Origin of the sequence: Metabacillus indicus (assembly GCF_046603695.1) — a bacterium.
GTDB classification, from domain to species: Bacteria; Bacillota; Bacilli; order Bacillales; family Bacillaceae; genus Bacillus_P; species Bacillus_P indicus.
On sequence record NZ_CP176757.1, the window covers coordinates 2,007,586 to 2,122,928 of the forward strand.

The window sequence follows — 115,343 nt, forward strand, 5'->3', positions numbered from 1 at the left end:
GATGACAGCGAATACGCCGATCAGAAGCGGGTGAACGCCTTCTAATCCGAAAAGAACGGGCAGCGATGCTGCAAGAGTCCCTTTCAGGATATCTGCGGCTGTAACAAGCAAACCGGCTTTAACCCCAAGCGTTCTGAACGTATTCGTGCCTCCAAGGTTGCCGCTTCCATGTTCGCGGATGTCAATTCCATAGCCCGCTTTGCCTACAATGAGGCCTGAAGGAATGGAACCCAGCAAATAAGCTAAAATAATAATGGCAGCAATGTACAAAGGATCCGCTCCTAACACTTTAAAAATAGATAATCTTATTTTATCATGTAACTAGCACTTAAGACTACGTCATAAAAAGAAAAAACCAAAAAAGGAGTGTCCAAAGATGAATATAGAAATCCCATCAAGAGAAGAAATCGGCAAGATTTTAAAGAAAAGCAGGCGCATTGCTGTTGTAGGATTGTCCGATCAGCCCGACAGAACGTCTTACATGGTCAGCAAAGCTATGCAGGATGCAGGGTATGAAATTATTCCGGTAAATCCTATGATCAAAGAAGCGCTGGGAGTAAAAGCAGTCAGTTCTTTAAAAGAAATCGACGGACACATTGATATCGTGAACGTATTCAGAAGATCCGAACACCTCCTGCCGGTCGCAGAGGAATTTCTTGAGGCAGACGCTGATGTGTTCTGGGCGCAGCTTGGACTACTGAATGAGGATGCTTATAAACTGCTTAAGGATAAAGGATACACTGTCATTATGGACCGCTGCATTAAAGTTGAACATGCTTTGACTAAATAAAAAAATCACATGGGATTTGTCCCATGTGATTTTTTTTAGTTTCAAGCGAGGTCAACACATCACCATTGGTACCGATAAATAGGAATGGAAGGCGTTTTTACCTCGACGGCTGAAGAATCCTGCGGTCATTCATCTTTTTTGCATATCGGATGGCATTCAGAACAATACTGGATAAAAATGATTGTTGTCGGATGCGTCAGTTAAGGTAAGAGTCAATTCAACATTTTTCCAAAATATTTTCAATTTTGCCGTACATCTGCTAAGATTTAGTTTGCGAATCTTACGGCAGCAGATAAAATATAGCATAGGCATTTATTTTTATACGCTGTCATTTCTAATCAATGGTAAACTTAAAAAGAGTAATAGGCAAAGGCTTGTCACACTGTCCGGATGTAAGATACAATAGATGCAAACGTACGTTCTTGTGTTTGCGGGACGGTTTATTATCAGCGGCACTTGTTTTTTTTGAAAGGAGCTTAAATCGTTTGAGTAAGCAGCAATTTGAGTACAATGATGATGCGATCCAAGTATTAGAGGGGCTTGAGGCTGTGCGCAAAAGACCGGGGATGTATATCGGCAGCACGGATGCAAGAGGACTGCATCACCTCGTTTATGAAATCGTGGATAATTCCGTCGATGAAGCACTCGGCGGATTTGGCGACCATATCATTGTCAAAATACATAAAGACAACAGTATATCTGTTACAGACAAAGGCCGGGGGATGCCAACAGGCATGCACAAACTCGGAAAACCAACAGCGGAAGTCATCATGACTGTTCTCCATGCAGGAGGAAAATTCGGTCAGGGAGGCTATAAAACGAGCGGCGGACTTCACGGTGTCGGTGCATCGGTTGTAAATGCCCTTTCTGAATGGGTGACTGTCACCATTCACCGCGATGGATTTACGTATCAGCAGCGGTTTGAAAATGGCGGAAAACCAGTTACAACGCTTGAGAAGATCGGGAAATCAGCCAAAACGGGCACAATTATTCACTTCAAGCCTGATCCCGTTATCTTCAGCACTACGACCTATAATGCCGAAACATTAAGCGAGCGCTTACGCGAATCAGCCTTTCTTTTAAAAGGCTTAAAAATAGAACTGATTGACGACCGGAACCAGACGAAAGAAGTCTATCATTATGAAACCGGAATTGAAGCCTTTGTTTCCTATCTTAATGAAGAAAAGGATTCCCTTCATAACGTCGTATTCTTCGAAGGGATCCAAAACAGCATTGAAGTGGAATTTGCCTTTCAGTTCAATGATGGCTATTCGGAGAATATTCTCTCTTTCGTCAATAACGTGCGCACGAAAGACGGCGGCACACATGAATCCGGATCCAAGACTGCGATGACACGCGCTTTTAATGAATACGCCAGAAAGATAGGCATTTTAAAAGAGAAAGATAAAAACCTTGATGGGTCTGACATTCGCGAGGGCCTTTCAGCCATAGTTTCTGTCCGCATACCGGAAGAGCTTCTTCAGTTTGAGGGACAAACCAAAGGAAAGCTTGGAACGAGTGAGGCAAGATCAGCGGTAGATGCTGTTGTTTCAGAAAACCTTGCCTATTTCCTTGAGGAAAATCCGGAAACGAGCACGCTTTTAGTCAGAAAAGCCATAAAGGCCTATCAGGCAAGAGAAGCTGCCAGAAAAGCGCGCGAAGAAGCAAGAAGCGGGAAGAAACGAAAGCGGTCTGAAGCGACGCTGAGCGGGAAGCTGACGCCAGCACAGTCAAGAAACCCCCAGAAAAATGAACTGTACCTGGTGGAAGGAGACTCTGCGGGAGGCTCAGCAAAGCAAGGGAGAGACCGGCGCTTTCAGGCAGTTCTTCCTTTGCGCGGAAAAGTGATTAACACCGAAAAAGCGAAGCTTGCGGATATTTTCAAAAATGAAGAGATCAATACGATTATTCATGCGATCGGCGCAGGTGTCGGTGCAGATTTTCAGGTGGACGACTGCAATTACGACAAAGTTGTCATTATGACGGATGCCGACACAGACGGCGCGCATATCCAGGTGCTGATCCTGACTTTCTTCTACCGTTATATGAAACCGCTGATTGAAGCGGGGAAAGTGTTTATTGCCCTGCCTCCCCTGTACAAGGTGAGCAAAGGCACCGGAAAAAAAGCGGTAATCGAGTATGCCTGGTCTGATGAAGAACTTCAGGGCGTACTGAAAAAAGTCGGCCGGGGATATATGATTCAGCGCTATAAGGGTCTTGGCGAGATGAATGCCGACCAGCTCTGGGAAACAACTATGGATCCTGCGACAAGAACGCTTATCAGGGTGCGCATTGATGATGCTGCACGTGCTGAGCGCAGGGTGACAACCCTTATGGGTGATAAAGTAGAGCCGAGAAGAAAATGGATTGAAAGCAATGTCGCATTTGGTCTTGATGAAGAAACAAACATTCTTGAAAACGAAAACTTATCCGTCACAGAGGAGGAATAACAGATGACACAACAAGAAAAATACCGCGATCTCCCTCTTGAAGATGTGATAGGTGACAGGTTCGGCCGCTACAGCAAATACATCATACAGGACAGAGCGCTGCCTGATGCCCGTGACGGTCTGAAGCCTGTACAGCGCAGAATTCTGTATGCCATGCATGTTGACGGTAATACAAACGATAAAAACTTCAGAAAATCAGCAAAAACGGTCGGTAATGTAATCGGCAATTATCATCCTCACGGAGACACATCTGTTTATGATGCAATGGTGAGGATGAGCCAGGACTGGAAAGTGCGCAATCTCCTGATTGAGATGCACGGCAACAACGGAAGCAACGACGGTGACCCGCCTGCTGCGATGCGTTATACAGAGGCGCGTCTCTCACCAATTGCATCTGAGCTGCTAAGGGACATCGAAAAACGCACAGTCGAATTTGTGCCGAACTTTGATGATACAAGCAGTGAACCGCTTGTTCTGCCTGCCATGTATCCAAACCTCCTTGTAAACGGGTCCACGGGGATATCAGCGGGTTATGCAACAGACATTCCGCCTCACCATCTTGGAGAGGTCATTGATGCTGTGATGAAACGCATTGACAAACCGGATTGCACCGTTGACGAGTTGATGACTGTCATAAATGGCCCCGATTTTCCGACCGGAGGCATTATCCAGGGAATTGACGGCATTAAGAAAGCGTATGAAACGGGTAAAGGGAAAGTCATTATCCGCGGAAAAGCAGAGATTGAGAGCGTCAGGGGCGGCAAACAGCAGATTGTCATTACAGAAATTCCATTTGAAGTGAATAAGGCAAACCTTGTGAAGCGCATGGACGAGTTCAGGATTGAGCGAAAGCTTGACGGTATTGCCGAGGTGCGTGACGAAACAGACCGGACCGGAATGAGGATTGTCGTCGAACTGAAAAAAGACGCTGATGCACAGGGAATTCTGAATTACCTGTACAAAAACAGCGACCTGCAGGTTCCTTATAATTTTAATATGGTGGCCATACATAACAGACGCCCGACACTCATGACGCTGCCTGCGATTCTTGATGCATATATTTCGCATCAGAAGGAAGTCATTACAAACCGCTCCAAATACGATCTTGAAAAGGCAAGAGAGCGCCAGCATATCGTCGAGGGACTCATTAAAGCCCTGTCTATCCTCGATGAGGTGATTGCTGTTATCAGGGCATCCAAGGACAAGCGGGATGCAAAGGATAACTTAATTGCAAAGTTTGCGTTCACGGAAATTCAGGCTGAAGCTATAGTATCCCTTCAGCTTTACCGGTTAACAAACACGGACATCACGGCTCTTCAAAACGAAGCGAAAGAGCTTGATGAAAAAATAGCACAGCTTCTTGAGATCCTGAACAATGAGAAAAAACTGTATCAGGTGATTAAAACGGATTTGAAAAAAATCAAAAAAACTTATGCCGATGATAGACGCTCTGTCATTCAGCATGAGATACAGGAAATAAAAATCAATCTTGAAGTGATGATTCCGTCAGAAGACGTCATTGTTACAGTAACGAAGGACGGCTATATCAAACGTACGAGCAGCCGTTCATACTCAGCATCAAACGGCCAGGATTTCGGCATGAAAGAAACAGACAGACTGCTCGGGAAATTTGACATAAATACTACCGAAACCATTCTGCTGTTCACAAGCAAGGGCAATTATATATACTGTCCGGTGCATGAAATTCCTGACATCCGCTGGAAGGACCTCGGCCAGCATATTGCCAATCTTGTCAGCCTGGAGCGGGATGAACAGCTGATTAAGGCCATGCCTGTTAAAGATTTTGAAGCCGCGCAGTACCTGCTCTTTGTCACAAAGAACGGGATGGTCAAGAAAACCGAACTGAAATTGTATAAGGCCCAGCGGTACTCAAAAGCGTTAATGGCTGTCAATCTTAAAGGCGATGACGAGTTAGTCAATGTATTTATGACATCCGGAAACGATGATCTGTTTTTAGCAACGCAGTTCGGATACGGTTTGTGGTTTGCTGAAGAAGAAGTCAGCATTGTCGGTGCAAGAGCGGCAGGAGTAAAAGGAATGAATTTAAAAGAGGGAGATACAGTAGCAGGCGCTGCGGTTTTCCCAGCAGGAGACATTCCGCAGGTTGTCATTGTCACACAGCGCGGCGCTGCAAAGAAAATGTCGCTTAAAGAATTTGAAAAGACTTCAAGAGCCAAGCGCGGATTAATCATGCTGAGAGAGCTGAAGAACAATCCTCACAGAGTCGTTGGCATGCACCTTGTCGATCCGTCCAGCAAACTGATGCTGAAGACAGAAAAAGGGCATACAGAAGAAGTTCACGCAGCACAGCTGCGCGCAAATGACAGATACAGCAACGGATCCTTCTTTATCGATGAAGGAGACTCAGGGTCAGTTAAAGAAGTCTGGGTGCCGGTCACCCAATAAATGAAAAGACATCCCTAAAATAAAAGGGATGTCTTTTTTGCGTCTTATTTATTTTTAGAGAAGTATTCAGTAAACGCGTGCATAATCTCAATTCCCTGATACAAAAATAGACTGAAGGCTGTTAATGAAAAACCAGTCACCATAATAAGTCTCATCCAAAACATCGCAATTCCCTCCTTTTTTAAAGATTCTAGGGTCTTAGCGATGTATGGCCATAATAGGAGGACTGGTAAAAAACAGACAGCAGAAATTTCTTTAACAGGCCTGCTGAAGCTGACAAAGCAGCAATCACCGCGGCCGCTAAAAATACAGGTACCAAGCTTGACTCGCTTTGGTCCATGCTGAAAGGCATTTTCTCGTATTCAGCTTTATCCGCTGAAAACAGCTGAACATGTTCTTCAACGTCAAAAGCCGGCGTCTTTACGGGATGATGCTGCACATGCGGCGAAACCCCGGTCAGGAGAAGGGCAATGAGAAATAGAAACATCGTGTGTCTCATAACATTCCTCCTTTTAAGTCGTGCAATCGAATATACATAATCATAACGCATTATAGCGGATTCGAACAGTGGAAACTTTTTTCGTTTTTACTGTGCAAATCGACAATTTCTGATATACTTTATCTTTGGAATGTTAGAAAACCTGACATTAATTCAGAAAATTCTTTACTTCGGAGGTTTTATATGGATTTTTTAAATGGAATAATTTCCGGCGGGAATACAATTTTGTGGTCATACTTGCTGATCTATATGCTTGTAGGACTTGGTTTGTATTTCACAGTCCGATCAGGATTTGTCCAGTTCCGCTACTTTGGTGAAATGTTCAGGCTTTTAAAGGAACCTGCAATGGTATCCAAAGAAGGAAAAAGAGGCATTTCATCTCTGCAGGCATTCTTTATCAGTGCAGCGTCAAGGGTTGGCACCGGTAACTTAGCTGGAGTAGCTATTGCCATTGCCGTCGGAGGACCGGGAGCGGTTTTCTGGATGTGGCTGATTGCGCTGGTCGGAATGGCTTCAAGCTTTGTAGAAAGCACTCTCGCTCAGGTATATAAAGTAAAAGACGGAGATCAGTTCCGCGGCGGACCCGCTTACTATATGGAAAAAGCGCTGAACGCCAGATGGATGGGCATCTTTTTTGCCGTTTTAATTACATTATGCTTTGGTCTGATTTTCAATGCTGTTCAGGCCAATACAATCGCTCTTGCATTTGACAGTGCCTTTCAAATTGATAAAACCGTCATGGCTATCATCCTTGCGGTCTTCACGGCCATCATTATTTTTGGAGGACTTAAGCGGATAGCCGCTGCTACTCAAATTATAGTACCTGTCATGGCCCTTATTTACATAGGCGTTGCGCTTGTTGTTGTGATTATGAACATTACTGAGGTGCCGGCAGTTATTGGTGTTATTTTTGCCAACGCATTCGGATTTGAGCAGGCAGTCGGCGGCGGTATTGGAGCTGCTGTTGAGAATGGCATTAAGAGAGGACTGTTCTCGAATGAAGCGGGTATGGGTAGTGCACCGAATGCTGCCGCTACGGCAAACGTTTCGCATCCTGTTAAACAAGGCTTCATTCAGACTCTCGGTGTCTTCTTCGACACGATTATCATTTGCAGCACGACAGCGTTCCTGATCCTGCTGTTTGACACGACTCCGGATTCTTCGCTTGATGGAATACAGATCACGCAGGCAGCCCTTCAGTCACATATAGGAGACTGGGCAGGTACGTTCCTTGCTGTAGCAATTCTGCTGTTCGCATTCAGTTCGGTTATCGGAAATTACTACTACGGGGAAACAAATATTGAGTTTCTTAACGGAAGCAAGACGGTTCTTTTTATCTACCGTTTAGCTGTAGTCGGTATGGTTATTTTCGGTTCTGTATCAGGCTTCCAGCTAATCTGGGATATGGCTGACCTGTTTATGGGTCTTATGGCAGTTACGAACCTGATCGCCATTGCCATCCTTTCAAAAATTGCTTTCGCTGTCCTGAAAGATTACAGCCGTCAGCGAAAAGAAGGCAAAAATCCTGTATTTAAAGCAAGCTCCATTAAAGGGCTAAAACATACAGAATGCTGGGAAGACGATGAGGTTTAACCCCTGAATAAGAAACATAAGAAAAAGCACACCTTTCAGTTTTTGAACGGTGTGCTTTTTCTTTTGAAAAGAGTAGGCCTGCAGACTAAGAGCAAGCCAATTTTTATTTAGAAGGAATAAGGGGCTTTGTCAAATGTCCTGCTGTGTAAATGGCGAAGAGTTTGTGAAAATGTGAACAAACTTTATCGATTTCATGATTTCTATCGTCCTGCGGATGAATTTGGGCTAAACTAATCAATAGAAGCAGTTCATTCCAATCTTGTATGTGAAAACATTCACAAACATTTGTTTTGATTATCCTGATTAGAGGAAAAGAATGGGTAAACTGCTATACATTGCGTGATGTAAGGGGGAAGGAAGATTGTTTGAGTATGATCCGGTATTATACAGCAGAATTTTGACAGGATTGACACTTGCATTTCACACGATTTTTTCCACACTTGGAGTCGGTGTGCCGCTGCTCATTGCTCTTGCAGAGTGGATCGGCATCAGAAGGAACGATGGCCATTATCATCTGCTTGCAAGAAGATGGGCGAGGGGCTACATCATCACAGTTGCTGTAGGGGTTGTAACAGGAACGGCAATAGCCCTTCAGCTAAGTCTGCTGTGGCCGAATTTTATGCAGGTTGCCGGTCAGACAATCAGTCTGCCGCTGTTTTTGGAAACCTTCGCTTTTTTCTTTGAAGCTATTTTTCTTGGCATCTACCTTTATACATGGGACCGCTTCAAAAAGAAAATCTACCATTTGCTGCTGCTGATCCCGGTGGCTCTCGGAGCGACGCTTTCCGGTTTCTTTATCACAACAGTAAATGCCTTTATGAACGCTCCGCTAGGATTTACGATGGAAAACGGAGTTCTGAAAGGCGTTAATCCTTTGCTTGCGATGTTTAACCCTGCAACGCCGACAAAAATGGCGCATGTGCTGTCTTCGGCTTATTTAACATCTGCCTGCGTGCTGGCAGCGATTGCCGCATTTATGATTCTCAGGGGCAGAGAGCATGTGTATTACAAAAAAGCACTAAGTCTCTCCATGACTGTAGCTTTTGTCTGTGCAATAAGTACGGCCGTCATTGGTGACTTATCAGGAAAATATTTAGCAGAATACCAGCCGGAAAAACTGGCTGCTGCTGAATGGCATTTTGAAACAGCGGAGGAAGCTTCTTTAATTCTCGGAGGAATACTCGATGAAAACAACGAGGTCAAATATGCACTTGAGATTCCGTATGCTTTGAGCATTCTTGCCCACGGAACGCCTGATGCAGAGGTTACGGGACTTGAAGAGTTTCCGGAAGAAGAATGGCCTCCGTTTGTCGTCCATTATTTCTTTGATCTGATGGTCGGAATCGGCATGTTTTTGGCGCTTGTATCCTTCGTGTTCATGGTCATGAAGTGGCGGAAGAAGTCAAATGAGCTGAACCGGGTCCTTTTATGGCTGATTGTCAGCACTGGTCCTCTTGCCATGCTTGCGATCGAAGCGGGATGGTTCTTTACGGAAGAAGGTAGACAGCCGTGGATCCTAAGAGGCTACATGACAACGGCGGAAGGTGCGACAACGTCAGGCTATGTTGATATCATGCTGTATTTGTTCATCGCCCTGTACGCGGTGCTTGCTGTCTCGGCAGCAGCTGTGCTTCGCCGCACATTTAAAGCAAATCCTGCTGAACGCGAGCTTGAAAAATTAGGAATGAAATAGGAGAGGACAAGATGGATTATGAACTGATTGGAATTACCGTGCTCTGGACATTTTTGTACGGTTACCTTATTGTCGCGTCCATTGATTTTGGTGCAGGCTTTTTTAATTACTATTCTGCACTGACAGGACGGGGGCCGATTGTAAAAAAAGTGATTAACCGGTATTTGTCTCCGGTCTGGGAAGTGACGAATGTATTTCTGATTTTCTTCTACATCGGACTGGTCGGATTTTTCCCGTCGCTTGCCTTCTACTACGGTACAGCCTTACTTGTGCCAGGGAGCATTGCCATCATTCTGATTGCACTGCGCGGTTCGTATTATGCGTTTCATCACTACGGAAACCGAGAAAATCTCTGGTATCAGTTTTTATATGGCGCGACAGGCCTGCTGATTCCGGCATCACTATCTGTTGTGCTTACACTGTCTGAAGGCGGCTTTATTGACGTCAGCGGGGATGAGGTGCAGCTGAATTATGCAGAGCTCTTTACGAGCACGTATGCGTGGGCCGTAGTCTTTCTGGCGATTGTAAGCGTGCTGTATATCTCTGCAAGCTTTCTGACGTTTTATTCTCATAAAGCGGGAGACAGCAGTGCCTTCAGCCTTCTGCGCAAATATGCGCTGTTCTGGAGCGGCCCGACTATTCTTGCAAGCTTGCTTGTATTTGTGTCCCTAAGAGAGCATAATCCGGATCATTTTCAGCGGATGCTGGATATGTCCTGGCTCTTCGGATTATCCCTTTTATTTTTTGCTGGTGCCGTGTATCTGATCTGGAAAAAGAAGCGTTTGGGCGTTTCGTTCATCTTGGTCATGCTGCAGTTTGCGGCGGCATTTTACGGGTACGGGGCATCCCATTTGCCGTATGTGCTTTATCCGTACGTCACGATCTACACAAGCTTTACAAACGACACGATGGCACTGGCGCTTATCCTTGCTTTTATCGCAGGATTGATGCTTTTAGTACCGTCTTTATACTTGCTGATGAGGCTGTTCCTTTTTGATAACGATTATGTGAAAGGCAAAAAATAGGAGGGATACCATGCAGACATTTTTGATCATGGTGGCACCGGTTCTAATTGTCGCAGTGACCGTTACAGGATTATTTGTCTGGGGTGCTTACGCAAAAGAGCCCTATGAAAAATAAAATGTGCAAAGGCTAATAACAGGCTTAAGACGCATAAAGGAGTCCGTGTCATGCAGCTGAAACATTTAACTTCAAACCATAAAAAACATATCTGGCTACTCCGGGTGCATGCTGCATTAACAGGTGCAGCCATTATTGCACAGGCGTGGCTGTTCGTCAGTGTGACAGACGCCGTCTTTTTAAACGATGCGCCGTTCCGGGAAGTTGTTCCTGATCTATTTATTTTGCTCGCCGTGTCTCTATGCAGAGCAGGATTTATGTATTTCGGCAACAAAACCGGGGTTTCATTAGCGGCAGCTGTTAAGAAGGATGTTCGGTCATTGCTTCTCCAAAAGATGTCCAAAGAATCTGTTTTGAGCTCTTCGGGCGGACAGACCGGCAGAAAAGTAAACGTTCTGCTGGATGCCGCAGATGAAATCTCGCCTTATTTCAGCACCTATATTCCCCAGATGATCCAGACGGGAATCATTCCGCTGATGATGGCCGCTGCCGTGTTTACACAGCATGTTTATTCCGGCATCATTCTGCTTGTAACAGCCCCCTTTATTCCGCTTGCCATGGCACTTGCAGGCAGGAAGAGCAAGGATAAGGCAGAGCAGCAGATGGAGAGGCTCTCGCAATTTTCCGGCCATTTTCTTGATGTTCTTCAGGGGCTTGTGACGCTGAAGGTGTTCGGACGTTCAAAAGAGCAGAAAGAAAAGATCGCAGAGAGCAGCCTTGAAATCCGTGACGCCACGATGCAGGTTTTGAAGGTGGCATTTCTTTCAGCGCTCTCCTTGGAGTTTATTTCAATGCTCAGCATTGGACTGATTGCCTTTGAACTTGGCCTGCAGATTGTTGTTTTTCAGACTGTGACATTCTTTTCTGCCTTCTTTATTCTCATACTTGTTCCTGATTTCTACCTGCTTCTAAAAGATTATGGAAGTGCTTTTCATGCAGGAAGAGGAAGCATGGGTGCTGCGAAGCTGATTGCGGAGGAGCTTGATGAGCGGGATGTTGCTTTAGAATGGGGAAATCAGAAGCTTGGTGATGGTCCGCCTGAGCTTCATCTGCGAAAGGCTTCTTACTCATATAAGAACAGTTCATTTGCCTTGAAGGACATTGATGTTCACCTTAAACCGTTTGAAAAAGCAGCAATTGTCGGGAGAAACGGTTCAGGCAAGACGACCCTGCTTCATATCATCGGCGGACTGATCCAGCCTGATGAAGGCGAAATGACGATTAATGGAAAAGAGCGCGGAGCTTATGATGAAATGAGCTGGTTTGGTAGCATGGCTTACATCTCTCAGCATCCGCATATCTTCTCCGGGACAATCGCAGAAAACATAGCCATTGGTCAGAGGAAAAGTGCGGGCCGTCAGGAAATTGAGGATGCCGCCCGCAAAGCGGGTCTTGCTTCCATGATTGAATCTCTTGAACACGGGTTTGATACGTTCATCGGCGAAGGGGGAAGGGGTCTTTCCGGAGGAGAAAAGCAACGACTTGCTCTTGCAAGGGCATTTCTGAAAAAACCTGCATTTATCCTGTTTGATGAACCAACTACAGGCCTTGACCTTCATACAGAAAAGATTCTCCAGCAGTCGATAAAAGAGCTCGGGGAATTCGCGACCGTGATTACAGTGGCTCACAGGCTATATACAATTAAAGATGCAGACGTTATTTATTATATGGAAAACGGAAGACTCGCTGCCCGGGGCACTCATTTGGAACTGCTGGACCGTTCCGAGTCTTACAGCAGCATGTTTCATATGCAAGGAAAGGAGGCGGCGGCCAAGTGAAAGACATTTCTCATATCGTGCGTTTAATGTGGAATGAAAAAAGGGATATATGGCTTACCGTCTTATTGGGCTTCCTTGCAGGTATAACAGGAATTGCCTTATTTGCATCAAGCGGCTACCTAATATCAAAAGCCGCTCTGCTGCCGCCTCTTTACACACTGACAGTTATGCTCGCGCTACTTAAGCTTGCGGGTATTGCGAGAGCACTCAGCAGATATGCAGAGAGACTTGTCTCCCACAGGGCAACCTTTACCATTTTGAAGGATGTGCGCGCCTCTTTTTACGAAAAACTGGAACCAATGGTCCCGAGGATTTTCAATACGTACCGGAGCGGTGATTTGCTTTCAAGGATTGTCGGAGATGTAGAGAACCTGCAGAACTTTTTCTTGAGGGTGTTTTATCCGCCGGTTGTCTTTCTGTTTGTCTTTTTAAGCACGATTGCTTTTGTATCGTTTTACTCCATCCCGATTGCCATGATGCTTTTAGCGGGTATGGTGCTGACAGGAATGGTGATCCCGGCATACTTTGCTTATCGTCAAAAAAAATGGGATGACTCTGTCCGGGATATGAGAAGCCTGTTCTCATCAGAAGCGGCTGAATTTTACTATGGGTACAGAGATTTAAAAATCTATGGCCAGACAGCAGAAAAAGTGGAAAAGCTCAGCAGGCTTTCTGACATACTGGCCGATAAGCAGGCGCAATTAGATAACAGGGTGAATCAGACACAATCCATCAATACGGCCATTACGGTCCTCATAAACTGCGGGATTTTAGCACTTGGAGCTTATCAGGCAGCAGCGGGTGAGCTGAACGGTCTGTATCTTGCCATGCTTGTGATGATTTCTCTCAATGTATTTGAGTTTGCTGTTCCGATGGCTGCCTTTCCAGTTTATTACGAGGAGAGCAGGCGCGCTTCTAAAAGATTGTACTCATTCCCGGAAGAACCGGTCTTACAGGAAGAAAAGAAGCAGGATGACATCACACAGGATGGGTTCTCTATTCACGTAAAGAATGTTCATTATTCTTACGGCGCAGCGGGTTCCGGTCTAAAAGGTGTTACTGTCGCGTTTCCGCAAGGTTCAAAAACGGCCGTTGTCGGACCATCCGGTTCCGGAAAATCGACGCTGCTGATGCTGTTAATGAAAATGTACGAACCGGAATCTGGAGAAATTACTTTGAATGAAAAGCCGCTTGCTGACATCATCAGTGAGAGCCTCTGGGAAGGATGCAATATTGTTCTGCAGGACAATCACTTTTTTTACGGAACCATCCGTGAAAATCTGCTGATCGCTGTCAAAGAAGAAGCAGAGGACGCAGATCTGCTTCACGCATTGAAGGAGGCAGGCCTTGAGAACAAGCGGCTTGATGATCTTGTTCTTGAAAAAGGCGATAACCTGTCAGGCGGTGAAAAACAGAAGCTTGCCATCGCAAGAATCCTGCTGAAGAAAGAGGGTCTGTGGCTGCTTGATGAACCAACAGCTTCAATGGATCTACTGTCAGAGCAGAGTATTCATAACACATTGTTTGAGCATGCCCGGAATCAAACACTCATTCTCGTCAGTCACCGTCTGACAGGCCTTGAGAAGATGGACCAGATCATTGTTATGGATCAGGGGCGCATTCTTGAAAAGGGACCTTATGAAGAACTCATGAGGAGAAAAGGTTATTTTTACGGTTTGAAGCAAATTGAACAAGAAGTACTCGTATAAAAGATAAAATCCCTCTCGGTTATGAGAGGGATTTTTTGCGTCCTACTGTACTTTCGACAGCAGGCTGTCTTCTTGGAACTTCTCTGGAGGCGTTTCAAAACCGACAGAGGTCTGTAAATCAAGTATTTCAAAAGTAACTTCAAAGCTTGACGCAGCATCATTTAGCGGGATAGTAAACGTTTCAGCACCACTAGAGGCAATAAACAGCTTCTCATCTGATGCCAGTTTAACTCCATCCTGGAAATAAGTGATTTGTGCTTTGAAGGCAACCTGTGATTGATCGGAAGCAGCAAAGGTGATTTTATCTTTTTGAATCGTTTTTAATTCAGGCCCTGTAAGAATTCTGTCACGGTCAGCCTTTATGCCTGTTTCTTTTTCAAGATAAGCAATCAGCTTTTTGTTCTCAAGCACATTAGGAAGCTCCTTGTTTTCATGCTGTGTCATTTGATAGAAGGGCTCATTACTTGATAGAACATCGCTTTTGCTCGTTTTTCTTCCTGAACCGTACAACAGCACATAGTCATCAGCCATAATTTCCTGCGGATACCACATATGATCTCCATCTGAATAATTCCAAAAAGCATCCCACCGTACAGGGGCATCTTCAAGACCTCTGAGTTTGCTCCACTCAGATAATGGAAAGTGATGGCTTTTTATATAGTGATAGGCAAAATGATGCCCGTATTCATGTGAGAGAGTATCTCTGTAGGAGGAGGCATCGGTTTGTTTGTCGCCATGATAGAGAGTAATCGTGTCTGTTAACGCGCTAAATCTTCCTTTTGCCGCTGAACCGTTTAAAGAACCACCTTGAATTCGCACTTCCTGGAGGAGAGAAATTTCTTTTCCGTGTTTATTTTGAATCAATTCTTTATATAGTTCTTTCAAATTTTCTTCATCCCATTTTTCGCTGTAGCTTACAAACATAATACCCTCCGGAGATTGATAGCTTGCATGATAGTCTGAATCATAAACAAGCGGGTCAAGGCTTAACAGAATAGGGATGGATAAGAGCAAAAGCACATACTTCATCATTGTGTTCACTCCTCTCTGACATGAGTGTATCACGTTCATTGCGGCCAGGGGATTTCCAATACTTGTATGTAAAGAAAACCATGATAAATTTCCCAGAAATCTTTATCTGTTTGATAAGAATCTGACACAGCATGTTTATACGGCATACATAATCATCCAGTAAAGTAAAAGTTGTGAATATGAGACATAAGAAGAAGGAGACGATGGAATGATGAAAAAATGGGCAGCCGGAGCGGGAATGGCTATCATGTTGCTTGGAGGGCCGCTGCTGCAGCCGACAGCAGCGGATGCTTCAGCAGTAAAAGTTGAAAATGTTGCACACAGGGGTGCGTCTGGCTATGCTCCTGAAAACACGATTGCAGCTTTTGACAAAGCGGTAGAAATGAAAGCCGACTATATTGAGATTGACGTGCAGCAGTCTAAAGACGGCGAACTGGTCATTATTCATGACACTACAGTAGACCGGACGACAGACGGAAGCGGTAAAGTGAAGGATCTTACATACGATGAGCTCAGCAGGCTTGATGCAGGCAGCTGGAAGGGCGAAGAATTTACCGGAGAAAAAATCCCCACCTTTGATGAAATTCTTGACCGCTACAGAGGCAAAACCGGCATCTTAATTGAGCTCAAAGCACCTGAGCTTTATCCGGGAATTGAAGAAAAAGTAGCTGAAGAGCTTCAAGAACGCAACATGGACAAGCCCCAAAATGAAAAGATCATTGTTCAGTCGTTTAACTTTGACTCGATGAAAAAGATGGATGCCTTGCTGCCTAAAGTACCAATCGGCGTGCTGACATCATCCATACTTCATACAACTGATACGGCTCTGAATGAATTCAGTACATATGCAGACTACTTTAACCCAAACTACGGCATCGTTTCGAAGGATTTAGTAGCAAATGTGCATGAAAAAGGCATGAAAATCCAGTCCTGGACCGTTCGCACACAGGAAACAGCCGATTTTCTGCTTGAGATGGGTGTAGACGGAATCATTACGGATTATCCTGACTATGTTGATCCAAGAAAGTAAGAAGATTAGCCGGCTCTCTAAAGAAAAGAGGCCGGTTTTTTGCTTTAGCAGAAAAAACAGCTGGAAGGGTGTGCAGATTATAAAAACTAATAAAACAATGTTCTAAATAATCAGTTTAAATTGACTCTAGCCAAGAGAGATGAAAACCATTAGTTTAAAGGCGTCAGCAAGTTGTAAAAAGCACCAGAAGAAACAATTCAATCATAAAAATGTTATGTAAACTGAGCTGGAATTAAAGAAGAGATACTTGGAATTAGCTCATTAAATAACGTGCATAATCAAGAGCTTAAATCCAACGAAAATATAACATCAGCTGAAAATATGCTTAAAACATATGTGAATTGCATTAATTGAAATATTGTAGTGATTTGCAGAAAAAATCTTATGAATTTAAAGAGAAATGTGTGCAGCAGATACAATGAGTCAAAGACGTTATTTTTTCTTTCTGTCTCATTCACTTAAGTTTACTTGTTATTTGAGACTGGAAATAACACTTTATATGTAGCTGTCTATAATTTATATTATGTAAACCGGACAATTGTTAATTAAAAAGAGGTCAGAATCACCTCTTTCTACATTTATATATTGTATTTTGTTCTCCAGTTCTTAATTGTTTGCGGTTTTACATGTAGGATGCTGCAGATTTCTTCTATTGATTTATTTTGTTCGTTAAGCTTTTTAAACAATTTTAGACGTTCGTTCACTGCTGTTTTTGTCATTTTAAGAGGCCGATCATTTAATTGTTCTAAAGGAATTTCATCTAATCTAAACTCGTTAAATTTCCTTGTTAAATATATGGTTTTATTCCTGTAAATCCATTCTCCGAACATTTGAATGGTTCTTGCACCAGTTAGAAAAAGTCTGCTGATATTTTCCTTATGAATCAAAAAGGGTTCAAAACCATTCTCTTCAAGTAAATCATTTAAACTAAAGATAAACTCTTTTGATCCGCTAACAAAGCTTATTTGTTTCTTTTCATGATTCACGTACCCATCTCCATCAAAATACCCTCTAATAAAATGACTTATGTACTCTTCTGGTACATAAGGGAATTTAACAGATCCGGACTTATTAGAAGTAAAACCGTGTAAATCAATCAGATCGGATTTCATTATTTTGCTGTTCAGATTTAATATAAACACCCCAGTTTTTTTGTTTTGTACAAGAGGCTGATCGGTATTCAGTTCTTTTTTAATCAGATTTAAAATATAGCTCTCCTTTTGAGAAATACTGATTTGCTGCAGCTTATCATGAATGCATCCGTCAGCAGCAAAAAAACCGAGCAAATATGCCATTGTTGGACTCCATTGCTTGAAGTAATGCTCATTAAAGACATACTTCCTCTTCCAGCTCCCCCTCGGACGCATTTCAACGTCATGTTTTGAAAGAATATTGCGTATGCTGCCTGCTGTAACACCTGCCAGTTCGGCGATTTCCGAGGTGCTCTTGCCATCTTTGTAAAGCCTGATCACTTCTTCGCTTTCAAGCAAACATTTCCTGTTTTTAGATGCTGACACGACATAACAGCCTCCAGTACAAATGGTTTTCGGTTCATTCTTATTATACCGAACATTTGTTCTTTGTGTCTATTTTTAGCATTTTTCTATGTAAACGACAGTTTTTTTATTATGGAAGTCGAACAAAACAGACGTGATTTGGATGCTGTCAAAAAATAATCAAATGAACCGCGATCAGCTTGAGTTAAGCAATTGGAGCAGATACGCCATTGTTGGACTCCCTTGTTTGAAATAATGCTCATTAAGATAAGAAATAGCATCAGGAAAATGCGGATTTACACCGATAAGGAAATTCCAAATTAAAAAGCCCAACTTCTCTACAATTCAAAACAGAGAAATTGAGCTTTTCATTACCTTCATTTATTTATCGAATTCATTAACTGGAAAAAGTATTCAGATTGATGAGTCTTATTTAGGTTATACCAAGACTGCAATGCATCTGGTGTTAATACATCTAATTTTGTCAGTACCTTCATTGCAAATTCCAGAGGAGCTATTCCTGATGCAGTAACTAAATTCTCATCAGATACCGCAGATCCCAATTCATAGAACTTTTCACCTTTATAGTTAGGACAAATCATTTTAGTATATTCCAAGTTATTACTTGTATGCTTTCTGGCATCTAAGTATCCCATGTTCGCAAGGCCCTCAACTGCACCGCAAATTGCAGCAACAATCGTTCCAAGCTTTAAAGCTACTCCAACTCTTTCCAAGATTGGCTGATGTATATCTTCACTCCAAGTAGTTCCTCCAGGCAAGATTAAAAGGTCATTACCCTCGAGTGTACATTCATCAAGGGAGATATCTGGTTTTATGCTCATTCCTCCCATTGTAGTAATCATTTCTTTATTAGCCCCTACTGTCATTATTTTTAAAGGTGCTGCATCTTTTTTGAAATATCTTCCTGAGTTTAATTCAGCGATTAAATAGCCATATTCCCAGTCCGACATGGTATTAAATACATAGAGAAAAGCTCTTTTTGTTTGCATTGAATAACACTCCAATCACAGTTGATAGTGCCAGTATAAAATAACTTCCCTGACAGGTAGCGTCAGGGAAGTTATTAAACTTGATGAAATTCGATTAATTCCGTCAGAACTTCAATCAGTCTTTCCTTAAGACTCCTTGGCTCTATAACTTGAATTGATTTATTGTACGGTAAAAGTAAATAAGGTACATATGTATGGAGCACATCTTTTTCAAGAAGAAAGACGGCTTGATTGGAAGTCCGTTCTTGTAAATAATGCTCTAAAAACCAATGTTGGCAAATATCAGCCAATACACTTTTTTCCCCGCTAATAACCAAGGAAATAATTTCTTCCTTACCTTCTATCGTTGGAAGAAGGCTTTTTGTGAAAAAGTCCCGTGCTGAAAAATTTTCTGGCCGGTTAAATTTATTTTCGGACTGCATTAGACTTTCCATTCGATCTACTCTAAAACTGCGGAGATCATTTCTAAGATGACAGAATCCAATCACATACCATTTAGTATTCCAATAAATCATTTTGTACGGATCAACCAATCGATCATTTAATTGCTTTTCGCCACTTTTACAATAAAGAAAAGTTACTGAGTACCCGTCAGCTACGGCCTGCTGCAGCTCTTTCAAAAAAGGTTCCATAGAGTGTGGACTTAATCGATTTATTACTTCTAGACTAGTTACATGCTGGTTTATCTTTGTTTCCTGCTCTTGATTTGAGTATTTCCTCAGTTTTGAAATGGCCCTATGTAGTGCCTCACCACCATAATATCCGGCTTCTTCTGCAAAAACACTAGCGTGAAAGAGTGATGTTTGTTCCTCAGAATCAAAAAAAAGAGGAGCCTCAATAAAGTTGTTCAATAAAGTGTACCCGCCGTTATGTCCCGGTTCTGAAATGACAGGTACACCACTTGTTGAAATTGTGTCAATATAACGATACACAGTCCTTATATTCATCTCTAACTTTTCTGAAATTTCTTTTGCAGTCACTTTTTTACCTGAGCGAAGCATCCATAGAATGGCTAACATATTGTCAGTTTTAGGCATGTGATTCCACCTCTATATGAAATTTTTTTCAATTACCGGTTCTTTTTTTGTAACGAACATTTGTTCTCACGCCCTATTTTTAGCACTTTTCTATCTAAACACAAGAAAAAAGCCCCTTCCAGGAGCTCTTTATCTCTTATCCCAAACCTCTTTCAGCATATCCCTGAAAAGTTCATTCAATTGGGGAGTTGGATCCTTCTTTACTGTTCTCCATTGCTCTGCAGCATGCTTCAGCCGGTTTATTTCTGCATCAAGGAACGAATTGATCACATCTATTCTAGGTTCTTTATCAAGTTCGTCTCCTTTTATTTTTCTTGCAAGCAGGATAAGAATCTCCTGCTTAAGCGGACTTTCAGGCAGCAATTCAAGTAGAGTCTGGAATTCCATCGGCGGAAATTCATTCTTTTCTTCAATCCATTTGGCTGCAAGCACCGGGCGAAGCACATAGAAGTACTTTTTGATTTTAACGGTGCTTCCCTGCAGATAGTCTCTGTAATTCCCGCTTGCCATGTTCAAATAATGATACATCGCAGACTGCGGGGTAAAAACGCTGTCCTGGATCTCAGCCATGCGCTCAAGGGCTGAATAAGATTGATAATAGACAATCGGTGACTTCATCCATTCCATGAGCGGCGGATTGGATTTCCTGAATAGCTTCAGCGCTTTTGTCAGATCCCAGCCAGACACATCAAGAAGATTATTGATAGGTCTTTCAATCACATCACGGTTTGAACCGCCTCCGACCGGATCAATGCTTAAATAATGCTCGGGCTTGTGTATGTAAAGAAACCGTACGTCATAATCACTGTCCTTTGAAGGGAATCCCCATGCCCTGCTGCCTGATTCACAGGCATAGAGGATTTTAACATCATTTGTTTCCTCTATATCAAGTAAAACCTCAAGAATTTGTTCTCTCATTGCTGTTTCTCCTTATGTGTTTGTTAATAGTATACACCTTAAAAGGAAAGAGATGGAAACAAAAAAAGCCGCAGCAGCAGCTTTTTACACTGTTTATTTTAAAGTTGCAAGCAATTCATCGAGGCACTCAAATTGAGACGACATCCCTTCAACAACGCCCATTTCAGCAACTTTCTTAAGCTCTTCCTCTGTAGCGAATTCTGACACAGCAATTAATTTTGTGAGATCGCCGTGATCTTCAAAAAGCATTGTGATGACCATTTCCGGCATTTGCTCTGAAACGGCGCCTGTTTCATCTGAAAATGCATCCACATAGACAATCTTCTCAGGGACCGAGATTTCTTTGTAGGTTGCAATTCCCCATGATTCCATACCGTAAAAGTCACCCTGCTCTTTGTCTTCGCAGCGCATGCAGTAGTGCCATACTCCGCCCGGCTCAAATTCAAACCGTTTGTTTGCAGTGCCCCACCCTTTAGGCCCCCACCAGGCTGCAAGCAGATCAGGTTCAGCGTATGCTCGGAAAACAAGTTCTCTTGGAGCTTGAAACATTCTTTCAATAATCAGTTCTTTTCCCTCGACTCTTGAGACAACTGAAGCCGCACTCTTATTTACTGACATGGAAATTCCTCCTTTTTGTTGCATACCTTACTCACATTCGAGCTGCATAAACGAATTCCTGCACAAATATTCATGTGCAAAATAAAAAACCCTCCATGATCAGAGAGTTTTTTAAAGTATGAATCAGCTTTCTTTTACTTGAACGGCCTTCTGGGCAATCACGTTCTCTTCTTTCAGTTTGAACAGCGGCATGATCAGCATCGTGCCAAGCAGGAACAAAACGCCGGATACGGTATATACGCCTGAGAGACTGAGCGGAGTCTTCAGGAGGCCCGACAGCGACATGCCTGCAACCATCATCCCCATGAAGAGCGGGTTGAGCACTCCGTTCACGCGTCCAACAAATGCTTCATCTGTATTTTTCAAAATCAGCGTATTGATGCCGATGTGAATGCACGGGAAGAAAAATCCGTTAAGCAGCTGAAGGCCGATTGTCAGCGGGAAGCTTGTGGACCAGCCGATGCTGATGGTGAAAATCATACTTGAGAAAATACCTAAAGCAAGCAGCTTTTGAGGTGAAATTTTCTTTGAAAAGGCAATGACAATTCCCCCGCCGGCAAGCATCCCGATTCCATTGGCCATAATGAGCCACTGCAGGTAGTCTTTCGTCAGACCGAGATTTTCAATTGTGATAAAAATCATCAGCGGTGAAATCAATCCGACAGCAAGACCGCAAACCGCAAAAACTCCGCCCATTGTCGTCAGAACTTTTTTGCCGATGACATAACGGAATCCGTCTGCAAGTTCCTTTTTAAAGCTTGTTTCGTCCTCCGTTTTGACCTTTTCGAGATCGCGGGGCAAAAACGTCAGGACAGCAGCTGACAACAGAAACATGACGCCCATGACAATAATCGATGTGTAAATGCCGTATGACTGGTACACAATGGTGCCTATGACAGGGCCGATTACCATGAAAACAGCCATCAATGACTGGAAAATAGCCATCGCAGACTGCAGCTGGTCTTCAGGAACGTGCTGCTTCAGCAGTCTCATCGCTGAAGGCATCGAAAACTGTGACAGGATGGCGGAAACGAGCGTGGCAAAGAAAATGGCATGCCATGATCCGTATATAAGAGTCAATAAAACAACAAAGATAGATACAGCGGACAGCACGTCACACCAGACCATCGTCAGTTTCGGTTTCCATCTGTCAGCAAACGTTCCGCCTATGATGGAAAAAATAAAGATTGGTGCAAACTCGGCAATGGAAATAAGCGACACATAGACAGGATCGTTATTCGTAAGCTCTGTTACATACAGTAAAATGGCAAAGTTTCGAATCCAGATTCCAAGCTGCAGCAGGAAATTTGAGCCCATGATTGCAAGAACGATCCGGTTTTTAAATAAATTTCCTGAAGGGGTGCCTTTTGCCGGCATTGCTTCAGTCAAACTGTTTTCCATACTTATCATGCCTTTCAAGCTTAATGTAAGTCTTTTACATGATTTCCGTTTCTGCAGAAGCTAAGACAAGTGACGTCAAACTTATTCGCGCTTTAGTCTTAATCTCCCTTCAGATTTTATAAAGAATAATCACAATGAAGATTATATACGAAACTCATGATGTTTAGATACTAAATTTTTCAAAATAAAAAAAGGGACAAAGCCCTTATTTTACCTTTTTTACAAGTCCATGCCACACGCTGTGAACATCGGTGCATATCGCAGCGGCATCCTGCTGGATCCATCCGTTCACGTCTCTCAGGCGTCTTTCATTTTCTGAGACCGGCACAATCCCTTTACCGATTTCAAGCATAATGATGATGGTTTCTTGTTTCCGTTGGAGCAGTTCATTTAATAGTCCGCTGTATTGTGTTCTTACTGCCTTTAAATCTGTCAAATCCTCTGTCCCAATCCATTGTTCAAACCCTTCAAGAACAAGAGGACCATCATCGGCCTCTTTCCAATCAAGAAAAGAATCCCCGCTGTAAGCTGTAATCCACGCTGCATGGGGCCATTTGCTTTTCACATAAGCTCTTTTCCCGCTGCAGGCTCCTCCGATAATGAGATGCACGTCCATCCCTCCTCCCTTTCTTCCGCCCTTAATGCGACAGCTTTTCCAAATGGTGCTGAGATGTGCCAGAATTCAGGCGTGTTCAGAAAAGACGAGACAATCTGTCTGATCACTCCTCCGTGTGTGACGATTGCTGCTGCATCCGGTTTTCCTGCAAGAAATTCTTTTAGAAAAGACGACACCCGATCCTGAAATGAAACGCCTGTTTCTCCGCCTGGAGGGCCGGTGCTTTCCCAGTTGTCGAGCCATGAGGAATACATGCTGCAGTGTTTCAAGTCTTCATACGTCCTCCCTTCCCATTCTCCGAAATGAAGTTCTCTTAGGCGTGCATCATATGTAACCGGCTGATGGGGAAAAAGAAAGGCTGCTGTCTCCCGGCACCTGAGGAGGTCGCTTGAATACACGTTTGCAGTGCTGTATTCATGAAGAAATGTTTTTAATTGAATATACTCCTCCAGAGAACCGCTGCTCACCGGGAGGTCGCTGTGTCCTAAATACCTTCTCTCTGCATTCCACTGCGTCAAACCATGCCGAATAAGAAAAAGCTGAACAGTACGCCCAGATTCCAAATCTCTGCCCCCTCAATAGAGGCACCGGCAGTGTCTCCGTTTATTCCTTGAAACTGCTTTTCTGACCACCGGCCGAAAAGAAAACAAAAAAGAATCTGCAGCAGAAACATCATGCAGAATATCCAATTGAAAACCATAAATGGCAGGAGCCAGCATGCGGCAATGATCAGTTCTTTCATGGAGAGATGCTGTTTCCAAAAAGAAGCCATTCCGCCAGTCTGAAAAGCTTTAAACCCATACAGATGCATTAATACCTGAAGTCGTGACAGCATGGGAATGACAATCAGATAGATTCCAAAATGGTCAATGAGGAGCAAATTGTGCACAAAAATCCATTTCCAGCCCAATAAAAAAATCACGGCCAGAACGGCAAAACTGCCTGCACGTGAATCTTTTAAAATCTCTCTCTTCTTCTCAACATCTCCATTTGATCCCGCTGCGTCTGCAACGTCCATAACGCCGTCAAGATGAAGGCCGCCTGATAAGTAAACCCAGACACTGATCAGCAAAAGTGACAGCATGGACGCAGGCAGGATATCGTTCAGCAGCTGAAAAAGCACAAACATGCAGGCTCCTATGACTAGCCCCGAACCAGGAAAAAAACGCAGAGCCCACTTTAGTGTTTTTTCATCCATGCCGCACTCGATCCTGAGGGGAATTCTTGTCAGAAACTGCAGAGCAAGAATTCCCCCATAAAAAACTTGTTTCATTGATTATTTCCTCCCCAGACCCCTTCAGGGTAATGACCATCTTTCTTCCAGACAACAGGCAGGCCGCATACGGCTTCATAAACATTATCCGCTGCATGGACGGCTAGTTTATGAACCGACTCAAGACATTGAATATAGTGGTCTGCAACTCTGTTTTTTAAAGGGATTCCTTCGTTTACATCATTTGATACTAAAAACAGATGAAGATTTTTTCGCTTAGAGATGCTCAGCAGGTTTTTGAAACAGGCAGTTGTCTCAGCGGTAGACAACTGCTCTGAAAACATGCCATTGCTTGTCCAGACCGTCAGGCAGTCAATCAATACAACTGCAGAATCGGGAAGTCTTTCGGCTGCCGCGTCTATGTACAGCGGCTCCTCGATTGTTACCCACCTGTTTCCTCTGTCCAGCTGATGAATGGAAATGCGTTCAGGCATTTCGCTTTTCCTTGCAGTGGCTATATAAAATGGCTTCATGTCCCCTGCGGCGTCCGCTGCCATTTGTTCGGCCAGCCTGCTTTTTCCTGAGCGAGCACCTCCTGAAATAAATGTCAGCATGACGCATTTCTCCATTTTCTTAACGCTTTAAGCAAAACCATGTTTTCCTCTCTCGTCCGGACAGCCAGCCTTATAGCGCTGCCTTCAATCAGCGGGAAATTAACGGTGTGCCGCACAAGTATTCCTTCTCCTGCTAGAAAAAGCAGAAGCTGTTCGTGATTCTGAAGGAGCGGATCACGCAGCAAATAGAAATTGACAGTTGTATCAGACACTTGGAACTTCATTTTCAGGAGTTCATTTCTTACGTACTGCCATTCTTCCGCGAGCCATTCTTTAGCTGCAATCAGGAAGTCCTTTGTATCCGGCAGCGCATGTATGACCGAAAGAGCCATAGCATTGACGCTCCAGGGGACTGAAAGGGACTCGAGCTTTCGTATGATTTGCTCGTGAGCAAGCACATAACCGAGCCTGATGCCAGGAACGGCAAAGATTTTGGTCAGTGACCTCAAGAGGATGAGGTTTGGAAATGCTCCCAGTAAATGAGCAAGGCTGGAGCCCGAAAAATGAACAAAAGCTTCATCAACGACTATATATTGACCCGCTTGTTTTGCTGTTTCAAGCAATCTGACAATCTTATCTTCAGGAAGCATTTCTCCTGTGGGATTATTAGGACGGCATAGAAATAATAAGTCGGTATCCTGTATGAAAGCTTCAGATTCTATTAGATCCTCATAGCTGAAGTGTTTTATGTGAAGCTGATGGATCCGGCATGCCCGCTCATACTCGCTGAAGGCCGGCTGAAAGATGCCGGCCCTCTTCCCTTTAAACATATGGGCAACTAAGAAAATAGCTTCTGCCCCGCCGTTTGCAAGCCAAATATTTTCCGTCTTTACGTCTTCAATAGAAGCAAGAATTCCCCGTTCCTCTATATAAGCAGGGTCAGGATATACTGAGCTTTTTTTAAGAAGGCTTTTCTGCATGGATTGCAGGACGGTGTCAGGGATGCCAAGCGGATTTAGATTGGCGCTGAAATCAAGCAAATCGCTGCCTTCGTCAATTCCTTTCATTGTCAGCAGATTCTGAATGGCAGTTGAATTCCCCCCATGCTGAGGCCACATATTATATCCTCCTTAACATGAACAAGCACAGATAGATTGCAAGAAACACAACCCATGCGCCGTTCATTATTTGTATTGATTGTTTGATGTGGACGGGCAAAAGACTTGTCTGCGCATCACCGAGCTTTGCACGATGTGAAACCGCTCCTGAATACGTATTCCTTCCTCCAAGCTGAATGCCCAGCAGTCCTGCAGTCATCGCCTCCGGCCAGCCGCTGTTTGGACTTGGATGCTTTTTGGCATCCCTCCATGTGATATGCCAGCCGTTTCGTCTTTTCATTCCCCTGATAAAAAAACTGCCTGCCCACATGCAAAAGGCGCATAGTCTTGCTGGCAGAAGATTCATAAGATCATCAAGTCTTGCGGAACCAAACCCAAAATCACGGTATCTCTCATTTTTGTAGCCAACCATTGAATCGAGGGTATTAACCGCTCTGTAGGCAAGGGCAAGCGGTGCTCCGCCAACAATAGCGAATACAAGAGGACTTATGATCGCATCAACTGTGTTTTCGGCTACTGTTTCCGCCGCTCCTCTTGTGATTTCACCTGAAGGCAAATCGGCAGTATCTCTTCCCACGATTTCGCTCAGTTTTTTCCGAGCTTTTGAAAGATTGCCTTCTGCAAGAGGCTTATAAACCTCCAGTGCAGCTGTCTTCAGTCCTTTAATCGCCATAGTTGTAGAAATCAAATAAACCTCTGCACATAAGCCTGCTGCGCAGTGGATGGAATAAAGCCACTTCAGGAGAAACATGGCTGTGATAAATACCGCTGCAGGCAGACAAAGGGCAAGCAACATTCCTTTTCCTTTTTTCCAGTAACCTTTGTTCAGGATCCTCTCTGCTTTGCGGATGATCTTTCCAAAAAGAACGACCGGATGAGGCAGCCATTTAGGATCTCCGATGATCAAATCCAGCAGCACGCTCCCTGCCACCAGTAATAGAGTATGTTCAGCAAATGGCTGCAAAGGAATTCTCCAGTCTTTTCAGAGCCTTCATGATCAGCGCATCAGCAGCCTCCATGACGGAAGGGTCATCCGGTTTGCTGCTGCTATAAGCTCCTGCCGCAAGCTCAGGCTCTGCATTCGGAAACAGTCTTGTCATCCCGGCATTCATCTTAAGGGTGAGATTTATTAGTCCGCTGTCGCTGACTGGAGCATCTGTTAAAAGGGCTGCACTCAGGATGCTGTCCGAATAGGAAAGGATGATGAAAAACGTGTTCATCGACTCATTTTTAATAAAATGATCAGGGATCCTGTTATGATTGCAGATGAAAATGTTGTTTCCAAGTGACCACAGGATAAGCTGTGCGGCTGTTTCTTTCTGTCCGCTGTTTACTTCCAGGCGGCTGGACCAGTGCAGGCCGCTGCCTTTTGGTCCTGTTGTCAGCATTCGAAATGGCTGTTCCATCGTGATGATTGGCGGAGTTCCCTGGTCAATATGCAGCGCCGAAAGCAAATCACTCCGTTTTCCTTGCAGGTAATCCGGCGATAAGGTAATATGCGGCTTTGGAGCAGCAGGATGGGACGAAAAGTGAAGAGAAAGGTCATAAACATCAGAGAATGTTTGCTCATTTTCTTTTTTCAGTCCGTCGTAGCATCCTGCAAGCACCCCCCGATTAAGCAAGGCAATTTGATCCGCATAAAGCGAGGCAAGATTCAAGTCGTGAAGGATGGCCAAAATGGTCAGGCTCATTTCCTTCTGCAGTGTTTTCAGCAGTTCAAGAAGCTCCTTTGTGTGTTTTATATCCAGATGATTTGTCGGCTCATCGAGCAGCAGAAGCTCAGGCTCCTGGGCGAGAGCTTTTGCGAGAAGCACCCGCTGTTTTTCTCCGCCGCTTAACGCATGAAAGGGTCTATTTCTGTACGGCCAGACAGCCGTCTGTCTCATCGCTTTTTCCGCCGCTTTCCTGTCTGCATCAGAATGTTCTTTAAAAAACATCCCTTTTTGATGTGGGTATCTTCCGAGCATCACGATTTCCTCTGCAGTGAAATCGAGCCCAGATTGATTTTCCTGCGTCATGACGGCCGTTTTTCTTGCAAGTTCCTTTTGCGAGTAGGAGGAAAGCTTTTTTCCATCTAAAAAGATGGCGCCATTTCTTACAGGCAGCGCTCCCATGATCAAGCGGATCACCGTCGTCTTTCCGCTGCCGTTTGGTCCTGCCAGCGCTAAGAAATCACCTTTCTTAATGGTGAAGGAAAGATCATGGATGACTGTTTTTTTAGCATCATAGCCCCCTGAAAGGTTTTTCACTTGCAGCATAGAGCCTCCTCCTTTCTCATCCGTGCTTTTGTCTCCGGTTCTTCACCAGCAAAAAGGTAAAGATGGGTGAGCCGATCAGGGCTGTGATCACACCGATCGGCAGCTCCTTCGGTGAAATGATGGATCTTGCAAGCAAATCCGCAAGCACCAGATATCCGCCGCCAATCAGCATAGACAGCGGGAGAACGTGCCGGTGGTTTGGCCCTGCAAGCAGTCTGACGAGATGAGGAATCACAAGACCGACAAAGCTGATGGCCCCGGAAACAGCAACGGCGCTCCCTGTAAGGATCGACGCGGCTATTAAAATAATCGTTTTTTTCGTTTTTACATTCATCCCGGCAAACTGCGCAGACTGCTCGCCAAGTGCCAGATTGTTCAGTTCCCTGTAATGATAGAGGATGATCAGTGCACCTATTATAAAAAAGGGGAAAATCAGCTGAACATGCCCCCATCCTCTCATTGAGACACTTCCCATGATCCAATAGAGAATTTGACTGATGTCCTCACGCGGAACAAGCGCGATTAGCAGCGAGATAAAGGCACTGATAAAGGAAGAAACAATAATGCCTGCAAGGATAATGGTTTCATTCGTCAGCTTTCCGCTTGCCAGCTGGGTGAGAGCAAAAACAATGAGCAGCGTGATCATTCCGAAAAGGACAGCTATGACCGGGAGCGTAAAATGGCCTAAAACCGTCAGCTGAATTTGGAAAAAGATAATGATGACTGCCCCGAGCGAAGCTCCTGACGAAACACCGATTGTATAAGGATCTGCAAGCGGGTTCTGCAGCAGCCCCTGGAAAGCCGCTCCCGCCAACGAAAGAGAGGCTCCAACAAAAAAGGCAAGAAGCACTCTTGAAAACCTGATTTCCCAGATAATCATTTCTGTGCTCTGCTCCCCGTTATAAAGAGGTACATGAAAGATCTTGCCGGCAAGAATGTTTAAAATATCAGGGACGGTCACTTGAACCGCCCCAGCCAAAACTCCTAAAAGGATGCTGCATGCTGCAAAGCAGACAGCGCCTATCATCAAGAGCCAATTTCTATTTCTTGAAGATGTCTGGATAGATAAGTCTGCCAAGCTCTTCAGCTCCATCCGCAAGACGAGGTCCCGGACGGGTGACCAGGTCACTGTTTACATCAAACACTTGTTTCGACTGAACGGCTTTAATGGAGTTCCACCCGCTTCTTGAAAGAACTTGCTCTGCTGGGTTTTCAACATAGTAGCCATACGTTGTGATGATGGTATCCGGATTGCTGCTGACGATCTTCTCTTCATCCATTTTGACCCAGCCTTCTTCAGAAGCCGCTACGTTCTCTGCGCCGATCATCTCAAGCATTTCGTTCATAAAGGTTCCTTTGCCTGTCGTGTAGATCTCAGGCTGAGGCGACACTTCAATCCAGACGCGTTTCGGATCTTTTACCTCTTTGGCTTTTTCTTTTATGGAAGCAACTTTCTTGTCCATATCATTTATGATGCTGTCTGCCTTATCCAGCGTGTCTGTTGCTTTTCCGATAGTTCTGATAGCCGTGTAAACTTGATCAAATGAAGTCTGTGAACCAACGATGAAAACCTTTATGCCCGCAGCTTCATACTGCTTGATGATTTCGCCGTGATTTTGTGCATGGTAATCCTGCAAAAATGCGATATCAGGCTGAAGGGCAATGATTTTTTCAGCATTCATGTCCTGGGCACCGACTTTTTCTTTTTGTGCAGCTGCTTCCGGATAATTGTCATAGTCGGATACTCCGACAATTTCATCCCCGAGTCCAAGAGCGAAAAGGATTTCCGTCGTGCTCGGAAGCAGGGACACGATTTTCTCCGGCTTTTCCTCTAAGGTTATTTCATTTCCTGCATCATCTGTGACCGTTACTGGAAAAGAAGCTTCACTTTTTTCAGCCTGCTCTTTCTTTGTGCCGGCAGGCTGTGTTTGGTCTCCTTGTGCACAGCCAGAAAGGATGCCTGCAAGAAGCATCAGGATCAGGGTTATTCGAGTAAAATATGTAGGTAATTTCATAGGTTTTTCCGCCTTTATTCAATTTTTTAAATATGTTCTTTTGAAACACCTGCAGAATCAAACGTGGCCATGTTCTTAACCATGTCTGATGCTGCCTGGACAAAAGGGAAAACAAGGGCAGCCCCGGTCCCTTCTCCAAGCCGCAGTCCCATTGAAACAAGCGGTTTTTTGCCCAGCCTGTCCAAAATTAAAAGGTGCCCAGGTTCAACCGACAGGTGTCCTGCAATCATATAATCCTTAGCATGTTCCGTTAAATGTGCTGCCAATAGAGCTGCAGTCGTGCAAATGAAGCCATCGAGCAGAACAGGAATCCTGCGGTAAGCTGCAAAGAGCATGGCTCCTGCCATTGCGCCGATTTCAAATCCGCCAACCTTTGAAAGAACATCCAGCGGGTCATTTGGATTCGGCCTGTGAAGCTCGAGCGCCCTGCGGATGATCTCTGATTTAAACGAAATTTGTTTCGAATCAATGCCTGTTCCTCTTCCAGTCAGATCTTCCGGTTTGATTCCGGTCAGGGCAGCTGAAATGGCGCTGCTCGAAGTTGTGTTGCCGATGCCCATTTCACCGGGAATCAGCAGCTTTGCGCCCCTTTCAATGGTTTCTTCCGCGAGCCTCATTCCCATTTGAATGCTCCTAAGTGCATCTTTTCGCGACATGGCAGGCTCAGCTGCGAAATTTTTTGTGCCGTATCCGATTTTCTCGGTTCTTACACCGGGTATGTCTGCTTTAACGCCTGCGTCCACGATTTCAAGGAGTCCGTTTACGCGCTTTGTGAACACATTAATTGCAGCTCCGCCTGCTAAAAAATTTCTGACCATTTGACCTGTCACTTCCTGCGGATAAGCAGAGATGCCTTCTTCAGCAATCCCATGGTCCGCTGCAAAGACAATCACGCCAGGAGGTGAAACATCGGGTTTTACTTCTCCTGTCATTTCTGCTAACTGTACGGCTAATCGTTCAATTTCACCGAGACTTTGTAAAGGTTTGGTCAGTGTGTTTATGTATGCTTCTGCCTCCTGTCCCTTTGCTTTGTCTAACGGTTTTATCGCATCAATAATCTGATAAACATCAATCATTTTTTTCACCTCCTTTTCATGATTTCATAGATTCTATCTAAATCCAATGCAGCTCTTACATGATCTGCAAGCCTGTCAAATTCTCTTTCTTTCAATTCGCGAAAGAAGAGCGAGCGCTCAATCGGCTGCAGCCCTTTTTTGCTCCGGAGCCTGTTCAAAAAGCGCCATCTGAATGCGTCGTTGTGAAACACATCGTGCAAATAAGTTCCCATTGCGTGACCTTTTGTGTACCCTTCACCGGTCCCTTTCTGGATTGAAAATGGTGAAGGAGCATCAGACAGCAAAGTTTGTCCCATGTGAATCTCGTAACCTGAAAGAGTAAGGTCTTCATATCCTGAGACGGCACAAGGTCCTTCCGTCCGAATGGTTTTCTTATCCGCATACAGGACAGTTGACACAGGGAAAATGGCAAGCCCGTCCTGTTCTATAATGCCGGATTCGACGCCTACTGGATCAGACAGTTTTTCTCCCATCATTTGATACCCGCCGCATATCCCGATGATATGGGTTCCATTTTTATAAGCAGACAGCACTTTGTCAAAAAGTCCGGTCTCTTTTAAAAAATGAAGGTCTTCAGCTGTGTTTTTACTGCCTGGCAGGACAATAAGATCAGGCCGGCCAAATGCAGAGGCTTTTCTGACAAAGCGGATATTCACATCAGGCTCCAGTCTAAGAGGATCGATATCTGTAAAATTAGACAGTCTTGGGTAGGCAAGAACTGCAACATCCAAATCTCCCTCAAGATTTGTGCCTTGGGAGTACTGATTGAGGACGAGAGAGTCTTCGCCATCAATTTCAAGGTCCGGTATAAACGGGAGAACACCAACAACGGGTATTCCTGTGTACTCCTCAAACCATTGGAGCCCCGGTTTAAGAAGGGCAAGATCTCCCCTGAATTTATTGATAACAACTCCGGCAACCCGTTTGCGGTCTTTTTCCGCAAGAAGCTGGAGCGTTCCGACAAGACTTGCAAATACCCCTCCTCTATCGATGTCTCCAACTAGTAAAACAGGGGCATCCGCAATCTCTGCAACGCGCATGTTGACGAGCTCCCTGTCATTTAAATTGACTTCAGCAGGAGACCCTGCCCCTTCAATTACGACCGCGTCATAGTTGCTTGTTAGGTTGTGCAGAGATTCTTTAATCGCGTTAAGACCAAGGGTGAAAAAGTCTTCCCGGTAGGCTGAGGCGTTCATGACAGCATACGGTCTGCCGTGAAAAACAACCTGTGATTCCATTTCACCTGAAGGTTTTATTAAAATCGGATTCATATCCGTGTCAGCTTCTGTTCCTGCTGCTTCTGCCTGAATTCCCTGTGCTCTGCCGATTTCTTTCCCGTCTTTTGTTATGTATGAATTCAGTGACATGTTCTGTGACTTAAAGGGAGCCGTTTTATACCCGTCCTGCATGAAAATCCTGCACAGTGCGGTTGTCAGAATGCTTTTGCCCGCATCGGAATGTGTCCCCTGAATCATGAGTCGAAGCGCCTTTTTCTTCTCATTTCTTTTAATATTCAATTCCATAAATTGCGTCGACACCTTCATCGTAATAATGCTTTTCAACGTCGATCACAGAGACGAGATCAGCGATTTCCCTGATTTCCTTTTTGGCGTTTCTGCCTGTCAGGACAAGGTGGACATGAGGGGGACGGTTTTGAATGGTCCAAATGACGTCTTCAAGAGGAAGAACATCGTCCACAGGAAAAGTCTGAATGGCAAGGGCATTATTGATTTCGTCCAGAATGACAACATGAGAGTCCCCGCTTAGAATGGTTTCTTTTGCTTTTATCCAAGCCATTTTTAAAGCTTCCCGGTGAATCTCGGGTGTTTTGGTCCAGGTAAATCCGGCCCCGAGCTGCTGAATACTGACTCCGGGCAGAGCATTCAGTATTGCTCTCTCACCATAAGTCCGCTCAGGAGATTTAATAAATTGCAGAATGGACACGTTCATTTGTCTTCCTGCAGCCCGCACGGCAAGACCGATTGCTGCTGTCGTTTTTCCTTTTCCATTGCCTGTATAGACCAGTACTCTTCCTTTTTCGTTTTTAATCGCCATACATCCATCTCCCATCTTTTTTGCCAATATAAAAAGGCCCTGACTGAAGACAGTCAAGGCCTAAATAAGCATAGTGAACTAACGCATACAAGGGTTCCTGACTCGTTCTTCCCACCGAAAAACAAGCAAAAATCAATTAAAGCAGGTCTCCTGGCTTTGCGCTTCATCTTGATACTTGAGCCTTCCCGACATTAGAGTCAGTGGCGATTCAGTTCAATCTGCGCTTACAGTAGCGGGGGCTGCGCCGGATTTCCACCGGCTTCCCTATTATCCTGAGTATTCAGGCACTTTAAAAGAATCATATTTTTTGTTCATTGTAATCTATAAAACTGGAAAAGTCATCAAGATTTTTTCATGTTGTTGTTTTTTCTCTTAAAACGGCTTTCTCAAGCTCCAGTCTTTTTGTCGTTTCCAGTTGAAGAACGTTCCCGAATGTAACCTCGATTTTCTTTGTGAACAGCGGCCCGTCATAGACGAATGTATGGTATTCACCAGCCTCGCCCATAGGGCATATTTCTGTTTTTAAGGCGCGGTCAATAAATCGCTGATTAACCTCCATTCCGAGCCAGGACGGATCAAGTTTGTCATCCCTTACTCTAATCACAGCAGCTTTATATCCGCTTTCGGCAAATTGCTGAAGGGCATATATGGCGTTCTCTTTTTTCATCCATAAAGGGTAAAGCGGTTCAAGGCCCGCTGCTGCAGAAGCTTTTTCGCCCCACTCCCGGTGCTCGTCCAAATACAGATCGCCGAAAGCAATACTTGTCAGGCCGTATTGTTCCTTCAACTCTTTCAGCGCACCGATAAAGTGATCCGTATAGCTTTCGTAGGTGCATGAGATGAAATGCACAGGTATTTCAAGCGCTAGACTTTGCTGTTTGATTGCATCTATTTTCTCTCCGTGCCCGAATGTTCTTCCTGTTTCAGCCGGAACCGTCGTTATAAGGCATGCGATTTCATGCCCCTCGGCTGCAAGTTTATGAAGGGCCATGCATCCGTCTTTCCCTCCGCTCCAGGATACAGCTGTTTTCTTTTTCATTCACTTCCACCATCCCATCAAGAGTATAGCCTTGATTATGATGGGTTCAGAATGTTTAGTCAAAAAGAAAAATAGACAGCTTTGTTTATTTCACTGCCAATTTTAAGGCTGTCCTGTACAGCAGCTCTGTTCCAAGCGATATATCTTCCATCGTTGAAAACTCCTTTGGATTATGGCTGATGCCGTCTTTGCAGCGGACAAAAATCATCCCGTAATCACATTCATAAGACATCGCGAGTGCATCATGAAAAGGTCCGCTCATCAGTTCAGGCGCATCCAGACCAATCTCCTTGCTCGCTGCCCTCATAGTATTCATAATGTCCTCCGAGCAATAGCGCGGTTCACTGTTTGTGTCTTCAGAAACCGTATATGTCAGTCCGTGATCCTCGCAGATCAGATGCAGCCGTTTTCTCAACTGATTTTCTATGATATTTCTTCTTTCCATTTGAATATCCCTGAGATCTACCGTAAACATCACTTTTTCAGGTATGATGTTCCGTGAATCAGGAAAAACCTTCAGGCTCCCGACGGTCCCCACTGTAGGTGCAGATGGATCTTCTGATGCGAGATCATTCAGGGCAACTATGACCTTGGCCGCTCCAACTAAAGCATCCTGTCTCATATGCATTGGCACTGAACCGGCGTGGCCTGCAAAGCCTTCAAGCTCAACTGTCAGCCATAACGGTCCCGAAATGCCTGTTACAATCCCGACTGGTGCATCCTTCGCTTCCAGAACCGGTCCCTGTTCAATGTGCAGCTCAAGGTAGGCTGAAATGCTTCCAGGAGAGTACTCTGACTCCTTAAATCGCTCAGGATCACATCCGAACGAAAGCAGCGCATCCCGCCGTGTTATGCCATCTTTATCCTTCCGGTCAAGTTCTCCCTCTTCCAGTTTGCCGAGAATCCCTCTGACGCCAAATAATCCTTTATTAAATCGCGCTCCCTCTTCATCACAAAAAGCAGCAACTTCGATTGGCATATCTGGTATAACTGAATTCTCCTGCAGCGTCTGAACTGCTTCGATTGCCCCTAGAACACCGATGACTCCATCAAATCTTCCGCCATACGGCTGCGAATCAATATGGGACCCGAGCATAAGGACAGGTGCTTCAGCTCTTTTTCCCTCAAGCCTGCCAATCAGATTCCCAAAGTGATCAATCCGTGCGGCAAGGCCTGCTTCCTCCATCCAGCCTTTGACTGTTTCCATTGCCTGTTTATCTTCTTTTGACAATGCGAGCCTTGAAACTCCGGTTTCGCCAATTCTTCCTATTTCAGCGAGTTTATGAATTCTTTCTTCTAATCGGGTTTTATTGATGGTCAGTGTCTGTTCAGGCATGTATGACCCTCCTTTAAAAGTAATAGAATATTCTGTCTTTATACTATAGGAAAACGGAGCTCTTTTCATTTTTCTAAATGTAAAAGGATTCAACCTAAGTTCTTACACTTTGTCCATTTCTGCCGTTCTATTGTGCTTTTCCGGTGAAACCGATAAACTATAAGAGATAACGAATATCGGCCACTGGAGGTCTTCTTTTCATGAAAGCAAGGTATGAACTTGATAAAATGCAAATTACATTAAGCAATGTGACTCTGAGGCATTTTGCGGACAGTTATGTTCTGCTGAAAGCAGCAGATGAAAATAAGAATGAAGTCACGATAAAGCTCTCTCACGATCAGGCTGATTTCCTTGAAGCTGAATTCAGAGAATTGAACCGCAGGAGAAGAACATACTCTGAAGTTTATCGGGAGATTGATGAGGAAGAAGATTCTTATAACTTGTTTTCACCGGAATTTTTAACTGAAGAATAACAAAAAGGATGTCTGGGGCCGGACATCCTTTTTTTGCGCTTAAAAACAGCAGACAAGTTTCCCCCGGACGGGCATATAGTATGGTAATCAACTGCTCTGGGAGGGAAAATATGAGATTTGTAGTTATAAGAAAAAAATGGATTGTGATTGCTGCTGTTCTTTTTGCGGTTATTGGCTCCGGAAGCTGGTTTTATCTGAATCAGGATGCAGCTGAGGTCATTTCCGCCCAGCATGCAGATGAGAAGGCAGAAATCCATATGGTGACCGGAGAATTCACATCTAAAGCGGATGACGGGCGAAAAATTGAGGCGTACCGTTTTGATCCCGGCTCAATTACAATTCAAAAAGGTGAAGCCGTTACGTTGACCATCCACGGAGTAAATGGCGCGGAGCATCCCTTCAGGATTGAAGGAACAGACATAAAAGGTGTGGTCAAAAAAGGTGAAAAAGCGGTCATACCTTTAAAATTTGATGAAGAAGGAACCTACCGCCTAATTTGCGATACGCATTCCAGCCATGGCCAGGGTGCGCCGATGATTGCTTATATTGTTGTGGATTAATCCAGCACAAAAGAGAGCTGCGAAAACTACAGCTCTCTTTTTATTTCCAGGTAAACGGCAGGTTCCGATTGTGTGAGTTTTCAATTCAGCTAGTGCTGTGAATATTGTTTGCAGCAGAAACTCAGCAGCGGGCCGCCACGTAAGTGCTGTATAGCTGATTTAACAACACAAACTCAGGTCCAGGAAGCTACATAAGTGCTCTAAAGCTGGTTTAATAACATAAACTCAGCTGCGGCAAGCCGCGTAAGTGCAGCAAAGCTGGTTTAACGACATAAACTCGGCTTCAGGAAGCCGCATAAGTGCTGCAAAACTGGTTTAATAACACAAACACAGCTGCAGGTAGCCGCGTAAGTGCAGCAAAAACAGTTTATCAACAAAAACTCAGTTACAAGGAGTCACATAAGTGCTGCAACATTTATCTGTCTCCAGAAGGCAAACAGCAGGTTCCCCGTTTCTTAAGTTTCCTCCCCAAACACAGCAATGCTCTGCCGGTCTGTTTTAAAAGCAGTGCCGTCCCATTTCAGAACATTCATCATGTACCCCAGACCATCAGCGCTGTATCTGCCTGCGATGTTCTGATAGGTGTCCAGTTCGTAAATGCCGTCGCGCTCAAAATCAACAGGGTACAGTCCTGAAAGCGGGGCGACCCACCCCTCAACAGGTTCTTTCAGCGTCCCGTCGCTGTTGTAGATCTCGCTCAAATATTCTTTGCCTTTATACTGAAGATCGAGCAGATACTTTTTTGGCGGATTTGCGCTTGTTACCTTTGCTTTAAAATGATCAAGGTAAGTAACTGTATAGGTGTTCGATTTGTTGAATGATTCATCATCGAAAATCAGTTTGTATTGTCCGTTTTCATAGGTGTAAATATATGCATGGATGATGCCTCCGCTTCCCCCGGTATTAATGATGATAAGAATATCGTCTTTTTTATCTCCCGTGAAATCTCCCAGAAATATGGTTGGATCATATCCTGCGTTTTCTTTTAGCGGGATTTTCTGAACTTTTCCCGTGGCGCCGTTTCTTATATTGAGGGTGATGTTTTGCAAAAACGGACTGTCCGGTGTTTGTGATGCTGTCAGAAAGACGGTATCCGGTATGCCGTCTCCGGTGACATCCCCAACTGCTTCTGCAGCAACAAATCTTGCTTCTTCTTTGTAAAAGTCCTTGAAATAACGGCTTCTCCCCTGAAAGTATCCTGCTGGAAACCAGCCATTAGCTCCATGTTTCAATACGAGCACATAATCATCGTTGTAGAGTCTATAGGCGGCTGCAACTTCCAGAGCATGGTCGCCATCAAAGTCAGCGGCAATCACTGCCTTCCGCATAGCTGGTTCAGATATTTCGAGCACGCAGGCGCCCAAAGGCAGAAATGGGAGAACAATCGCAGTATAGTCAGCTTGATACATGCTGCACCCCGCTTTTTTCAGATTTGATACTTTATCCTATGCTCTTTTATAATGAGATAGGTACATAAGTGGAAATGACGCAAAGGATGAGATTTATATGAAAAAGATCGTTGTGATCGGTGCAGGTATTTTAGGTGCATCGGCAGCTTATCATTTAACAAAGCTTGGAGCGCAAGTGACGATAATCGACCGGAAAGATGCAGGTCAGGCAACAGATGCAGCTGCAGGCATTGTCTGTCCCTGGGTTTCACAAAGACGTAACAAAGCCTGGTATCAGCTTGTCAAAAAGGGTGCCCGCTATTATCCCGAGCTGATTGATGCACTCGAGGAGGACGGTGAAACCGGTACTGGCTATAAGCGCGTAGGAGCTCTCGTTCTTCAGCAGGACCCTGAAAAAATGGAGAAAATCATCGTGCGTACGGAAAAAAGAAAACAGGATGCTCCTGAAATCGGTGAACTTATCCCGCTGACAAAAGAAGAAACAAAAGAGAAGTTCCCTCTTCTCTCAGAAGAGTATTCATCTGTTCATGTAGAAGGGGCGGCACGGGTAGACGGCAGAGCATTAAGAGATGCGTTACTTCATGCTGCTCAGAAAAACGGTGCAAAGCTTATTAGTGGCGATGCTGCCCTTATCTTTCAGCAAGGCAAGGTAACAGGAGCACGTGTAAAGGAAGAAGCAATTGAAGCCGACGAAATCATTGTCTGTGCGGGAGCCTGGGCGAATCAAGTGCTTCAGCCCCTCGGCATCCATTTTCAGGTTAGCTATCAGAAAGCGCAGATTGCTCATTTTAAAATGGAAGCAGAACACACTTCAGACTGGCCTGTTCTTATGCCCCCCGCCAACCATTATCTTCTTGCTTTTGATGATGGGAGGATTGTGGCAGGAGCCACACATGAGGATGATGTGAAAGGTTATGATACAAGAGTGACAGCGGGAGGAATGCTTGATGTTTTTTCAAAAGCCCTTAATGTCGCTCCAGGACTTGAAGAAGGCACATTTCTCGAAGCAAGAACCGGCTTCAGGCCGTTTACCCCCGGGTTCTTGCCTGTTATCGGGCGGATTCCTGAATGGTCCGGTCTCATTGTCGCAAATGGTTTAGGGGCATCAGGACTGACGATGGGTCCATACCTCGGGCTTGAGCTTGCAAGACTTGCTCTTGGTTTAGAACCTGAAATCGATTTAGCGGATTATCCAATTACGGGTGCATTGGAAGAGTGAAAAAAAATCCCCCAAAAAGTCATAATCGACTGCTTGGGGGATTCATTTTTTTATCGCTTTTTTTAGATCAGACCTACCAGCTTCAAACCGATGAAAACAAAGATCCAGCTGTCAAGACGATCAAGAATGCCGCCATGACCCGGAAGAAGCTTTCCGGAATCCTTCACTTTAAAGTGGCGCTTCAAAGCAGATTCGACAAGATCTCCTACCTGACCGGCAATGGAAACGATGAAAATCAGCAGAAGCGTTTCTCCGTAAGAAGCAAATGGATGGAAACTTGCCTGCATAACAAGACCAATGATAAGAGCAATGATAATTCCTCCGACAGACCCTTCGATGGTTTTATTCGGGCTCACGTTTGGCGCAAGTTTACGTTTGCCAAATTTTCTTCCGACAAAATAGGCGCCTGAATCCGTTGCCCAGATCGAAATCAGTACTGCAAGCGTCCAAATCAAGCCTTCATCAATTCTTGCCTCAGCTAAAAACACAAATCCAAATCCGATGTAGAGAACACCTATCAGGAGCGTGCCTGCTTTTTCAATGGAATATTCAATGTTAAAGATGGTTGAGGTTAAGAAAAACAAGACCAGTGCCAGCAGCACTTTAATCTGAATGATTTCAAATGTCACATTCAGAAACGGCAGCAGCGGCAGGAACAAAAGGACAATCCCGATAATCCCCACAAAATACTTCGTGCCGTACTTTCTGATTTTGATAATGGTCGTTAATTCATGAAAGGCGATAATGGCCAAAATCAGTGCCAAATAAGTAAACCAGAATGCCCCTACATAAAAGGGAATCATGAACAGAATTAAGATAATGATGCCTGTAATCACACGTTCTTTCATTCTTTGCTACACTTCCTTATCTTTTTTTCCATTAATTGATTGTACTATAAAGAAAGGAAAAACGAAAAACAATTCTTTGAAAAGGTCATATTAATTCGCTTTTCATTAATAATCATGCAGTCTGACCAATGAAAAAAACATGCAAGTGGATCTTTGCATGTTTAAGTCGCTTCATTTGAGCTTATAGGTAGAGTACCCGTTTTGCTTCCTTTATATTTACTTGCTGCACCGATGCTCCAAATTACAGCATTAACAGATAAGATTGCCAGGGTGATGATGCCGTCCCAAAATAGCCAGCTGTTTAACGAATAGACGGAAAGCTGCACCATTGTCTGCTTCAAAAGCACGTAAAGCCCCGGAAGACTGTACAAGAACAATAATCCTGCTGCTATGATGCCGCCTATAAGGTAACATGATGCAAAGCTTTTAACATAGGACATTTCTTTTACGGATAATTCTTCTTTCAGGCTTTCTCCACGATCTTTTTTCCTCATATACCCCGTCATTATTTCTTTTGCATAACCGTGGAGGCTTGGCATGTTCAGCTTGTTCATAATCAGGAAATAGATATCTGTCCGCAAAAAAATCAAAAGCTGCCAGGCAAATCTCATCACAAGAAGCAGCGTAATCATTTTCAGTAGCTTTAAGGCAAATCCTGCAGCTGCCATCTGACCGGCTAACGATAAAAAGAGAAGAAAGGAATCAACAGCCATTCCTGCAGCATAGGGCAAATACCTTTTCTGCTTGGAAACGGACCAGAGCCCCGTCATATCTGCTTCGACCACAAGCCAGTAAAATCTCAGGCTCAAATTAAATTTAACTGGTATGCCGAGTCTTAAAGCAGCTAAATAATGGCCCAGTTCATGAAGAATGGTCAGAGGCCAGGATATGAAAAATAATAACAATAGACTGAGCCCTGTTGCTTCTGCTGCCCAAAAATCTTTGTAGACAGGACGCAATTCGGGAATACCTGCAATCATACCTATACTGAGAAGAAAAAACAGGACATAACATACTTGACTGATCGGGTGAAAGATGACGGAGGCTGCAGCAGAAAGAGATTTGCTGACAGGTTTTTCATCTGGCGGTATTAAAAACACTTTCCCGTCAATCGAATAGATCAACTCAAGCTCATGAAGAGTTTCGACAAAATCTAAAACATCCGCATCCATTTGTTCGTTTCTCAGCTGTTCAGAGATTTCGTTCAGCGTTTTGACACCGTCCAGCATATGGATGATGTGCACAGCTTCATAAGGGACCCGGATAAATGTACCGCTGACTGGGTCTCCTACTGTAAATTCTTCTCCGTCTGCCTGAACAGAAAGTTTAGCCGTTACTTTAGAATCTAATGTTATATTCATTCAGACCCTGCTTTCTTTAGATAATTCCAGAATCATATTCAGGTCTGCAGGCTCATCTGAGTTCATATGGCCATTGCACGTCGGACAGCCCGATGCTTTCTTCCATAGAGTTTCAGATAATCGCTCAAATGAAAGACTGCTGATTTCAAGAGACGAAGATTGATGGTCGGCCCTTTCATATCCCGCAATTAATTTAGCCAGTTCATTTGTTACGAGACCTGTGATCATCGCGATATTAGGAGCAAATGCTGTGTTTCTCTTCTGAAAAGAAGCCCCATACACAGCTTTTAGCTGGTGGATAAATTCTGGCGCCTCCCGTAAACTGTTCAGCAAGTAGCAATCAAAGCACCCGTTACCTTCACCAGGAACATATTTTTGGAGAATAATACTCGTGTGTCCAATGCCTCCAAGAATGTAAGGCTTGCCTAATTTGACACAGGCAAAATTCACCCATCTTGTAGATAATATGCTTGGCTGATCGATCCCGTTTATGACAATATCCGATTCCCTTATGACTGGCAGCAAACTCTTTGCATCTTCAATTTTCACATTATGTACTTCAATATCAATTTCACTGTTAATCTTTTTTAAGCGATCACTTGAAGCCTCTGTTTTAAGTTTTCCAATGTCGTCTTCACAGTATAGAAACTGGCGGTTAAGGTTGCTGAGTTCAACCGAATCATAATCAAGCCCAATAATTCTGCCTGTTCCCATTCCTGCAAGGGCAGCTGCTGTTAAACTGAAGCCTCCGAGTCCAAGCAGGGCAACCGTTGTATGTTTAAATGTCTCCTGGTATGTGAATCTGCTTTTCTTTAGAGTTGAAAAATTGGAAAAGTAGTTAAGATTTGAACGATATCTTTCCCGTTCATTTTCATTTAGAGACGTGTATTTGACTGCAGAAGCATCTTCAACAAGTCCATATTCATCAAGGTCATTCAAAATTTCAAGCAAATCCGCATGATCTATGTTCATTTCATTTGCAAGCTCCACCGTATTTCGTGTTCCGTCCATCAGGTTCAGCAGATCCCGGACACTTCCATCAAGATCTTCAAGTTCAAGATTGCCATCCTCTTTGCCGATCTGGACTTTGCCGTCAAATACGATGATCGGGGTATATATTGTTTTTAAGACAGGGTTCATCTGCTTTTTCAGCTCCTTCATACTAAAAAAGGCTTTAGGGACTCTGATGCTTGTCCTAAAGCCTTTTATTCATTACGCGTGATGGTTTACAAGAGCAACCAGCTTTTCAACCTTTTTGATTTTAATTTTCTTCATCCTGACAGCCTCCCCTGTTTTTATTTAATCCATATTTATGTAAATATTGAATTATAATGTAATAGTAAAAAATAGTGGAAATTATGTCAATATTTGAATTATTTCATTTATTATGACTTTTTACCTGTTTGGAAAGCTTAAGAGAAAAGAAGAATAGAAAAAATTTTAATAATTACCATTTTATTCTTGCAGGATGAATAGATCATGTCTAAATTAATTTATGTCAGTATAGTTGTTTTCTCATAAAAAATGATTCTTTTTTCCTGCGCCATTCCGACCTTTTTTGCATAAAAAAACCGCCTGCATTCAAGCAGACGGCTCCGGGTATGTATTAGTTTGACTCTTCTTCTTCCATCATCTGGTCAAATGCAGACGAAACTTTGTCGAATTCTTCGTCTGTTTCAATCGCAGAAAAATCGCCTTCTTCATCAACCTTCAAAAAGTAAATATCGATATCTTCATCTGTGTCTTCCTGAATTTCTTCAACAAACCCTACTGCCACGTACTCTGATCCTTCAACAGTCAGCACGCCAAGCACCTCTACCTCGTGCTCCTGATTGTTCTCGTCGCTAATTGTAAAGATTTCTCCAATTTCAATCGGTTCCATGTTTTTGAACCCCTTTCAAGCATTCTTCTTGCATTCATTTTATTATACCATTTGTTTCTTGCAGAAATACAGCTCAGACAGCCGCTCTTTTTTGAACCACAGTTGTTTTTTCTTCCTTAAACACGATGTAAAAGTAAATGGCGCCTGCTAGATAAATGATGCCGGTCAGGCTGAAAACATTGGCATATCCCCAATAGGAGCCATATTCAGCGACAACATAAGCAGACACAGGACCCATCGCCGCCCAGCCGAATGAAAAAGCCATCTGGCTTAAGGAATTTGCTATTCCTTTTTGATGATCCGGCACTTTTCTCATCATGAGGGAGGTTTGTATCGGATTGCCTGCGTTCATCAACGCCTGGCGGAATAGAAATCCGATGACGGCAAGATAAATGTTTGTTGTAAATCCAGTAATCAGCAAAAATGGCAGGGACAGCAGCTGCAGCAGGACAACCGCCTTTACTTCTCCCATTCTGCTGACAATCGCAGGTCCAATCAGCATTGCGACCGCGGTTGCGCCTTGACCGAGCGAGAGGATAATTCCAATGGCAGAAAAGGAAATGTCAAACCGGTCTGCAAAATACAGATTTAAATACGGGATGACAAGACCTGATCCAAGCCCGATGATGGCCTGTGCGCCAACAAAGAGGATGACCAGCTTCCAATTCTGATTGCCGTCCGCTGTTTCTTTTAGCTTTTTAGGTTTCTGCCGTTTTCTTTCTTCTTTCATCAGAAGAACAGGAAAAAGTCCTGCCAGGTAAACACCGCTTCCAATCAGCAGTGTCAGCCTCAAACTGTCTGTTGATTGCAATCCTGCAAACGTAAAGAGGTCAGTCAAAACTCCGCCGGCAAGATTGCCGATGACGCTTGCCGCCATCATCACCGCAAAGTGAAAACTGAAAAGCTTGCTTCTTTCCTTTTCAGTTGAATTTTCGGCAAGCCATGGAATCATGGACACCTGAATAAAAGACATGAAAATACCGCTGCCAAATGCGAATACAAGCAAAAGGAGCTCCCATTCTATTACTGACCTGCCTATCATCAGAACAGCAGAAAGAGCCGCCCCGACAGCCATCATATTTTTCCTTCCCTTTCGGTCACTTAAAAAACCTGCAGGAACAAGAAAAAACGTCTGAGCAAGAGCAGTCAGGGCAATGACGTTTCCATTGGTCTGTTCACTGTACCCAAGATCTTTCAAGTACAGGTTATAAAGGGTCATAAAAATACCCATTCCAATCTGAATGAGAATATTAGCCATAAAGGCCAATTTGACGTTGCTGCTGTAAGAGCCATAATCTGTTTTAAAACCCCGGAAATAAGTGATCATCAAGATATTTCGCCTCACTAAATAGTTCATCTTCTATTATCATAAGACAATCTCCTGAAATCGCCTATCTTTATTTTCTTAAAAATAAAAAAACATCCAGCCCAGCCGGATGTCTGTTTTTCTTATTTATAAAAAACCTTCTCAACATTATATTTCGCCTGAAGCTCATTGATCAGATACGTTTCGTAAATTTCGCGTTCCATCGGGCTTTCAACGATGCAAACGGCAATTTCGTGCACTTCATCGCGGTGATTTTTGATTGGAGAAACCTGATCCTCAAAATGCTTTTTAATGCGCTGTCTAAGCTTGCGAGCTTTTCCTACAAACAAAAGCTCATCGTTAATATTAAAGAACATAAAAATTCCGCCTTTATCGCGGGGAATTTTATTGTAATCTGTAAAGCCGTATTCGCTGCTGAGAGGAGCTTCTACAGGCTGTCCTTTTACAGGGTTTCTTGTCAGTACAACGTCTGATCTTGGTATATCGATTTTTATCATTAATTACACTTCCTATATTCTTGTTTTTAAAACAACTTATGTATTATCTCATATTGGCGCATAGGATTGCTACCGTTTTTAATAAATGATTTTGCGGCCGTCAATCAGGTAAAAATGCTTGTCTTTTTCAGCAAACTGCACATTTTCTCCTTTTTCAACCCTTTCAAAAACAGATGACGAAACGGCAAACACCTTCCCGGTCGATAACCTTACTCTATACACGGCCTTTTTTTGAACATTGATTCCTGTTTCTGCTATGGAATCTTCCCGGATTTTTTCCATGATCTCTCCGCTGAGCGTGTTAACCGTCAATTCTTTTTCTATAAAGCCTGTCCACGCCAGATACAGGCAAAATACAGTCAGAAACAGAACAGCTGTATGGAAGAAAACTCGCATGTATAATCACCTCTTTATAGTTATACCCAAAAAGAAACGCTGCAGACTCAGTCCGCAGCGCTCTTAAGCTTTATTTCTTTCACTTGCTGCCGGAGGTCATCCGGCCACCATGCACCGCAGTCATCCGAAACCACACAGGCAGCGCACTTCTCTAAATCGTACACTTTCATGCCCGTGATAGGCGGTGCGTAAAGGTGAAGAGTTATCAGGCCGGTATTGCCGGCTTCAGCCATTTTGTGGACGCCGAATTTGGGTGCAAAAAAGGTCTTTCCTTCTCTTTTCAGTTCCGTGAAGAGTTCAGAAGGAAGTGCTTCGCCTTTTACCTTATACACCGTATTTCTGGACACACCGTTTATAACCTGTATCCATCCGAATGAATACCCGTGGTCATGAGGTGCACACTCAAGGTCAGACCAGTTCATGACAAGCAGTTCAAGGTGTTCATTTTTATAAAGAAGTTTTCTGTAATATGGTTTGCTCCTGTCCTCTTTTATGAGAGGCATCAGCTCCTCTTTTTGAATGTTTAATCCAATCAGCGCTTTATAAAGCTCTTCCTTTGAAGCTGTTTTTACGCCATCCAGGATAAAGGTGATTCTTTCTGAAAGATTCAGGTGGCATCCCTCCCGCATTTTTAAGCCTTACTCCATTCCTATGCTCAGAAAACTTATCCTTATGAGGCTTCTGCATGTGATATGATGAAGGATGCAGAATATTTAACAGTTAGGAGCATGAACGTGAATTCGAAAGAAACGCAAGAACAAATCATCCGCAACTATCAGCGGGATGAGCAAATGATGGTCCTTGTCTTTGCCCAGTGGTGCGTAAATAATGACCTGAACCCTAAAGAGCTGTATGCGCGTGCCTACCCTGCCCAACTTGAAAATGCCGAATTAAAACAAGCAATCGAGCTCACTGTCCCGAAAGAGGAAGCAGGAGAAATAGCGGATCATACCCTGCTTGGCGTCCTGTCCCTATTCGGAAATGATGATTTGGCCTTTGTCGTAACAGATGAAATCTCAAAAAGAAAAAAAGGCTAAAAAAAAGATCCCGATTATTTCATCAGGGATCTGAACGTTGCATCTGCTTGTTTCTTCACTTCAGTCTGCAGTTTCTTCCATTGAAGAAAGACTCTGAATTCATCCTTTGTTTTTTCTGAACGCGAGGCGGTTATAACGAGCTCCCTCACTTCTTCATCTTCATGATGTTTGCCCATATTCTGTCCCTCCTGAAGCATGTTTCTAAATGATTCGTTTTAAAGAACGGTTTTATGGGCATATTTTTTAATCGAATGCTAAAAACCTGGAGCTGACAAAAGGCTCCAGGTTTTTTGGTTATTCAGTGATTTCAGAAACAAGGATGCTGCAGACCCTCTGGAACTGTCCCTCTTCGGCACAGCCCTTCCCCCGCTCAAGCTCATCAAGCATACTTTTAGCTTTAGAAAGATACGTTATTCCATCTTTCATTTTCTCTTTATAGGCTTGAGTCGTTCGGTCAATTTCAGCAGAAAAGGCCTCATCCGTTCCTGGTGCAATGCACAAATCATACATATCGACAATTTCATCCGACTCTTTTTCCGGTTCATATTCATGCGGGGCCGTACTGTCAAAAATCGCAAGGCCAAGCTCCCGCAAAATGACCATATCAAGACTGTTCGGATCAAAACCGCAGTGATAAATTTCCACATCGAACCCTTTGTCTGCTCCTGCAGCGGCAATTTTTTTCAGCATTGTTGATTTACCTGACCCTGCTCTGCCTTTAATAAAATAGCGTTTTTTAATGTCTGCTGTAAGATTTGGGATAAAATCTGCAGCTCCATCCGGGGTGGCTGCTCCCAAAAATCGATGTTTGACCACAGCGGTTTTACCAGCAGTCTGTTCTCCGTAAAAAGTTTGTATCAAACGCTGTGCCAATTGATCTGCTTCTGAAAAGTCCATTTGTGAAATGTAAATATCCTCTATATCATCATGAGCTTTTAGCGAGGCAGAAAAAGCGGCATAAGCCTTTTCATATTCAGCAGCCACTCTTGCTGTAAGGACCCCTTTGCGATCTGCAGGCAGCAATTGGTTGTTTTCAGTCTCCATAACAATCACCTGGATGGCATCTGCAGAAACAAATTTTCTGATTTCTGACACGTCGCAATCTAAAAGAGCAATACCCTTATCTGTCAAAAGCAGCCCTTCCAGCCAATCCGGATGAAATGGACAGTGGAGGATATCAAGTGATTCCCCGTTCGCTCTCAGAGTTTCGCTGACAGACTGAATACATAAAGACCTGGCTCCTCTTGACCCGCCTTCTAATAAGAACACCTGGTTTATGCCCTCCAGTACGGCTTCGTACAGACTGTAGTAGCCCTTCGCTGTATTGCCGCAGGGGAAGTAATGATGCGGTTTTCTGCTCATCCAATCATCCTCTCACCTTTTCTGTTAACATATGTAACAGATTGGGATGGGTGAACGCCTAAAAACAAAAGTGGAAGCGCCTGCGCTTAACGAAAACTAACTTAAAGGTAATTCTACAATAAAGGCAGTTCCTTCATTTTCCTTACTATTCACATGAATCAGTCCGCCATGCAGTTCAACAATAGCAGCAACAATTGATAGTCCTAGTCCTGTTCCCTCAACTGAACGCGTCCGGGCGGTATCTGCTCGATAAAAACGATCAAAAATTTTTTCTTTCTCTTCATCATTCAATCCGATCCCCGTATCTTCAAAAGTGACCAAAACAGATTTTTCTTTCTCTTCAATCGATATCTCAATACTGCCATGGGTTTTATTGTATTTGACGGCATTGGTTAACAGATTATCCCAAACCGTATAAAGTAAAGAAGGGTCCCCGACAATTTCAACATTTGGCAATGTAAAACCGAGGCTAATCCCTTTTTCACCCATTAGCCACTTATAGCTTCTCACCAGTTCCTTCATTTGCTCGCCAACATTAAAGGATTTTCTTTTCATGATATCCTGATCGCGATCTAACGAAGCAAGAAGTAATAATTGTTTCGTAAGTGTAGAGAGCCTTTTAATTTCCCCATTGATGATAGAAATGTAATTGCTTTTTTCTTTTGGACTTATTGATTCACTTTCCAATAGGTTTGTATACCCTTTTATATTGGATAGAGGTGACTGTATATCATGAGAAATATTCGAAATGAACTCTTTCCTCATATCATCCATTTGTTCCAGTTTACTTGCCATTTGCAAAAAACTTCGTGAAAGCTCTCCTAACTCATCATCACGAGTAATATCAATGTCAACATTAAAATTCCCATCAGCCAGTGACTTTGTGGCTGTTGTAAGTTTTGAGATTGGATTCACTAAATATTTTGCAGTAAAAAGAACCATAACGATACTCATAACAATCATCAATGCAAGCAGCCACGCAAATAAAATGTGCATTTCGTTAAAAAGGAGCTTAATATCCGGTCTAAGGAAAAGAGCATACTTTTCCTTATTATGTGTTAACGGTACACCAATCGTATTCTTCAATTCGTTTGCAAAAAAACCTGTGACGAATGTTCCCTGTGGAAAATTTAGAATACCGTGAAAAATATCACCGTTTAACACTTGTTCTTTAGCGGAATTAGACAGAGTATTTTCCCTAAATGGTGCACCGAAATAAGATTCCTTTCCAGAAATGTCAACCAAGAAAATTTGATACCCGGTCGAAGAGATATTATTCAAATAATCCTTAAGATTTATATCAGGATGGTTCTCGGCAAATTCAGCAATATTTAACGCGATTTTTGTGTTTTTTTGATCATTGTAAGGTTTTAATTTTTGCTGATAATACGTATTGGAGATTAAAAAAGCAACTATCCCGCTAAAAATCATAATGCCAATAGTAATGACAACAAACTTCACATAGAGAGATTTCATCTGCGATTTGCCTCCAGCGAATATCCAACTCCACGCACTGTCTTAATTTGAACATCATCCGTCAATTTAGAAAAACGTTCTCTTAACCTTTTTACATGAACATCAACAGTTCGTTCATCCCCTTCATAATCCAATCCCCAAATATGTTCTATTAGTTGATGACGAGAAAATACTTGCATGGGATTTAAAGCCAGAAAATACAGCAGTTCGAATTCCTTTAAGGGTAAAAGAATTGTTCGATTCCCAATTTGAACCTCATAGTTTTTTTTATTTATCGCTGTATTACCTAAGTAAATTATAGATTCTTCTGAGTGTTTGTCGTATCGTCGCAATAAAGCTTCTATTCTAAAGTGTAATTCTTTTGGCTCAAATGGCTTGACCAGATAATCATCCGTCCCGGATCTAAATCCTTCTTCTTTATCCTCAATTTGATTCTTTGCTGTTAAGAGGATTACTGGTATATCATATTCCCTTCGAATCTCCCTTGTTAATGCATACCCATCCATAAAAGGCATCATCACATCCACTACTGCTAAATCACATGCTTCTCTATTAAGAACTCCTAATGCTTCAGTACCGTCTTTTGCCTGAAATACTTTATATCCAGCTTCGGTTAAGTGAATATTTACTAGCTGTAAAATATTGATATCGTCATCTGCAATCAGAATAGTTGTCATTCTCTATTCTCCTATTTTATTTTGATTAAATATTATTGCTTCATTTAAAAGGACATTTAGTAAATAATAACAAATAAACAGCCCAGCAGAAATATGCAGGCTGTTCCTTTGCATTTTACTTGCATTAAAGATTCTCTAGCTTTCAGAATGTTAATTTCCGCTCTGCAAAACCATTCCATCACTCATTTTGATGACATGGTCAACATTTGAAAGCAATTCTTCGTCATGGGTAACCATCAATACAGTAATGTTTAATGATTTAGTTAAATCTTGAATTAACGACATAATGTCTTGAGATCTTTTTGAATCTAAACTTGCAGTCGGTTCATCTGCAAAGAGAATATTAGGTTTATGGATCATCGCACGAGCGATTGCCACTCGTTGTTTTTCCCCGCCCGATAATGAAGATGGATAAGCCTTTTTCCGATGATCCATTTCAACTAGTTTTAGGATTTTATTAACTTCTCTTTTTTGTTCATATTTCTTTAATTTAGATTCAGAGACCTCAAGCATCAGCATTAGCTGTTCTTCAACTGTAAGAAAAGGAACAAGATGTGCAAACTGAAAGACAAAACCAAATTTGCTTGCCCGTATTTTTCGAACCTGTTCAGAACTCATAGAAGTCATATTCTTACCATCAAATACAACGTGCCCATTTGATGGAGGCTGCAGTCCTGCAGCGATTGTAAGGAGAGTACTTTTACCAGAGCCTGAGGCACCCACTAATGCTGTTACCTCTCCTTCTTTAAGAGAAAGGTTAATTCCTTTTAGGATTTCTTCCTCTATCTCACCAGTAGTAAATGTTTTTCTTACTTCATCAAGTGTAAAGATTGTCATATTAAGCCTCTCCTTGCTGTATTGCCTGCAATGGTTCGATCTTTTTGATTTGAATACCTGATAGTGTAGCTCCAATAAATCCTATCATCAGGAAAATGACAGATAATTGTGCTGTTGTTTCAAAAGTTAAATGGAATGGCATTCCTTCAGGCGCAGCCATACTGAAAACTTGACTAAGAGTTATAGACATAATAAGTGCAATTGATGTAATAAAAAACATTTGTGTCCACATCATTTTAAATAGTCTGCTTGTTTTTATACCAATTGCTTTTAAAATACCGTATAAACCGATTTTCTGAACGTTCATCATGTAGAAAAAGATAGCAAACAGCATTCCGCTAATGACAACTAAAAACCAGACAATCATATTTAAAGACATCTGTTCTGCATTATAACTTGGAATTGTCTGGAGGAAATCTTTGTTTGAAAATGATTGTAAACCAGTGAATTCTTGTGAAGAATCTCCTCCCGGTATGAAAATCAATTGCATCTCCGTCATTCGATACATTTCTTGATAATTCTTCATCTGTATATATGCAACAGGGGTATGACTATATTTCTTTTGATCAACAAAACCCTTTACGATAAATTCACCGCTAAATTGATTATTAGTCAAGGTATCTCCAACCTTTATACCTTTATTCTTCAATGAGCTATCTACTATAATTTCCCCATCTTTAACATCTTCAAATAACTTTGAATCAGTGGATGCAACAAAGGCGACACTTTGTTGTTTATCATCTTTGTCATTTAGAAAACCCATTTGAATAGAAAAGGCCACAGCATCTTTTTGTTTGTTTAGTATTTCTTTTTGTATATCACTGTCTATTCTAGATAGGTTATAAGTTTCCTCAGCGTCTTTATTCATATAAAATTGCCCTTTTGGTAAATCTTTAATGAGGGCAGCATTGTCTTGCGATAGTCCATTTGCCAAACCAGATATGATAAATGTTAATAAACTTACGAGAAAAACAATTGAACCTAAAATCAAAAATCTCACTTTATTTTTCTTGATTTCTTTCCATGCAATATTCATCTTTCATTTCCTCCCATCTCTTCTTGACATCCATAGTTTATTATTCGAATATGAACGGAAGATGAACAGTAAATTACATTTGAAATGAATATTAATGAATAATGAAAAGAAAAAACCTGCATGGCTGCAGGTTTTAACAAAGTGTATCTATTCCGTTTTTTCTAATGCTTCTGCCAGCTGAAAAAGGAAGCTGTAGAGCTTTTCAAACATTTCTTCGAGTGCATCCTCTTCGCTGAAGTCCGCGAGCAAGGCGCTGTCAAAATTGACATCCCACATTCCGTCCTTATCATTGAAAAGAACCTCAAATTTCTCAGAATCACCACCGGCTTTTTGCAGGAAGTATTCTTTTAGCGCTGTTCCTTTTGCCTTTTTATATTTTAAACCAAGCAGGAACTTATAGGTTGAAAACACGTCATCATGCTCAAATGAAATGTTTTCTGCCCCGACATAGTCAAACCAGTCAGATTCAATATAGATGAATTCCGATTTGTTTATTTTCACATATGTTGCTTTTTCCTTAAGGAAGGATTCCGGATTCTCAGCAGAGATCAGCTCTTCTGTTTCCTTGTTTACGCGCTCAAGATACGCTTTTGCAAAACGCGGAAAATCGGGTTCCTCAACTTTTACGTTCTCTGGCAGAAAACCGTTCTTCTCTGCATACATTTTTTCTGTGGTATAGATTCCAATCGCATCCGTTTTTTCCTCGATCAGATGCTGGATATACGTTTTCATTTTATTTTGCAGCATAGTTCATATCCTCCATTACTTCCAATTCACTTCTTATCATAACCCAACAGCAGACAAGATGAAACAAAGAGAGAATCCTACCCGCGGATTCTCTCTTATGTGTAATTATCCTGAAGCGCTTTTCCGAGCAGTTTCTGGCATCTGTCAAGCTCGGTTTTCAGTTGCTTTTTATATAGCTTTGCTTTTTCGTAATCCTCGAATTGATAATATACGACCTCCTGAAGCTTCATCCCCTCTTTTTTCCGCTTGACCTGTTTTAAAATGCCGTCTTCGATCAGTTCGTGCAGGGACTTGTAAACCTCTGAATGATTTGGCCTGTATCCGTAAATTCTGAACTCATCGCGCAGAACATCAAGAAGCTTCAGGCCGTAGAGTCTGTCCTGCTCTGTCATACGAATCATATAAAGCTTTAAAAAGGCTCTTTGCTTCAGCAAAAAACCGCTGGCACTTCTCTTCTCGCCCATTGAAGACATCTCCTTTTACAGTTTTACATGTTCTAACTATTCAATGTTTTATAAGAAATTCCTGCATCTTAAGGGAAAATAAGCCTTTTGACCCTTTTGAAACCTGGGCGAGGTTAAAATTATAGGGATATTGGAATTTTGGTACGTGTTTTTATTTATCATTGATTATTTGGAACATAGTTTTAGAAGAATGATAAAGTCGGTTTTCTTTTACTTATGGTCGTTTTTATCCTAGTAATTTCTGAAGTAAAATAACTGTTGATTATTTAGAACATGGTTCAATTAATAAACGCTTACAAAAGAAAAGGACCTGATTGAATCATCAAGTCCTTGGTGTCTATTCGTTTTTTTCAATAAAGTATGGATTAAATCCGAGATTTTTTCTCATTTCATCGGTAATTTGCAGATCCTCTGCAGCAGCTGCTGATGCATTTTCATTTTCTGCCTGAATGCTTCCATCGTAATGCATAGGTTTTTGTTCCATAAGAATGACCACTCCTGCCCTTTTTGTGTAAATTATACCATGTTAACCCAAAAATATCCTTATTAATAAGTAAATATTCCTGAAAATGAACAAGGTATTCAAATTACTGTTAGAGTGCCCTCAGTTCGTTGTATCAATCAAAAAAAGACAGGGAAAAATTCTCCTGTCTCCTGCTTCTTATTCCAATGTGTGATCTTTGAACCTTGCCTGATCCTCTTTGCTCCTAGTCCCTTTCTCTACATGCTGCGTTTCTTCTCCCATTCCCTTTAAAAAGGTAATGAGCAGGGTCACTGCCCGGTTCACTTCAGGATCTTTGAGAGATTTCGCGAGATCGAAATAGCCTGTTTTTTCGTTCGTTTCTTTGTTTTCAGCCACTCTTGCAATTCCGGAGTTCACCTTCATTAAAAATGGTTCAAGCTGTTTGACGTTTATCATGCCGAGAACGCCGGTCATCAGAAGCAGATTTTTTATAGTATTTGCTGTTTCTTTGTTGTCAGCGGTTTTTACAAGAATGTCCAATACTTTGTCACCTTGCCCAAAAAGGCCATTCATAAGCGAGAGTATGCCTTTATCCTGCATATGATGAAGGATTTCAAGTGTGTCCTTAATCACTTCTTTATGAGTGATCAGGGCATCTTCGATTTCTCTTAAATCCCTGCTTCTTTTTTCTTCGTCCGATAATTCCTGCCGGACAATGGTTTTAGTTGCTTTTGCCACCGTTTTTCCCCTCCTTTTGAACGAGATCTCCCGGAAATACGTAATCTTTCCGCCCCCACTTTCGTTCAACTTCAACGCCTCTCTGAGGATTTGGATGACCGAAGCGGAAGTTGGTCCGCGGCAGAGGATTCACTCCTTCTGTCTCAAGAACTTCCAGTTTAGCCTTTACCTCTTTGTAGGCAGGTGTGTCTGTATCTTTGTCCGCATAGCTGCTTGTGATCAGATTGATCGCCGACTCACCTGAGTCATTCATAGGCAAATAAACTTCTTTCCCCTTCACCCTGTCTGTAACAACGCACTGCACTTTCACCTTGCCATATGGCGAAATGAGCCTTACTAGAGAGCCGTCTTTGATTCCGCGCTCCGAAGCGAGTTCTGGTGAAACTTCAAGGAAGGTCCGAGGTGTTTTGGATGTGATTCCTTTGGATTTGTATGTCATATTCCCTTCATGGAAATGTTCCAGCAGACGGCCGTTATTGACATGGATGTCATATTCATCGTCAAATTCAACCGGTCTTGTCCATTCCACCGGATGGAGGCGCGCCTTTCCGTCGGGAAAAGGAAACTCATCCAAAAAGAGGACGGGTGTATCTGTACCGTCGGGCTTTACCGGCCAGACGAGACTGCTGTAGCCTTCAAGACGTTCGTATGTGACCCCTGCAAAAAGAGGAGCAAGCTGGGCTGCTTCAGCCATGATGTCTGAAGGGTGATCATAGGTCCACCCTGCGCCAAGCTGATTGGCCACATCCATAATGATTTTCCAGTCAGGTTTGGAATCTCCGAGAGGTTCCAGCACTTCGTAGAGTCTTTGAACTCTCCGTTCTGTGTTTGTGAAGGTCCCTTCTTTTTCAAGACTTGGACTTGCCGGCAGGACAACATCTGCATATTCGGCCGTTTTTGAAAGAAATAAATCCTGCACAACAAAAAAGTCGAGCTTTTCATAAGCGGCATGAACATAGTTCATATTGGAGTCCACTATACCCATTTCTTCCCCTTTTAAATACATCGCTTTCACACTGCCGTCATGTATGCCGGCAACCATCTCATGATTGTTGAGGCCAGGCTCGGCCGGAAGCTCCACTCCCCAGGCTCTCTCGTACTTTTCTCTGACAGAACCGTCCGTTATTTTTTCGTAGGACGGAAGCCGGTCAGGCATGCTTCCGAAGTCGCTTGCCCCCTGAACGTTATTATGGCCTCTCAGCGGATATGCTCCTGTATGCGGTCTGCCGTAATTCCCTGTTACAAGAAGCAGATTGGAAATAGCCGTGCTTGTATCACTTCCTCCTGAGTGCTGCGTCACGCCCATGGCCCACAGGACTACCGTGCTTTCCGCTTCATAAATCATCTTTGCGATTTGAATCATCTGCTCTTTCGGAATTCCTGAAAGCTTTTCTGCTTCATCCAGTGTGAATTTCTTGATGCTTGAGAGATAGTTTTCAAATCCGTTGACTCTATTACTCAGAAACTGGTGGTCTTCCCATCCCTGTTCAATAATGTAATTTGTTACGGCTGACAGCCAGACAAGATCCGTTCCGGAAGCGGGCTGGATAAACAGATCAGACCGCTCTGCCATTTCATTCTTTCTGAGATCCGCGACGATCAGCTTTTGGCTGTTCAGCTTGTTGGCACGCTTTACCCTCGTTGATAACACGGGATGAGATTCAGACGTGTTTGAGCCGATGATCAGGACCAGTTCTGCCGCTTCAATGTCTTTGATTGTCCCAGAGTCGCCTCCGTACCCGACTGTGCGGAAAAGGCCCATTGTTGCCGGAGTCTGACAGTATCTGGAACAGTTATCAATGTTATTCGTCCCTATGACTGCTCTTGCAAGCTTTTGCATCAAATACGATTCTTCATTCGTGCATTTGGAGGAGCTGATGAAGCTCAGGGCATCCGGCCCGTGCTCGTTTTTAATTTGAGTGAACTTTTGTGCAATCAGGGTAAGAGCTTCCTCCCATTCAGCTTCTCTGAAGTGGTTTCCTTCACGGATCAGGGGCTTTGTCAGCCGTTCTTCACTGTTTACAAAATCCCAGCCGAATTTTCCTTTGATGCACGTGGAGATTCCGTTTGCAGGAGCATCCGGATGAGGTTCCACTTTTAGGATCTTCCTGTCTTTTGTCCAAATGTCAAAGCTGCATCCGACTCCGCAATAGGTGCAAACCGTTTTGGTTTTTTTGATTTTTTCATCTCTCATGGCAGATTCCATGTCTGAAATGGCGAGGATCGAGCCGTAGCCTGTTTCCACATTTTTCGTCAGTTCAATCATGGGACGGAGAGTCTGTTTGCTGATTCCAGTCAAATATCCGGCTTCCCCGATCATGCCTTTTTCCATCATGGCATTGCACGGACACACGGTTGAGCAATGGCCGCATGAGACGCATGAAGATTCATTAATAGGCACATCACTGTCCCAAATGACACGGGGCTTCTCACGCTCCCAGTCAATGGAAAGCGTTTCTGTTACCTGAACGTTCTGGCACGCTTCAACACATCTCCCGCACAGTATGCATTGATCAGGGTCATATCTGTAAAACGGGTTGGACGTATCTTCTTTGTATGGTTTTTGGGAAAAAGGAATGCTCTGATGATTAATTTTCATCGCTTTTACCGTATTATGTATGTCGCATCCGCCATTGTTGTAGTCGCAAACCGTGCAGTACAATTCATGATTGTGCAGGATTCTGTCCATCGCGATGAGCTGTGCCTCTTTCACCTCAGGAGATTCTGTGTCCAGTACATCTCCGGGATGTACCTCAGTGGAACAGGCTCTTTTAAATTCACCGTTCACCTTAATAAGGCATGTATCACACGTCTCGATCGGCCCCAGACTCTCGTGGTAGCAAACGGCTGGAACGTCTGTCCCGTGACTTTTTAACAGCTTGAGAGCTGTTTGATTTTCATCAGCATAAACCGCCCGTTCATTTACTCGGATAAACTGTTTTTCAGGCAAAAGAACCTCTCCTTTCAAAGAAACATCTCCCTGTAATTCTTTCTCCATCGATTGAATTCCTTTTCGGTAACTTTTGAAAGCGTTTACTTAACAAAGGTAAACAAAACCCGGGCATGTTCCCGGGTTTATCCGCCGCTCACAGGCGGTATAAAGGCCACCGTATCTCCGTCTTTCAGCACGGTGCTTTCATCTGCAAATTCTTCATTCACTGCGATCATCGCCGTATGAATGCCCTTAAGCTTGTAGGTTTCAGAGAGAGACTCTTTCATTTCACCTGCCGTCATGCCGGCAGCCTGCATCTGAACGGTGCTTTTTCCGGCCTGGTCCCCAAGATGGGCGAAAAGAAGAATAGTAATCATGCGAGCTCTCCTTTCCCGGGTTTGCCTTCCGGATAGGATTCCGTTTGCAGCTGGTTCCCGATCCATTCCGTGCCGTCATCCCAATGCTCTTTTTTCCAAATAGGGACAATTTCTTTAATCCGCTCAATCGCATATTCATTGGCTTCATAGGCGGCCTTTCGGTGAGGCGATGAAACGGCAATGACGACAGCTGCTTCGGAAATTTCAAGCCTGCCTGTTCTGTGGGTAATGGCAGCTGCCGTTCCCGGCCACTTTTCACTTATTTCTTTTCCGATTTGCATGAGCATTTTTTCCGCCATTGGCTTATATGCCTGGTATTCAAGAAACAGCGTTCTCTTTCCATTTGTCATTTCGCGAACCGTCCCGATAAAAATAGTGATTGCACCGGCATTTCGGTTTGCTACTTTGTTTGCTGTTTCTTCTGCTGATATCGGCTTTTCTGTCAGTTCAAATAGACTCTGATTCATATTGTTTTTTCACAACCTTCACTAAAAAATCCAAGTAGAGGTGTTCCTCATCATGAAAACTGAAAACAGGCACGCTGGTTTGAACCATTTCCTTTTTATCCGCGATGACGCAAACGATTCCGCTCAGTTCAAGAAGACCGAGGTCATGTTCGTTCCGTATGCAAACGGCTTTAGGATACGGTGCATGTTTATAGCCTTCAATTAAAATTAGATCCAAATTAAGCAGGCTGTAAATGTTCAGCAGTTCTTCAAGCGTCCATGATCCAGAACCGAGCGACAGCTGAAGAACGCCGCCTCCCTCAACTCCTGCAAGCTTTGAGCCTGCCTCTAAATGCTTTCCGCTGTCCTTTTCCATCAACGCCTTATCTGGCGCTCCGCCGTGGCCGTGATGCTTGATGGTGCCGGTTTTAAGAGATTCACGCTGCGCTCTCTTAATCAGCTTTTCCATCACAGCCGTCTTTCCCGAATTCTGAAAACCTGCTACCTGAAGGATGGCGCGGTGTTTTCCCACGGGCGATCACTTCCTTTTTGATCGTCAAGTAAAAGAATGTCCGCCTTCATTCCTGCTTTGTACCCTCTCGTTCCGCCCGGAAGGACAATCAGGGCATTTGCATCTGCCAGCGAAGATACGGCGCTTGACTTGTCGAATCCTGATGGCACCGCTTTTATCACTCCGTCTTCATAGACGATGGTTCCGCGGACAAACCTTGTAAAGGGATTTGCCTTCTCAAAATCAGAGCCCAAAACGGCCTTTTCTTTTCTGATGTGGGTTCTTCTGCTGAAGCAGCAGAACCTGATCACGGGCCGTACAAACAGTTCAAAACCGACGAAACAGGCTGAAGGATTTCCCGAAAGACCAAAGAGGAGCTTTCCGCGATGTTCAGCCACCGTCGTTACGCTTCCTGGTCTCATGGCGATTTTATTAAAGAGGACAGATGCGCCGATTCTTTTATATATATCAGGCAAATAATCATAGTCACCGACAGAAACTCCGCCTGTCGTCAGCAGCACATCCACTTTTGAGAGTGCGTGCTGAACGGCCTCTGTGCACTGACCAAGGTCATCGCTGAATTTGCCGAGGTAAAGAGGTTCTCCTCCTGCCCGTTCAATTTGGGAGAGGAGCATATATGTATTGCTGTTGCGGATTTTTCCGTCCTCGAGGGGTTCATCAGGGTTCAGAAGCTCGCTTCCTGTTACAAGAACGCCTATAACCGGTTTTTTAGCAGCAGGAACCTCTGCATACCCGAATGCTGCCAGAAGGGCTGAAAGTCCCGGTGTAATGAAAGAGCCCTTTTCAGCAAGGACTGTTCCGCTCCTGGTGTCTTCTCCCCTGAAGGAAATGTTTTCGCCTTGCTTCATCGCTCTCTTTAATTCCACTTTTTGCCCGGCAAGCGGTTTTGTCAGCTCAAGCATAACAACGGCATCAGCCCCTTCAGGCAACTTTGCGCCAGTCATGATTCTTACTGCCTGCATGTATCCGATTTCCCCTTCAAAGACAGATCCGGCACCGATTTCTCCAACAACTTGAAAGGCTGCTCTATTGTCACTTGAAAGTCCTGCCGTATCAACAGATCTGACAGCGTATCCATCATAGGGGGAACGGTCAAACGGCGGAACATCGTGATCTGCAACGAGATCTTGTGCGAGAAATCGGCCGTAAGACTCCTCAAGAGGAATATGCTCCGCGCTCCCGCGAACGGCATGTGCCATCACTAGACTTACAGCTTCCGAGACTGGGATCGGGGTTCTTATTTCGATCATGGCTACCCTCCTATATGGGACATTTCAATCTTTTGTCTGGCTTCTTTCGTATTCATCCGTTCATCTGAGTAACGGTCATGGCGGAGATTCCAAACGTTCGCAATCTCTGCTTTTAGCATTGCGTCATCCATATCTGAACGAAGCAATGATCTTAAGTCATGGCCCCTTGAAGCAAACAGGCATGTGTAAAGAGTTCCCTCAGCTGAAATCCTGGCCCTCGAGCATGATGAACAAAAAGAATCCGTTACAGATGAAATGACGCCGATCTCACCGGAACCGTCCATGTATTCGTACCTTGAGGCAACCTCGCCCGGATATGCCGGCGGTACAGCCTTTAGAGGGAATTTTGCATCTATGATGTTGATTATTTCCTGCTTTGATGTCACTTGAGAGAGCTCCCACCCGTTTGCATTTCCGACATCCATATATTCTATGAACCTCAGTGTGTGTCCTTTTTCTTTGAAAAAAGTAGCCATGGGCAGAATCTCCGTCTCATTTACTCCTTTTTGGACAACCATGTTTATTTTCACCGAAAGTCCGGCTTCTGCCGCTGCCTCAATTCCTCTTAGCACCTGTGCTGCCTCGCCTCTCTTGCCGTTCATGGAAAAAAAGAGCTCAGGATCCAGCGCGTCAAGACTTACCGTTACCCGCTTCAATCCTGCTTCCGCAAGGTCCCCGGCAAACGTTTTCAACAAAGATCCGTTTGTGGTCAGTCCGATATCCTCTATTCCGTCGACCTTTCTGAGCATGGCTATCAAGACCGGAAGTTCTCTCCTGAGCAGAGGCTCGCCTCCCGTAAGGCGAATTTTCTTCGTACCGAGTGAAGCAAAGATCTCTGCCAGTCTATGAATCTCTTCAAATGTGAGAATGCGGTCGGATGATAAAAAAGGATAATCACTTCCGAAAAGATGCTCCGGCATGCAGTAGCTGCAGCGGAAATTACATCTGTCTGTAACAGAAATGCGCAAATCTCTTAACGGCCTGCCCAATGAATCCAGGATCATCTCTTTTCCTCCTTTCTATGAAGTCTTGATTCTATTGGAATGCGTATATATATTTAATGAACTGTTCCGGATAAATCCTACTGCTGTGATGCCAAGTTCCTCTGCCAGATTCAGTGCAAGCGTTGTCGGTGCTGATTTTGAAAGCACAATTTCACAGCCGATTTTTGCTGTTTTAAGAAGAATTTCAGAGGATATTCTTCCGCTGAAAACAAGAATTTTCCCCCTCGTGCTGATTGCGTTTTTTAAGCAATAGCCGTACAGCTTATCAAGGGCATTGTGCCTGCCAATATCCATTCTGCTTACGATGATGCCGTTATCATCGCAAAGCGCTGCATTGTGGACGCCGCCTGTGCTTTGAAAGATGTCCGCAGTGCGCTGCAGTTCATTCATAAGGGAAAAGCACGCATCCGCATGAATCGCTGTTGTTTGTTTGAGAGGTTTTACAACTCTGGCATCGTTGACAAAAACAAAGCCCGGCCTGCTCATGCCGCAGCACGAGGTAAGATAGCGTTTGTTCTGCATGTGGATGATGCGGTTCTCTTTTGAAAGGGTGACATGGGCAAATCCCGCTTTTTCCTGAATCCATATCTCCTTGATGTCTTCAAGCTTTGAAATAAAGCCTTCAGATGCCAAATAGCCAATTACCATATCTTCGAGATATTCGGGAGAGCTGACCATTGTGACAGCCTCTTCGCCGTTCAGTTTTACAGTTAGGGGGTGTTCCGTCACGATCTCATCTTCCGCCTGAGCCGCACTGCCGCAGGACAGTTTCACAATGCTTCTGATTTCCGTTACCGGCTTCATGATTAGTCCCCCCATTCCCTGCCATTCTTAGACCTAATGATAATCCAACAGCCTGCAATTGAAAAGCAGAAAGGGGTCTCCTTTTAGGAAACCCCTGAAATATTATCCTTTAAACGGCTTCATATTTTTCCCGTAAAAGATTTCATCCATTTCAATTTTCAGTCTGTCTGTTATCTCGTTCCGTTCGTTTTTCGTCAGCTTGTCCTTCGTGTAGCCAAACAAATAGTTGTTCAGGTCAAACTCCTTCAGTTTGCATTTTGTATGAAAAATATTCTGGGGGTACACGTTCACGTCAATCATGTCGTACGCCTCTTTTACCGATTCAGGTATGTAGTTTTGAATGGAATTAATGTCATGGTCGATAAACAGCTTTTCCCCATTGATGTCGCGAGTGAACCCTCTTACCCGGTAATCCATTGTCATAATATCCGTATCAAACGAATGAATCAGGTAGTTCAGGGCTTTAAGCGGTGAAATTTCTCCGCATGTAGATACGTCAATATCTGCTCTGAAGGTGCTGATGCCTTCATTCGGATGATACTCTGGATACGTATGAACCGTTATGTGGCTCTTATCAAGCTGCATCACCACAGAATCAGGCAGCGGTCCCGGAGATTCCGCATAGGACTCTTCAGGCACTTCAACAACCGGTCCTTCAGATACAAGAATGGTCACACTTGCACCCTGGGGCACATAATTCTGCTGGGCAATATTCAGGACATGAGCGCCGATAATATCTGTCACATTCTTTAAAATCTTTGTCAGCCGTTCGGCATTATACTGCTCGTCTATATAGTTTATGTAGGCTTCCCGTTCTTCTTTTGTTTTCGTATAGCAAATGTCATACATGTTAAAGCTAAGCGATTTCGTCAGATTGTTGAATTCGTGGAGCTGGACTCTCTGCTCAGACACAGGCATTTTCCCCTTTCTTCGCTGAATCTCTGATGCACATACGTTTTTATAATACCCACTTTACCATTCAGCAAACGGCCACTTTTTCATTTCTATTTTCGAAAAGCGTGATGATTGCCAATGCCTTATGAGCTCAATTCTCATATAAATAGTAATAGATAAGATAGATAAGGAGATGTAAACCGTGTCAAATCAGAGACAAAGACAAAGAAGGTCCCGCTGTATTTTTCCGGAGTACAGATGGTGCGGCCCAGGGTGCAGCGGACCGGGTATGCCGATCAATGATGTGGATGCATGCTGCCAGAAGCATGATCTGTGCCTCGACAGCGGGCGTTCATCCTGTGATTGCGACCGTGCTTTTATAGAATGCCTCCGGCCTAAAATAAACCGGGAAACGGAAAAAGGCCGCAACGCTGCATTTATGTATAAAATGATGAAGCTGAAAATGATGTTTACGTGCGGAAGATAAATTCAGGACTCAACACTCGGGGATTCCCTCATAGAATACAGTAAATCTGTTCGAAATGAGGGGAAAGCATGAATGAAGAAAAAAAGAACATTGATGTTTTCGGCGCCTGGCTGATTGTGGCCGGCACCCTCCTGAATGCTTCGGGTGAAACCATTGCCCTTACAGGGTCTGAACGCGCTGCACTTAAGGCAACCGGAGCAGGAAACGCCGTTGAAGCATCCGGCAACGCACTTCAGGCTGCTGTCAGATCCGGTGAACCCCAAAACCGTCTAAGTGCTTTTGGCGCATGGGTGCAGGCTGCAGGAAATTCCGCCAATGCCGCAGCGAGAATCCCCCTCCTGTCAGGTGACCTGCAGGAAGGGTATCAGCTTGATGTCATCGGAAATGCTGTTCAGTCAATCGGTGCCGCGACAGAAGCGATTGCCGCGTCGTCCGCCCGGGACCGCCTCTTTAGAGAACAGCTGACCGCAGGATATTTGCTGATAGCGGGAGGCGCGGTCATTGACGCCATAAGCGGCGTGTATTTTTTAAAAGAATTATCACAAAGAGGCCGGGCACTCGGCTGGTTCGGGGGATATCTGCAGGCAACGGGAGCTCTCCTTGCTGCCGATGCCCTGACAAATGAACCATAATGGAAACCGCTCTCTGGCATTCCATTATACATACTTCAATAAAAAGACTGTTTAGGAAAGATCATCCAGGGTAAAAAGAGAGTACAAACAACAAATTGAGGAGGAACTCCAATGAACTGGAAGAAAAAAGGACTAGCTGCAGGAATGACTCTCGCCATCATGCTAAGCGGACTTGCCGCATGCAGCGAGAGCGAACAGGATGAAATGGATAATGAAATGGAAGAAGAAGTAAACGAAGAAACTGACAGCGATGTCATTGATGAAGATAAAGAGGAAATGGAAGAAGAGGGGCAATGATGCCCCTCTTCTTTTTATTTGAAAGCTGCTGTGGAGTTCTGGGTGTATGCAGGAGATTGCGGCACTTTCGTGACTATATTGAACTGAGTTTGTGCTGTTAAACTGATTTTGTAACACTAAGTCGACTTCGCTTAACCTAGTTTATGTTGTTAACCAGAGTTTGCAGCACTAAGCTGACTTCGTTCAACCGAGTTTGTGCTGATAACCTGACTTTGCAGCACTAAGTCCACATCACTCACCTGAGTATGTGCTGCTATCCAGAGTTTGCAGCACATATGTGACTCCATTGATCAGAGTTTGTGCTGTTAAACATTTTACAGCACTCCTCCTCTCCTCCAATCCAGCAACCTCACTCCTCCCTGAAAATAGTCACATCCGAATGCCGCTTTTTCATTTGCGCGGCTTTTTTCCGGTTTTCTGCACTTTCAAACAGGATGTCGAAATCATAATCTTCCGGATACAGCTCGCTTGCGGCAATGTGGAGCTGAATGCGTTTGTGGTTTATGGTTTGTTTTTCCCCCTTTACAAAGACGATGTAGTTACCGGCTTTATCAGGGCCGCTGTGAACGATTGCGTAGTCCCCTGTTGCTTTAATCTGTACGTTGTCTCCCTGACTGTAGGTTTCATGAACAGGTTCATCCGTTTTTATACGCTTCGGCCTGTGCTTCAGGACGGACATTTGCTTTTCAAGCTCTTTGCGTTCTAAAAGATCATAGCTTTCCTTTGCATACTTTTTCTCTTCCTTGTATGTGATCTGATGGGCTTTTTCAATCAGCTCAGGATGCATGCCGAGGCGGAGTGCGATGGAAAATGCCTGGCTTTCTCCCCCCTGGCCGATTTTCAAGCGGTAGGTGGGTTTAAGAGTCTCCAGATCAAATTCCATAGATCCATTCATAAATCCATCTGTACTGTCAGCAAATTCTTTTATTTCGCTGTAGTGCGTTGTCGCAAGCAATGTTGCGCCTTTTTGATGAATTTTCTCCAGGATGACCTGCGCAAGGCCCATTCCCTCTCCCGGGTCTGTACCTGAACCAAGCTCATCAAGCAGAACAAGTGTGTATTCGTTTGTCTGCTTTAAAATTGAAATGATATTGGTCATGTGGGAGCTGAATGTGCTCAAGTTCTGTTCTATGCTCTGCCCGTCCCCGATATCAAGCAGAATCTGTCTGCAGATTCCGACTGAACTGCCTTTTTCTGCAGGGATGTGAAAGCCCGACTGAGCCATTAAAACGAGCAGGCCGACGGTTTTAAGAACGACCGTTTTACCGCCCGTGTTCGGACCCGTGATTACGAGAGACTGGAATTCACTCCCTATTTCAATTGTAAGGGGAACAGCACCAGAGCCAAGCAGGGGATGTTTTGCACGAATGAGAGAAATCCCCTTTTCTTCATGAATAGTCGGAGATGCCCCGTCTATTGATCTGCTGTACTTTGCTTTGGCAAACAGAGAGTCATAATGCACCATGACTTCAATGGACTGCAGCAGCTCTTTTTCACTTGCTTCTGCAAGTCCTGTTAAGTAGCTCAGTACCTTCTCTGTTTCGATTTCTTCCTGCGCTGTTAATAAATCAATGTGATCCTGCAGGGCTCCTGCCTCCTCAGGTTCAAGATAGATGGTTGATCCTGATGCAGATGTATCCAGAATCGCCCCCTTTATTTTTCCTTTGTATTCCCTTTTTACCGAAAGACACAGCCTCCCTCCGCGTTCACTGATCGTGCTGTCCTGCAAGTAGGTTTTGTATTTTGGCGATTTCACCATGCTGTTCAGTTTTTCTTTCAGTCTGTCAAGTGCGATTGATAGCTGCTTTCTTATTTTTAAAAGGTCTTTACTAGCAAGATCATCCACCATACCGTTTCGGATGCAGCGGGTAATCTCAGCAGCCAAATCCGGGAGTTCCTCAATTCCGTATACATAAGAAGCCACTCTAGGTGCGAGCGTTTCTTTATCTTTCATAAATCTTTTCATTTTCAGACAATCTTCAATGAAGGCAAGAAGCTGCGTCAAATGGTGAGGCCGGAAAGGTGTTCCTTTATGCAGCATGCCTGTGATTCCTTCTATCCCTTCAAGACCTGAAACCGGCACACTTGAGCTCTTTTCCAAAATGGCGCAGGCTTCATCCGTTTCCGCCAGCAGCGCACGGATTTGCTTAGCATGAAACAGCGGCTGCAGACCCCTGATTCTTTTTCTCCCGGACTCTGTCATCGCAAAAGCAGCGGCTGTTTCCTTAATTGTTTCATAATTTAAAATGTCAAATGTATGCTGATTCAATGGGTTAACCTCCAAATAATAAATGAACACAAAAAAGCCGCAATGAACAAACCTGTTCATTGCGGCTGAAATGGTTAATGGAATGCTTTCATTTTCCATACTGCTCTCATCCTTTACTGGAAAAAAGAAAAAACTGTGCAAATAGACACAGCCCCTGAGCAGATCCCTCTCATATGCTATGATTTGTTCTTAACTTATCCTTCTTGCGCATACTTAAAGAAGCACAGCAAATTGTAAAAATTTGCGCGCCGGCGCATGAAAGACCGTATGAAATTACGGATTAGTTAAGAACGGCACCTAACATATAACAAAACCCCTTTTTGAGGATGATGGTATGGAAAATAAGAATAAAAGCTACTTATAATGTATGCCACAGAGCCACTTTTGTCAAACTCACTTACAACGGTACATTTGAAATGTTCCCTTTCTTATTATAAGATGAATGACATCTGCAAAAAAAGACTTCAGGAGGTGCAGAAATGGATTATACAGTGAATCATATGGGAGACAGTACGGTGGTCATTGAGTTTGGAAAAACGATTGATCAAAAAGTGCACGAGCACGTTCAGCAGGTGTTCTCATTTTTTGAAAAAAAATCGCCCGACTGGATGATTGAGTGCATTCCTGCTTTTACTACGGTTGCCATCCTTTATGACCCTGTCAAAGTGTTCAGCCATACGAAAAAAGCACTTCCCCATGAAACGGTAAAAGACTACATAACAGAAACATTAAGAAACGTAAGCACGCTGCAACCCGCTGATGGAAGAAAGGTAGAAATCCCTGTTTGCTACGGAGGCGAGTTTGGCCCTGATCTGGCATTCGTTGCAGAACATAACAGCCTGACTCAGGATGAAGTCATCAGGATTCACTCAGGAACAGAATATTTAGTCTACATGATCGGCTTCGCTCCTGGTTTTCCCTACATCGGCGGGATGTCAGAAAAAATTGCCGCACCGAGAAAAGATACGCCCAGATCGAAGATTCCTGCAGGATCAGTAGGAATTGCAGGAAATCAAACAGGCATTTATCCGATTGAAACGCCAGGAGGATGGCAGCTTATCGGACAGACTCCCCTCCCGCTTTTTCAGCCTGAAAGTGAATCTCCGAGTCTACTAAAAGCTGGAGATATAATTACATTTAAGCCTATTACAGCTGAACAATTCAAGGAGGAGAAGAGACCATGACCATGCTTGTTAAAAAGCCGGGTCTCCTCACAACCGTGCAGGACATCGGACGCTACGGCTATCAAAAATACGGAGTCATTGTAAGTGGATCTATGGATACCCTCTCCCACCGGATTGCTAATCTCCTTGTTGGAAATGATGAACATGAGGCTGTCATTGAAATGACGATGATCGGCGCGCGGTTTGAGTTTCAGGACGATGCACTGATCAGTATATGCGGCGGAGATTTTTCCCCGACCATTGACAGCAGGCCCGTAAAAATGTGGAGACCCGTTTTAATCAGAAAAGGAAGCATTCTCTCTTTTGGACATGTAAAAAAGGGCTGCAGAGCTTACCTTGCTGCTGCAGGCGGTTATCTTACACCAAAAATCATGGGAAGCAAATCAACTTATTTAAGAGCCGGAATCGGCGGTGTTGACGGCAGAGCACTGGAAACCGGGGATGTGATTGAAATCGGCGGAAGGTCACCGTTTGCTGACTTCTGGTTCTCACAGCTTCAGAAAAGAGAGCCTTATACAGAACTTCACTGGTCCGTTTCTCCGGAATTTCATCCTTTCGTCAGAGAAGAAGAAAAAGTACAGCTGCTGAAAGGAAGACAATACGGCGATTTTTCAGAAGAAAGCAAAAAAGCACTGTTTTCTGAACCGTTCAAAATCACGCCGCAGTCAGACAGGATGGGCTACCGACTGGAAGGTCCGAAACTCAGCCTCCAGAAAAAAGAAGAAATGATTTCTGAAGCCGTCAGCTTCGGTACCATCCAGGTTCCGTCAGATGGAAATCCAATTATCCTGCTTGCAGACAGGCAAACGACCGGAGGCTATGCGAAAATCGGCCAGGCAGCATCCATTGATCTTCCGTACCTCGCCCAGTTAAAGCCTGGAGATTCTATTCACTTTAAAGAAATTTCTATAGATGAAGCCCAGAAGCAATTGCTTGAAAGAGAAAAAATGCTTCATCATTTAAAAGAAGGACTGCATCTGAAATTACATGCCGGGAGATGAGACTATGCGGAAAGTAGATATTAACTGCGACATGGGAGAAAGCTTTGGTGCATACACCATCGGAAGCGATGAAGACATTCTTGAATTTATCACTTCCGCCAACATAGCATGCGGTTTTCATGCAGGCGATCCCTCCACTATGAGAAAGACTGTGCAGCTTGCTCTTAAGAAAAACGTGGCGATAGGAGCACATCCCGGTTTTCAGGACCTTGCCGGTTTTGGAAGAAGAAACATGGATTTAACGCCGCAGGAAATTTATGATCTCGTTGTCTATCAAATCGGATCGCTTGCTTCTTTTACCGCTTCAGAAGGCGGAAGAGTGCATCATGTTAAGCCCCACGGGGCACTTTATAACATGGCATCTGTAGACCGCCCTATTTCTGAAGCGATCGCTGAAGCTGTTTACAAAGTAAATCCTGAGCTTATCCTTTACGGACTTTCAGGAAGCGAGCTTGTACAAGCCGGAGAAAGAATCGGGCTGAAGACGGCAAATGAAGTCTTCGCTGACAGGACCTATCAGGATGACGGCACTCTTACTTCTAGAAAAGATCCACAAGCACTTATAACAGATCATCAATCAGCTGCAGATCAGGTCATCCAAATGGTTCAGGACGGCACTGTGATTTCTGCTGCTGGAAATACCGTATCCCTGAAAGCTGATACAATCTGCATTCACGGTGATGGTACACATGCACTTGAATTTGCACGCTACATAAACGCAAGACTTTCTGAGTCGGGCATCAGGATTCTTTCCACATTAGACGTTTTAACATAAGATTCTGGAGGTACAGGGATGAAACAACAATCGAATTTCAGTCTGCTTCTTGGAGCTGCATTCCTGATGGCGACATCTGCCATAGGACCAGGCTTTTTAACTCAGACCACCCATTTTACACAGGCTCTTGCCGCAAGCTTTGGTTTTGTCATTTTAATGTCTATCTTAATTGATATTGGGGCTCAGCTTAACATCTGGAGAATTATTGCGGTATCAGAAAAACCCGCACAGGAAATCGCGAATGCCGTCCTGCCCGGTCTTGGAACGTTTCTTGCCATTTTGATTGTTCTTGGCGGACTTGCTTTTAATATCGGGAATATCGGCGGTGCGGGACTTGGAACAAACGTCATCTTCGGCGTTTCGCCTGAACTCGGCGCCCTGCTCAGCGGAATTGTTGCCATTGGTATTTTTCTGGTTAAAGAAGCGGGGAAAGTGATGGACCGGTTCGCTCAGGCAATGGGCTTTATCATGATTGCCCTCACTGTATATGTGATGTTTTCTGCACAGCCGCCGGTCGGAGAAGCAGCCGTTAAAACGTTTGTGCCTGATGAAATCGATTTTCTAGCCATTGTAACACTTGTCGGCGGAACGGTCGGAGGGTACATTACATTTGCCGGGGGTCACCGCCTTTTGGAAGCAGGAATTAAAGGAAAGGCTGCTCTTCCTCAAGTAACGAAGAGCTCAATCTCTGCCATCGGCATTGCTTCTCTAATGAGAGTTTTCCTTTTCCTTGCGACACTTGGCATCGTTTCTCAGGGACTTCAGCTGGATCCTGCCAATCCGCCTGCCTCTGTCTTTAAGTATGCAGCGGGCAACGCAGGATACAAAATGTTTGGTGTCATCATGTGGGCAGCAGCCGTCACATCTGTCGTCGGCGCAGCTTATACATCCGTTTCCTTTATCCGGACATTCAGCCCAGTGATTGAAAAATACCACAAATGGTTTATTGTCGGTTTTATTGCCATTTCAACTGCCGTATTTGTCAGCATCGGCCAGCCGGTAAAAATCTTGATTTTAGCCGGTTCCCTGAACGGATTAATCCTGCCTCTCGCTCTTGGCGTCATGCTGATTGCGGCTCATAAAGTAAAGCTTGTCGGTGATTACAAACACCCTGTCTGGCTTACTGTTTTTGGAGCAGTGATCGTTGTTGCCATGGCCATCATGGGAGGATATTCACTCTTCACAGGACTTCCTAAACTGTTCTAAACAAAGAAAAAAGCCCTCACAGGCTTTTTTTCTTTGTTCATTTTCCGAGTTTTTTTTCAAATTAGATTTATTCCTCATGATCCGTTCGCCATTCATACGTTTTTGCAAGGCCATCTAGCAGAGAATGCCGGTTTTTCCATCCAAGTTCCCTTTCTATTTTCCCAGTATGAATGCATCTTCTTTGGACGGCATCTCCCCTTCGATCAGGTACAAACGTATTACCGAGTCTGTCTTTTGCTGCTGCTTTTTTTATATTCGCTGCCAGTTGTAAAATACTTGTTTCTGTACCTGAACCAACATTATATTTTTCACCAAGTGCAACATCTGATACAGCAGCTAGAATTGTCGCATCCATTGCATCCTCAATATACGTAAAGTCACCGGTCTGCTTTCCATCTCCGAATATTTCAAATGAGTGATCGTTTTTGGCTGCATCGATAAATTTAGCAATAACTCCGCAATATGGATTTGATATCTGCTGACCAGGACCGTAAACATTTGAAAAGCGGAGAGTTGTGACAGGCAATTGATACATATTAAAATATACGTCGCAATAATGCTCGACTGTAAACTTGCTTGCTGAATAAGGCAGTTTAATATTGTAATAGGTTTCAGGAGTAGGAAGAATCTCGGCATTTCCGTATACATAGGCTGTAGATGCATAAACAAACCTCTTCAGCTGCGAGGATAATTCTTTTGACTTTCTTAAAAGTGTGAATCCCCCAACGGCGTTTGTGTGAAAATCGGAAAAAATGTTTTCCCCAGAAAAGACAAGATTTGTGCAGGCAAAATGAAAAATATAGTCCACTTTAGGAAGAATTTCATCCAGCACATTTTCATCCGTTATACATGCATTATAAAAGGTGATTTGATTTGACTCAGGGATGGATGACAGCGAACCCGCAGACAGATTGTCCATAATAAATAAGTGATCTGAAGTTGGAAGCAGTGTTTTTACAAGCTGTGAACCGAGAAAGCCTGCTCCGCCTGTGACAAGGACATTTCCGAACATGTCAATCCCTCATTTCTTTTCACGACAATAAATTGGAGAAATAGTTGGCAGAGTGACACCTGAACAGTAAAATCGGACTTATAACGGGTAAAAAAGATTGCTTCAGCAATCCGCACTCCTTTCAATTTAGTGACGGACTTTTCACTCATTAGTATTTGATTTATGAATGAAATGGCGGTTTTATGTGATAATTTTTGCATTAATATCTTGGAAGTTATTAGTGCATCATAAAACAAAGTCTTACGTAACTGCTGCTGATATGTATGTAGATTTTAATATTATATAAAAAACACAGCCAAGTTTTTCTCTATTCCGGGTTTGGAAAATTTAAGCTGTCTGCTGAAAAAACAGTAAACCCCCGTCTGCCCAAGCAGTCGGGGGTCCATTTTTACAGATCTGTGACGACAATATAGGATGCTTTAATGGGTCCGTGCACACCAACAATTAAATTGAGTTCAATATCCGCACTGTTGCTCGGACCGGTAATAAAGTCTGCGCATGATGCTAAATGCTCCCCGTTTTTCAGGAGGTTGCGTATATGTTCAGCGGCTTGAGTCAGTCTTGGTACAAGTGTGCTCAGGGGCACAATACATAAATAGGTCTTTGGCAGAAGATGAATCGACCTGCCTTTATCTCTGCTGCTGAACTGGACAACTGTTCCGGATTCAGCAAGCGTTAGATCGCTGAAAGCAATCCCGATGTCTGCGCGTTCGCACGCAGTGATGTTTTCGTCACCAAGTTCATGGTTCCATTCATGAACGCTGATTCCCTTCTCCTTCCACAAAGCCATGTAGTCGCCCAATGATCCAAAGCGAGAATCCTTCGGAATAACTGCCGACTTTGCACCGTAGTCATTAATGACATGCAGCACTTTTTCTGAAAGACCTGCTGTGTCCGTTTCAATATACTGCGTATGAATAAGCAAACATTGTTTTTTCAAAACGTCCGCAAGCTCTTCTTGGCTGCTGTTTCGATATACATCCCATTGGGGATTCGTCTGCCAGTCCGGTTTCGCAACTCCGGACGATCTTCTGCTTCTGCCAAGCTTTGCTGCAACATTTTCAAGGAAAGAGTTCCGATTTTCAATGGTGCCTGTTTTCATCACGTTTCTCCTCCCTCTTTTTCATCCAATCTCTGAATCTTTCTTTGCTTGGTGCCGGGAAATCTCTCACATCCGTCCACGGCTTGATTGGACCCGGGCCTTTTTTGACCATGCCCGAGCTTGTAAATGGAGACATAACAGCAGATGCGGATTTCGTACCCGCGCTGTAAATGCCCGGAGAACTTGCGGCTAGCTGATAGCCTTTCATCGCAAGTTTTTCGCCGAACGCGGATCTACCGTCCTCTTCTACCATTTTTCTTCTATGTTTGATTAATAGCTCATGCAGCGGTATTTTCACAGGACAGGCATCCGTGCAGGCTGCACAAAGCGAGGAAGCATATGGAAGTTCCTTATAATCGTCGTACCCTCCGAGCAGCGGCGACAGGACAGCTCCAATCGGGCCTGCATAAATCGATCCATACGAATGCCCTCCAATATGGCGGTAAACCGGGCATACATTGACACATGCCGCGCATCTTATGCAGTGAAGCGCACTCTGAAACTCGGTGCCGAGAATAGCAGATCTGCCGTTATCGACAATCACAAGGTGAAACTCCTCAGGTCCGTCGGCATCACCGTCATCTCTTGGCCCTGTCAAATTCGTGATGTAGCTCGTCAGTTTTTGACCGACAGCACTGCGGCAAAGGAGACTCACAAGCACATCCAGCTCCTCAAAAGTCGGGACAATCCGCTCCATTCCCATGACGGTAATCTGTGTTTTCGGCAGTGCCGTGACAAGGCCGGCATTTCCTTCGTTAGTGACAAGACAGATAGATCCTGATTCCGCCACGGCGAAATTGCATCCTGTAATTCCAAGATCTGCGCTCAGGAAATCCTTCCGAAGCTGTTCTCTTGCAAACAGGGCAAGCTCTTCAGGAAGCTCGGTTTTGTCGTATCCCCGTTTTTCTTTAAAGGTATCACGGATTTGTTCCTTGTTTTTGTGCAGGGCAGGCACAACAATATGCGAAGGCGGATCATGATCATCAAGCTGCAGGATGTATTCTCCGAGGTCCGTCTCAATAACCTCGCACCCTGCTTTTTCAAGCGCTTCATTCAGATGAATTTCCTCTGTGACCATGGATTTGGACTTCACGATTTTTTTTGCCTTTTTTTCTCGGGCTATTTTAGTCACATATTCGTTTGCTTCTTCTTTCGTAGAAGCAAAAAATACGTGACCTCCCCTTTTTGATACATTCTCGCTCAATTGCTCTAAATAGAAGTCAAGATTTTGAAGAGTATGTGTGCGGATCTCTTCACCAAGTTTTCTCCATTCTTCCCAGTTGCCGAGCTCTTCTGTTGCCTGCAGCCTCCGCCCCTGCATCCTCTCCTGGGCAGAAGCGACCGCTTTTCTCATAAACGGATTATTGACGCCGCTTTCAACCCGATTGAAAAAGGAGTCATTGCCTATTTTCATCGGCATTTCACTTCACCCCGCTGTTCAGCACTTCAGCTATGTGCATGACTTTAATAGGAATGCCTTTTCGGTTGATTCTTCCGCCGATGTTCATCAGACAGCCGCAATCAGCTCCAATCAGAACATCAGCGCCGGTTTCCTGAATATGAGTGACTTTCTCATCCACCATCTGTTCTGAAATCGGAACCATTTTCACCGAAAATGTACCTCCAAATCCGCAGCAGTCCTGGCTGTTTGGAAGTGGCGTCACTTCAAGGCCGTCAACATGCTGCAGCAGCTTGTCCGGTGCGTCTTTCACGCCGAGAAGGCGGGTCATGTGACAGGATTTGTGATACGTCGCATGTGCAGGAAGGCTCGCTTTTACATCTTCTATTTTCAGAACCTCTATTAAAAACTGCGTCAGTTCATAGGATTTCTTAGATAATTGCCGGGCCCGGTCTCTCCAGAGAAAATCCTCCTTGAAAAGCTCCTCATACTCATGCAGCATCGCCACACATGAGCCTGATGGACCGACAACATAATCTGAGGCCTCAAATACCGAGATCATATGCTTGGCGACTTCACGCGTTTCTTTATGACAGCCGCTGTTATAAGCGGGCTGGCCGCAGCACGTTTGTGCAGCCGGAAAATCAACCTCGCACCCTTGCTTTTCAAGAAGTTCGACCGTGTTTTTTCCTACGTTTGAATAAAAGACATCTGCAAGGCATGTGATAAACAATGATACTTTCACTGGTTCCCCACCTCATTTGCAAGAATTTTCTTACTTTTAGTATACATGAACATCGAGGTCTTAACGAAGGAAAAGCGAAAGCTGCCTGAGAAGGGCAGCTTTCTGATTGTTTATAATTTCATCGTTTTGCTGTCTGATAGCTCTGCAGCGCGCTTTTGCCCTGTAGCCACGATGTAAATCGCTGCCATCGCGATGGCGACGGCCACATAGGACCCTAAATTAAAGATGCCTTTTTGCGAATACCAGACGATTGAATACCCAACCGCCCCTGATAAAAGCGCGTAATACGTAAACGGGAAGATTGTTTTTCTGATGACAAGACCTTCTTTTCCAAACAAGCCGACGACGGCAGATGCTGCTACAACGTTATGTACGCAGATCATGTTTCCAGCTGCTCCTCCGACTGCCTGAAGCGCCACGATCCAAGTAGGATTCACGCCGATTTTCGAACCTACATCATATTGGAAAAGACTGAACATCATGTTGCTGACTGTGTTGCTTCCAGCGATGAACGCCCCGATTCCTCCGATAAAAGTAGCAAAGAACGGCCAGAATTCCCCTGCAATGGCAGCTGCCCCATTTGCAAGTTCAATCGGCATTTTATCAAATCCTGCAGCCCCGCCGCCTGAATTGATAAATACCTGCACCATCGGAACTGTAAATATAAGCGCAGTAGATGCGGCGAGAGTCGTTTTGGCGGATTGTGACCACGCACTTTTGTATGCGCTTCCATTCATGCCGTGCAAAAAGTACGTGATGAGTGATACAAGGATAAAGATCGTGCCCGGAAGATAAAGCGGCTGAAAGCTCGCGCTGACTTCAGAGCCGAACATGTTGGGAAACGCAACGACCCATGACTGGAGCCAGCCCATGATAGGAAGCGTTTTTAATCTTGAAAGAACAAGGAAAAGTCCAACTAGAACATATGGAGCCCAGGCTATCATCATGCTCATGCTTCCGCTTTTGTGTGAAATATCCTTGATTTCAAGTGATCCGCTCCACTCAGGATCCCACTTTGATTTCGCCTCAAAATCCCATGCTTCTTCTTTTGGAGGCATAAGAAACCCTTTTTTTGCTGCAAATACCACGATGGCAAGACCGGTCAGGCCTCCGATCATGGAAGGAAACTCAGGACCGAGAGTATTGGCAGTAATGACATATGGAATGGTCATGGCAAACGCCGAGAAAAGGGCAAATTTCCAGACCTTTAACCCTTCAGCAAACGATTTGTTTTTTCCAAAATATCTCGTCATAAGGGCAACGACAAACAGCGGAATCAGCGTACCCGCTATCATATGAAGAATGGCAACCTGTCCTCCAATTGCGGTAACAAGAGCGAGAAAGTCCCCGGTTATGGATGTGTCTGCAGAAAGTCCAGTTTGCACACCCACAAGCATTGGCGTGCCGACTGCACCGAATGAAACGGGCGTACTTTGGATCACCATGCCCGCAATAACGGCTGCCATTGCCGGAAATCCGAGACCGACCATGAGCGGCACTGCAACTGCTGCAGGCGTGCCAAATCCGGATGCTCCCTCGATAAAGGAACCGAACAGCCATGCGATGATAATCACCTGGATCCGTCTGTCAGCCGAAATATCTGTGAATCCCTGGCGGATCGTTTTTATTCCGCCGCTTTCCTGAAGTGTGTTCAAAAGCAGAATGGCACCGAAAATGATGTAAAGAAGTGTTCCTGCGACCACCAGTCCATTGACAGATGCCGCTGCAACTGTTGCACCAGGCACCTTCCACACGAACAACGCAAGCGCAATCGCGGTTATGTACGAAATTGGCATTGCTTTGCTTGCCGGCCATCTTAACCCTACGAGAAAAATTCCTACTACTAAAATCGGCAAAAGTGATAATAGTCCCAACATACCCGTGCTCACTGACATTCCCCCTTTTTCTGTTTCGTATTGCGCAACACAATTTCACTTCGTTTGCGAGGATGCAACATGTTATATAACAATAATTAAAATTGTTGTATAACACACGCCGCCTCACATCTATTATACAAACTGGACGCTTAATTACAATAATATTTAGAAAATTAACATAACTATTTTGATGCAAAAAAAGGGCCCGTTTTCGCTATAGTAAAAAAACGGGCAATCAAATGCTTACTTCTCATAACCTAATCTGGCTGAAATCAGTTTTCCGGTCTCAAGCATTCTTGGCACAAGCGTTTTCAGCCTGTCGTGAGACATTCTTGTCGTTGGTCCGGAAATGCTGAATGCAGCGATGACCTGACCTGAATGGTCAAAAATCGGAGCTGCAATACAAGTGATGCCGGATTCATTTTCTTCCAGATCAAGAGCAATTCCCTTTTTCTTTACTCTGGAAAGCTCCTGAAGAAAATCATCCCTGTCAATGATTGTATTCGGCGTATGAACAGGCAGACCTTTCCGGTCGAGGATATCCTGGACCGTTTCTGCAGGAAGGTGGGCAAGAATGGCTTTTCCGACAGACGTGCAGTGCATCGGTGCACGCTTGCCGACCTTAGAGTGCATTCTCAGCGTTTCACTCCCGTCAAGCTTCTCAATATAGACCACTTCACCCTGATCATATACGACAAGGTGGATCACCTCATTTGTTTCCTGCTCGAGCTTCATGAGGTGAGTTTTCGCTTCTGCTCTTAAATCAATGGAATCAAGCAGCTTTGTGCTGATTTCGAGAAATTTATAGCCGAGCCTGTACTTGCCGGTCTCCTCGTTCTGTTCGGCATATCCGTATTGGACTAAGGTCGCAAGAATCCGGTAGACAGAGCTCTTGTTAATATCCATCTGCCCGGCGATTTCGGTTACGCCAAGACCGCTCTTTTTCATGCTTATAAGAGCGATAACGTCCAGTGCCCTGCCGACTGACTTCACCATGTTTTCCCTTTCCATACTGTTCACCCCGGGTGCGCGTTTTCATTACGAAGACAGGAAATGTTAGCTTTTTACACTCTCACGTGCTTCAGAAAATGAGTTTCTCAGTGTGCCGATCCCCTCAATGCTGCATTCAATGACGGATCCCGCTTTAACAAATTCTGCTCCGACCGGACTGCCGGTCAAAATCACATCCCCCTCATTAAGCGTCATGACATTTGAGAGGTACGAAATCATTCTTTTTATAGGAATGATCATTAAATCCAGCGGGCTATCCTGCTTCAATTCCCCGTTCAGCCTGGCTTGTACATTCACAGTAAACGGATCGAGTTCCGTTTCAATCACAGGGCCAAGAGGTGTAAAAGTATCAAACGATTTCCCGATCGTCCAGTGACCATCCCCATGGAAAAAAGCAGGCGCTGTCACATCATTTCCGACTGTATAGCCGAAAACATGGTCGAGTACTTCATCTTCTGACAGATTCTTTGCTTCTTTTCCAATAACAACGGCAAGTTCAGATTCAAACTTCACTTCCTCTGTGCCGGCCGGAATCACAATTTTTTCATCGGGACCGATGACAGATGAAACCGGCTTGAAAAAGAAGACGGGAATGTCAGGGAGTACTTCAGGCAGATCCCGCTGATCGGCAACGAAATTCGCACCGATGCCGATGATTTGGTTTGGTCGAAGCGGTGCAAGCAGCTGTACTTCTGATACATTCAAAACACGCCCAGTATACTCCCACTCTGAAAATAGGTTCCCGTTTATTTCTTTTATTTCTGAATCCAGCAAAACTCCTTGGCAAACATCGGAGTCAGCCGTATAACGGACAAATTTCATGATGATGCTCCTTTCTGTGAGAGAAGCGGGACAGATGCTGCCCCGCTTCAATGATTAGTTTTTAACAGCAAATTTCGCTTTTGCTTCAAGACGGCGGCGGTGAAGAATCGGTTCTGTATAGCCATTCGGCTGATCATATCCTTCAAACACAAGGTCACAGGCGGCCTGGAAGGCAACAGAGTTCCGGTAATCCGGAGCCATCGGCATATACAGCGGATCACCCGCGTTTTGTTTGTCAACAACTTTTGCCATGCGCTCAAGCGTTTCCTGCACCTGCTCTTTTGAACAAATTCCGTGGTGCAGCCAGTTGGCAAGATGCTGGCTTGAAATCCGCAATGTTGCCCGGTCCTCCATTAATCCAACATTGTAGTAATCAGGCACTTTTGAACAGCCGACTCCCTGCTCTACCCAGCGCACAACATAGCCCAGAATTCCCTGTGCATTATTGTCGAGCTCCTGCTGGATCTGCTCTTTGCTCCAGTCAGCCTGTTCGGCGACAGGAACTCTCAGAATATCATCACGCAGATCCTTTGCTTCTGCCTTCATCTGATCTTGCACGTCGGTCACATTTACCTGGTGGTAATGAAGGGCATGCAGAGTGGCGGCAGTCGGTGAAGGAACCCATGCAGTATTGGCTCCTGCTTTCAGATGGCCGATTTTCTGGTCCAGCATATCTTTCATCAGATCAGGCATTGCCCACATGCCTTTCCCGATTTGTGCCCTTCCCTGAAAACCGCTCTCAAGTCCTGTGAAAACATTCGACTTTTCATAGCCGGTCAGCCAGACGGAAGACTTCATTTCATTTTTAGGAATCATTGCGCCTGCTTCCATCGATGTATGGATCTCGTCGCCCGTGCGGTCAAGGAATCCTGTATTAATGAAGGCAATGCGGTCCTTCACCTCGCGGATGGCCGCCTTAAGGTTAAGCGAGGTGCGTCTTTCTTCGTCCATCACGCCAATTTTAAGCGTATGGCGCTCCATTCCAAGAAGATCTTCGGTACGGTTAAACAGCTCGTTTGCAAACGCCACTTCTTTTGACCCGTGCATTTTCGGCTTTACGATATAAACAGACCCTTTTGAGGAGTTTTGGTAGTTTCCGGTTCCTAAAAGTGAATGCTTTGCAAGCAGACCTGTCATCACACAGTCAAGAATTCCTTCCTGAATTTCATTCCCGCCGGCGTCCAGGATTGCATTATTCGTCATGAGGTGTCCGACGTTTCGAACAAACATAAGTGATCTGCCAGGCAAAGTGAATTCTTCCCCGGTGACAGATGAATACGTGCGGTCAGGATTCAGGGTGCGCGTCATCGTTTTGCTGCCCTTTTTAAAGCTGGCAGAAAGATTGCCGGTCATCAGTCCGTGCCAGTTGCGGTAAACAAGGACTTTATCTTCTGCGTCAACTGCCGTGACGGAATCCTCGCAGTCCATAATCGTTGTGAGAGCAGCCTCAAGAAGAATATCTTTTACGCCAGCCATATCCGTTTTACCGATGGAATGGCTTCTGTCAATCTGGATTTCAAAATGCAGACCGTTATTTTTTAACAGAACAGCAGACGGTGAATCGGCATTCCCCTGATAGCCTGCAAGTTTTTCAGAATCAGCGAGCGACGTTTTTGTTCCATTGCTTAATGTGACCAGCAGCTTGCCGTCTGAAATGGCGTATTCCGCTGCGTCTCTATGGGAGCCGTCTGCAAGTGGCACGGTTTCATCAAGGAAATTCCGGCCGAACTCAATCACTTTTTCGCCGCGAACGGGATTATAGCCGCCTTCTTTGTGTGCGCCGCCTTCTTCGCTGATGGCATCTGTTCCGTAAAGAGCATCATACAGGCTTCCCCAGCGGGCATTTGCCGCATTAATGGCATACCTAGCGTTGTTTACAGGAACGACCAGCTGCGGCCCAGCCTGTGAAGCAATTTCATCATCCACATTTTCAGTAGCAATCTTAAAATCAGGTGCTTCAGGTTCCAGATAGCCGATCTCATGCAAAAACGCTTTATATGTCTCAAAGTCAGCTTCTTTGCCGTTTTCTCTGTGCCAGGCATTGATTTTGTGCTGAATCTCATCACGGACTTTAAGAAGCTCGCGGTTTTTCGGAGTCAGCTCATCGATGATGTCTTCAAAGCCTTTCCAAAACGCCTCTTCTTCCACTCCTGTCTGAGGAAGTGCTTCTTTTTGAATGAATTCATACAACACCTCAGCGACCTTTAAATTCCCCTTTTGAACGTACCCTTTCATGATTTCTCCTCCTTTGATATCCAGTTCATTGTTTCGTATTGCGCAACGATGTTTTCTATTATGCTAAAAAAAGCATAGCATGATTAGGACAGCGCTTTCAATAGTTGTTAGAACATTCTGTTAAATAATCGGTTTGCCTTTCTATTAAACTCCTGCTGTTTTCATCTCTTTCATCTCTTTTTTCACTTCCGCACACCTGCCCGGGCTCGGGAAAAGCTTTCCTGCATTTAAGAGATTCTCAGGATTAAAGACGGCACGGATGTCTGTCTGGGCGGCAATTTCTTCTTCTGTAAAAACAAACCTCATTTCCTCCCGCTTTTCGATGCCGACCCCATGCTCTCCTGTGATGGTCCCCCCTGCATCAGCACAAACCTGCAGACAGGCGCTTCCCGCTTCAAGCGCAAGCTCTGTCTGGCCCGGAATTCTAGAATCAAACAAAACCAGGGGATGAAGGTTGCCGTCTCCCGCATGAAAGATATTGGCGATCCTCAGACCGGAATCCCGGCTGATAGCATTAATCTTTTCCAGAACTTCGGGTAATTTGCTTCTCGGGATGACGCCATCCTGAACAAGATAATCCGGTGAGATCGCCCCCATTGCCCCAAACCCTGTCTTCCGGTTTGCCCACCAGCGTGCGCGCTCGGCTTCACTTTGTGCGGCCTTGACCTCGCGTACGTTCCACTTTGTGCATACGGCCAGAATTTGCGCAATCTGATCTTCAATTCCGGCAGATATACCGTCTACTTCTATTAATAATACCGTTTCAATATCTTTCGGGTGGCCTACTGGAAACGCAGCCGCCTCTACCCCTTCAATCGCTGTTTTGTCCATCATTTCAAGTGCTGCCGGCACGATGCCTGCGGAAATAATATCTGAAACGGCAGCGCTTCCGTCTTCCACCCTATCAAAATAGGCAAGAACCGTTTGTTTGGCTTCAGGATTTTTCAGAATTCTGACCGTTATTTTTGTCACAATTCCAAGCGTCCCTTCTGAGCCTGTCAGCAAACCTAGCAGGTCATAACCCGGCGTATCAGGAATACCGTTATTCCCAATCTCCGTAATGTCACCGTTTGGAAGGACCACTTGGAGGCCGAGGATGTGATTCGTTGTTACCCCGTACTTCAGGCAGTGGGCACCTCCGGCATTCTCCGCTACATTGCCGCCAATCGTGCAGCAGTACTGGCTGGATGGATCCGGTGCATAGTAGTAGCCTTTATCTGCAATTGAGTTTGTCAGTTTGAGATTTACAAAGCCCGGTTCAACGACTGCTCTTCTGTTTTCAAGATCAACGCTGATCAGCTTTTTCATTTTCACAAGGCTGATGATCACTTCGCCGTTAATCGGAATGGCGCCTCCGCTGAGACCTGTGCCCGCGCCTCTTGCTAAAAACGGAAGGTTGTTCATGGAGCAGTATTTGACAACAGCCGCAACTTCCTCCGTATTTTTTGGAAAGACAACCGCTTTCGGCAGATGCTTGTGGATTGTAAATCCGTCGCAGTCATAGGCAATCAAATCTTCCTTCTGATAGAGAATATTGCCGGGGCCAGAGACAAGAGCAGCGAGGCTGACAATGTGCTTGTCCTTTGTCCTGATTTTTTTGACGGCCATTGTTTATTCCCCCTCGAGTTTTTCTTTTTGATACGCCCAGTCAAGAAGCTGCACGGTGTGTACGACCTTTTGGCTTCTTCCGTATTTCTGAACACCCATTGCCATTTGCAGCATGCAGCCCGGGTTGCCCATAGAAATCATTTCAACATCTTCAGGTACATGCTCCATTTTGCTTTCAAGGACCGCACCTGCCATTTCAGGGTTTGTTATATTATAGATTCCGGCACTCCCGCAGCATCTGTCGGCATTCGGCATGTGGACCATCTCTACCCCAGGGATGTTTATAAGCAAGTCGCGCGGCTCTTCGCGCACTCCTTGTCCGTGAGCCAGGTGGCATGCATCGTGATACGTAATTCTCGTATTCAGCTCTGCTTTCGGCTTTTCATACCCCGAATCATGCAGGTATTTCGAAACATCCACTACTTTTTCAGCAAAAGCTTCTGCTTTCTCATGCCATTCTGTGTCTACTTCCCTGAAAAGCTCCCCGTATTCCTTCAGCATGCAGCCGCAGCCTGCGGCATTCACAACAACGGTGTCGGCATCTTTAAACGCTTCAATGTTCTGTTTGGCAAGCTTTCTGCCCGTGTCCCTGTCGCCCGCATGCACATGAAGGGCTCCGCAGCACGTCTGATTCTGAGGAATCGCCACATTGTTTCCGTTTCGGGTTAACACATTAACCGTTGATTGATTGATGTCTCCAAACATCACGTCCATGACACAGCCTGTCAGAAGGGCGACATCAGCTTTTGGGGTTCCTTCAGCTTGGACAACCGGCTGTTTTTTATATTTCGACCGGACCGGCTGTTTGATTTCGGGCATGATCGCTTCCATTTCGGCAAGATGTTTTGGCATGACGTTCAGCATGCCCGTCTTCCGGACCGCTTTTTGCAGGCCGCTTTTCTGGTAAAACTTCAGAAGGCTGCCGACAGCATTAAGCCTGTTTTGGTGAGGGAACAGGCCTTTTAAGAAGAATTGGCTTACTGCTCCTTTTGCACCTGTAAGCGGCATCGCCTGGCGAATCTGTCCTCTTGCTTCTTCAATGAGACCGCCGACATCCACGTCTGCCGGACAGGCAGTTGTGCATGCCCGGCAGTCAAGGCACGCAAACACCGGATCCATAAACTGTTCATTGACTTCAAGCTTGCCGTCTGCCACTGATTTAATAAGGTGTACCCTGCCCCGCGGCGAGTGCTGCTCCTGGCCGGTAATTTCATAAGTAGGACATGATTCAAGACACATTCCGCAGTGCACGCAGTCTGCCCACTTGCTCTCATCCGGATGATCTTTCCATAGGTAGTTGCTGAGACTGGCATCTGCACATGAAGGAGCGCCCTGCTTCAGATCGCTTTCTCTAATACTCACGTCAGATTCCTCCCAAATAGCGTTTGTCGTTTAAAACTGAATGAGGATCAACCGCTTTTTTAATGCCTTCGATGAGGAAAAAATAATCCGGCTTGCTGCCCCATACTTCTGTTTTGTGGCGCATAGCATAAGGCAAATGGGTAAAGATGGCATAGCCTCCGAGTTCCTCTGCACCAGCTCTGATCGCTTCAATGGACGCAAGCACATCCTGGCTGCTTCCTCTCAGATGAACTTTTGATAATCCGTGGCCAAGACCTCCATGCGCTTCAGGTGAAGTTCCGTCTGCTTTCCCGCAGATGGCCATCAGGTTAAAAACATCCATGTTTTTAAGACCGACCTTAAGAGAGGCTTCTGTTACCGAACCCGGTTTGCTCGAATAGGCATTGGGCGCGGACGTACAGAAGCGTTCCCAAAATTTCACTGCTTCAACTTCAGGAAGTACGGACACCTGCACATGCTCTGGAACCATGTTTTTAAGAACACGTTCCTGATAACGGACAGAAGGCTCGAAATCTTCAAAACTGATGGCAAGTGTGTACGTTTTCAGACCTGTCAGCCGTTTGGATATTGCCGGATTCATTAATTCCAGTGCAACAGGCTCAAGCGCTGAATCGAGCAGCTGCACGGAAAACTGTTTCATGGCGTCTTTCATCTCCTCAGGATAAGAAAGGAGGACAAGGCTCTGACAGGCTGGCAAAGGCCTGAGTTTTAATGTTACCTCTGTTAAAACACCAAGAGTTCCCATTGATCCTACGAACAGCTTGTTCATGTCATATCCTGCCACGTTTTTTACGACCCTTCCTCCAGAGCGGATGACTCTGCCGTCAGGATAGATGATGCGCAGCCCGATGACAGAATCACGTGCCGACCCGTATCCGAGTCTTTTGGGACCGCTTTCATTTACGGCGACAATTCCGCCGATCGTTGCCTGTTCCGGCCAGGATGGGTCAAGTGACACCATCTGTCCGAATTGTGCCAGAAAACGTTGCAGCTCTTTAAACGGCGTTCCCGCTCTGACTGTCACGGTCATATCTCCCGGTGTATGTTCTGTTATCCCCTTGTATTTAGATAAAGAGAGCTGTATGTCTGCCGAATCTGACAGTCCCCCAAATCCTCTCTTTGTTCCCCCGCCGATAATGGAGATCTTTTTTCCATGGTTACTTGCAAAACGGACGACTTCTGAAATTTCTTCCTCTGTTGTCGGGAAAACGGTGATGTCGCCGTTATTTCCAAGCAAGTGGTTCCATTCTGTTTTATGAAGCACTTTTTCATCTGGCAAGATGGCCGTTAAGTCTGCCGGCATGAACCTTCCTCCTTCGTTAAATAAGTAATTGCAGCAAACAGGAACGGAATAAGGTTATTCTGCTGTCAGTCTAGGAAGAATGGTTCTGGTGCAGACTCTTGTGAAGGATGGATTCTACGAATGTTAAATGTTCCAGCATGCAGGCTTTTGCCTGACTGGAGTGCCCTGAAGAAATGCTCTCGAAGATTTGCTCGTGGTGTTTGGAAATCGTTTTGACGGTTTCCGGGCTGCTCTGTATAAACCGGTGGAAATCAATCATTGAGTGTTTAATCGTTTCAGAAATGAATGTAACGAACTGCATCAGAAGCGGATTGCCCGTCGCTTTTGCAATCGCCGAATGGAAACGGTAATCGTCTTCCCAAGGGGAATCTCCTTGAGATTTCAATATATGCTTCATTTCAGCAAGGTCACGTTCGCTCCTGCTGCCAGCGGCCATCTCAGCCATTCCTGTCTCCACGATTTTTCGCACTTGGAAAAGCTCAGTCACCTTTTTGGGGTCGGAAAAATAGAGATTCTGATTAAAGATCCTGGAAGAATCAAAAGGGGTTACATAAGTGCCTTCCCCTTGCTTGACAGTAACTAAACCCTTTCCTTTCAGGACTGTAATGGCGTCACGGACTGCAGAGCGCCCAACGCCGAACTGGTCGCACAGCTCTCTGACAGAAGGAAGCTTCTCTCCGGGAGTTATCGCTCCTGATGCAATCATCTCTTCCAGCTGCTCGCTCACCGTTTCAGAAACCTTCTTTGTGACAATTTTTTCAATATGCACGTTTCGCCCCTCCTTCCTTTTCGGATATCACATATCAGACAAGTTATAAATCTATTAAAACACGCCATTCGACAAACTTCAATTATTTTTTGAATTTACTGAAAAAACAGCCCTAAGGCTGTTTTCAGAAATCTTGAAGAACGATTTTTCCAATTGTCTTTCCGGACTCAATCTTTTTATGGGCTTTTTTCAGGTTATCAGCATTAATAGGGCTTAATGTTTCGTTCACTGTTGTTTTTAATGCCCCTTCCTCAATCAGTTTGCTGATTCTGTTCAAGAGGACCTGCTGCTGATCCATATCTTCTGTTTCAAACATCGCTCTTGTGAACATAAACTCCCATACAAATGCAGCACTCTTGTTTTTAAGAAGATTCAAGTCAAGAGGCTCTTTATTTTCCACAATGGAGCAGACCGTTCCCTGGGGCTTAATGATTTCACTCATTCCTTCCCAGTGCAAGTCTGTATTGTTCAGGCAGAAAATATAGTCAGGATCAGCGATGCTGAGATCCTCAATCTGCTTTTTCATCGGACGATGGTGATTAATGACAGCATCTGCCCCAAGTTCCTTTACCCACTTCACGGTTTCATCGCGTGATGCGGTTGCAATGACATAAAGCCCTGCCCATTTGGCCAGCTGAACAGCTATTGAGCCGACACCGCCTGCACCGCCGATAATCAGCACGGATTTCTGCTGATTTCTGCTGCGGTCATCCGGATCTATGCCCATTCTGTCAAAAAGGCCTTCATAGGCTGTAATCGCAGTTAAAGGAAGAGCTGCCGCTTCCGGAAACGAAAGATTAGCGGGCTTTCTGCCAGTTATCCGTTCATCAACAAGCTGAAATTCACTGTAAGATCCCTGCCTCGTAATGCTTCCTGCATAATACACTTCATCTCCGGGTTTAAAATCCGTGCAGTCCGGACCGCATTCGACGACGATTCCGCTCGCATCCCATCCAAGAATTTTAGCCGCTTCTTCTTCCTGCTCCTTTGGCGCACGGACCTTAGTATCAACCGGGTTAACAGAAATAGCTTTTACCTCCACAAGCAAATCTCTGCCCTGCGGCTTTGGCTTTTCCATTTCCAGATCAATCAGGCTATCCTCATGTTCAATCGGCAAATACTTATACAAACCTACTGCTTTCATGCCCCTCACTCCTTTGCATCATTTAAGATTAAGTATGCTTGCCTTGAAAAAAATTATCAAATGATACGGTTTGTGAAGAGTTGTGGGATAGTGCCTTTAGGAACAGAAATGTCAGGTTTGATGGTTCTTTTCTTCTTGATAAGTGCCATCAAGAAGTAAGATTCCAGTTTTGATGGTTCCTTTCTGCTGGATAAGTGCCATCAAGAACAGTGATTCCAGTTTTGATGGTTCTAAACTGCTGGATAAGTGCCACCAAGAACGCAGATTCCAGTTTTGATGGTTCCTTTCTGCTGGATAAGTGCCATCAAGAACAGTGATTCCAGTTTTGATGGTTCTAAACTGCTGGATAAGTGCCACCAAGAACGCAGATTCCAGTTTTGATGGTTCCTTTCTGCTGGATAAGTGCCATCAAGAACAGTGATTCCAGTTTTGATGGTTCTAAACTGCTGGATAAGTGCCACCAAGAAAGCAGATTACAGTTTTGATGGTTCCTTTCTGCTGGATAAGTGCCATCAAGAACAGTGATCCCAGTTTTGATGGTTCCATTCCGCTTGATAAGTGCCATCAAGAACGGAGATTCTACTTTTGGTGTACCTAAACCGCCTCTTATCATCATCAAGAACACATCAAAAAACACCCCTCCGCATCGTGAGGGGTGCACCATATTAAGCAAAAACCGGAACCTTAATCTCCACTTCCCGCCCTTCTTCAGAGGAGCGCAGAATGCCGTCGATAATCGCCTGGTTAATTAAAATTTCCTCTGCAGGGATCGGGGCAGGACGCTGCTCAATAATTGCTCCTACAAAGTCTCTTACTTTTTCATGGAAAATATCAATCTTGTGGTCGATAACCGGGATTGTCGTCTCAGCATGCTGGCCGGCTATATCATGGAACATGGAAATGCTCCCTATTCCGCCGTCCCACACACCGCTCCACGGTCCCGTACCTGCAGGCGTAAGTTTGAGTCCAGCATCTTTGCCGAGAAACAGCGTCGGACCGAGTGAATCCATATGCATCGCCCAGGAAATTTTAAAATTCAGCACTTTTCCGCCTTCAAGTCTGACCATCGCGACACCAAAATCTTCTACTTCAAATCGATCTGCTTCATGATGATAAAGAGGATTTGTTCCGAAATGATTTGATGTGTAGGCTGAAACGGTCAGCGGCTTTGGATAATTCAGTGCATGCAAGGCAAGATCGAGTGAATAGCAGCCGATATCAGCCATGGCTCCTGCACCGGCAAGATCTTTGTTTATAAAGGTACCTCCAGGCATGCCTCTTCTTCTTCCGCCGCCAGTCTGTATATAGTAGACATCTCCGAGCTGCCCTGATTGAATGATCTCTTTAATATTTTTCATATTCGGATCATAGCGCGGCTGAAAGCCAACCGATAGCATTTTCCCCGTACGGCGTGCTGTTTCAACCATGTCAATCGATTGCTGGAGAGTGACTGCTAAAGGTTTTTCCACTAAAACATGTTTGCCGGCAATCAGCGAATCAATGCTAGTTCGGTGATGTGTGACGTTCGGTGTGCAGACACTTACACCATCAAGATCAAGCTCCAAAAGATCCAGGTGATTGTCAAACGCTTGAGCACCTTCAATTCCAAGCATCTGAATAAATTCCTGGGCTTTTCCGGGAACAACATCAGCCACTGCTGCAATGGTTACATCTTTCATTTGCTGATAAGCTTTTGCGTGCAGGACGGCAATTCCCCCGCTTCCGATTATTCCAATTTTAATGGTTGACATTAGCGATTCCCCCCGTTTTTTCTTCTTGAAAAATTGTTTTTAAATAGTCTATGGCTGTTTTGATTCCCTCTTGTTCTTTTGCGAGCGACCCCCAGTAGTTGTGATCCTCGAGCTCTATGCTGACAGGACCCGTGTATCCAAGCTGTTCAAGTTGGGCAGCTGTTTTTTTCCAGTCAACTTCCCCTTCGCCTGGAATTGTGTATCGCCATGGCCCTTCTGAAAAATCATATTTAGCGCCAAAAACGGAAGGCAAGTGGCCGGAATCGTATTGCTCCTGCTGGAGAAGCAATGTATCTTTTCCATGACAGTAAAGCACCTTCGAGCCGAACTCTTCCAGGAACTTCAAAGGGTCAATTCCGAGCCTGACCAAATGCGAAGGGTCATAATTAATGCCGAAATGGTTTGAAGGAATTTCCTTAAACATATATCTGAGAACCTCAGGAGTTGCTCCAAGTGTCGGGAAAAGCGGTGCAGGACCAGGCCATCCTTCAAGCGCGATGTATAAATCGTGTTCCTCCGCGAGACTTACGACTTCAGGAAATGTCTGTTTCCAAATCTCAAGCGAGCGGCTGACAGGCTGGAGACTGTCTTCAGGGACGAGACACATAAATATGACTTTTCCGCCTAATGTAGAGATTTCCTGAAATTGATTCTTCAAGGCAATTACAGCTTGAGCGCGTTTTTCTTCATCTTCACTGAGCAAGGCTGTACCGCCTACTGCTCCTCTTCCATCAATGGAGCCTGCCTCAAGACCATGATCAGACAGAATGGTCTGGACATCTTCATCTAAATAAGGCAGATCAAGAACGCCGATTCCGTTTTCTTTTGCCCATTTCGCTGTGTACTCCAGTCCTTTTGTCCCGAAATGCGGAGGAATTCTCATGCCGATTTTATTCTTCATCATACTTCACCATTCCTTTATATTTGTGTTTTATCCTTTAATTCCGCTGAAGGTAATTCCTTTAATAAACGTTTTTTGCAGGAAGAAAAACAGCAGGATAATCGGCAGCGTCATGAGTGTCGATACAGCCATCATCAATCCCCACTCTGTTCCCCGCTGGCTTTGGAATTGCTGCAGACCAAGCGACAGAGTATAGGAAGCTTCATCTGTCAAATACAGAAGCGGACCGAGGAAATCTGTCCAGCTGCCCATGAACTGAAACAATCCGACTGCGAGAACCGCAGGTTTTGCAAGAGGCAGCATAATCTGCCAGTAGATTCTGAACTCGCCTGCACCGTCAATTCTTGCTGCGTCCATAAGCGTATCAGGAAGACCGAGAAAGAACTGCCTGAGGAGGAATATGTAAAAAGGTACCCCGAAAAAGACCGGAACGATTAAAGGAAGCGGGCTCCCCACCCATCCAAGCTTTTCAAATAGGATAAACAAAGGGATCATAGTCACCTGACCAGGAATCATCATCACCGCAATCGTGATAATAAACAGCACATTGCTGCCTTTAAACTTAAGCTTTGCAAATCCATAAGCAACAAGCGGACACGTAATCACTGCCCCGATCGTGCTGAACACTGTGATGACCACCGTATTTTTCAAATAAGTAAAAAACGGAATATATTCAATTGCATCCGCATAGTTGCTCCATTTAAGCGGCGATGGCAGCCATTCAGGAGGGAACGTGAAAATCTGCGTCTGATCTTTGAGAGAGGTCGACAGCATCCAGATGAACGGCACCAGGAAAAAGACAGACATGATAATCAGCACGGTATGCGCAAAAATACTTTTTGACGTTTTTTTCTTCATTTCATTCCCTCCTTATTTGCCCTGATAGTGAACCCAGCGTTTTGAGGTGGAAAAAATAACAGCTGTCAGAAGCATGATGATGGCAAACAAGATCCATGCCATGGCAGATGCATAGCCCATTTTGAAAAATTTAAACCCGTTGTCATAGAGATACATCACATAGAAGGTCAGCGAATTTGCAGGAGTTCCCTGCCCCCCGGTAAGGGCGTAAGGCAAAGCGAATTGCTGGAACGCACCGATGACACCCATCACAAGGTTAAAAAAGATAACAGGCGTCAAAAGCGGAAGCGTGATATGCACCGTTTTTTGAAACCAGTTTGCACCGTCCACTTCTGCTGCATCATAATAGTCTTCTGAAATATCTGTCAGCCCTGCAAGATAAATGACAACTGCCTGACCGATTCCCCATAATGACATGATTACGATGGAAGGTTTTGACCACGTTTCGCTTCCGAGCCATGCGGGTCCTTGAATGCCAAAAAGGTCAAGCATTCCGTTGACAAGTCCAAACTGCGGATTAAGCAGCCACATCCATAGAACAGCAAGCGCTACTTGAGGCACTAGAGTCGGGAGGAAAAAAATCGTTCTGTATACGGTCATGCCTCTGATCTTCAAATTCAGAACCATGGCAAGACAGACCCCGAAAATAATGCTTAACGGAACATATAAAGCGGCGAAATAAATCGTATTGGCTACAGATTTCCAAAATAAATCATCATTCATCAAATCCCTGTAATTCTGAAGGCCGACGAACTCGCCGGGCTGAAGAATGCTGTAAGTCGTAAAACTGAAATAGATGGAAGACAGTAAAGGAAAAGCGTAAAAAATAATAAGACCAAAAAGCCACGGGGTGACAAAGAGCCAGCCGTACAAGGATGTTTTGTTTCTCCATTTTTTCTTTTTTACAGCTGCTGCCTTATTAGCGGTAACCGATGTGCTCAGTTCGGGCTGCTGCATTCTTACTTCCCTCCTTAGCGGAGGGGATTCTTTGGAGCAAGAATCCCCCAGGCCACTTATTTCAATGCTTTCTCCACTTTCTCATTTACTTTTTCAAGAAGTTCATCAGGCTCTCCATTTCCCCGTGTCGCATTTTCCACGGCACTGGCTAATTCATTCCAGTAAAGAGTTCCCTGCGTCATGACCGGTCTGTGATTGCTTGATGGCAGGATTTCAACAAACTCATTTAGAATCGGGTCATCTTTATAGCCTAATTCTTCATTGACAGAATCTTTAATTGAGAAATCTTTGGCAATGCCGCTGAAGATTTTCTGCCCCTCTTCTCCGCTGAAAAACTTAAGGAATTCCCATGCTGCTTCTTTCTCTTTTGCTCCTTTCGGAATGACGACCGACCAGCCTCCTGACCAAGTCGAGAAGTTATCGCCTGTCGGAGTTGGTATCGGGAATACGCCGTATTCAAGATCAGGCTTGAATTTGTTAATAGCCGAAACTGTCCATGGTCCGCTGATTTTCATGCTGATCTGCTCTGTCAGGAACGGATCCATCGCGCCTGTCCCCTGTGAATTCGTAAAAGCAGTAATGTCTTCAATGTTGTATTTTTTTGCATAATCGGCAATCCATTGAAGCGCTTCAACATTTTTTGGATCGTCAGCTGTTACTTCTTTTGTTTCAGGATTGTAGAAATCTCCCCCGAAAGCCCAGCCCCATCCATAGAACCAGCCTTGATCAAGCCATGGAATAAAACCGATTTGGGAAAAGCGTTTGCCATCTTTAATCGTCAGTTTTTCAGCTGCATCTTCGAGTTCCGCAATTGTTTTTGGAGGATTTTCCGGATCAAGCCCTGCTTTTTCAAAATGTTTTTTATTGTAGTAGACGAGCCTTGAATCTGTAGTTGTAGGCAATCCGTAAAGTTTATTTTCATATGACGCTTCTTCCCATGCAAAAGGGTAGAACTGGTCTTTTGTAATTTTATCTTTTTCAGCAAGATCACTTAAATCTTCAAGTGAACCCTGTGCGGCCCACGAAGCAATTTCAAAGCGGTCAAAATAAGCAACATCCGGGGGATTTCCACCCGCAATAGATGACAGGAGCTTCTCATTAGATCCTTCACCCTGGTTGGCAATGTAAACGGACTTGACTTTAATATCCGGATGTTTTTTTTCAAATGCTTTTACAACCTCATTTACAGCATCGCCTGTAATATCTGTCATCGGATGCCAAAATGTGATTGTCGTTTTTCCGTCTTCGCTTTTACTCGAAGATGATTCAGAGCTGCATCCTGCTGCGACAAGCAAAAAACAAATCATTACTGCTGTAAGTAAACTTTTTACACACTTCATCAAAACTCCCCCTGTTTTAAATGAATGGAAAACTGTGAACATAACCTCCCTCCAAATTTATAAAAGCGCTTACAAATAACATAATGACTTGTCATGTTGATATGTTTTATAGTTAATATATTAATTGGTTGATAATTTATAAGTCAACCTATTTTTTCTGAATTTTTAAAAATAAAAAAATAGGCCTGCATATTCAGGCCTAGTACATAACGCGGTGCATCGGTTTTTCTGTTTCCCCCTCAACGATCTTATGAGGAACAAAGACATGCTGAACTGCAAACTTGTAATCAGACATCTTTTCCATCAGAAGATTTACCGCATTACGGGAAATTGTCCACTCATCCTGCTTAATATGAGTGAAATGAATTCGGCCGTTGCCGGGAGAATCAAAGCAGACGACTGAAATATCTTCAGGGACTTTCCTGCCTGCTGCACGAAGTCTTTCAACCGCGAGTTCTGCGATCGAATGCTCGCACGCAGCAACGGCTGTAAGATTTTTATGCTTTGCAAAATATGAATCAAGTTTAAGAATATCTCCCTTAAAAATATCAGGATCTCCAGCACTGTGAATAGGCATGCTGTTTTTTATTTCGGTCAGAATATACTCTCTGTTAAGCTTAACTCCGTACTCAGAATGCGCAAGCTGAAATCCCACGATGCGTTCTTCAATGGCTGTCGTGCCATCCGGCGGCGGAGACAAAAAGCCAATTTCTTTATGGCCGAGGTCAAAGAGATGCGCAGTGAGCTCCCCTGCTGCTTTTTGATGGTCCGTGCAGACAAATGAGGCGGGTATCCCTTTAATAAAGCGGTCAATGAGAACAACGGGAAAATGTCTTGAAACAAGCTCAAGCAATTTGTTGTTCACATGCTCTCCATGAACAGGAAAAACGATCAGGCCCTCTGCCCCGATGTCAAGAAATTCATTCACGGCACGTTCTTCGATTTCTTTTATCCCATAGCTCATTTTGAACAAAACCGTAAAACCATAGTCACTGCAATGTTTTTCAATCCCTTTTACAAGATTCATTCCGTAGCTTTCATCAAAGCCCGGGAGAATAAAACCGATCAATTTGCGGGCCTGACTTCTGCGTTCGGCAGGAGGTGCAGCATCCGTCCCCGTGCCGGCATACGTCGTAACAAATGAACCCTTCCCTTGAATTCTTTCAATATAATGTTCTTCTGATAAGAGATCGAGTGCTTTTTTTGAAGTAATTCTGCTCACTTCAAATTGCTCTGCCAATTCTTTCTCAGAGGGAACTTTTTCACCATGTTTAAGGGTGCCGCTTTTTATTTGATTCAATAGAGATTGATACACCTTCAGATAAAGAGGGTTAAAAGTTGTCATATCTTCACCTTTCTATGGTTGTTATATTCAATATAACAACTTTCTTCGGGTAAGAAAAGAAATTTTTACCGAAAGATTACACCCGGATATGGTTAGCCCTCTGCGGGATGCTTACCCACTTTTTATCTATGGCAGATTGTTCGATTGCATCAAGAATGAGCTGATTTTGCAGGCCGTCAAAGAAATCAGGCTTTTGAGATTTCTTTTTTGAAATCGCTTCCATTAGTTCGGATATTAAATTGACGAACGTATGCTCATAGCCAATAATATGACCTGCCGGCCAGTAAGCATCAGCAAATGGATGCACTTCCTCTGTGCAATTGATGACCCTGAAGCCCTGCAGACCTTCGTCATCTTCCGATAAATAAACATGAAGATTGTTCATATTTTCAAGGTCCCACTTAATCGATCCATACTCGCCATTAATTTCAAAACAATTGCGGTTTCTGCTGCCGGCTGCAAACCGAGTTGCTTCAAAAACCCCCATTGCCCCGTTTTCAAATCTTGCAATAAACGAGGCAGCATCGTCTACATCCACTACGCCCGTTTTTCCAGGCTCATTTTCAATAGGCCTTTCTTTTATAAAGGTTTCCATAGCCCCGACGACTTCTGTCATTTCTCCTACTAAAAACCTTGTAAGGTCAATGATGTGCGCTCCAATATCACCGAGGGCTCCAGACCCTGTTATTTCTTTTTTAAGCCTCCATGCAATCGGAAAGTCAGGATCCATGAGCCAGTCCTGCAAATAAGTAGCCCTGACATGATAGATCTTTCCGAGCCTGCCCTCTTCAATCAGCTTTTTGGCATATTGAACGGCAGGAGCAAAGCGGTAATTATGGGAAATCATATGAACAACACCGTTTTTTTCAGCGGCTGCAAGCATTCTCTCAGCTTCCTCCGCATTTAGAGCAAGAGGCTTCTCGCAAATGACATGTTTTCCAGCCTCTGCCGCAGCTATCGCAATTTCAGCGTGTGAGTGGTTTGGAGTTACTATATCAATTAAATCAATGTCATCACGCTTAATCAATTCTCTCCAATCCGTTTCATAGCTCTCAAATCCAAGTTCTTTAGCGGCTTTCCTTACACCCTCTTCATTTCTTCCTGCGATTGCCTTCAGAACAGGTCTTGCTCTGTCAGGAAAGAAAAACGGCACATTTCGATATCCAAGACTGTGAGCCTTCCCCATAAATTTATACCCAACTAAACCTACTCTGATTTCCTTCAATACAATCACCAGCCTTCACTTATAGTTGATATAAAAAAACTGTCATTATATTGACTAATTAGTCTTCCGCATTGAAAATCCTTTTTTTAGACGTCGAAATTTTTTAAAAAACAGATAAAGGAAGCCCTGCAAGATATGCAAGGCTGTCTAAATACTATTCTGACAAAATGCTTTCAATCTGTGAGAGCTCGTCTTTAGTAAATTCAAGATGATTCAAAGCCGCTACATTTTCTTCAATCTGGCTGACTTTGCTTGCGCCAATCAAAGCTGAGGTTACACGTCCTTCCCGCAGGACCCATGCCAGTGCCATTTGCGCAAGATTCTGTCCGCGGTTTTCAGCCAGTTTGTGCAGCTTTTTAATTTTTCCGACAAGCTCTTCCGTTACGCGCTCTTGCGAAAGAGCTCCTGTTGCTTTTGCCGCGCGTGATTCCTGAGGTACGCCTCCGACGTATTTATTTGTGAGGAGGCCTTGCTCAAGCGGACAAAATGCAATGGAACCTACCTTATTTTCCTGCAGCACATCCTGCAATCCGCCTTCAATCCAGCGGTTCAGCATGGAATAGCTTGGCTGGTGAATCAATAGCTGCGTTCCGAGACGGTTCAGGATTTTCACCGCTTCTTCTGTCTGCTCAGCAGAATAACTCGATATTCCGACGTACAGGGCTTTTCCCTGACGGACAATCTGATCGAGTGCTCCCATTGTTTCTTCCAGCGGCGTATGAGGATCCGGCCGGTGAGAGTAAAAAATATCTACGTAGTCCAGTCCCATTCTCTTTAAACTTTGATCAAGACTAGAAATCAGATATTTCTTTGAACCCCATTCTCCGTAAGGCCCGTCCCACATCCGGTACCCTGCCTTAGATGAAATAATCAGCTCATCTCTGTAAGGCGCGAAGTCTGTTTTAAGGAGCTGTCCGAACATTTCTTCTGCAGAACCGGGCGGCGGCCCGTAATTATTGGCAAGGTCAAAATGAGTAATTCCAAGGTCAAAAGCTCGTCGCAGCATGGCACGTCCATTTTCAAAAGAGTCCACACCGCCGAAATTATGCCAAAGCCCAAGCGAAATTGCAGGCAGCATTAACCCGGAATTCCCGCAGCGGTTATACGTCATCGATTCATAGCGATCGGAATTAGCAAGATATGTCATATGTATTTCCTCCTTTGTCGTCTTCTTTAGTATCGTAATGGAAGAAAGCGGTTTCGTAAATGAAAAAGACTTCAGGCAATCCACATTAGATCGATTGCACTAAAAAAGAACTCTCAGAAATGAGAGTTCTCAGCAAATAGAATCTGTTGGTTTAGGGTTTTTCAGTCCGAAGATCGGCCTGATAAATAAGGCGAGGAATGTTCCAAGCATAGCCATGACCATCCAAACCCAGCCATGAAGACTGAATGAAGCAATGCCTCCAAAATAAGCACCGATGTTGCAGCCGAAAGCAAGACGGGCGCCATAGCCCATAAGCAGGCCGCCGATAATGGATGCACCGGCTACTCCGGGTTTAATTTTTCCCGGCTTAAACGTTCCTTGCGCGGCAGCAGATATGAATGCGCCAAGGATGATGCCGAAATTCATGACACTTGTTGAATCCGCAAGAACGGTTTTTGTTAATGCCGCTCCGTTTGCACCGGTGAAATAACCCCATGATGACACGTCAATTCCTGCGGCCATCAATGCTTTTCCTCCCCAAAGGGCAAAAGCTGACGTGATGCCCCAAGGGTTTCCCCTGATAGACAGCGTCAATGCATTCAAAAGCGCAAGAATGATCGCTGCTGTAAATAGAGGCCATGATCCGCGGAGAATCTTTTTCCATCCTTTTACGGTCTGAAGCTGTTTCATCATAGGCGGATTTTTCTTTTTGGCTATCTGTATGGTGATCCAGTAAATAAGAGCAAATAATGTGAGCTGGACGATAAGTGCACCGCCATAGCCGAGACCCGTGGATGTTGCTAGAGAGACCGGCGGAAGGGCTGGCATATCTTCCATCCAGAAAGTAAAATGGTAGGCTCCAATGACAGATCCCGCAATAAAGGATACAAGTGTCAGGATCATGGATGATGATCCGCCGCCCACTGAATAAAGCGTTCCTGAAGCGCAGCCGTTGCCCAGCTGCATGCCAATGCCGAACATAAATGCGCCTACAATGACGCTTACTCCCACAGGAGATACGTATCCTGCCGGAGCTGTTCCTGTAAAACTGAAACCTGTGCTTAATATGATGGCAAATAAGACGGATGCAATGGCGAGCATCAGCATATGAGCCTGAAGCCCCTGAACATTTCCTACAGACACGAGTCGTCTAAATGCCGAAGTAAAGCCGAATCGTGCATGAAGCAATGTGGCACCAAGAAGCAATCCGATGATATACAGAACGCTCTGTGTGCCTCCCGCTGCCAGTAAAATGGCTGCAAAAAGTAGAACTGCTGCAAGCAATCCTGCCGCAACAAGCGGTTTTTGAACAGGCTTCATTTCGGATACAACGGTTGTTTTAGCCCGTGAAGGTGAATGAATAGCTGTTTCAGCCATATTTAAAACTCCTTTTCATATAAATTTAGTCGGAATAACATGTGCTATTACCTTAACGCGTCTTCAATCATTTGTAAACCGGATTGCTCATAGTCAGAACATTAAAATACCTGATTGTTTGAATGAAAAAATCCCAGGCATGAACCTGGGATTTTAAACAGCCCCGCCTACCTAATGAATGGATTTTTCCATTCCATCAGGGCGGCAAAGTTGCACGACTCATCATCTTCAAGATAGTCAGGGATGACAGACATCGGAGTTCTTCCGCATCGAAGCAGAAACGTCAGGACGGGGTCTTTCAGGTTCCCTTTCACTACTTCCTCTAAATACTCATCCGGAGTGAGATGATCTGAGTGCTGTCTGTAACCCGGCATTCTTCCTCCGCCGACCAGCCGCTTCAGATTAAGCTTCACAACCGTTTCATACATGGAAAACATAAGCCATTTCCCAAGGCCCAGCTTTCTGTACTTTGGCCTGACGCTGATATCAACAACATAGAGCGTATCTCCGTCCCGCTTGTGACTGCGGGTGATATAGCCGCTGTCTGTTATGTCTTCCCACGTATGATGGGGCTTTTCAGGATCAAAATGAACGCGCAGAGCTGTCATTGAACCTGCGATTTCGCCATTTGCTTCTATACAGAGAGCGCCCTCCGGAAATAAATGCACATGCTGCTCAAGCTGTTCCTTTTTCCACCATAGATCAGGAGGAAACGGCGGCGGAAAACTTTCCTTTTGAACCTGAATCAGTGAATCAAAGTCATTTTTCTCATAGTTTCTTACGACTGCTTTAACAGGAACACTGTCTTCGAAAACAAAAAATTCTTTTCTGTACAAGGATTCTCCTCCTTACAGCAGCGTACGGTCCCCCTGCTTTGCTTCCCAATCGGGATATAAATCGGTGCGGCGGTCGCGCCACGTTGTAACCGATCCGCTTGCACGCACTTTGTAAAGAAGTTCTAAATCAAGGTCAGCGGTTACGATCATCGGCTGATTAATTTCGCCTTCTGCAGCAAGCCCCTTTGGAGGAAACGGAACATCATTCGGTGTAATGATGGCAGCCTGACCAAAATTCCCTCTCATGAAATCGACAGTCGGCAGTGAACCGACAGTCCCAGTCGTCACAACATACACCTGGTTTTCAATCGCGCGGGCATGGCTTGTGTAGCGGACGCGGTGAAATCCGTGGCGGTCGTCTGTACATGAAGGGCAGAAAATCACATCAGCACCCTTTGCTTTTGCGATCCGCACGATTTCAGGAAACTCAATGTCATAACAAGTCAGCATGGCAATGGTCCCTTTGTCCGTTTCAAACACCCGGAGCTCATCACCCGGCGTCATATCCCATTCATGGACTTCTGTCGGAGTGATGTGGAGCTTTGCCTGCTCTGCCACCCGTCCGTCCGGATAAAACAGATGAGCAACATTATAAAGACGCCCTTCTTTTTTAATTACATGTGTCCCGCCGATGATGTGCATGCCTGTATTTGCTGCGAGACCTTTAAAAAGCTCCAGATACTGCTCTGTATAATCAGGAAGTTCATCAATTGACAGTGCCTGTCCCTCAGCATTCCCGATAGACATTAGCTGAGTAGTGAAAAATTCGGGAAAAAGAACAAAATCCGTTCCAAATTCCTCTGCGGTTTTAATATAGTGCTCAACCTGATCTGCAAATTCTTTGAAAGAGTGAATGGTGCGCAAATCATATTGAACGGCAGAAACTCTAAGCTGCATGGAGTTCATCTCCTTTTCCTAAGTGATGTCAAAAACAAAGATATAAATATTATTAAGCATGAGAGAAGAACTTACAAGAAGAATGTCCTGACAAACTGACTGCATCAGATGACAATGCGGAGGGGAAAATAATGAAAATGACGGAAAATAGAGGGATTTCATGTTTTCGAAATATGATTTTACTAAAAAAAAGCTCTTTCTTTATATGATCCTTAACGTCCTGATGATCAGCCTTCTGGTTATTGAGTCCATGTTTGAAATCACTGCTTCCAGTATAATCATGATCACTCTCATTACAGCTGTCCTTGCTGTCTGTTATTATTTCCTGTTTGAATTTATCGTGGCTGTACCAAAAACAGAAGAAAGGCTGCAGAGCATTTTTATTGGTTCAGGTCTTCTTCTGATGCTCATCATTACAGGATATGCTAACCTTTATTTTCAAATTTATGGATTTTATGGTGATAAAGCCTTTAAATTTTCAGGTGAACAATTATCGGGGAACGACTTTTTATATTACAGCATAACGACCTTTACAACCACTGGTTTTGGGGACATTACCTCTATAGGGGTAATCTCAAATGCTGCGGCAGCTTCAGAAATGCTGATGGGGTTTATCGTAAGCACCCTGTTTATGGCGGTCATTACTTCAAAGCTCGTCACAAACCTAAAATAAGCCTGAAGAGATTCAGGCCTTTTAAGAAGCACTTATAGGGAGAGCAATCGTAAAAGTTGTCGTCATTTCATCAGACTGACACGAAATGCTGCCGCCGTGGCTTTCGATGATTTTTCTGCAAATATACAGGCCAATGCCTGTGCCCAATTCTTTTGTTGTAAAAAAAGGCTCAAAAATCGTTTCAATCTGTTTTTGGGGAATCATCGGTCCGTTATTTGAAATATGTACGTATGCCCTGCTGCTGTCTTCTTTAAAATCAATGGTTATCGTTCTGTTGACGTTCATCTTCTGAAGAGCGTCAATTGAATTGAGCATCAGATTTAAAAACACCTGTCTCAGTTCATCTCTGCTTGCATAAACGGATGAATTTTTTTTAGGACCCTCCTGCACTTTGACGCTTCCGTCCAGCAGACTGGGGTACATAAAGGCGAGAACTTCATCAAGCAATTCTCCAAGCTTTAAATATTCGCGCTTGCTTTCAATCGTCTCTTTTTTGGAAGCATGCAGAAACTGCGACACGCGGAAGTTAAGCTGGTCAACTTCATGGCTGATGATGTCAAGGTATTTCAGATTCGGATGATCGCTTTGCATGAGTTTAATAAACCCTTTTACAGCCGTCAGCGGATTACGGAACTCATGAACAAAGCTAGAAGACATCTGCCCGAGAATCGTCAGGCGCTCTTTATGGCTCTGATCGATAAATGAGATCTTCTCCTGAAGAATTTCTTCTTTTACCTCAGTGTACTTCTTTACGGCAAAATACGAAAACTGATCAAAAAGTATGTTGATTTCTTCAATAAAAGGCTGAAGTTCTTCCCTTGAGATGCCGGAACTCACAATGTAACGGATAACCTCGCGGCGGCCAAGGTTAACATTGTTGATAAAATCGCCGATATTAACATTAGCTTCCACTCTTTCAAGTGCGACCTTGCTGGCAAGAACATCAATTTCATCCGAACTCAGCGGCTGAACAATGGTCTTTTTCACAAGGTCGTACATTCTCATCCCGTTTTTTTCAACTTCTTCCTGATGCAAATCATCATCTGATATGGTAATTTTCTGCCGCCATGCAGAGATAAAAGTGGAGATGTTTTCATCTAGAAACCGGATTAATTCATCTGTAGCTGTCATGTGTAAAAGCACCCCTGATCATGCAAGAAAATCGTATCTATTTTTCCTTTCTTTAGGCTGATGAATATACAGGTCTAAAGTTTGGAATATTTCTTCTATACTATACAATTTACATTCTATCATAAGATGAAATGATTAGGTTAATACGAATTTCACTTTTATATCACTGCGTGAAAAAAAAGGCCGGTAACTAATTTGAAGAATTTCAGCTGGTGATCATAAAAAAAATGGCATCCGCTTAGGATCCCATTTCTTCATCTGGAGCTTTATGTTCCGCTTGTTTTACAAGTTCAATCAGTCCTCGAATTGCAAGCAGTGTAAACGTCACACAGCCGAACGTATGAAAAATCGTCCACTTTTTCCAGTGAAACAGGTTCGTCGTCCTTTCCAAATACCACTGCCCTATGGACATTGGCACACTCCAGGTAAGACTTTTCAGCAGAACCATCGGCAGTCTGTCTTTATAGCACTGTCTGATCCAAAAAACACTCAACAGCGGGAAAAAGAGAAAATCATATAAAATATTGGTTTTATAAATATGCGGTAATGGCCGGACAGGATAAGCAATCCGCTTTGTCCTGACATAAAACACATCCATCAGTGTCGAGATGACGCCTTTTCCGAGAAAGATAATCAGCACTTCTTTTAAAGCTGATCGTTTCATCGCAAAAGGAAATAATACCACACACAAACCAAAAAGGCCTTTCAGCATCTTTTTCTCCATTTAACGACCCTGCCCTTGCTCTTTTTGGTTAGTTTGAGCAAATCAGTAAAAAAGATGCATTTATTTCCTGCTAAAACTTAATAATCCTCATGACAGTCCTCCCAGGTACATCATTTGCAGAGGTTCCTCATGGATTCTGCCTGTGTTTTCAAATACAGAATAGACCTTCGCATTGGGCCTGGAACTGATGCATTTAAAAACTTGTCCGTCTTTAAAATGCACGGCTGCCCCATCTTCCATGCCGAATCCTGGCATCATGCTGCCAGAGCCCACGAGATCATGAAATGAGGGTCTTCTCTTTTCCTCGCCATCATAATGAGGACAAATACTTCCCTGAATAAATCCCAGTCCATTTATTTTGTACAGCGGAGCATTTAAAGGATCAGTCAAACCCTCTTCAAACCAGCAATTTGCTCCAGCACTTAGCCCTGCAAGGACTGTGCCGTTTTCATATGCTCTTTTAAATAGAAGATCGAGTCCCCATTCTTTCCATAAAACAAGCATATTCCGGGTACTTCCTCCGCCCACGTAGAAGATATCCTGGGACATGACGAAATCTTCAAGATCCTTAAAGTGCGGATCAAATAATGCAAGATGATCGGGTTTACAGGCCATTGAATGAAAAGTATGATAAAACCGTTGAATATACCCATCCTGATCTCCGCTTGCTGTAGAAACGAAACATATTCTCGGATTCGGTTTCAGTGATTGATTCAGAATATAGTGATCCAATAACAAATTATCAGGTTCCATTGAAAAACCCCCGCCGCCCATCGCAATAATCTGTTTCATCCTTTTCCTCCCTCTTTTTAAAGCAGCACTTCCCTCAAAAGCAGCCCCAAAGCTATGCCAACAAACATCGAAGTCAAAGTCCCAAGCAGGAAATACTCCGCCCAGTTCCGGTCATCCATCTGCTTAAAACGGGCAATTGATTTTGCCGTCACAATGAAACCAATGGCCGGATATGCACTGTAAAACGTCAAAATCAGCACAAGCAGCCTTTCAATATACCCGATCAGCTTTCCTCTGGACAAATCATGTTTATTGAATGTGAAATACGTATACTCCTCCGTCAATCCGCCTGCTGCATTCATCTTATCTTCTTTTCTCTCGTTCTTAAATGCGTAGCGCCCTTCAAACGACAAGAGCTGAGCAGGCAGCGTCCCGAGCACCATCCGGATGACATGACCGCTTACACTGGTAGTAACAATTAGGATAATGGCAATAAATAAAAGGGCGTTCGGTACACTCAGTGAAGATTTCTCCGTTATCAGCGTAATTCCTTTTTCGGCAATTGCGCTGAAGGATACATTTAAAAAGAACGAACATCCTAACACAATCATGGCAAGATGCAAAAACTGATCACCAAGAAAATAGAAAAGATTTTTCATATTTTGCTTGTCAGTCGTCCCGTCCAGCAGTTTCAGCTTAAGAAAATCTATGACACCATGAGTAGCGATAATAAAAACCAATGGCAGAACAACATTCTTCACCGGATTTGCCATCTCGAATTCGGTTAGCCAGAAACATAGCAAAACAGGCAGGAGAAGTAACGTATGGTGCAGCAAATGCTTCCTTAAATACTTCCTTTTTTCCCTGACCATCGCATCAGTCTGCAGCAGAAAATCAGCCGTTAAATGGGCAAGAATAAGACTGAGTACAATCATACGCTTTCATCCCCCTCCCTTTTCGAAAACCATTCGGATGACGAACTCTGCAAGCTTGAGCGAATTGACGTTATCAGCTTGTCAGTTGACGAATCATCAAATGCCTTATGTTCGATAGAATCAAGAACAGCCGTGACATTTTTGAAAATCATCACCAGCTCCTCCCCTTTTCCCTTTTTAAAATGGCTGGAAATTGTCGATGGCGACTTGCTCAGCATCGAAGCAGCCTTCCGCTGCTGACGGTAAATTTCCACTAGAGTATACACTTTCTTCTGCAGGTCCGTCTGGTCCTTAACGAGCGTATGCCTGACTTCCAGAAGAGAATTTAAGAGCAGCTGTGTTTCATACAGATCATCACGTAAGCGGAACGCAAACTGGGCTTTTCCTGCACCTTCACGTTTCAGTTCATCATTCGCCTCTCTGGCCTGCTTCATCAGCGGATGTATCCACGTTTCTACATTAAGATCCGCAGCCCTGCTGTCAACCTCGCCAAACGAAAGACCAAAATACGGCGGGTGCTCCGCCTTCGTCCAGCAGACACTAAGAAAATGTGCAGCCGCGTACGCCGAAGCATAGCCCTCCGATATGAAAATCACCTCATCCCCCCTGCGATGCTTTACAATTGCCTGATTACCAGTCCACTCCGTCAGCCAGGAAGTGATTTTATTTAAATAAGCAGATAGTTCTTTACCTTTTCCTTCCAAAGAAGAATTTCTTATATCCATGATAAACACAGAGCACGGGTAACGATTCAAAGAACATGCCTCCAAATATTCGATTATATGATCTAATGTAGCAGATGTTTGATTGAATGGTCAAATTTTCAACGGATTCTATCATTCTGTCGAATTTTTTTATCAATTAAAATCTTTAATAGGACTTTATTTGTACGTTAAAAAGAACTATAATGATAGTTATAAAGAACTAAATGCAGGATGAAGCAGTCTTTGCTGAGATTACTCACCTCTTTTGTTCTTTATAAAGAAAATATCGGGAGAAGGTATGAATCATGAGCACATCTAATCGTCCAATGGTAGTAAGTCATCAGCCAATCGTGTTTGAAACGGCACAAAGCTGGAACAAAGGGCATGGAAATGTAGACCATCCAGGTAACGGAAATGGCGGGTCTAACTATCCAAACCCTCCTTATACTGGACCACGACCAGGGAATGGCGGAGGAAATGGAAAAGGGAATGGGAAATAATTGACTTTCAGAAGAAGGTCAACTCGTTTGACCTTCTTCCCTATTTAAGGAGAATCTAAATGAACCAAATAAATAGAGTTATTGGCGAACACTTTTTTTCATTTCAATTTCATGATGATTCATTGGCTTCTTTTTTTCATGAACAATTTCGAACTTGCGCTGGCGGAAAAACACCCGACGTAACTGTGGTCTTCTGCAAAGGATACGGAATGTCGTTTCTTAATTATGACGTCCAAGTCATGAAAAATGAGAATCAGATTGTCTTTAGCCGGGCAGATTACAAAATCACTGCAGATCCTTCCTACTCCCATGCGGAAATTCATGTTTATGATGAACTCGCATTAAAACACGCTCTTATGAACCTGTACAGTTCATATATTGTTCATAAAAATTGGGGAATTCTTCTCCACTCATCCTGCGTAGTGGAAAACTCCCAGGCTCATATCTTCACGGGCCATTCCGGCGCCGGAAAATCTACGGCTGCCATGCTTTCCCATCCGCGTCCTCTCTTTTCAGATGAAGCAACTGTTCTGAAGATTGATGCCGAAGGGGTAACAGCTTTTGATTCTCCATTCAGAAGCGAGCTTCATGGCTCTGCACTAGTTCGATTTGCTGAATTAAAAAGCATTAACCTGCTTCATCAGTCTCTAGTTATTGAGCGGAATCAGATTTCAAAATCAGCTGCATTGATGGCACTTTTCGATAAAGTCTTCTACTGGGCAAGCGATAAATCAGAAACAAAAAGAATTCTTCCTATTTTAAAGAACCTTGTTGATCATACTGAGATTTTCAACCTCTATTTTCAAAAAAACAATCAATTCTGGGAGATGATTTCATGACGAAAACGTATAAGCAGGCGCCTGACTGTGAAACAGTTGAAGTGGATGGGGAATGGATTATTTTACATACAGAAAACTTTACCGTTACTAAACTGAACGAAAGCGGCGGACTCTGCTGGTCACTCTTAAAGGAAGAGACTTCAGCAGATGTATTATTAGAATCTATTAGAACGCTATCCGCACACTACACAGAAACAGATATTCAACTATTTCTTGATGAATTAACTTCATGCGGACTGATAGAACATGCAAGTCAATGAAACTACGATAATCTTATTGAAAAGGACCATTGAAAATCAAGGATGGATCGAGCTTCCCTCTGAAGGATTCAGTATGTATCCTTTTATCCGGAGAGGAGATGTATGCAGATTTGGTGTATTTGAAACCGTCAGTAAAGGAGAAATCCTGCTTTTTCACACAGAGGAAGGAAGGTTAGTTGCTCATCGCTACTATAAGAAAAAAGAGGAGCACTATTTTTTTAAGGGCGACACAAACGAATGCCTGGATTCGCCCGTACAAAAAGGACAAATCATCGGAAAATTGATCTCCATTAAGAAGAAAAAGATGGTTGTCCAAATGGATCGATTCTTTCCGAAATCCTATGGCTTTGCCGTTTCATCAACACATTTAACTGCAAGGCTTTTTCGGTTTTTACTGAGGAGAAAGCTTGGAGATGACTCGTATGTTTAGCAGGCTTATAACTTTTAAAAAAATGTTCTTAATTGAAGACATCAAACGAACGTTTGCTCTTTTGGGCCCGTATCTTATAAAGTACAAAGCCTCTTATTTCGCACTCTTTACAATAACGATATTACAAATTTTTTTAACGCTTGGATTTGCCTGGTTTTTCGGTACAATGACGGACGCGGCTGTTCAAAACAGGATGGATGTATTTAAATGGCTTGTTCCTGCAGGAATTGGATTATTAACTGCGAGTTTGACTCTTTCTTATCATTACACGATTTTAGAAAGCAAGACCATCAATGTTATAAAATTAGAATTAAAAGACAAAGTCCTTACTCATATTCTCCATATGTCCCCTTCAAAAATGAACAGCCTGCGTACTGGGGACCTGATGACACATTTTACAAACGACATTCAAAGCACAGAAGGAGTCATTGGAAGCAACTTGCTTTACCTTCTTCAGCTCCCCTTAACTTTTATTGCTGTAACTGTTTATATGTTTCAAATTAACTGGCAAATGTCTTTAATTGGATTTGCCGTCATACCTGCAGCCATTTTCGTGGGAGGATTCTTTGGGATTTTGCTTAGAAACAACAGCAGAACGATGTTTCATCAAATAAGCAGCATCAACAGCTCCCTGCACGATATTTTTCAAGGAATGCCGGTCATCCGTTCATTTCTTCTCGAAAAAAAAATGGCTCACAAGCAGCAGCAATCTAATCGTGCTCTTTATCATCTGGAGATGAAAAATGCAAAATTACGGGGGTTGTTTTATATAGGAGGAGAGGCTATTACTTCTATTACCTATGTAACTGGCCTATGTCTTGGAGCATACTTCGTCTCTCAATCTATGATGACAGTTGGTTCGCTGCTGACATTCGTCACTCTTATGCAGCACTTAATCTCCCCTCTGACAGGTCTGGCAGGAACATGGGGAAACTTTCAAAGCTCTGCAACAGCTGTAGAAAGACTATCTGCCGTATTAAGTGAGCCCCATGAAAGCCATGATACTGTCTTTGAGCAGTCACGATTTAGTGGCGCTATCATGCTTAAAGATATTTGTTTTGCATATGAAAGAGAGGAAGTTATTCAAGACTTCTCACTAAACATCCCAGCGGGAAAAACAGTTGCAATAGTCGGGCCAAGCGGAGCGGGAAAAACAACCCTCTTTCAACTCATACAAGGGTTTTACGAGCCACTTGCTGGAGATATTTTGCTGGATCATATACCCTTCTGCAAACTGAATAAATCTGAGATTAGACGGGCATTTTCTTTTGTCGCTCAGGAAACCTTTCTCTTTTCGGGCACTATAAGAGACAATCTCCTTCTTGCTAGAAGTGGAATAACAGAGCAAGAAATGATTGAAGCAGCAAATACTGCCAATATACACGAATTTATCATGACACTGCCAGATCAATATGAAACGGAAGTCGGGGAAAGAGGAGTTCGCTTATCCGGGGGCCAAAAACAGAGGCTGTCTATTGCAAGAGCCATATTAAAAAATGCACCTATCCTGCTTCTTGATGAAGCTACCTCAGCCTTGGACACTGAGAGTGAGGAATATATAAAGCAAGCACTACTGGCCATGCCAAACAAAACAACTCTTATCATCGCCCATCGCCTTTCAACTATCCAGCATGCAGATTTAATCGTTGTAATGGATAAAGGCAAAATTGTGCAGAGCGGAACACATCAAGAATTATCATCCATACCTGGGATGTATAAACGACTGCTGGGTACTCAGAATGCAGTGGAAGAGTATCCGCTCGCTAGGCAAATTATTTCATAAGGATGAAATTCACATGATTATTCCATTCGTAGAATCCATATATAACCACTCTTCATTGAGACAGAACGACTTTGACTACCATAAGCTTAAGGATGATATTCAGCATTTTTCAATCGAGCCGCAAATCTATGCACTGTTAAACAAGAAGGCATGCTTAGATGACACACCCGCTTTTTTCGTGCATTTTTTGAAAAAAGGGAGTGAAACAGCATTTATTCAAAACCTTTTTCTAAAAAGTCAAATGGAAAAAGTTCTGTGCCGCTTTGAAGATCAGCAAATCGAAACAATTCCATTAAAAGGTGTCTACTTTTCAGAAACATACTTTGGCCATTTGGCTGCGAGATCAACATCTGATATCGACTTGCTGATCCGAAAAAAAGATCTAAAAAAAATTGACAATATTCTGAAATTGTCCGGATTCACACTTGAATCGGATGGACCTAAAAATCATTTCCATTGCAGCTACATAAAACATCTACCTGGCTCCCCAATCCCGCTGCAAGTGGAAATCCATTGGGACATTTTAAAAGAAAACACATCCAGTTTCGACATAAATACCTTTTGGGAGTCATCCATACCAATTTCTCCAAATCGGTACATTAAGCATCTCTCCCATCAGCATACATTTTACCTAATGGTCCTGCACGCCTGGCGCCACAACCTTGACTCGTTAAGACACTTCCTTGATATTCTGCAAATGACAGAGTTCTTAGAAAATCAACTAAACGTAGCAGATCTCTACAGTCAGGCTAAAAAAGATGGAACTTTAAAAAGAGTACAAAGAACATTAAACATAACCAAACAACTATTTGACAAATGTTCATTGACTCATGCCTATGCGGTGAATAACAATTACGGTAAATGGTGGGAATATGAAAAAATCAGGTATCGTGACTACAGGAGTTTGAAAGTTTATATGGATTGGGTGGATTTTGTTTGGTTTGGGAGAGACAGAAGGAATTAATTTAATTGTAATAGCACTTACAATAATGTGAGTGTTTTTTATTATGTAATTATGCTTCTAATAAACGAGATGAATCGTTTGCTACTCACTCTTACAATGAGCCTGTTAATATAGTTTTAACTTGAAATATTGCTTAAAATATTGATAGATAAGTGACTGCTTTTTAAGAGGGGGCTTTTTATTGTTTGATAAAAGGCCTTTAATTACCTTCTTATTACTTATAATACTCTCTATATGAAATTTTACTGGAACAAGCGAAGTTCCCGGACCAATGAGTTCCTCCCCAACTTTGTCTACGTGAAGTCCAAAGGATATTTTTAGCATCCTAAAGAACTTCTTTTCAATCAGAGCAATATAATATCTTGGGCTGTACTGCCTGGCATGATAGTAAAAAACATATAAAAACAAATAAAAGTAACCCTTTCTTTGATACTCTTGTTTTATACATAGTTTATCAATCTCCCAAATTCTCTTGTAGTAGTTTTTAAACTCAGGTAGAAGTGAAAAGGATATTTCGGTCTTTCCTTCTACCGTACTGTGGGGATTATTGGGGTGATAAGGGATAAACTCAATGGTTCCAATAATTTCACGGTTATTGTTTTCCCCAAGAACGATTAAATACCTCACACCATGTTCAGAATAAGGATCGTTAAACCATCCCATCTTTGAACAAAGGAATTCCCATGTGTTCTCAAACTCTTTCTGCTGTTTTTCATTACAGACCGCTTCTATGAAAGGACGTCTCAACTCATCACCTCTAAATAGTAAATGTACTAGCAAAAAAAGCCCTTGTCCTCTCAGAATCAGGGCTTTTTTTATCTTATTTCAGCTGTCTAATTCCGGGGGGCAATCTGGATCACCCTTATCAGGCGGTTCCCACCCTTTGAATGTATTTGAAACATCGAGTATTTCTAAAGCTGGGATTTTCCAAAACTCTTTCATACTTATCACCTCCTTTCAAATTACGAATCATTTGACTTTAATACTTGCCTCATGCTGACGATGAACAAGATTGCCAAAAACCGTTTTTTTGTCATTCGCTAGCTGCTGATAGGGACCCTGCTGTACAACCTCACCGTTTTCCAAAACAATTACCTGGTCTGCGTTTCTAATTGTTGAGAGTCTGTGTGCAATAACCACAATTGTCATTTGACCTTTAAGGTGATCAATGGCTTCCTGAATACTTGATTCATTTTCAGTATCAAGCGCACTAGTTGCTTCATCTAAAACTAAGATAGATGGTTTTCTTAATATGGCTCTCGCCAGGACAATTCTCTGTCTCTCCCCTCCGGAAAGCCGGACTCCTCTGTCACCTAATTTCGTATCTAGGCCATGTGGAAGATTTTTGACAAACTCGGAGGCAGAAGCAAAACGAAGTGCGTCCCAAAGCTCACTGTCATCGGCATTTTCTGCAACCATCTGCAGATTTTCCCGGATGGAGCCATTAAATAAAAATGGCTCCTGCGGCACATAACTTACAGACTTGCGCAAAGCTTTGGCATTTGCAGAGGTCAGTTTCATCCCGTCTACTAATACTTCTCCGTATTCAGGAGTATTCAATCCCATAAGAATATCAATTAATGTACTTTTGCCTGCTCCTGATCTTCCGGCCACAGCGGTCATTTTATTGATGGGAATCATAATTGAGATGTTTTTCAGCGCGAACTCACAGCTACCGGAATAGCGGAAGGACACATCCTTCAATTCAATCTCTCTTTTTAAAATTAGAGGATTGATCTGCTCACTTGCTGAATTTGATTTTTCTTCCGATATCTCACACTCATTCTGAAGATTTTTGACAGCCTGAAAGGCAGGAAGCATCGTTGCAATTTGTTCAAGCGAACTTTGGATTCCCGCAACTCTTGGCCACAGCCTGGAAAAAATCACAATAATGAGCATGAGCTGTCCTGCCTGTGCATGAAACAGGTTTACTGCAATAAAAATGAAAGCTGCAATTAAGATTGAAGACGCTGCTTTGTAATAAAATTGTGAAGTTGCTTTAAGTGTTGAATACTCAATTTGTTCATTCTTCATACCAAGTGTAATTGAGCTGAACCAATTCATTTTAGCGCTCTCAAGAGTATTGCTTTTAATGTCCTTTATTCCATTAATCTGATCAGTAATTCCTGCCAGATATTCTTTACCAAGTGTATAATTTTTTCTGCCGAGAGCTAGTGAAGACTTTAAAAATCTTCGGTTTAAATAGACAACTGCTGCACCGCATACTAATAAAAACACCGTTATGCTTGGGGAAAGTATAAGAGCAAACCCAATTTGTATTATTGTAAAAAAGAGCGATGCCAAAAATTGCAGCAGCGAGTGTGTGCCTGCATTAGAACGTGCGATCTCGGCAGTAAGTATGTTAATTAAATCTGATTTTCTGTTTCTCAGAAAAAAGCTCCAATTTGCCCGCAGCAATGACTGGTACGTTTGCACTCTTAAATATCGAAAGAAGCTATGCTGAATTTTCACATTTTCAATTGTAATCTTTCTGTGAAGGAAATTCTGTAAAACAGAAATCGCTACAAATAAAACGAGAACCACGGCTAACCCCATATTTTCCGGTAGGCTACTGAAATAAGAAAAAAAGGAAGTGAATGGCGTATTATTAAACTCAAGCTCAATAAGGCCGGTAAAGCTGATCATCGGGATTAGCAGCAATACACCGATTCCGTCAAGCAGACTTATAAACACAGTTGCAAACAAAAGGATGTAAAGACGCCTGCCTGAAAAAGAATGAATTTGTTTTAAAAAGTAAAGGATAAGATTCATGATTTCTGCCCCTTGAGATTACCTGATTCTTTGACGGCTTTCCTCCATGTCCAAAGGAAAGGATGCAGGATATAGTAAAGGGAATGATATTTTAAAGGCAGCGGCAATGTTTCTGCATCTTCTTGAAACGGGAATAAAAAACTTGCGAGGTGCATGATTTTTTGCTCTAATGACATCAGCGAAAATAGATAGGTAGAGTGATAAGAACTGATTTCCTCTGGTAATGGACAAGTATGAAGATTGATTTTGTTTTCCAGATAAAAAATGGCTGACTGGGCACTCTTTAGTTCTCTTCCTGCATCCACCATGACATTAAGGTCAGCAGGTATGGATGAATTGAGTAAATGTACAGCTAACGATACTGCCTGCTTCCCTTCTTTTAAAGAATGAAAAGAATTGAGTAAGCCTTCCGCCGTTTTCCAGTTTACATCCTGTTTTAGAATCCGCTGAATGTCTGTCAGCCACCTCAGCCTTGACCACCCATGTCTTCCGCCATGTTTGACGAGAAATGAAAATAAGTCTTCTTTTCCTAAAAAGTACAGCGGAGATTCAGATAATGAACTTCTTCTTTTATTCATCCAAAGGTGTTCAAATCCTGGTTCCCGCCCTGGTCCCGGGTGCAGTCGCCAGTGAATTTCAGCTTTAATTTTTTTAACGGGATGAAAATAAGTGAAATGATGATGTCTCCATTTCCAATCACCCAGAATCGTTTTAATGTATTCGTCCTTTACAAAGCCCATCCGCTGCAGTACTATTTCTGTCTGGCCCAGTTTGTCAAACGGTACAATAAAATCAAGGTCACTCGATGTTCTCAGAGAGAGATCACCATATAGGTCATGTGCGATAACAGGTCCCTTCAGAAAAAGAACACGTATTTTCTCATCCAGCAGATTTTGGCTCAATTCTTCCATTACCGAAGATAGATAAAGCATATGAAAGGTGTTGTTCCTGAATTTCCTTTCAAAGAATGAAAGAATATCTTCCGGCACTATCGTGTTTGGAAGCTCTCTGAGACGGGGATAGATTAGCGGGTATACACGATGATGTACACATAAACTTACAAAAACAGACCAATCCACCTTATGAAACAAGTTGATGCTTTTTTCTGCTAATTGCTCCTCCTCCTGATCTTTTAAGAGTTCAAGAATGACTTTTAACTCTCTCGGTACTTTCGATAATTCCAGTTTCATCATTCAATCCCTCCATGTGCTTTGCAAATTGAGCCACTACAGTAAACTTTTCCATTCCTTCGGCACCCGTTACGATGTATGAACCGCTTCTCAGCCATGCGTGGGCTGAAAGTTTGCCGTTTTCATCCCTGCCCGTTCCAAGATACATCGTGCTGTCAATCCCACGTTTTTCCAGCATTTTCATTGCAGCAATGGCTTTAACAAGGCACTGGCTTTCCCAAAATGTATAGTTGCTCATCACGTAAATTGCATGAGAAATGTGCTTGACTGTCTTTTGTTGAGAATCAATTGATTCATAGCCGGTTTCTTCCATGTGATTTCCTAGTGATGGAGCCACCTTTGCAAACGGAAGGCACTTTAGCAGGCGTCCGATTCCCAAATAATAAAAAGACTCAGCAAGCAAGAATTTTGTTTTTCTGTCCATACTATGAAAAAGCAGTAACTTTCTCAACTATACTCTGATCCTTTCTTAATCCAGATTTATCTTCACCAGATTTTCTTTGTTTAATTCCTCTAAAAATGTTAAAACCTGATTCTCGCAAACTTCCTTTTCTACCCGGTATTGCGCTGTCAGCAGTTCGATCAAATTCGAGAAAGGGATTGGTTTTTTGATCAAATCCCATATGATGCCGCCCATTTCCCCTAAATTATAATATTTTCCATTTTTAACACTAAGCATGACTTTCTCGCCGTTCATATTGCTTACTAGGTTTCCCTCAGTTTGACTAACTGTAAATTGGGTGGTGGTAATTGCAGCTGTACTCAAAACGAAACGCCTCCTTTAATTTCATCTAAAATTTGATCAGCAAGCTCAGGTGCTGTAAATGTAGCCTCAGGTCTTTCAAGCTGAAACATCATTATTTTTTCTGCTAAAGATGCGGATATGGCAAAATGCCATTCTATTAAATTCATGTTGGCAAGATAAAAATTCCGGTATGTATGCTTAAATAAAGTTTGCAGACAGTGCAATTTACTCAGTGGCCTGAACCGGATCTCAGCGCCTTCTGTTTTCGTTAACTCAAATATCCCGGCCAAAGGCAGCGAAGCCGATTCAAAATGATCCACCACAGGCACAGAATATTTAGTTTCTCTGTTGAAAATCTTTCTGTATTTTTCTGCATTCATGCCAAAAGCATCCAGGCTGTTGATCCATAGCTTCTGATGGGGATAAGCCGGTGTTACGTATGGAATTCCGTTTGAATGAAACGTTACAGGAATAACATCATCGGTCAGCAATGAACAGCCTCTATTTATTAAAGCGGAAGCAAGCGTGGATTTTCCCGCACCGGAGTCCCCGACTATGGCATATGCTTTTCCTCCTGAAGCAAACGCACTGCCATGAAGCGGAAGAATTCTTCTTTGCATCAGAATGGCTCCCATGCATGAACCGAGCAAATAGAGTCTGATCAAATCATCATCTGCATCATTTTCAGGCGCATAGAAAATCTCGCTCCCCTTAGAAACAAAAAAGATTCCAACTGTTTTAATATGAAACATAACAAAATTCTCATTGATCACAAAAGAACGGCCGCTGACAGAATGCTCTTGCCATAAAGAGCTCAACTCTCTTTTTTCAATCAGAATGTGGAAGGATGGTTCAGCATCCGGGAATACAGTGAGCTCCCTAAGCTGGATATCAGACTGGATAATAAAGCCGAAACCGCTGTACCTGCTGGCTTTTATTTGAATTGTATTCAAACAAACAACTCCCAAAAATGAAATAAATGGTATCTTCTTAAAAAGATACCCCTATTTTGATTGGATAAGGGTATCTTTTCAATTAAGTATTGGAATTAACTGTAATGAACTGTTTCATCTTGATCTGGCTGAACAGCATCAGGAGTTTTCAAACCCGGTCCTGCCATCGTCAGACTTACATCTAG

At 43.8% G+C, this 115,343-nt stretch carries 118 protein-coding genes and 1 riboswitch (2 of these 119 only partly in view); of the genes, 28 read left to right on the plus strand and 90 right to left on the minus strand.

The genetic code is table 11. The features are described from left to right. Positions 1-270: the start of a glycerol-3-phosphate 1-O-acyltransferase PlsY gene (gene plsY / locus ACK1LH_RS10075; protein WP_029281086.1), read on the minus strand. The gene continues 315 nt to the left of window position 1, outside the view; 270 of the gene's 585 nt are visible here — the first part of the coding sequence; its start codon is at positions 268-270; its stop codon lies beyond the left edge, outside the window. A 106-nt stretch (positions 271-376) separates the two neighbouring features. On the opposite strand from plsY, the gene ACK1LH_RS10080 reads away from it, so the two are divergent. The 3 genes from ACK1LH_RS10080 to parC all read left to right on the plus strand — a co-directional run bounded on the left by ACK1LH_RS10080 (position 377) and on the right by parC (position 5,667). Continuing rightward, positions 377-790 carry a CoA-binding protein gene (locus ACK1LH_RS10080; protein WP_203290194.1) on the plus strand — a complete coding sequence of 138 codons (414 nt, stop codon included), beginning with the start codon at positions 377-379 and terminating at the stop codon, positions 788-790. Positions 791-1,275: 485 nt separating this feature from the next. After that, positions 1,276-3,240 (plus strand): DNA topoisomerase IV subunit B, encoded by a 1,965-nt coding sequence (gene parE / locus ACK1LH_RS10085; RefSeq protein ID WP_029565675.1) that lies wholly within the window; start codon positions 1,276-1,278, stop codon positions 3,238-3,240. Positions 3,241-3,243: 3 nt separating this feature from the next. Then, the gene (parC, locus tag ACK1LH_RS10090; protein WP_029565676.1) at positions 3,244-5,667 is read left to right on the plus strand and encodes a DNA topoisomerase IV subunit A; all 2,424 of its coding nucleotides are present in this window, start codon (positions 3,244-3,246) and stop codon (positions 5,665-5,667) included. A 190-nt stretch (positions 5,668-5,857) separates the two neighbouring features. Here the strand turns inward: parC and ACK1LH_RS10095 are convergent, their stop codons facing one another. Next, entirely contained in the window at positions 5,858-6,166 is a 309-nt protein-coding gene (locus ACK1LH_RS10095) for a hypothetical protein (RefSeq protein WP_029565677.1), read from the minus strand. Positions 6,167-6,349: 183 nt separating this feature from the next. On the opposite strand from ACK1LH_RS10095, the gene ACK1LH_RS10100 reads away from it, so the two are divergent. The 6 genes from ACK1LH_RS10100 to cydC all read left to right on the plus strand — a co-directional run bounded on the left by ACK1LH_RS10100 (position 6,350) and on the right by cydC (position 14,079). Then, positions 6,350-7,759, plus strand: coding sequence for an alanine/glycine:cation symporter family protein (locus ACK1LH_RS10100; RefSeq protein ID WP_029281077.1), 1,410 nt, complete (start codon positions 6,350-6,352; stop codon positions 7,757-7,759). A 361-nt stretch (positions 7,760-8,120) separates the two neighbouring features. After that, complete coding sequence (locus ACK1LH_RS10105; protein ID WP_411335016.1) at positions 8,121-9,452, plus strand: cytochrome ubiquinol oxidase subunit I; 1,332 nt, start codon at positions 8,121-8,123, stop codon at positions 9,450-9,452. A gap of 11 nt (positions 9,453-9,463) precedes the next feature. Then, positions 9,464-10,477, plus strand: coding sequence for a cytochrome d ubiquinol oxidase subunit II (locus tag ACK1LH_RS10110; RefSeq protein WP_203290197.1), 1,014 nt, complete (start codon positions 9,464-9,466; stop codon positions 10,475-10,477). Positions 10,478-10,487: 10 nt separating this feature from the next. Next, the gene (gene cydS, locus ACK1LH_RS10115; RefSeq protein WP_407656354.1) at positions 10,488-10,592 is read left to right on the plus strand and encodes a cytochrome bd oxidase small subunit CydS; all 105 of its coding nucleotides are present in this window, start codon (positions 10,488-10,490) and stop codon (positions 10,590-10,592) included. Between the two features lie 50 nt (positions 10,593-10,642). Continuing rightward, positions 10,643-12,370, plus strand: a complete 1,728-nt coding sequence (gene cydD / locus ACK1LH_RS10120) for a thiol reductant ABC exporter subunit CydD (protein ID WP_411335017.1) — start codon at positions 10,643-10,645, stop codon at positions 12,368-12,370. After that, a complete protein-coding gene (gene cydC, locus ACK1LH_RS10125) occupies positions 12,367-14,079 on the plus strand; it encodes a thiol reductant ABC exporter subunit CydC (RefSeq protein ID WP_411335018.1) in 1,713 nt (570 codons plus the stop codon). The genes cydD and cydC overlap by 4 nt, the downstream gene beginning before the upstream one ends. A gap of 42 nt (positions 14,080-14,121) precedes the next feature. Here cydC and ACK1LH_RS10130 read toward each other — a convergent pair whose 3' ends face one another. Beyond that, a complete protein-coding gene (locus tag ACK1LH_RS10130; RefSeq protein WP_411335020.1) occupies positions 14,122-15,111 on the minus strand; it encodes a hypothetical protein in 990 nt (329 codons plus the stop codon). A 208-nt stretch (positions 15,112-15,319) separates the two neighbouring features. Here ACK1LH_RS10130 and ACK1LH_RS10135 point away from each other — a divergent pair, with 208 nt between their 5' ends. Next, complete coding sequence (locus ACK1LH_RS10135; protein WP_029565684.1) at positions 15,320-16,141, plus strand: glycerophosphodiester phosphodiesterase; 822 nt, start codon at positions 15,320-15,322, stop codon at positions 16,139-16,141. Between the two features lie 578 nt (positions 16,142-16,719). Here the strand turns inward: ACK1LH_RS10135 and ACK1LH_RS10140 are convergent. From ACK1LH_RS10140 to ACK1LH_RS10235, 20 genes are all read right to left on the minus strand, one after another. Next, positions 16,720-17,658 carry an LAGLIDADG family homing endonuclease gene (locus ACK1LH_RS10140; protein ID WP_411335021.1) on the minus strand — a complete coding sequence of 313 codons (939 nt, stop codon included), beginning with the start codon at positions 17,656-17,658 and terminating at the stop codon, positions 16,720-16,722. A 356-nt stretch (positions 17,659-18,014) separates the two neighbouring features. Further along, a complete protein-coding gene (locus tag ACK1LH_RS10145; protein ID WP_029281061.1) occupies positions 18,015-18,647 on the minus strand; it encodes a type 1 glutamine amidotransferase family protein in 633 nt (210 codons plus the stop codon). A 74-nt stretch (positions 18,648-18,721) separates the two neighbouring features. Continuing rightward, on the minus strand, positions 18,722-19,684 hold the full coding sequence (locus ACK1LH_RS10150) for a helix-turn-helix transcriptional regulator (protein WP_411335022.1): 963 nt from the start codon (positions 19,682-19,684) through the stop codon (positions 18,722-18,724). A 129-nt stretch (positions 19,685-19,813) separates the two neighbouring features. Next, a complete protein-coding gene (locus ACK1LH_RS10155; protein ID WP_411335023.1) occupies positions 19,814-20,602 on the minus strand; it encodes a nucleotidyltransferase domain-containing protein in 789 nt (262 codons plus the stop codon). Between the two features lie 93 nt (positions 20,603-20,695). Beyond that, the gene (locus ACK1LH_RS10160) at positions 20,696-21,220 is read right to left on the minus strand and encodes an SRPBCC domain-containing protein (RefSeq protein ID WP_411335024.1); all 525 of its coding nucleotides are present in this window, start codon (positions 21,218-21,220) and stop codon (positions 20,696-20,698) included. A 123-nt stretch (positions 21,221-21,343) separates the two neighbouring features. Beyond that, positions 21,344-22,621, minus strand: a complete 1,278-nt coding sequence (locus ACK1LH_RS10165; protein ID WP_411335026.1) for an MFS transporter — start codon at positions 22,619-22,621, stop codon at positions 21,344-21,346. 205 nt (positions 22,622-22,826) lie between these two features. Continuing rightward, positions 22,827-23,231 (minus strand): bifunctional adenosylcobinamide kinase/adenosylcobinamide-phosphate guanylyltransferase, encoded by a 405-nt coding sequence (locus tag ACK1LH_RS10170; protein WP_029281054.1) that lies wholly within the window; start codon positions 23,229-23,231, stop codon positions 22,827-22,829. Then, a complete protein-coding gene (locus ACK1LH_RS10175; protein WP_411335028.1) occupies positions 23,183-23,800 on the minus strand; it encodes a histidine phosphatase family protein in 618 nt (205 codons plus the stop codon). Before ACK1LH_RS10175 ends, ACK1LH_RS10170 begins: the two co-directional genes overlap by 49 nt. Beyond that, on the minus strand, positions 23,752-24,510 hold the full coding sequence (cobS, locus tag ACK1LH_RS10180) for an adenosylcobinamide-GDP ribazoletransferase (RefSeq protein WP_411335029.1): 759 nt from the start codon (positions 24,508-24,510) through the stop codon (positions 23,752-23,754). Before cobS ends, ACK1LH_RS10175 begins: the two co-directional genes overlap by 49 nt. Further along, entirely contained in the window at positions 24,507-25,064 is a 558-nt protein-coding gene (locus ACK1LH_RS10185) for a bifunctional adenosylcobinamide kinase/adenosylcobinamide-phosphate guanylyltransferase (RefSeq protein ID WP_411335030.1), read from the minus strand. The genes cobS and ACK1LH_RS10185 overlap by 4 nt, the downstream gene beginning before the upstream one ends. Beyond that, the gene (locus ACK1LH_RS10190) at positions 25,058-26,122 is read right to left on the minus strand and encodes a threonine-phosphate decarboxylase (protein ID WP_029281046.1); all 1,065 of its coding nucleotides are present in this window, start codon (positions 26,120-26,122) and stop codon (positions 25,058-25,060) included. Before ACK1LH_RS10190 ends, ACK1LH_RS10185 begins: the two co-directional genes overlap by 7 nt. 1 nt (position 26,123) lies before the next feature. After that, positions 26,124-27,086: an adenosylcobinamide-phosphate synthase CbiB gene (cbiB, locus tag ACK1LH_RS10195; RefSeq protein ID WP_029565694.1), complete on the minus strand. Its 963-nt coding sequence runs from the start codon at positions 27,084-27,086 to the stop codon at positions 26,124-26,126. After that, complete coding sequence (locus ACK1LH_RS10200) at positions 27,070-28,380, minus strand: ABC transporter ATP-binding protein (RefSeq protein ID WP_051827101.1); 1,311 nt, start codon at positions 28,378-28,380, stop codon at positions 27,070-27,072. The genes cbiB and ACK1LH_RS10200 overlap by 17 nt, the downstream gene beginning before the upstream one ends. Before the next feature lie 16 nt (positions 28,381-28,396). Next, positions 28,397-29,407, minus strand: a complete 1,011-nt coding sequence (locus ACK1LH_RS10205; protein WP_081870185.1) for a FecCD family ABC transporter permease — start codon at positions 29,405-29,407, stop codon at positions 28,397-28,399. A gap of 13 nt (positions 29,408-29,420) precedes the next feature. Further along, a complete protein-coding gene (locus tag ACK1LH_RS10210; RefSeq protein WP_029281039.1) occupies positions 29,421-30,395 on the minus strand; it encodes an ABC transporter substrate-binding protein in 975 nt (324 codons plus the stop codon). A gap of 26 nt (positions 30,396-30,421) precedes the next feature. Beyond that, complete coding sequence (cobT, locus tag ACK1LH_RS10215) at positions 30,422-31,471, minus strand: nicotinate-nucleotide--dimethylbenzimidazole phosphoribosyltransferase (protein WP_029565696.1); 1,050 nt, start codon at positions 31,469-31,471, stop codon at positions 30,422-30,424. A gap of 5 nt (positions 31,472-31,476) precedes the next feature. Then, complete coding sequence (locus ACK1LH_RS10220; protein WP_411335032.1) at positions 31,477-32,946, minus strand: cobyric acid synthase; 1,470 nt, start codon at positions 32,944-32,946, stop codon at positions 31,477-31,479. Between the two features lie 31 nt (positions 32,947-32,977). Next, positions 32,978-33,526, minus strand: coding sequence for a cob(I)yrinic acid a,c-diamide adenosyltransferase (locus ACK1LH_RS10225; protein WP_411335033.1), 549 nt, complete (start codon positions 33,524-33,526; stop codon positions 32,978-32,980). 122 nt (positions 33,527-33,648) lie between these two features. Next, positions 33,649-33,833: riboswitch (cobalamin riboswitch) on the minus strand. 45 nt (positions 33,834-33,878) lie between these two features. Beyond that, on the minus strand, positions 33,879-34,565 hold the full coding sequence (locus ACK1LH_RS10230; protein ID WP_411335035.1) for a diphthine--ammonia ligase: 687 nt from the start codon (positions 34,563-34,565) through the stop codon (positions 33,879-33,881). Between the two features lie 85 nt (positions 34,566-34,650). After that, complete coding sequence (locus ACK1LH_RS10235; RefSeq protein ID WP_411335037.1) at positions 34,651-35,901, minus strand: M20 family metallo-hydrolase; 1,251 nt, start codon at positions 35,899-35,901, stop codon at positions 34,651-34,653. A 200-nt stretch (positions 35,902-36,101) separates the two neighbouring features. On the opposite strand from ACK1LH_RS10235, the gene ACK1LH_RS10240 reads away from it, so the two are divergent. Then, a complete protein-coding gene (locus ACK1LH_RS10240) occupies positions 36,102-36,374 on the plus strand; it encodes a hypothetical protein (RefSeq protein ID WP_029281025.1) in 273 nt (90 codons plus the stop codon). 110 nt (positions 36,375-36,484) lie between these two features. Next, positions 36,485-36,934, plus strand: coding sequence for a cupredoxin domain-containing protein (locus ACK1LH_RS10245; RefSeq protein WP_411335038.1), 450 nt, complete (start codon positions 36,485-36,487; stop codon positions 36,932-36,934). A 455-nt stretch (positions 36,935-37,389) separates the two neighbouring features. Here the strand turns inward: ACK1LH_RS10245 and ACK1LH_RS10250 are convergent, their stop codons facing one another. Beyond that, entirely contained in the window at positions 37,390-38,343 is a 954-nt protein-coding gene (locus ACK1LH_RS10250) for a VCBS repeat-containing protein (RefSeq protein ID WP_411335039.1), read from the minus strand. A gap of 97 nt (positions 38,344-38,440) precedes the next feature. On the opposite strand from ACK1LH_RS10250, the gene ACK1LH_RS10255 reads away from it, so the two are divergent. Further along, positions 38,441-39,562, plus strand: coding sequence for an NAD(P)/FAD-dependent oxidoreductase (locus ACK1LH_RS10255; RefSeq protein WP_203290211.1), 1,122 nt, complete (start codon positions 38,441-38,443; stop codon positions 39,560-39,562). 62 nt (positions 39,563-39,624) lie between these two features. Here ACK1LH_RS10255 and ACK1LH_RS10260 read toward each other — a convergent pair whose 3' ends face one another. The 8 genes from ACK1LH_RS10260 to ACK1LH_RS10295 all read right to left on the minus strand — a co-directional run bounded on the left by ACK1LH_RS10260 (position 39,625) and on the right by ACK1LH_RS10295 (position 46,502). Beyond that, complete coding sequence (locus ACK1LH_RS10260; RefSeq protein ID WP_029281018.1) at positions 39,625-40,410, minus strand: phosphatidate cytidylyltransferase; 786 nt, start codon at positions 40,408-40,410, stop codon at positions 39,625-39,627. Between the two features lie 161 nt (positions 40,411-40,571). Continuing rightward, positions 40,572-41,771, minus strand: coding sequence for a hypothetical protein (locus tag ACK1LH_RS10265; RefSeq protein WP_029565703.1), 1,200 nt, complete (start codon positions 41,769-41,771; stop codon positions 40,572-40,574). Continuing rightward, complete coding sequence (locus ACK1LH_RS10270) at positions 41,772-42,911, minus strand: HesA/MoeB/ThiF family protein (protein WP_029281014.1); 1,140 nt, start codon at positions 42,909-42,911, stop codon at positions 41,772-41,774. A 466-nt stretch (positions 42,912-43,377) separates the two neighbouring features. Continuing rightward, the gene (locus ACK1LH_RS10275) at positions 43,378-43,653 is read right to left on the minus strand and encodes a DUF1292 domain-containing protein (RefSeq protein ID WP_029281012.1); all 276 of its coding nucleotides are present in this window, start codon (positions 43,651-43,653) and stop codon (positions 43,378-43,380) included. A gap of 73 nt (positions 43,654-43,726) precedes the next feature. Continuing rightward, complete coding sequence (locus tag ACK1LH_RS10280; protein ID WP_029565705.1) at positions 43,727-44,980, minus strand: MFS transporter; 1,254 nt, start codon at positions 44,978-44,980, stop codon at positions 43,727-43,729. Between the two features lie 122 nt (positions 44,981-45,102). Further along, a complete protein-coding gene (locus ACK1LH_RS10285) occupies positions 45,103-45,477 on the minus strand; it encodes a nucleotide excision repair endonuclease (protein WP_029281009.1) in 375 nt (124 codons plus the stop codon). Positions 45,478-45,555: 78 nt separating this feature from the next. Further along, positions 45,556-45,873: a hypothetical protein gene (locus ACK1LH_RS10290; protein ID WP_411335041.1), complete on the minus strand. Its 318-nt coding sequence runs from the start codon at positions 45,871-45,873 to the stop codon at positions 45,556-45,558. Positions 45,874-45,920: 47 nt separating this feature from the next. Then, positions 45,921-46,502, minus strand: coding sequence for a cysteine dioxygenase (locus ACK1LH_RS10295; protein ID WP_152554721.1), 582 nt, complete (start codon positions 46,500-46,502; stop codon positions 45,921-45,923). Positions 46,503-46,607: 105 nt separating this feature from the next. Between ACK1LH_RS10295 and ACK1LH_RS10300 the strand changes: the two genes are divergently transcribed. Then, positions 46,608-46,910 (plus strand): hypothetical protein, encoded by a 303-nt coding sequence (locus tag ACK1LH_RS10300; RefSeq protein ID WP_029281004.1) that lies wholly within the window; start codon positions 46,608-46,610, stop codon positions 46,908-46,910. Positions 46,911-46,924: 14 nt separating this feature from the next. Here the strand turns inward: ACK1LH_RS10300 and ACK1LH_RS10305 are convergent, their stop codons facing one another. The 18 genes from ACK1LH_RS10305 to speD all read right to left on the minus strand — a co-directional run bounded on the left by ACK1LH_RS10305 (position 46,925) and on the right by speD (position 62,967). Continuing rightward, positions 46,925-47,086: a hypothetical protein gene (locus ACK1LH_RS10305; protein WP_161781197.1), complete on the minus strand. Its 162-nt coding sequence runs from the start codon at positions 47,084-47,086 to the stop codon at positions 46,925-46,927. Positions 47,087-47,204: 118 nt separating this feature from the next. Next, positions 47,205-48,272 carry a hypothetical protein gene (locus ACK1LH_RS10310; RefSeq protein WP_411335042.1) on the minus strand — a complete coding sequence of 356 codons (1,068 nt, stop codon included), beginning with the start codon at positions 48,270-48,272 and terminating at the stop codon, positions 47,205-47,207. Between the two features lie 96 nt (positions 48,273-48,368). Further along, the gene (locus tag ACK1LH_RS10315; protein WP_029281002.1) at positions 48,369-49,748 is read right to left on the minus strand and encodes a sensor histidine kinase; all 1,380 of its coding nucleotides are present in this window, start codon (positions 49,746-49,748) and stop codon (positions 48,369-48,371) included. After that, a complete protein-coding gene (locus ACK1LH_RS10320) occupies positions 49,745-50,425 on the minus strand; it encodes a response regulator transcription factor (protein WP_029281001.1) in 681 nt (226 codons plus the stop codon). The genes ACK1LH_RS10315 and ACK1LH_RS10320 overlap by 4 nt, the downstream gene beginning before the upstream one ends. A gap of 150 nt (positions 50,426-50,575) precedes the next feature. Next, complete coding sequence (locus tag ACK1LH_RS10325) at positions 50,576-51,262, minus strand: ABC transporter ATP-binding protein (RefSeq protein ID WP_411335043.1); 687 nt, start codon at positions 51,260-51,262, stop codon at positions 50,576-50,578. 1 nt (position 51,263) lies between these two features. Further along, the gene (locus ACK1LH_RS10330) at positions 51,264-52,298 is read right to left on the minus strand and encodes an ABC transporter permease (RefSeq protein WP_029280999.1); all 1,035 of its coding nucleotides are present in this window, start codon (positions 52,296-52,298) and stop codon (positions 51,264-51,266) included. A 147-nt stretch (positions 52,299-52,445) separates the two neighbouring features. Then, a complete protein-coding gene (locus ACK1LH_RS10335; protein WP_029280998.1) occupies positions 52,446-53,045 on the minus strand; it encodes a hypothetical protein in 600 nt (199 codons plus the stop codon). Between the two features lie 95 nt (positions 53,046-53,140). Continuing rightward, positions 53,141-53,509, minus strand: coding sequence for a helix-turn-helix transcriptional regulator (locus ACK1LH_RS10340; protein ID WP_029280996.1), 369 nt, complete (start codon positions 53,507-53,509; stop codon positions 53,141-53,143). Between the two features lie 337 nt (positions 53,510-53,846). Continuing rightward, a complete protein-coding gene (locus ACK1LH_RS10345; protein ID WP_168713762.1) occupies positions 53,847-53,993 on the minus strand; it encodes a hypothetical protein in 147 nt (48 codons plus the stop codon). 177 nt (positions 53,994-54,170) lie between these two features. Continuing rightward, on the minus strand, positions 54,171-54,710 hold the full coding sequence (locus ACK1LH_RS10350; protein WP_029280994.1) for a DUF1641 domain-containing protein: 540 nt from the start codon (positions 54,708-54,710) through the stop codon (positions 54,171-54,173). Continuing rightward, complete coding sequence (gene fdhF / locus ACK1LH_RS10355) at positions 54,694-57,660, minus strand: formate dehydrogenase subunit alpha (RefSeq protein ID WP_411335087.1); 2,967 nt, start codon at positions 57,658-57,660, stop codon at positions 54,694-54,696. The genes ACK1LH_RS10350 and fdhF overlap by 17 nt, the downstream gene beginning before the upstream one ends. A gap of 125 nt (positions 57,661-57,785) precedes the next feature. Next, complete coding sequence (gene moaD / locus ACK1LH_RS10360) at positions 57,786-58,019, minus strand: molybdopterin converting factor subunit 1 (RefSeq protein ID WP_320154403.1); 234 nt, start codon at positions 58,017-58,019, stop codon at positions 57,786-57,788. Next, the gene (locus tag ACK1LH_RS10365) at positions 58,016-58,486 is read right to left on the minus strand and encodes a molybdenum cofactor biosynthesis protein MoaE (RefSeq protein WP_411335044.1); all 471 of its coding nucleotides are present in this window, start codon (positions 58,484-58,486) and stop codon (positions 58,016-58,018) included. Before ACK1LH_RS10365 ends, moaD begins: the two co-directional genes overlap by 4 nt. Beyond that, complete coding sequence (mobB, locus tag ACK1LH_RS10370) at positions 58,467-58,997, minus strand: molybdopterin-guanine dinucleotide biosynthesis protein B (RefSeq protein WP_411335045.1); 531 nt, start codon at positions 58,995-58,997, stop codon at positions 58,467-58,469. Before mobB ends, ACK1LH_RS10365 begins: the two co-directional genes overlap by 20 nt. Beyond that, on the minus strand, positions 58,967-60,247 hold the full coding sequence (gene glp / locus ACK1LH_RS10375) for a gephyrin-like molybdotransferase Glp (protein ID WP_411335046.1): 1,281 nt from the start codon (positions 60,245-60,247) through the stop codon (positions 58,967-58,969). Before glp ends, mobB begins: the two co-directional genes overlap by 31 nt. A gap of 2 nt (positions 60,248-60,249) precedes the next feature. Next, entirely contained in the window at positions 60,250-61,251 is a 1,002-nt protein-coding gene (gene moaA / locus ACK1LH_RS10380; RefSeq protein WP_411335047.1) for a GTP 3',8-cyclase MoaA, read from the minus strand. Between the two features lie 15 nt (positions 61,252-61,266). Next, positions 61,267-62,055 (minus strand): formate dehydrogenase accessory sulfurtransferase FdhD, encoded by a 789-nt coding sequence (gene fdhD / locus ACK1LH_RS10385; RefSeq protein WP_411335048.1) that lies wholly within the window; start codon positions 62,053-62,055, stop codon positions 61,267-61,269. Positions 62,056-62,157: 102 nt separating this feature from the next. Further along, positions 62,158-62,967 carry an adenosylmethionine decarboxylase gene (gene speD, locus ACK1LH_RS10390; RefSeq protein ID WP_282034607.1) on the minus strand — a complete coding sequence of 270 codons (810 nt, stop codon included), beginning with the start codon at positions 62,965-62,967 and terminating at the stop codon, positions 62,158-62,160. A gap of 184 nt (positions 62,968-63,151) precedes the next feature. Between speD and ACK1LH_RS10395 the strand changes: the two genes are divergently transcribed. The 3 genes from ACK1LH_RS10395 to ACK1LH_RS10405 all read left to right on the plus strand — a co-directional run bounded on the left by ACK1LH_RS10395 (position 63,152) and on the right by ACK1LH_RS10405 (position 64,365). Next, on the plus strand, positions 63,152-63,436 hold the full coding sequence (locus ACK1LH_RS10395; protein ID WP_411335049.1) for a phospholipase: 285 nt from the start codon (positions 63,152-63,154) through the stop codon (positions 63,434-63,436). 68 nt (positions 63,437-63,504) lie between these two features. After that, positions 63,505-64,068, plus strand: coding sequence for a DUF6944 family repetitive protein (locus ACK1LH_RS10400; RefSeq protein WP_411335050.1), 564 nt, complete (start codon positions 63,505-63,507; stop codon positions 64,066-64,068). Between the two features lie 111 nt (positions 64,069-64,179). Then, positions 64,180-64,365 carry a hypothetical protein gene (locus tag ACK1LH_RS10405; protein WP_203290221.1) on the plus strand — a complete coding sequence of 62 codons (186 nt, stop codon included), beginning with the start codon at positions 64,180-64,182 and terminating at the stop codon, positions 64,363-64,365. A 349-nt stretch (positions 64,366-64,714) separates the two neighbouring features. Here the strand turns inward: ACK1LH_RS10405 and ACK1LH_RS10410 are convergent, their stop codons facing one another. Further along, a complete protein-coding gene (locus ACK1LH_RS10410; protein WP_411335051.1) occupies positions 64,715-66,634 on the minus strand; it encodes an endonuclease MutS2 in 1,920 nt (639 codons plus the stop codon). Between the two features lie 479 nt (positions 66,635-67,113). Here ACK1LH_RS10410 and pxpB point away from each other — a divergent pair, with 479 nt between their 5' ends. The 4 genes from pxpB to ACK1LH_RS10430 are packed head-to-tail and all read left to right on the plus strand — an operon-like array spanning position 67,114 to position 70,800. Then, the gene (gene pxpB / locus ACK1LH_RS10415; protein ID WP_203290222.1) at positions 67,114-67,818 is read left to right on the plus strand and encodes a 5-oxoprolinase subunit PxpB; all 705 of its coding nucleotides are present in this window, start codon (positions 67,114-67,116) and stop codon (positions 67,816-67,818) included. Further along, a complete protein-coding gene (locus ACK1LH_RS10420) occupies positions 67,815-68,819 on the plus strand; it encodes a biotin-dependent carboxyltransferase family protein (RefSeq protein ID WP_411332933.1) in 1,005 nt (334 codons plus the stop codon). Before pxpB ends, ACK1LH_RS10420 begins: the two co-directional genes overlap by 4 nt. 4 nt (positions 68,820-68,823) lie before the next feature. Then, a complete protein-coding gene (locus ACK1LH_RS10425; protein ID WP_411332935.1) occupies positions 68,824-69,594 on the plus strand; it encodes a LamB/YcsF family protein in 771 nt (256 codons plus the stop codon). A gap of 18 nt (positions 69,595-69,612) precedes the next feature. Next, positions 69,613-70,800, plus strand: a complete 1,188-nt coding sequence (locus ACK1LH_RS10430; RefSeq protein ID WP_029280969.1) for an NRAMP family divalent metal transporter — start codon at positions 69,613-69,615, stop codon at positions 70,798-70,800. A 67-nt stretch (positions 70,801-70,867) separates the two neighbouring features. Here the strand turns inward: ACK1LH_RS10430 and ACK1LH_RS10435 are convergent, their stop codons facing one another. From ACK1LH_RS10435 to ACK1LH_RS10560, 26 genes are all read right to left on the minus strand, one after another. Beyond that, the gene (locus ACK1LH_RS10435) at positions 70,868-71,812 is read right to left on the minus strand and encodes an NAD-dependent epimerase/dehydratase family protein (RefSeq protein ID WP_203287213.1); all 945 of its coding nucleotides are present in this window, start codon (positions 71,810-71,812) and stop codon (positions 70,868-70,870) included. Between the two features lie 388 nt (positions 71,813-72,200). Next, positions 72,201-72,914, minus strand: coding sequence for a lactate utilization protein C (locus tag ACK1LH_RS10440; protein ID WP_203290312.1), 714 nt, complete (start codon positions 72,912-72,914; stop codon positions 72,201-72,203). Further along, positions 72,895-74,334, minus strand: coding sequence for a LutB/LldF family L-lactate oxidation iron-sulfur protein (locus ACK1LH_RS10445; RefSeq protein WP_203287215.1), 1,440 nt, complete (start codon positions 74,332-74,334; stop codon positions 72,895-72,897). The genes ACK1LH_RS10440 and ACK1LH_RS10445 overlap by 20 nt, the downstream gene beginning before the upstream one ends. Before the next feature lies 1 nt (position 74,335). After that, positions 74,336-75,058, minus strand: coding sequence for a (Fe-S)-binding protein (locus ACK1LH_RS10450; protein WP_411332937.1), 723 nt, complete (start codon positions 75,056-75,058; stop codon positions 74,336-74,338). A gap of 110 nt (positions 75,059-75,168) precedes the next feature. Then, on the minus strand, positions 75,169-76,947 hold the full coding sequence (locus tag ACK1LH_RS10455; RefSeq protein WP_411332938.1) for an L-lactate permease: 1,779 nt from the start codon (positions 76,945-76,947) through the stop codon (positions 75,169-75,171). Positions 76,948-77,178: 231 nt separating this feature from the next. Next, positions 77,179-77,946 carry an IclR family transcriptional regulator gene (locus ACK1LH_RS10460; protein ID WP_029280951.1) on the minus strand — a complete coding sequence of 256 codons (768 nt, stop codon included), beginning with the start codon at positions 77,944-77,946 and terminating at the stop codon, positions 77,179-77,181. Positions 77,947-77,991: 45 nt separating this feature from the next. Beyond that, positions 77,992-78,768 carry a fumarylacetoacetate hydrolase family protein gene (locus ACK1LH_RS10465; protein WP_411332939.1) on the minus strand — a complete coding sequence of 259 codons (777 nt, stop codon included), beginning with the start codon at positions 78,766-78,768 and terminating at the stop codon, positions 77,992-77,994. Positions 78,769-78,822: 54 nt separating this feature from the next. Further along, complete coding sequence (locus ACK1LH_RS10470; protein WP_282033879.1) at positions 78,823-81,003, minus strand: malate synthase G; 2,181 nt, start codon at positions 81,001-81,003, stop codon at positions 78,823-78,825. Positions 81,004-81,147: 144 nt separating this feature from the next. Further along, positions 81,148-82,611 (minus strand): FAD-binding oxidoreductase, encoded by a 1,464-nt coding sequence (locus ACK1LH_RS10475; protein ID WP_411332940.1) that lies wholly within the window; start codon positions 82,609-82,611, stop codon positions 81,148-81,150. A gap of 3 nt (positions 82,612-82,614) precedes the next feature. Then, positions 82,615-83,973, minus strand: a complete 1,359-nt coding sequence (locus ACK1LH_RS10480; protein ID WP_282033880.1) for a (Fe-S)-binding protein — start codon at positions 83,971-83,973, stop codon at positions 82,615-82,617. 1 nt (position 83,974) lies between these two features. After that, positions 83,975-85,276: an FAD-binding oxidoreductase gene (locus tag ACK1LH_RS10485; RefSeq protein ID WP_411332941.1), complete on the minus strand. Its 1,302-nt coding sequence runs from the start codon at positions 85,274-85,276 to the stop codon at positions 83,975-83,977. A gap of 70 nt (positions 85,277-85,346) precedes the next feature. Then, positions 85,347-86,045: a FadR/GntR family transcriptional regulator gene (locus tag ACK1LH_RS10490; protein ID WP_411332942.1), complete on the minus strand. Its 699-nt coding sequence runs from the start codon at positions 86,043-86,045 to the stop codon at positions 85,347-85,349. A 124-nt stretch (positions 86,046-86,169) separates the two neighbouring features. Beyond that, entirely contained in the window at positions 86,170-87,189 is a 1,020-nt protein-coding gene (locus ACK1LH_RS10495) for a zinc-binding alcohol dehydrogenase family protein (protein WP_411332943.1), read from the minus strand. Between the two features lie 111 nt (positions 87,190-87,300). After that, positions 87,301-87,549 (minus strand): hypothetical protein, encoded by a 249-nt coding sequence (locus tag ACK1LH_RS10500; protein ID WP_411332944.1) that lies wholly within the window; start codon positions 87,547-87,549, stop codon positions 87,301-87,303. Then, complete coding sequence (locus ACK1LH_RS10505) at positions 87,524-87,826, minus strand: hypothetical protein (RefSeq protein WP_411332945.1); 303 nt, start codon at positions 87,824-87,826, stop codon at positions 87,524-87,526. The genes ACK1LH_RS10500 and ACK1LH_RS10505 overlap by 26 nt, the downstream gene beginning before the upstream one ends. Positions 87,827-87,854: 28 nt before the next feature. Further along, complete coding sequence (locus ACK1LH_RS10510; RefSeq protein WP_411332947.1) at positions 87,855-88,940, minus strand: Gfo/Idh/MocA family protein; 1,086 nt, start codon at positions 88,938-88,940, stop codon at positions 87,855-87,857. Further along, complete coding sequence (locus ACK1LH_RS10515) at positions 88,927-89,844, minus strand: sugar phosphate isomerase/epimerase family protein (RefSeq protein ID WP_411332949.1); 918 nt, start codon at positions 89,842-89,844, stop codon at positions 88,927-88,929. Before ACK1LH_RS10515 ends, ACK1LH_RS10510 begins: the two co-directional genes overlap by 14 nt. 27 nt (positions 89,845-89,871) lie before the next feature. Then, complete coding sequence (locus ACK1LH_RS10520) at positions 89,872-90,699, minus strand: carbohydrate ABC transporter permease (protein ID WP_320154445.1); 828 nt, start codon at positions 90,697-90,699, stop codon at positions 89,872-89,874. 12 nt (positions 90,700-90,711) lie between these two features. After that, positions 90,712-91,656 carry a carbohydrate ABC transporter permease gene (locus ACK1LH_RS10525; RefSeq protein WP_029280940.1) on the minus strand — a complete coding sequence of 315 codons (945 nt, stop codon included), beginning with the start codon at positions 91,654-91,656 and terminating at the stop codon, positions 90,712-90,714. A 56-nt stretch (positions 91,657-91,712) separates the two neighbouring features. Further along, positions 91,713-92,996, minus strand: a complete 1,284-nt coding sequence (locus ACK1LH_RS10530; protein ID WP_411332950.1) for an ABC transporter substrate-binding protein — start codon at positions 92,994-92,996, stop codon at positions 91,713-91,715. Positions 92,997-93,195: 199 nt separating this feature from the next. Continuing rightward, positions 93,196-94,341, minus strand: a complete 1,146-nt coding sequence (locus tag ACK1LH_RS10535) for a GntR family transcriptional regulator (protein WP_411332952.1) — start codon at positions 94,339-94,341, stop codon at positions 93,196-93,198. Between the two features lie 76 nt (positions 94,342-94,417). Beyond that, positions 94,418-95,572: a Gfo/Idh/MocA family protein gene (locus ACK1LH_RS10540; protein ID WP_035206660.1), complete on the minus strand. Its 1,155-nt coding sequence runs from the start codon at positions 95,570-95,572 to the stop codon at positions 94,418-94,420. 148 nt (positions 95,573-95,720) lie between these two features. Beyond that, the gene (mgrA, locus tag ACK1LH_RS10545) at positions 95,721-96,713 is read right to left on the minus strand and encodes an L-glyceraldehyde 3-phosphate reductase (RefSeq protein ID WP_411332953.1); all 993 of its coding nucleotides are present in this window, start codon (positions 96,711-96,713) and stop codon (positions 95,721-95,723) included. Between the two features lie 129 nt (positions 96,714-96,842). After that, positions 96,843-98,090, minus strand: coding sequence for a YeeE/YedE family protein (locus tag ACK1LH_RS10550; protein WP_411332954.1), 1,248 nt, complete (start codon positions 98,088-98,090; stop codon positions 96,843-96,845). 167 nt (positions 98,091-98,257) lie between these two features. Beyond that, complete coding sequence (locus ACK1LH_RS10555; RefSeq protein WP_411332956.1) at positions 98,258-98,926, minus strand: GNAT family N-acetyltransferase; 669 nt, start codon at positions 98,924-98,926, stop codon at positions 98,258-98,260. 12 nt (positions 98,927-98,938) lie between these two features. Further along, complete coding sequence (locus tag ACK1LH_RS10560; protein WP_029565749.1) at positions 98,939-99,823, minus strand: carbon-nitrogen hydrolase family protein; 885 nt, start codon at positions 99,821-99,823, stop codon at positions 98,939-98,941. 160 nt (positions 99,824-99,983) lie between these two features. Between ACK1LH_RS10560 and ACK1LH_RS10565 the strand changes: the two genes are divergently transcribed. Further along, on the plus strand, positions 99,984-100,496 hold the full coding sequence (locus ACK1LH_RS10565) for an ion channel (RefSeq protein ID WP_051827124.1): 513 nt from the start codon (positions 99,984-99,986) through the stop codon (positions 100,494-100,496). 21 nt (positions 100,497-100,517) lie between these two features. On the opposite strand, the gene ACK1LH_RS10570 is transcribed toward ACK1LH_RS10565, so the two are convergent. From ACK1LH_RS10570 to ACK1LH_RS10590, 5 genes are all read right to left on the minus strand, one after another. After that, positions 100,518-101,627, minus strand: coding sequence for a sensor histidine kinase (locus tag ACK1LH_RS10570; RefSeq protein WP_203287242.1), 1,110 nt, complete (start codon positions 101,625-101,627; stop codon positions 100,518-100,520). A 238-nt stretch (positions 101,628-101,865) separates the two neighbouring features. Then, entirely contained in the window at positions 101,866-102,351 is a 486-nt protein-coding gene (locus ACK1LH_RS10575) for a CBO0543 family protein (RefSeq protein WP_029280930.1), read from the minus strand. A gap of 87 nt (positions 102,352-102,438) precedes the next feature. After that, on the minus strand, positions 102,439-103,143 hold the full coding sequence (locus tag ACK1LH_RS10580; protein WP_029280929.1) for a peptidase E: 705 nt from the start codon (positions 103,141-103,143) through the stop codon (positions 102,439-102,441). A 17-nt stretch (positions 103,144-103,160) separates the two neighbouring features. After that, the gene (locus ACK1LH_RS10585) at positions 103,161-104,018 is read right to left on the minus strand and encodes a DUF3307 domain-containing protein (protein WP_029565750.1); all 858 of its coding nucleotides are present in this window, start codon (positions 104,016-104,018) and stop codon (positions 103,161-103,163) included. After that, complete coding sequence (locus ACK1LH_RS10590) at positions 104,015-104,773, minus strand: hypothetical protein (protein ID WP_035206553.1); 759 nt, start codon at positions 104,771-104,773, stop codon at positions 104,015-104,017. Before ACK1LH_RS10590 ends, ACK1LH_RS10585 begins: the two co-directional genes overlap by 4 nt. A 254-nt stretch (positions 104,774-105,027) precedes the next feature. Here ACK1LH_RS10590 and ACK1LH_RS10595 point away from each other — a divergent pair, with 254 nt between their 5' ends. The 6 genes from ACK1LH_RS10595 (at position 105,028) to ACK1LH_RS10620 (ending at position 109,498) form a co-directional block, all read left to right on the plus strand. Continuing rightward, the gene (locus ACK1LH_RS10595; RefSeq protein WP_411332958.1) at positions 105,028-105,222 is read left to right on the plus strand and encodes a hypothetical protein; all 195 of its coding nucleotides are present in this window, start codon (positions 105,028-105,030) and stop codon (positions 105,220-105,222) included. Positions 105,223-105,281: 59 nt separating this feature from the next. Beyond that, positions 105,282-106,061: a hypothetical protein gene (locus ACK1LH_RS10600; protein ID WP_411332960.1), complete on the plus strand. Its 780-nt coding sequence runs from the start codon at positions 105,282-105,284 to the stop codon at positions 106,059-106,061. Further along, entirely contained in the window at positions 106,058-106,321 is a 264-nt protein-coding gene (locus ACK1LH_RS10605) for a PqqD family protein (RefSeq protein ID WP_411332961.1), read from the plus strand. The genes ACK1LH_RS10600 and ACK1LH_RS10605 overlap by 4 nt, the downstream gene beginning before the upstream one ends. A 73-nt stretch (positions 106,322-106,394) precedes the next feature. After that, positions 106,395-106,751 carry a S24/S26 family peptidase gene (locus ACK1LH_RS10610; protein WP_411332962.1) on the plus strand — a complete coding sequence of 119 codons (357 nt, stop codon included), beginning with the start codon at positions 106,395-106,397 and terminating at the stop codon, positions 106,749-106,751. Beyond that, positions 106,744-108,534: an ABC transporter ATP-binding protein gene (locus ACK1LH_RS10615; protein WP_411332963.1), complete on the plus strand. Its 1,791-nt coding sequence runs from the start codon at positions 106,744-106,746 to the stop codon at positions 108,532-108,534. The genes ACK1LH_RS10610 and ACK1LH_RS10615 overlap by 8 nt, the downstream gene beginning before the upstream one ends. Positions 108,535-108,547: 13 nt before the next feature. Then, entirely contained in the window at positions 108,548-109,498 is a 951-nt protein-coding gene (locus ACK1LH_RS10620) for a nucleotidyltransferase family protein (protein ID WP_411332965.1), read from the plus strand. A 105-nt stretch (positions 109,499-109,603) separates the two neighbouring features. Here the strand turns inward: ACK1LH_RS10620 and ACK1LH_RS10625 are convergent, their stop codons facing one another. The 8 genes from ACK1LH_RS10625 to ACK1LH_RS10660 form a co-directional block, all read right to left on the minus strand. Further along, positions 109,604-110,245, minus strand: coding sequence for a GNAT family N-acyltransferase (locus ACK1LH_RS10625; protein ID WP_411332967.1), 642 nt, complete (start codon positions 110,243-110,245; stop codon positions 109,604-109,606). Between the two features lie 78 nt (positions 110,246-110,323). Then, positions 110,324-110,440: a paeninodin family lasso peptide gene (locus ACK1LH_RS10630; RefSeq protein ID WP_411332968.1), complete on the minus strand. Its 117-nt coding sequence runs from the start codon at positions 110,438-110,440 to the stop codon at positions 110,324-110,326. A 27-nt stretch (positions 110,441-110,467) separates the two neighbouring features. Further along, positions 110,468-112,270, minus strand: a complete 1,803-nt coding sequence (locus ACK1LH_RS10635; protein ID WP_411332970.1) for an ABC transporter ATP-binding protein — start codon at positions 112,268-112,270, stop codon at positions 110,468-110,470. Then, positions 112,267-113,463, minus strand: a complete 1,197-nt coding sequence (locus tag ACK1LH_RS10640; protein ID WP_411332972.1) for a nucleotidyltransferase family protein — start codon at positions 113,461-113,463, stop codon at positions 112,267-112,269. Before ACK1LH_RS10640 ends, ACK1LH_RS10635 begins: the two co-directional genes overlap by 4 nt. Then, on the minus strand, positions 113,411-113,884 hold the full coding sequence (locus ACK1LH_RS10645) for a lasso peptide biosynthesis B2 protein (protein ID WP_411335088.1): 474 nt from the start codon (positions 113,882-113,884) through the stop codon (positions 113,411-113,413). The genes ACK1LH_RS10640 and ACK1LH_RS10645 overlap by 53 nt, the downstream gene beginning before the upstream one ends. 45 nt (positions 113,885-113,929) lie before the next feature. Beyond that, the gene (locus ACK1LH_RS10650) at positions 113,930-114,226 is read right to left on the minus strand and encodes a lasso peptide biosynthesis PqqD family chaperone (protein ID WP_411332974.1); all 297 of its coding nucleotides are present in this window, start codon (positions 114,224-114,226) and stop codon (positions 113,930-113,932) included. Then, complete coding sequence (locus ACK1LH_RS10655; protein WP_411332975.1) at positions 114,223-115,158, minus strand: aldolase; 936 nt, start codon at positions 115,156-115,158, stop codon at positions 114,223-114,225. Before ACK1LH_RS10655 ends, ACK1LH_RS10650 begins: the two co-directional genes overlap by 4 nt. A 95-nt stretch (positions 115,159-115,253) precedes the next feature. After that, positions 115,254-115,343: the 3' portion of a paeninodin family lasso peptide gene (locus ACK1LH_RS10660; RefSeq protein ID WP_369733318.1), read on the minus strand. 33 nt of this gene lie beyond the right edge of the window; the window shows 90 of its 123 coding nt (coding positions 34-123); its start codon lies beyond the right edge, outside the window — the gene reads right to left on this strand; it ends in the stop codon at positions 115,254-115,256.

Bases quoted from the DNA above. Each gene is read 5' to 3' on its own strand.
- ACK1LH_RS10460 (WP_029280951.1), bottom strand. From the start codon at position 77,946: ATGGAAAGGGAAAACATGGTGAAGTCAGTCGGCAGGGCACTGGACGTT.
- ACK1LH_RS10235 (WP_411335037.1), bottom strand. From the start codon at position 35,901: ATGCCTGAACAGACACTGACCATCAATAAAACCCGATTAGAAGAAAGA.
- ACK1LH_RS10160 (WP_411335024.1), bottom strand. From the start codon at position 21,220: ATGTCAGTAAATAAGAGTGCGGCTTCAGTTGTCTCAAGAGTCGAGGGA.
- ACK1LH_RS10585 (WP_029565750.1), bottom strand. From the start codon at position 104,018: ATGATTGTACTCAGTCTTATTCTTGCCCATTTAACGGCTGATTTTCTG.
- ACK1LH_RS10605 (WP_411332961.1), top strand. From the start codon at position 106,058: ATGACGAAAACGTATAAGCAGGCGCCTGACTGTGAAACAGTTGAAGTG.
- ACK1LH_RS10095 (WP_029565677.1), bottom strand. From the start codon at position 6,166: ATGAGACACACGATGTTTCTATTTCTCATTGCCCTTCTCCTGACCGGG.
- fdhD (WP_411335048.1), bottom strand. From the start codon at position 62,055: ATGAAGCCGGTAACGGAAATCAGAAGCATTGTGAAACTGTCCTGCGGC.
- parC (WP_029565676.1), top strand. From the start codon at position 3,244: ATGACACAACAAGAAAAATACCGCGATCTCCCTCTTGAAGATGTGATA.
- ACK1LH_RS10435 (WP_203287213.1), bottom strand. From the start codon at position 71,812: ATGTTCGGAAATGTCCTTGTCACAGGCGGAGCAGGCTTTCTCGGTTCA.
- ACK1LH_RS10340 (WP_029280996.1), bottom strand. From the start codon at position 53,509: ATGGGCGAGAAGAGAAGTGCCAGCGGTTTTTTGCTGAAGCAAAGAGCC.
- ACK1LH_RS10100 (WP_029281077.1), top strand. From the start codon at position 6,350: ATGGATTTTTTAAATGGAATAATTTCCGGCGGGAATACAATTTTGTGG.
- ACK1LH_RS10155 (WP_411335023.1), bottom strand. From the start codon at position 20,602: ATGAGAGAACAAATTCTTGAGGTTTTACTTGATATAGAGGAAACAAAT.
- ACK1LH_RS10260 (WP_029281018.1), bottom strand. From the start codon at position 40,410: ATGAAAGAACGTGTGATTACAGGCATCATTATCTTAATTCTGTTCATG.
- ACK1LH_RS10185 (WP_411335030.1), bottom strand. From the start codon at position 25,064: ATGCTGACATTTATTTCAGGAGGTGCTCGCTCAGGAAAAAGCAGGCTG.
- ACK1LH_RS10640 (WP_411332972.1), bottom strand. From the start codon at position 113,463: ATGATGAAACTGGAATTATCGAAAGTACCGAGAGAGTTAAAAGTCATT.
- pxpB (WP_203290222.1), top strand. From the start codon at position 67,114: ATGGATTATACAGTGAATCATATGGGAGACAGTACGGTGGTCATTGAG.
- ACK1LH_RS10325 (WP_411335043.1), bottom strand. From the start codon at position 51,262: ATGACAATCTTTACACTTGATGAAGTAAGAAAAACATTTACTACTGGT.
- ACK1LH_RS10425 (WP_411332935.1), top strand. From the start codon at position 68,824: ATGCGGAAAGTAGATATTAACTGCGACATGGGAGAAAGCTTTGGTGCA.
- ACK1LH_RS10330 (WP_029280999.1), bottom strand. From the start codon at position 52,298: ATGAATATTGCATGGAAAGAAATCAAGAAAAATAAAGTGAGATTTTTG.
- ACK1LH_RS10365 (WP_411335044.1), bottom strand. From the start codon at position 58,486: ATGAATCAGAGTCTATTTGAACTGACAGAAAAGCCGATATCAGCAGAA.
- ACK1LH_RS10320 (WP_029281001.1), bottom strand. From the start codon at position 50,425: ATGACAACTATTCTGATTGCAGATGACGATATCAATATTTTACAGCTA.
- ACK1LH_RS10240 (WP_029281025.1), top strand. From the start codon at position 36,102: ATGAAAGCAAGGTATGAACTTGATAAAATGCAAATTACATTAAGCAAT.
- ACK1LH_RS10565 (WP_051827124.1), top strand. From the start codon at position 99,984: ATGTTTTCGAAATATGATTTTACTAAAAAAAAGCTCTTTCTTTATATG.
- ACK1LH_RS10165 (WP_411335026.1), bottom strand. From the start codon at position 22,621: ATGGAAAACAGTTTGACTGAAGCAATGCCGGCAAAAGGCACCCCTTCA.
- ACK1LH_RS10530 (WP_411332950.1), bottom strand. From the start codon at position 92,996: ATGAAGTGTGTAAAAAGTTTACTTACAGCAGTAATGATTTGTTTTTTG.
- ACK1LH_RS10285 (WP_029281009.1), bottom strand. From the start codon at position 45,477: ATGATAAAAATCGATATACCAAGATCAGACGTTGTACTGACAAGAAAC.
- ACK1LH_RS10200 (WP_051827101.1), bottom strand. From the start codon at position 28,380: ATGCTGCAAGTGAAAAACCTTTCAGGGGGCTATGATGCTAAAAAAACA.
- ACK1LH_RS10230 (WP_411335035.1), bottom strand. From the start codon at position 34,565: ATGAAAAAGAAAACAGCTGTATCCTGGAGCGGAGGGAAAGACGGATGC.
- ACK1LH_RS10290 (WP_411335041.1), bottom strand. From the start codon at position 45,873: ATGCGAGTTTTCTTCCATACAGCTGTTCTGTTTCTGACTGTATTTTGC.
- cobT (WP_029565696.1), bottom strand. From the start codon at position 31,471: ATGATTGATGTTTATCAGATTATTGATGCGATAAAACCGTTAGACAAA.
- ACK1LH_RS10580 (WP_029280929.1), bottom strand. From the start codon at position 103,143: ATGAAACAGATTATTGCGATGGGCGGCGGGGGTTTTTCAATGGAACCT.
- ACK1LH_RS10520 (WP_320154445.1), bottom strand. From the start codon at position 90,699: ATGAAGAAAAAAACGTCAAAAAGTATTTTTGCGCATACCGTGCTGATT.
- ACK1LH_RS10630 (WP_411332968.1), bottom strand. From the start codon at position 110,440: ATGAAAGAGTTTTGGAAAATCCCAGCTTTAGAAATACTCGATGTTTCA.
- ACK1LH_RS10110 (WP_203290197.1), top strand. From the start codon at position 9,464: ATGGATTATGAACTGATTGGAATTACCGTGCTCTGGACATTTTTGTAC.
- ACK1LH_RS10255 (WP_203290211.1), top strand. From the start codon at position 38,441: ATGAAAAAGATCGTTGTGATCGGTGCAGGTATTTTAGGTGCATCGGCA.
- ACK1LH_RS10485 (WP_411332941.1), bottom strand. From the start codon at position 85,276: ATGCCGGCAGACTTAACGGCCATCTTGCCAGATGAAAAAGTGCTTCAT.
- ACK1LH_RS10280 (WP_029565705.1), bottom strand. From the start codon at position 44,980: ATGATCACTTATTTCCGGGGTTTTAAAACAGATTATGGCTCTTACAGC.
- ACK1LH_RS10430 (WP_029280969.1), top strand. From the start codon at position 69,613: ATGAAACAACAATCGAATTTCAGTCTGCTTCTTGGAGCTGCATTCCTG.
- ACK1LH_RS10315 (WP_029281002.1), bottom strand. From the start codon at position 49,748: ATGAAATCTCTCTATGTGAAGTTTGTTGTCATTACTATTGGCATTATG.
- ACK1LH_RS10515 (WP_411332949.1), bottom strand. From the start codon at position 89,844: ATGATGAAGAATAAAATCGGCATGAGAATTCCTCCGCATTTCGGGACA.
- ACK1LH_RS10610 (WP_411332962.1), top strand. From the start codon at position 106,395: ATGTATCCTTTTATCCGGAGAGGAGATGTATGCAGATTTGGTGTATTT.
- ACK1LH_RS10205 (WP_081870185.1), bottom strand. From the start codon at position 29,407: ATGATAGGCGCTGTCTGCTTTGCAGCATGCAGCATCCTTTTAGGAGTT.
- cydS (WP_407656354.1), top strand. From the start codon at position 10,488: ATGCAGACATTTTTGATCATGGTGGCACCGGTTCTAATTGTCGCAGTG.
- ACK1LH_RS10560 (WP_029565749.1), bottom strand. From the start codon at position 99,823: ATGCAGCTTAGAGTTTCTGCCGTTCAATATGATTTGCGCACCATTCAC.
- ACK1LH_RS10250 (WP_411335039.1), bottom strand. From the start codon at position 38,343: ATGTATCAAGCTGACTATACTGCGATTGTTCTCCCATTTCTGCCTTTG.
- ACK1LH_RS10270 (WP_029281014.1), bottom strand. From the start codon at position 42,911: ATGAACCCTGTCTTAAAAACAATATATACCCCGATCATCGTATTTGAC.
- ACK1LH_RS10470 (WP_282033879.1), bottom strand. From the start codon at position 81,003: ATGAAAGGGTACGTTCAAAAGGGGAATTTAAAGGTCGCTGAGGTGTTG.
- ACK1LH_RS10400 (WP_411335050.1), top strand. From the start codon at position 63,505: ATGAATGAAGAAAAAAAGAACATTGATGTTTTCGGCGCCTGGCTGATT.
- ACK1LH_RS10510 (WP_411332947.1), bottom strand. From the start codon at position 88,940: ATGTCAACCATTAAAATTGGAATAATCGGAAGCGGGGGAATTGCCGTC.
- ACK1LH_RS10245 (WP_411335038.1), top strand. From the start codon at position 36,485: ATGAGATTTGTAGTTATAAGAAAAAAATGGATTGTGATTGCTGCTGTT.
- cydD (WP_411335017.1), top strand. From the start codon at position 10,643: ATGCAGCTGAAACATTTAACTTCAAACCATAAAAAACATATCTGGCTA.
- ACK1LH_RS10295 (WP_152554721.1), bottom strand. From the start codon at position 46,502: ATGCGGGAGGGATGCCACCTGAATCTTTCAGAAAGAATCACCTTTATC.
- ACK1LH_RS10570 (WP_203287242.1), bottom strand. From the start codon at position 101,627: ATGACAGCTACAGATGAATTAATCCGGTTTCTAGATGAAAACATCTCC.
- ACK1LH_RS10335 (WP_029280998.1), bottom strand. From the start codon at position 53,045: ATGCTGCAAAATAAAATGAAAACGTATATCCAGCATCTGATCGAGGAA.
- ACK1LH_RS10475 (WP_411332940.1), bottom strand. From the start codon at position 82,611: ATGGCCGTCAAAAAAATCAGGACAAAGGACAAGCACATTGTCAGCCTC.
- ACK1LH_RS10495 (WP_411332943.1), bottom strand. From the start codon at position 87,189: ATGAAAGCAGTAGGTTTGTATAAGTATTTGCCGATTGAACATGAGGAT.
- mgrA (WP_411332953.1), bottom strand. From the start codon at position 96,713: ATGACATATCTTGCTAATTCCGATCGCTATGAATCGATGACGTATAAC.
- ACK1LH_RS10405 (WP_203290221.1), top strand. From the start codon at position 64,180: ATGAACTGGAAGAAAAAAGGACTAGCTGCAGGAATGACTCTCGCCATC.
- ACK1LH_RS10595 (WP_411332958.1), top strand. From the start codon at position 105,028: ATGAGCACATCTAATCGTCCAATGGTAGTAAGTCATCAGCCAATCGTG.
- ACK1LH_RS10535 (WP_411332952.1), bottom strand. From the start codon at position 94,341: ATGACAACTTTTAACCCTCTTTATCTGAAGGTGTATCAATCTCTATTG.
- ACK1LH_RS10525 (WP_029280940.1), bottom strand. From the start codon at position 91,656: ATGCAGCAGCCCGAACTGAGCACATCGGTTACCGCTAATAAGGCAGCA.
- ACK1LH_RS10420 (WP_411332933.1), top strand. From the start codon at position 67,815: ATGACCATGCTTGTTAAAAAGCCGGGTCTCCTCACAACCGTGCAGGAC.
- ACK1LH_RS10305 (WP_161781197.1), bottom strand. From the start codon at position 47,086: ATGGGCAAACATCATGAAGATGAAGAAGTGAGGGAGCTCGTTATAACC.
- ACK1LH_RS10130 (WP_411335020.1), bottom strand. From the start codon at position 15,111: ATGATGAAGTATGTGCTTTTGCTCTTATCCATCCCTATTCTGTTAAGC.
- cobS (WP_411335029.1), bottom strand. From the start codon at position 24,510: ATGAAACAAGTTTTTTATGGGGGAATTCTTGCTCTGCAGTTTCTGACA.
- ACK1LH_RS10440 (WP_203290312.1), bottom strand. From the start codon at position 72,914: ATGAAAACAGGCACCATTGAAAATCGGAACTCTTTCCTTGAAAATGTT.
- ACK1LH_RS10225 (WP_411335033.1), bottom strand. From the start codon at position 33,526: ATGGCGATTAAAAACGAAAAAGGAAGAGTACTGGTCTATACAGGCAAT.
- ACK1LH_RS10210 (WP_029281039.1), bottom strand. From the start codon at position 30,395: ATGAAATTACCTACATATTTTACTCGAATAACCCTGATCCTGATGCTT.
- ACK1LH_RS10275 (WP_029281012.1), bottom strand. From the start codon at position 43,653: ATGGAACCGATTGAAATTGGAGAAATCTTTACAATTAGCGACGAGAAC.
- ACK1LH_RS10645 (WP_411335088.1), bottom strand. From the start codon at position 113,884: ATGGACAGAAAAACAAAATTCTTGCTTGCTGAGTCTTTTTATTATTTG.
- ACK1LH_RS10550 (WP_411332954.1), bottom strand. From the start codon at position 98,090: ATGGCTGAAACAGCTATTCATTCACCTTCACGGGCTAAAACAACCGTT.
- ACK1LH_RS10135 (WP_029565684.1), top strand. From the start codon at position 15,320: ATGATGAAAAAATGGGCAGCCGGAGCGGGAATGGCTATCATGTTGCTT.
- moaD (WP_320154403.1), bottom strand. From the start codon at position 58,019: ATGATTACTATTCTTCTTTTCGCCCATCTTGGGGACCAGGCCGGAAAA.
- ACK1LH_RS10310 (WP_411335042.1), bottom strand. From the start codon at position 48,272: ATGAGCAGAAAACCGCATCATTACTTCCCCTGCGGCAATACAGCGAAG.
- ACK1LH_RS10620 (WP_411332965.1), top strand. From the start codon at position 108,548: ATGATTATTCCATTCGTAGAATCCATATATAACCACTCTTCATTGAGA.
- ACK1LH_RS10190 (WP_029281046.1), bottom strand. From the start codon at position 26,122: ATGTGGCCTCAGCATGGGGGGAATTCAACTGCCATTCAGAATCTGCTG.
- ACK1LH_RS10445 (WP_203287215.1), bottom strand. From the start codon at position 74,334: ATGCCGATGAAAATAGGCAATGACTCCTTTTTCAATCGGGTTGAAAGC.
- ACK1LH_RS10265 (WP_029565703.1), bottom strand. From the start codon at position 41,771: ATGAATATAACATTAGATTCTAAAGTAACGGCTAAACTTTCTGTTCAG.
- ACK1LH_RS10345 (WP_168713762.1), bottom strand. From the start codon at position 53,993: ATGGAACAAAAACCTATGCATTACGATGGAAGCATTCAGGCAGAAAAT.
- moaA (WP_411335047.1), bottom strand. From the start codon at position 61,251: ATGATCCTGGATTCATTGGGCAGGCCGTTAAGAGATTTGCGCATTTCT.
- ACK1LH_RS10150 (WP_411335022.1), bottom strand. From the start codon at position 19,684: ATGCCTAAAACTGACAATATGTTAGCCATTCTATGGATGCTTCGCTCA.
- ACK1LH_RS10600 (WP_411332960.1), top strand. From the start codon at position 105,282: ATGAACCAAATAAATAGAGTTATTGGCGAACACTTTTTTTCATTTCAA.
- ACK1LH_RS10575 (WP_029280930.1), bottom strand. From the start codon at position 102,351: ATGGAGAAAAAGATGCTGAAAGGCCTTTTTGGTTTGTGTGTGGTATTA.
- ACK1LH_RS10465 (WP_411332939.1), bottom strand. From the start codon at position 78,768: ATGAAATTTGTCCGTTATACGGCTGACTCCGATGTTTGCCAAGGAGTT.
- ACK1LH_RS10080 (WP_203290194.1), top strand. From the start codon at position 377: ATGAATATAGAAATCCCATCAAGAGAAGAAATCGGCAAGATTTTAAAG.
- ACK1LH_RS10615 (WP_411332963.1), top strand. From the start codon at position 106,744: ATGTTTAGCAGGCTTATAACTTTTAAAAAAATGTTCTTAATTGAAGAC.
- ACK1LH_RS10145 (WP_029281061.1), bottom strand. From the start codon at position 18,647: ATGCAAACAAAAAGAGCTTTTCTCTATGTATTTAATACCATGTCGGAC.
- ACK1LH_RS10220 (WP_411335032.1), bottom strand. From the start codon at position 32,946: ATGATTCAGGGGACACATTCCGATGCGGGCAAAAGCATTCTGACAACC.
- glp (WP_411335046.1), bottom strand. From the start codon at position 60,247: ATGATCGAAATAAGAACCCCGATCCCAGTCTCGGAAGCTGTAAGTCTA.
- ACK1LH_RS10635 (WP_411332970.1), bottom strand. From the start codon at position 112,270: ATGAATCTTATCCTTTACTTTTTAAAACAAATTCATTCTTTTTCAGGC.